This is a genomic window from Pusillimonas noertemannii (assembly GCF_003096595.1).
GTDB lineage: Bacteria > Pseudomonadota > Gammaproteobacteria > Burkholderiales > Burkholderiaceae_B > Pusillimonas > Pusillimonas noertemannii.
In genome coordinates, this window is record NZ_QEKO01000001.1 from 738845 (window position 1) to 850144 (window position 111300).

Here is a 111300-nt window from a genome sequence, read left to right on the forward strand (position 1 = left end):
GGCGAACTACAACGACTCGGCCATGGGGCAGCTTTCAATGGGCCTGAGCGCCATGATGAAAGGGTTTCAAGGCACCGAGGCGCTGGATGAGTATGCCGAATACCTCAAGACCAATCCCGAGCCCGCAAAAATGGCGCAGGCCCGCGGCAAGTACGAAGCGCAATACGTGAATATTTCATTCCTGGATTGCGTGAATCATTTCGCCGAGACGTCAAATGTCTTCCACAAGGGCCTGAAGGCAGGAGACGAGCTGGCCTACAGCATTAAGTTTCGGTTCAAGCAAACAGAAGAGGGATGGAAGAATCTGTAATCGCCTGAAAATGCGGCGTTGGCGCGCCGCTCCTATATCGTCTAAGTAGGGCAGCCTGAGCCAACGAGTTCAAGCACCTCGGGTGATTCTGCCTTGGCTCTCAGTTCAATGCTTCATTAGCCGCCTCTTCCGGCGTCAGCCCGTTATAGAACTGGTCGGTAAACCATTCGGCCTGCTCTTCGATGTGGTCCTGCGCTTCGCGCAGCGATGCGCCTGCGGCGACCAGAAACCCTTCGACTTCGGTGCACCATTCGATCAGGGCCAGTTCGTCCGGATCGGGCTTGTTCTTTTTTCCCATGTTTATTCCCCTGTTGGTGGCTATGAATGCCGGGATAGCTGTGTGTCGCAATATTGTTATTATCCCCCTGCTATATACTGTTTATTTATACAGTATTAGGGGTGAGCTATGAAAGCGGCTCCCATCAAAGGCAGGGGCAGTATTTCGAACAATACATCGCGGTTCGAGCAGTTTCAGCGCGAACCGTTCGACGACGAGTGGCCGGAAATCGAACCAGAAGCCGAGTCCAAGTCGGCTACCACCGTTTCTTTCGAAACAGCCAAATCCATCATCTCGCGCAACGATTCGCCCGATATTCCGTTCGATCAGTCGATCAATCCGTACAGGGGGTGCGAGCATGGCTGCATATATTGCTATGCCCGGCCCACGCATGCCTATCTGAATCATTCCCCCGGCTTGGATTTCGAGACCAGGCTTTATGCCAAGGGCAATGCGGCCGAGCTGCTGCGCAAGGAATTTTCAAAACCTTCATACGTGCCCAAGCTGATCGCGCTGGGGGCCAATACCGACCCTTATCGACCCATAGAGCGCAAGTTGCGCATCACGGCGTCGATCCTGGCGGTGATGGAAGAGTTCAACCACCCGGTCGCCATTACAAGCAAGTCCGCGTCTGTAATCCAGGACATCGACGTACTTGCCCGACTGGCCCGCAAGAACCTGGTTCGGGTGTTCATGTCGGTGGGCTCGCTTGACCGAACCATTGCAAGAACCCTAGAGCCGCGCGCCAGCACGCCCGGGGCGCGGCTGGACGCTATACGCCGGCTCAGCGAGGTGGGCGTACCTTGCGGCGTGATCGTGGCGCCCGTCATTCCCGCTTTGACCGATCACGACATGGAAAAAATTCTCTTCTATGCAAAAGATGCGGGGGCGGAAGCCGCGGCGTATGTCTTGCTAAGGCTGCCTTTGGAGATCGCCGAGCTGTTTCGCGAATGGCTGGCGGCGCATCATCCTTTGAAAGAGGCCCACGTCATGAACCTGGTCAGGCAGATGCGCAACGGCAAGATGTACGATTCCGATTACAGCAGCAGGATGAAGGGCACGGGGGTGTTCGCCGAGCTGCTCCGGCAGAGGTTTAAAAGGGCATGCCTGAAAGCCGGCTTGAACCAGGCCCGGCCCCCTTTGGACACAACCCTTTTTTCCAGGCCGCCTGAAAAGCGGTCTCAGTTGAGCCTTTTCTAAGGTTTGGCCAGATGCCACACGCCGCCGGCGCCGTCTCCGGTGGTATCGCCGGGCTTCGCGTCTTTGACAAAAAGGTATAAAGGCTTGCCCTTGTAAGCCCATTGCTTTTTACCGTCATGGCTTTCTGCGAAGATCCAGTCGCCGCTGGCTGTGTCGTCTGCTTCGGCAAGGGCGGGCGGCCAGTTCTTGGCGCACTTTTCAGTGCAGGCGCTTTTTCCGCCTGTATCCTTGTCGTAGGTGTAAAGCGCGGCACCCTTGGAATCGATGAAGTGGCCGTTTTGGGTTTTGGGGGCCTCAGCCAGCGCGGTGCCGGACAGCCCCACGCATGCGAGCAGCAGGAAAAGTGTTTTACCGGTAGTCATGGTTACTCCTTTCTGGGGGACTTGCCCGGCCAGATTCCGGAGCTTGTGGGCTCGGAGGGCGGGCCACACTAGAACGATACCGCTAGCGTGGATCCATGTTATTCGATTGCGCATGCGACAGGTGTTACCAATGCTCAGCGCCTTTGCCGGGGCGGCGGGCTTGGCGGTGCGCATGTATAGGGGGGAATACCGGTTCCGCGCGGGCGCTAATGTTCGTATATACTGCCCCCCAGTATAAAAATATTCTCGTCGGATAGGTCCGCAGACCTGTCTTCATATTGTTTCAGGCCGGCGGCCAAGGCGCCGCCAAGCCCGTCTCTCTATCAAGGAAGAAGCCATGAAATCACGTGCAGCTGTAGCGTTCGAGGCAGGAAAACCCCTGGAAATCGTCGAGATCGACGTCGAACCGCCCCGCAAGGGCGAAGTGCTGGTCAAGATCACCAGCACAGGCGTCTGCCATACCGACGCCTTCACGCTGTCGGGCGAAGATCCCGAGGGCGTGTTCCCGGCCGTGCTGGGCCACGAGGGCGCCGGCATCGTGGTTGAAGTGGGCGAGGGCGTCACCAGCGTCAAGCCCGGCGACCACGTGATTCCCCTCTATACCGCCGAATGCGGCGAGTGCCTGTTCTGCAAGTCGGGCAAGACCAACTTGTGCGTGGCCGTTCGCGCCACGCAGGGCAAGGGCGTCATGCCCGACGGCACCACGCGCTTTTCGTACAACGGCAAGCCCATCTATCACTACATGGGCTGCTCAACCTTCAGCGAATACACGGTGGTGGCCGAGGTGTCGCTGGCCAAGATCAACCCCGAAGCCAATCCCGAGCACGTCTGCCTGCTGGGCTGCGGCGTTACCACGGGCATCGGCGCGGTGCACAACACCGCCAAGGTGCAGCCGGGCGACAGCGTGGCCGTGTTCGGCCTGGGCGGCATCGGCCTGGCCGTGATCCAGGGTGCGCGCCAGGCCAAGGCGGGCCGCATCATCGCCGTCGATACCAATCCCGACAAGTTCGCGCTGGCCAAGGTGTTCGGCGCGACCGACTGCATCAACCCCAAGGACCACGACAAGCCCATCCAGCAGGTCATCGTCGAGATGACGGAATGGGGCGTCGACCACTCCTTCGAATGCATCGGCAACGTCAACGTCATGCGCGCTGCGCTCGAGTGCGCGCACCGCGGCTGGGGGCAGTCGGTCATCATCGGCGTGGCCGGCGCGGGCCAAGAGATCTCCACCCGTCCGTTCCAGCTCGTCACCGGCCGCCGCTGGCTGGGCACCGCCTTTGGCGGCGTGAAGGGTCGTTCCCAACTGCCGGGCATGGTCGAAGACGCCATGAAGGGCGACATCGACCTGGCTCCGTTCGTTACCCACACGCGCAGCCTGGACGACATCAACGAGGCGTTCGACCTGATGCACGCCGGCAAGTCCATCCGCACGGTGATCAACTACTGATAACGCGCCATGCCTCATTCACCCGAGGACAAAAGGCGCGCCGTCATGCGCTTGCGCCGCATCAAGGGCCAGGTCCAGGCCCTTGAGCGGGCTGTCGAGGAAGGCACCGACTGCAGCCTGCTGCTGCAGCAGATCGCCGCGCTGCGGGGCGCGGCGAACGGCCTGATGGCCGAAGTCCTCGACAGCCATCTGCGCGAGCTGTTCGGCACGCAGAAAGAAGATACTCCCCATGCCGCCGTCGATCCCGACGTCGAGATCGAGGCGCTGATGAAGATCTTGCGCACCTACCTGAAGTAAGTGGGCCTCTTCAATCCGGCGGCAGCAGTTGGGGGTTCCAGACGGCCTCCCACAGATGGCCGTCCGGGTCCTGGAAGTATCCGGCATAGCCGCCCCAGAAGGTATCTTGCGCCGGTTTGACAATATGCGCCCCGGCCGCCTTCGCCTGGGCCATTGTCGCGTCCACTTCCTCTTTGGATGCAAGGTTGTGTCCCAACGAAAACTCGGTGGCGCTGGGCGCGCCCGGCGCAATGCCTGCGTCGTGCGCCAGGCTGGCTCGAGGCCAGATGGCCAGCTTCAGCCCCGGCTGCAGGTCGAAGAAGGCCACCGCCCCATGTTCGAACTGTTCGCCGATGATTCCTTCGGTGGGCAGTTGCAGCCCGTCACGGTAAAACCGAAGTGATCGTTCAAGATCGTCGACGCCGATGGTGATGACGCTGAGACGTGGTTTCATAAGCGCTCCGATTGTTTGTCGTTACCCGCCAGCATAGTGCAAGGCCTCCGTCCCCTGAAAGGGGACGTCTTTGCCAGCTGCCGCCGGTGCGCATCGCCCGCGCCGCGGCCTAATGCCCCGAGTTGTGGTCGACCGGCTCGGTGGAGTGGAAGATGCTGTGATCTTCCTTGCCCGAAACAGTCAGCGTGCCGGCCAGGCCTTTTTCAGCCCGCGACAGGGCGTGATCGACCAGCGTGTAGTTGCCCGGCACGTCGACCTTGAACTCGACCATGGTCGCGCCCCCAGGCGGAACCAGTGTGGTCTGCACGTCGGTGAGCGGCGGGCTGGTCAGCGAGGCCTTGTCGTAGACCCGGTCGAACACCTCGCCAATCACATGGAAGCTGGAGATCAGGTTGGGGCCGCCCACGCCGAAGAAGATGCGGATGGTCTCGCCCACATTGGCCTGCAGCTTGTAGCGGTCGGTCAGGGCGCCCATGGCGCCATTGAACGTAAGATGCTCGGGCTTTTCATCCAGCAGTTTTTCCAGGGAAAATTCTTGGTGGCCCAGGGTGCCGTGCTTTTCGGCGGTATAGAGCTCGCCCTGCATTACGTAGAACTCGCGGTCGACTTCGGGCAGGCCGCCTTCGGGCTCGACCAGGATCATGCCGTACATGCCGTTGGTGATGTGCTGGGCCACCATGGGGGTGGCGCAGTGGTACACATACAGGCCGGGGTGCAGGGCCTTGAAGGTGAAGCTCTTGGTCTGGCCGGGCGCCGCTTGCGTAACGGCCGCGCCGCCGCCGGGGCCCGTTACCGCGTGAAAGTCCACAGAGTGGATGTGCGCGGCTTCTTTGGCGTTGCTGAGGTTGACGGTAACGGTGTCGCCCACGCGCACGCGGATGAAGGGGCCGGGCACTTTGTCGTTGAAGGTCCAGTACTTATAGGTGGTGCCGCTGGCAAGCTGGCCGACGACCTCGGTGGTTTCGAGGTCGACGGTAATGTGCTCGGGCCCGCGCTTGCCCACGGGTTTGCCGACCGCGGTCGGGTCCTGGATGATGCCCATCGCGCTGCTTGCGGCCTGTTCTTGCTGTTCGCCGACGATGAGCTTGCCGAACATGCCGGCAGCCTTGTGGCCCGGCAGGGTGCAAAGGTATTCGAACGTGCCGTTCTTGTTGGCGCGGAACACGATGGCCGTGGACGAACCCTGGCCGGTGAAGTGGTCCGACTTTGCGCCGAACTCGGGCACCGAGATGTCGTGGATGGCGCCGTCGCCATTGATGACGTTGATCTGCACCACGGCGTTTTCGGGCACATGCAGGTCGGGGTTGACCTTGCCCTCGATGGCGCCGGCGTCGCCCTTGAACACCAGCTTGCCGTCGGCGATGGCCGTGCGCAGCGTAAAGGTGACATCGGGCCGGTACGTAACAGCGCCGTGGCCCGTATGGGCCGCTTCGGCGGCAAGCGCGGGCGCAACAAGGCCCAGTGAAGCGATCAATGTCCACAACATCAGAAATATTCGCATTGTTTCCTCTTGAACTCGAATATGGCGTAAAGGGAATGTCAGGTTGACGATGATATTGTGCTTCTGTTTCATCCCCGCGTTGTTGACGTTGATCAGTTGGACGCGATTGCGGCTTGCCTTTCCAGCCATATCGACACCATCAGCAAGGCCAGCCCGCCCAGCGCCAGCAGCGAACCCACCCAGCCGGTCGATGTCCACCCGAGCCCGTGGGAGATCGCCAGCCCGCCCAGGAAGGGCCCCAGCGCATTCGCCAGGTTGAAGGCGGAGTGGTTCAGCGCGGCGGCCAGGCCCTGCGCGTTGCGGGCGACGTCCATGAGCCGGGTCTGAAGCACGGTTCCCAGCGAGCCGCCGATGCCGATAAGGAAGACGGTCAGCGAGATGGTCCAGATATTGTGGGCGGCGAAAGTGAAAAGCCCGGTGGCGATGGCGCTCCAGACCAGAAGGGCCATGGCGGTGGGCAGTTGCGCCCGGTCGGCGAAGTGGGGTACGACCAGGCTTCCCACCGTCATGCCTACGCCGAATAGTCCCAGCACCAGCGGCACGGTCGTGGGCGAGACCTGGGTCACTTCGACCAGGGTGTCGGCCAGGTAGGTGTAGACGGCGAACAGGCCGCCAAAGCCGATGGAGCCCACGGCCAGCGTGAGCCACACCTGGCCGCGCTTGAGTGCTTCCAGCTCGCGCAAGGGGCTGGCGCCTTTCGTCGCGGGACTCAGCGGGGCCAGCCAGCCGACGAGCCCCGCGGTAAGCAGCCCCGCCACGGCAACGAAAACGAAGCCCCACCGCCATCCGGCGACCTGCCCGAGCCAGTTGGCGAGTGGGACGCCGACAATGGTCGCGATGGTCAGGCCCAGGAACATGCGGCCGACGGCCTGGTTGCGCTTGTTCAAAGGCACGAGCGATACCGCCATCAGTGCAGCGACGCCGAAATAGGCGCCATGGGGAAGGCCGCTGAGAAAGCGAAGCACGAGCAGGGATTCGAAGCTGGGCGCCCAGGCGCAGAGGGCGTTGAACACGGCGAACGCTCCCATCAGCCATATCAGCAACGTGCGCCTTGCCACGCGCGCGCCCAGCACGGTGAGCACCGGCGCGCCTACCACCACGCCCAGCGCATAGGCGCTGATCGCGTGGCCCGCTGTGGGCGCGTCCACGCCCAGATCCTTGGCGAAGTACGGCAGCAGGCTCATGGTGGCGAATTCCGTCGTGCCGATCGCAAAGGCGCCGATGGCCAGGGCGAAAATGATCCACCCAGGAGAGACGAGCCGGGACGGCCCATGGGATTTGCTCATGCTTTCGATGAAGGGAAATAAGGGAAAACCCTTATTCTACTTCCTATTGAGGAGGCTTCTCATCCTGACCGCCTCGCTGCACGCGGCTGCAAAGCCCTTCTGGCCCCATTGCCACAGGGCGCACCGGCGCCGGGGACGTGCCGGAGGCGACGAAGCAACTCCTCGCGCCGGTCTTCTTCGAATAATCGGACCTGTTGTATTTGAATTAAATAAAAACATTTAAATACATTTATTCGTTATGATTTCCACCACATTCCGCCTCTACGCCGCACTCCGGCGTGTCCTTTCAGAGAGAATACCGTGCAAGACCGAACCGACAACGCCCGACCGCCGGCCGCCTGCAAATCCGGCCGCCCCGATTCCGTATCCGCCCTCCCTTTCCCGCAATGGGTCTTGTGGGCGTCGCTGTCCGCCGCCCTGGGGGGCGCCACGGCTTCGGCTCATGCCCAGAGCGCGACCTGTACAGAGTTGCCATGCCAGCTCAAGGGAAACTACACATATGGGGCGCTCATCCAGGCCTCCGGAAAAAATGGGAAAGACGGCGATACTTCGGTGTTCACCAACGGCGAGTGGGGCGAAGACGGGGGGCATGGTTCCAACCGGACGATAGAGCTCGTCGGTAATCCGCAGCTCAGCGGCATCGGCATGTGGGTGCAAACGCACGGCGGAAACGGCGGAGCCGGCGGAACCAGCACCTTTGCCGCCAATGGCGTGGGCGGCTCGGGCGGGAATGGCGGCAATATCGTCGTGAGGCCGGGCAGCCTCCAGTCGACGCCGGGTTTCACATACCCGGCGGTCGTATTGTCGTCCGCCGGCGGGAACGCCGGCAAAGGGCGCGACGGCGCGAGCCACGCGAGCCGCACAGTGGCGGGCAACGGCGGCAACATCACCGCCACTTTTTTGCAGGATACCCATCTCAAGTCCGCCTCGGGCGCCGCATTGAAGGCCTCATCGGCCGGTGGCCAGGGCGGCGAAGGGCGCGCCCTGGCCCCGACCGCCGGAAGCGAGCCGGGGGGCGGTGGCGGCAAGGCGGGCCATGTGCGCATCGAAGCGGCGGGTCGCTATAGCACCACGAGCGCATCCTCGCCCGGCATCACGATCGGAAGCATGGGCGGCGACGCCTTTTCCCCCGGGCACTCCGGGCCTGGCGGCGCCGCGGGCGTCGTGCGCCTGATCCTGGGACAGGCCGCCCAGGCGGGCGAGCCGACCCTGGTCGAGACCTCCAGCGGTAACTCGCCGGGCGCGCATGTCTTCAATCAGGGCGGCAAGGGCAGCGGGCACCAAAGCGCCGGCGGCTCGGCCGTTGCGCGCTTCGGCGCCGCGGCCAATGGCCGGGATGAAGTGGCGGACGTCGTCGCCACGGTCAATCGCGCGCATATCATTACGCACGGCGCGGACAGCTCGGGCCTCATCGCCGAAAGCCTGGGCGGGCAGGGCGGAGTTGGCAAAGACTACGAAGGACGAGGCGAGGACGGCGGCGCGGGCGGCGCGGGGGGCAAGGTCAACGTACTGCTTGGCGCGCAAAGCGAGATCCGGACAGACGGCGCCCGTTCGCACGGAGCCAGCGCGGTCAGCCGCGGCGGCGACGGCGGCAAGGGAGGCGGCGGGCTCAGCACCAACGGTGCACGGGGAGTCGGCGGACCGGGAGGCAATGGCGGCGACGCCGGCGACGTTGCGCTGACGGCGCAGGGTTTCATCGAAACCCGCGGACAGGACGCATATGGCGCTTATGCCGCAAGCCTGGGCGGAAAATCGGGCGCGGGCGGATTCGGCATGCGCGAGGGCGAGCACGGCCGGACCAGTTCGGCGGGCAAGGTGACCCTTACCCACGAAGGGAAGACGCAGACGCATGGAGCGGGCGCGCATGCCCTCGTGGCCCAGAACGTGGGCGGCGGCGGTGGCGTGACCTTCTCCGACGGTCGTTCTCTGGGTCCGGCGGTTCACTATGGCACCGACGCTCCCGGCGGGGCCGTCAGCGTGGCGAACACAGGCACTGTGCAAACACACGGAACCGGCGCATACGGCGCCTTCGTGCAAAGCGTTGGGGGCGGCGGCGGAAGCGGTGGCGCCTCCGCGGGCATTCTCGCCGTGGGGGGCACGGCCGGCGGCATCGGCGGGAACGTCGCCGCACGGATCGACGAGGGCTCGGTAACGACCCAGGGCCGGCGCGCTACCGGAGTCTTCGCGCAAAGCGTCGGCGGCGGTGGAGGCGACGGCGGAGGCACGGTATCGGTAGGGGTGGGATTCGGCCTTGCCGTGGGCGGCAAGGGCGGCTCCGGCGGAAATGGCGGAACCGTCGACGTGTCGCTGGGCACGGCGGCCTCCGGCGCAACGCCTCGATTGATCACACGGGGCGAGCAGGCGGACGCGATCTTTGCGCAAAGCATCGGAGGCGGTGGCGGCACCGGAGGGGAGGCCACCTCTTTTGCGGTGGGCAATCTGGGCATCGCCATCGGCGGCGAGGCGGGCAGCGGCGGGCATGGCGGCAGGGTGAACGTCGACACCTACCGCGGCAGCATCTTGACCGAGGGCGCCGGATCTGTGGCGATCAATGCGCAGAGCGTGGGCGGTGGGGGCGGCAGCGGCGGCGACGCCACCGCTGCGACCTTCGGGCTGGCGGCCGTCGCGGTGGGCGGCAAGGGGGGCGGCGGCGGCAAGGGCGGCGAGATCCACGTCAACAATCGCGTATCGGTCACGACGCTCGGCGCCGATGCCGAAGGCATTCTTGCGCAGAGCATCGGCGGGGGCGGGGGCAGCGGCGGCAGCTCGACCGGCCTGGCGATCGCCATCCCGACGCCCAAGGCCTCGGTATCGCTGGCCGTTTCGGTCGGCGGCAAGGGCGGCGAGGGCGGAGACGGCGGCAAGATAATAGTGGTCAATGAGCAAATCGTCGCCACCCAGGGCGACGGCGCGCGCGGCATCAATCTGCAAAGTATCGGTGGGGGAGGCGGGCAGGGCGGTTCGGCTTCCGCCGAGTCGATCACCATGGCGCCGGGCAAGAGTTTCGCCGTCTCGGCGACCATAGGCGGCAGCGGCGGCGAGGGCGGCAAAGGCGGCGACGTCGAGTTCACGAACAAGCACACGGTGGCAACCACCGGGGCGCATGCCGCGGCCGCCACCATCCAGAGTATCGGCGGGGGTGGCGGGCAAGGCGGCGCGGGCGCGGCCAAGGCCACGGCCGAGGGCGCGCAGGCATTCAGCCTGACATTCACCGTCGGGGGCAGCGGAGCGCCGGGCGGCGATGGCGGCAAGCTCACATTGGCCAATGCCGGCTCCCTGGAAACCACGGGTGCGCTGTCGCGAGGTGTGCTGGCCCAGTCCATCGGCGGCGGTGGCGGCGAAGGTGCGGGCGCGGACGGCGATGCCAAGGCCGGCAAGGTGTCCGCCACGCTGACGCTCGGCAGCGACGGCGGCACAGGGGGCAAGGGCGGCGACATCACTTTCGACAACGCCGCGCAAGGCGTCATCGCCACCAGCGGGCGCGGGGCGGACGGCCTGTTCGTGCAGAGCATCGGCGGCGGTGGAGGCGTGGCGGGAGTGGCGGGCGCGGCCAGCGCCATCGAGAAGGCCAAGGCGGCGGAGAAGTCCGGCAAGGTTCCGGCACCCGCCAAGACGCCCAACACGCCGGCGGGCAAGAGCTCGCATTCAGTGACCACCACGTTCACATTGGGCGGCAACGGAGGCGGCGGCGGGGCCGGCGGTGACGTCACCGTGACGAATGCGGGCGCTATTTCAACCGAGGGCGATCAGGCCAGCGGCGTTCTCGTCCAGAGCATCGGGGGCGGCGGCGGTAAGGCCGGCGCGGCCAAATCCAGCGCCACGGGCGGTGATATCTCCGTGAGCGCAACGGTGGGCGGCCGGGGCGGCGCATCCGGCAAGGGCGGCGTGGTCGTTGTCAACAACAGCGGCTCCATTCTTACCCAGGGCGAAGGCGCTTATGCGATCCTGGCGCAAAGCATCGGCGGCGGGGGCGGCTCGGCCTCTTCTTCCGACGCCAACGGCGAAGGCGCCAAGGTGGCCCTGAATTTCGCTCTGGGCGGCCGAGGTGGCGCATCCGGCGACGGCGGCAAGGTGGACATCGCCAATACCGCGACGCTGGTCACCTACGGAGCCACCGCCGTGCTGGCGCAAAGCATCGGCGGCGGCGGCGGAGAGGGCGGTTCGACCGACGGCACGTCCAGCATAAAGAAGCCCAAAGACGATAAAAAAACCGATGCCGGCAAGGCCGACGACCCGGCCAAGCAGGGCGCCGGGTCCGCCGCGCCCGATGTGGCCCCCAAGGCCGAAGCCAAGAGCAAGTCGGTCACGATCAGCCTGGGCGGCGGCGGCACGGGCGGCGCGGCCGGCTCGGGCGAAGAAGTCAAGGTGCTCAACGAAGCCGCCATCTTTACATACGGCGACCAGTCAATGGGCGTTCATGCGCAGAGCATCGGAGGCGGGGGCGGCAAGGGCGGCGCCTCGCAGTCGGTCGCCAAGGGCGCCGACATCAATACGGCCTTCAACGTCGGCGGCTACGGGGGCGCGGCCGGCAGTGGCGGCGCGGTCATAGTCACCAACAAGCGCTCGATCGCGACCGAAGGGCTCTCCTCGCATGGGGTCATGGCGCAAAGCATCGGCGGAGGCGGCGGTTCGGCAGGCAATGCCGAGGCCGGCGCATCGGGCACCCTGAGCATCGGGGGAGGCCTGGGCGGCAGCGGACGCGCGGGCGGCGACGGCGGCCTGGTGACACTGGTCAACGACGCTGGGCAGATCGTCACCCAGGGGTTCGGAGCGGTGGGCCTGTATGCGCAAAGCATCGGGGCCGGGGGCGGCTCGGGGGCTTCCAGCACGGCCAAGTCGCAGCAGGGAGACGACAAGGCGGTCAATGTCAATCTTGCCATCGGGGGTGCGGGTGGCAGCGGCGGCAAGGGCGGCGGCATCGTGGTCAACCTGTTGGGCGCGAGCTCCATCCAGACATACGGCGACCAGGCCGATGCCATTCGTGCCCAAAGCATAGGCGGCGGGGGCGGCAGCGGCGATACCGGAACCGTCGTCAGCGTCGCCAAGAAAGAAGATAAAAAAGACGAGAAGGACGGCAAAGCCAAAGAAGACGACAAGTCCAAAGAGAATAAGTCCAAGCAATACACCGTGGGCGCCTCGCTGGGCGGCAGCGGCGGAGCAAGCGGCGACGGGGGCACCGTCAAGCTGGATCTGCGCAAGGAGACGGCCCTTGTCACGCATGGCGATCAGGCGGTGGGCGTCTTTGCGCAAAGCATCGGCGGTGGCGGCGGCAAGGCTGCGGTGGGCACGGTCGACTCCGGCTACGGCAAAGTGGCCTTGACCTTCAAGCTGGGCGGCAGCGGGGGAGCGGGTGGCAAGGGCGGCGAGATCGACATCGCCAGCGCGGGCACCATTCACACTCTGGGCGCCCAGTCCCACGGCATGCTGTTGCAAAGCATTGGAGGCGGCGGTGGCGCCGCGGCCGGCGTCGGCGGCAAGGCCGGAGACGGGGTCAAGATCGAGTTGGGTGCCCAAGGCGGCGGCAGCGGCGGCTCGGGCAGCCACGGCGGTTCGGTCAAGGTCGCTCATACGGGCGCCCTGCTGACCGAAGGCGCCGGCGCATACGGCATTCTGGCCCAGAGCATAGGCGGCGGGGGCGGCTATGCGGCGGATACCGCCTCGCTCATACTGGGCAAGAAACAGCTTCCCTTGGGTGCTTCCGCGGCCGGCGCAAACGGCAATGGCGGCCACGTGCTGATCGACGTCGAATCCGGGTCCCAGGTCTCCACCCTGGGCGCAAATGCGGCCGCGATCTTCGCCCAAAGTATCGGGGGCGGCGGCGGCCTGTCCGATACGAGCGTGGGGGCTGGCAGCTCCCTGGGACATGGCGTGGGCGGCGTCGTTCGCGTCACCGTCCGGGGCACGGTCAGCGCCTCGGGCGAGAACTCCCCCGGCATCTTCGTCCAGAACGTGGGCAGCCGAGACCAGGTCGACGCCGCGCGCCGCACCGCGGAGATTGCGGGCGACCCGGAATCCAAGGCGATCGGAAACAGCCTTGTCGTCATCAAGGCCAACGGCATCGTACAGGGCGGCCGCGGCGAGCACGCGGCGGGCGTCATCCTGGGCGGCGCGGCATACGAACAGCGTGTGGATATCGAAGCGGATGGCACGCTGTATGGTCTGAACGGCAAGGCGGTGTTGTCCCGGGAAGCGTCGACGCCCACGTTCATCAACAACGCCGGGCTGCTGAAGGGCGACGTCGATTTGGGCGGAGGGGCGCACCACAGGCTGACTAATCAGGCCTCCGGGCTCTTCCAGTCGGGGGGGCTGGTCTACCTGGGCGACCGCAGCGAGTTCCTGAACTATGGCGTCTTGAGTCCCGGCGGCGTGGGCGTGCACACGACCACCCATGTCATGGGCGACTACCGGCAAATGGGAAGCAGCGGTGGAACGGGCGAAGGCGTGTACGAGCCCGACGTGGATTTCCGCGACCGCAAGGCCGACCTCGTGGCGGTCAGCGGCTATTCCACTCTCGACGGTGTGGTGCGGCCGAAGGGGCGCTATCAGCTTCCCGACCAGTTGATCACGGTGTTCGAGGCCCGCGACGGTAACCAGCTGTCCACCGAAAGCACCTTGCACACGGTCGGCCCGCTGGTCTACACCTACACTCTGCATAAACCCGACGATACCCGCTTGCAAGTGGGGGTGACGGCCGACTTCACCAAGCATCCCGGCCTGTCCGAAGATCATGCCGCATTGGCCGCCAACATCCAGAGAAAATGGGATACGGTGCCCGCGGCCGAACTGTACGATTATGCCGAGGTCTTCGACAGGTTTGCCGAGGTCGGGACGACGGAGCAATATCGTCAGGTATTGAGCGAGATCGCTGACGATGCCAAGCAGGCGCCTGCCTCCACTCTGCCCGGCAAAAGCAGGGCCTTCATTCAACTGATGATGAGCTGCCCCGAGTTCCGCTCGCACGACACGTCCATGCAAGAGGGCAACTGTTATTGGGGCCGCATCCTGGGCAACGACACTCGCCTGAAGAGCTCGGGCGAGGACAACGGCTTCCATACCAACAGCCTTACCTATCAGATCGGCGGGCAAAAAGAAGTGGCTCCCGGCTGGTTTCTGGGAGGTTCGTTCGCCTATCAGGACTTCCGTAACCGGGCCTCCGAATCCTCGGTGCGCACCGACGGCGACCTCTACAATGCGGGCGTGGTGCTCAAGCGCCAGCAGGGCCCATGGCTGTTCGCCGGGGCGCTCAATGTGGGTTATGGCGACAACGACACCCGCCGTATCCTGAACGTCGCCGGCGCCGAGCGCCAGGCCGAAAGCTCATGGAAATCGCGCCATGTGGGCATGCGTTTGCGGGCTTCCTACCACCATGCGCTACCCACCTGGTACGTGAAGCCTTTGTTCGACATGGACGTCGCCTACCAGAAGGTGCCCGGCTACTCGGAAAGCGGCGCGGGCGTGTTCAACCTGCAGTTCGACAGCGCCAGCCGCTGGAGTGTGATGCTGACCCCCGCCGTGGAGATCGGCGGACGCATCGAAACCCGCCACGGCACCCTGCGCCCCTATGTCTCGCTGGGCGCAAGCTGGATGTCCGACAATTCCTGGAACGTCGCCGCGCGCCTTCAGGGCGACCCGCTGCAAGAGAGGTTCGATCTGGTGACGAGGCTTCCCAGAGTACAGGGCGAAGCCAAGGCGGGCCTGGAGCTGATCTCCGGCAAGGGCTTCGAGATCAAGGCCGACTACGAGCTGCGCTTCGCCAAGCGCTACGTGAACCAGACCGGCATCCTGCGCATGGCGGTTCACTTCTGACGGACAGCCGCGCCGCTCGGGAAACCGGTGGCGCGGCCTTTTCGCGGCACTCCGTTCGCGTGCGTCACGACGCCATCTTCATCAATACCAGGCCGCTGACGATCAGGCAGGCCGCAAGGATGCGCAGGCCGTTTGCGGGTTCGCCCAGAATGAACAGGCCCACCAGGAAGGCGCCTACGGCGCCGATGCCTGTCCAGATGGTGTAGGCGGTGCCAAGCGGCAGGCTGCGCATCGAGAACGACAGCAGCGCGAAGCTGGCAATCATGGCCACAAGCGTGATGACGGAAGGGACGAGCCGGGTGAAGCCGTGCGACTGCTTCATGTAGAAGGCCCAGATGACCTCGAGCAGGCCGGCCAAAGTAAGTGAGATCCAAGCCATGCGGTTCTCCTTCAGGAATGGAGCCGGGCCGTCCCGAATGGCGCTGATGGCGGGGCCGTCCCCGCATCCGCAATGATAACCTCGCCCGGTGCACACCGCCGCCAGCCGCGAAATTACTGTTGTGTGACAGCCACGCCTGACTTGCCGCAAAGCTTATTAATGATAATAATTATCGTTGTGATTCTTTGCAAAGAGCGGGCAACAAGCCCGCCGACTCACATTTGCTCACCCCCTTCATAAAAATTCAACCGGAATGAATCATGCCTAAAAATTCCCCGTGCGTTTTCAACGCCTCGGTAGGCTTTGCTATTGTCTTGACCATGCTGGGCGCGTTCGGCGGCGCTCAGGCGCAATCCGCCCAGACGCTTCCCTCCATCACGGTACAGGGCCAGGGCGAAGACTCTTTGCCGCTCGCGGCGCCCGGCGGCCAAGCCGCAACCGGAGCGCGGCTGGGCATGCTGGGCAATGCCGATATTCTGGATGCGCCGGTAAGCATCAACTCCTACACTGCGCAGGTCATCCAGGACAGGCAGGCCCGCACGCTGGCCGATGTCCTGCAGAACGACCCTTCCGTGCGCTTTACGACCAATAGCGGACACATGCTCGAGCACTTCAAGATGCGGGGCATGGATGTCAACGGCCCCAGCGTCGCGCTGAACGGCCTGGTCGGCCTTGCGCTTGGGGGGCATGTTCCTACCGAGTTCATCGAGCGGGTCGAGGTGCTGCGCGGCCCCAGCACCCTGCTGGGAGGCATGTCGCCCGACGAGAACATGGGCGGGACCATCAACCTCGTGACCAAGCGGGCAACGGCCGAGCCCATCACCGAATTCACCACGTCTTATTCTTCAAAAAGCTATTTCCAGGGCCACGTCGACGTCGGTCGCAGGCTGGGAGACGAGCAGCGGGTGGGCATCCGCTTCAACGGCGTGTACGGTTCGGGAGAAACAGGCGTGGACGGCCAGAAGAAGGGCCGCCGCCTGGGTGCCCTGGCTCTGGATTATCGTGGCGACAAGTGGGGCCTCAAGCTGGACGCCTACACAAACCGCGAAAAAATCGAGAACGGCAGCCAAGGCATGTACGGCTTGCTGTCCGGCCGTGGAATCGTGGGCGTCGGAAAGCTGGTGGATGTGCCGGACGCCCGGAGCAATATGTTCCGGGGCACCCACGGCGACTATCAGACCGACGGCGTCATGCTGCGGGGCGATTTCGAAATCAACCAGAACCTTAGCGCCTATGCCGCGGTGGGCGCGGCCAACAGCTGGGGCAGGGGCCTGATGTTCGGCACCCGCGTGATCGTCAACGATACGGCCGGCAACGCAACGGGCTTCGTCTACAACGTCAATACGGTGAACCGTGGCCGCGTCGCCGAAACGGGCCTGAAGGGCACGTTCAAGACCGGCGGCGTCATTCACAACGTAACGACCTCGGCGTCCTGGCTAAGCTATAAAACGGGAACCAACAACAACGCAAGCCAGGGGTGGCCGCAGAACATCTACAACCCGGTCCGCCCGCCGGTGTTTCCTGAAGACCCGGGCGTGCCCGACTTCAACGGGTTCGACGACATCCTGACTTCGTTTGCGCTGGCGGACACGATGGACATCGCCGACGGCAAGGTGCTGTTTACCGTGGGCGCGCGATTGCAGCGAGTCAGGCAGAAAATCAGCGATTACGACGAGTCCAAGCTTTCGCCGTCGGTGGGCCTGGTCGTCAAGCCATGGGGCGAGAACACCTCGCTGTTCGCCAACTACATGGAAGGCCTGTCGCCCGGCGACATGGTGCCCTACAACTTCGGCTACGCGAACGAGGGGCAATCGTTCAAGCCCTTGCAAACCAAGCAGGTCGAGTTCGGCATCAAGCAGCGTCTGGGTTCATACACGCATACGATCAGCGCATTCCAGATCGACCGGCCTACCCTGATCGATGTCGAAGAAGGCGGCAAACTGTACATGACGGAAGGCGGCAAGAAGCGCGTGCGCGGCGTTGAATGGACCGCGTTCGGCAAGCTGACCGATACGGTCAGCCTCCTGGGCGGTGTTTCGTACATCGACGCCAAGCAGCGTGACACCGGCTTCCAGACATGGGGCGCGCCCAAGTGGTCCGCCAATCTCGGGCTTGATTGGGAAACGCCGGTCAATGGCCTGAGCCTGGGCGGACGGGTCGTGTATACCGGCAAGCAATGGGCCGATTCGGGCAACACCATCGAGTTGCCTTCGTGGCACCGCTTCGACCTGAGCGCGCGCTACGCGACCAAGGTGGCCAGCGTGCCGGTCACGTTCAATCTGTATGTCGAGAACTTGACCGGCCGCGAGTACTGGTCAGGCCTGTTCTCCGACGGCTACCTGATGCCGGCCTCGCCGCGCACAGTGCGCCTGGCCGCGACGTTCCAGTTCTGATGAGCGTTGCCAAGCCGCGCCGCGCTCCAGGGTTGGGCGGGGGCATGGCGCTGGGTTTCGTGGCCTGGGCGGCTTTGACGGCCGCCCAGGCCGCTGTACCGCCCGCTCATCCCGCACATCTTCTGCCGGAGCGTGCGGCGCGGCCGGGTGCACCGGCGGGCGGCTCCAACGCGGCTCCGCTTGCCCTGGGGGTCGGCCATACTGTAAAGGGCCGGATGCAAGTGGGGGGCGCTCATGCCTTCCGTCTGAACGTGCCGGCAGGCTGGGTCGTTCAGGGTGATTTCGATGGCCGCAATGTGGTGCTCGACCTGCAGGACGAACACGGAGCCCATCTGCGCCGCCTGAGCCGGGCCGATGCGGCTGCGCAGGGGGTGATGTGGGTGGCTTCCCATGCCCCTCGGCGCCTGGCCGTGCGGCAGGTGGGCGATGCGCCCGGTACCTTCGAACTGCGTATCTCCAAGGCGCTTGAGCCCAAACCTGAATCGAGCGGCGGCGAGGCGCCGAAAATCGACAGCCCCACGCTGCGCTCTTTGCAGGACGATCTGGCGTCAGGAGCCGGCACCGATGCATTCTGGGCGGATATGGCGCGCAAGGGCACGCCCCTGGTCGAGCCTGTTTCCGAAACGGAGTCGCTGGTTACCTTCCTGTGGCGTGGAACGGGCGGGAACGTGCGCCTGTTTGGCAGCCCTTCAGGCAATCACGACCCCATGCGGCGGCTGGGCGACAGCGACGTCTGGTGGGCGACGTTTCGCATGCCCAATACCGCGCGGCTCAGCTATCGTATTGCGCCCGACGTGCCGCAGATACAGGGCAGTCCGATGGAGCAGCGGCGGGTCATCCTGGCCACCGCCCAGCGCGATCCATTGAATCCACACGTCTTCCCCGATACGGACGACGTACGCATCGATATGTACCAGGGTGCGTCGGTCCTGACTTTGCCGCAGGCGCCGCCCCAGCCATGGGTCAGCCGCCGTCCAAAGCGGGCAGTGGGGGTATTGAACCATCACGAGTTCGAAAGCGCCGTGCTGGGCAATCGGCGGGAAATCTGGACCTATCGGCCCGCTGCGGGCAAGCCCGAGGCGCTGCTGATGCTGTTCGACGCCCATTCCTATCTGCACCAGGTGCCCACGCCGGCCATCATCGACAATCTCGTCGGCGAGGGCCTGATCCCGCCCACCGCCGTGGTGCTGGTGGGCAATGCCAGCCCCGAGGCGCGCGGGCGCGAACTGCCGCCGAACGAATCATTCATCCGCTTCCTGGACGAAGAGCTGATGCCCTGGGTGGAACGGCAGGGCCTTGCGCAGCCTGCTTCGCGCACGGTCGTGGCGGGTTCCAGCTACGGCGGGCTGGCGTCGGCCTATGCGGGCCTGCGCCTTCCGCACCGTTTCGGCAATGTGCTGAGCCTGTCGGGCTCATACTGGTGGTCGCCCACGGGCGAGATTCCGGGCTGGATGATGCGGCAGTACGCCACGGCGCCTGTGCGAGACCTGCGCTTTTATCTCGACGCGGGACGCTATGAAGCCAGCCGTGGCGGGCGGGACGGCATACTTGAAACCAGCCGCCACCTGGGCGACGTGCTGCGCGCAAAAGGGTACGAGACGACCCAGGTTGAGCACGACACCGGGCACGACTACCTGCATTGGCAGGGATCGCTGGGCTGCGGACTGGTGGCGCTGCTTAATCCCGCCGCGTATGAGCGCGGCCTGCCCGCCTGCAGCGCCGGGCTCCATCGCTAACTGATCAGGCCCGCGCCAGGGCCCATACGCTGTCGGGCTGGCCGTGCCTTTGACGCCGGCGGGTGGCCTGGGCCATCCAGGCAAGGCATGCAGCGCCGGCCAGGGCGCCGACGTCGACGCCCCTGGCCGCCGACGAAGGGTTGGCCCACAGCCCCGTGGCGGGGGCCAGCCAGCCGATCAGGCTGGTAAGAGGAATGGCGGCCGTCGCGGCAGCGCATAGCCACAGCAGCTCGACCGCGCCGCGCGAAGCGCCGCGCAGGAAGGCCCAGGCGATGCTCAGGAAGAACACCGCGTAGTAAACAATTACGTGCCAGGTGTTCAGGCTTGCAACACTGCCATGCAGCCACTTGCCGGCCACCAGGCTGGCAGAAACACCCGCAATGCAGCCCAGGCACACGCCGACGGTCAGCGCCGACATGACGCGCACAGAGGTCTTCTGTTCGGGCAGGCCCTTGTTTTGCGCGCGGCGCCGGCGTGATTCTATCCAGAGCAGGTTGCCCGAATAGAACAGGAAGGCGCCCGCGATGGCAAGCAGGAAGTAGATCCATTGCACCGCCGCGCCGCCGAAGGTGGCAAAGTGCAGGGCGAAGAAAACGGTGAGCCAGCTTGTCCATCCATCGGTGTAGCCGGGCAGATAGCTGGCGTTGATCATTTCGCCGGTATAGGGATGCATGATGGCGAAGGCGTCATAGCGCATCATGTAGTTGGGATCCACGCCGTGTATGCGCACGCTGGGCCGTTCACTGTCCAGGTCATGGTAGTCCATGTAGTGCGGCTCGAAGCCCGGCGACAGTTCGCGCAGGTCGGCCAGCATCAGCGCGGGCGGCACGAGCTGCGTGCCTTGGGCCGCGGGCGGGCCGCCCGCCTTGGCGGCCAGGCTTGGCACTTGCACGCGCGGCGCGGGCATGGTCCATTGGTCCATCATCGCGCCTTCGTAGATGAACACGTCTTGCGTGTCGTAGATCTGATCGTGAAAGGCGAACACCACGGTGGTCAGCGCGATGACAAGATGAAATGGCAGGCTGAAAAAGCCGAGGGCGTTGTGGGCGTCCTTCCACATCAGCTTCAGGTTCTTGCCTGGCCGCAGGGCGAACAAGTCCTTGACCAGGCTGGGCAGCAGGATGATCAGGCCCGATATCAGGGCCAGGCCATACATCATGGCAATGAAGCCGATGACGAGGATGCCGGCCTCGACGCTGCCTGGCACGAAGCCCGCCGTACGGTGCAGATTGTCGATCAGGTCGGCAACCGCCGTGGGTTCGCGCTCGTTGATGGCCAGTTGGCCCGAGGCGTCGAAGTTCGCAAGATATTGCCGAGCCCCGTCGGGGCTTTGCCATGAAAGCTGGGCCGGCTGGGCGTCGGTGGCGCGCAGGGTCAGGGTCAGGTCTTCGGCCGCGTCGGGCCGCGCCCGCAGCGTTTCTTCCATGAGCCTGCCGGCGTCGTGCAGGTCGACCGGCCGGGTGTCGTGCATGGGGGCCGCCACCCATGCCGCCAGGTCGTGCTTGAACACGGTGAGGGCGCCGGCGTAGAAGGCGATGAACAGGGCCAGGCCGGCGACTATGCCCGTCCATGTATGGACGGCCTTGTAGATGTCGAGGACTTCTTTGCGGATCTTCATGGGGCCAGTACCTTGAACAAAGCAAAACCGGCGACGCTTGCCCCGCCCAGCCACAGCCAGGCGCGCAGCGCATCGCGGAACAGATAGCAGAACGACAGCACGGCCAGCCAGATGGGCGGCACCATCCACATGGCGATCTGGTACTTGTCGAAGACGGTGTTGTACTTGGTGTCGGGCAGCATGAAAAAGCCGCTGGCGATCAAGGCGATGGCCAGGCCGCAGAAAGTGCCCGCCAGAGTCTTGCCCAGCCAGCCCTTGCCGAGGTCGGTGCCCGGCTTGGGCCGGGCCGGTCCGGCCGCCTTGCGGGCTTCATTGTTTTGCGTTGCGCTCATCGCCGGCCCTTCTTGCGAACACCCAGAAAGGGAAAGCAGGACCAGAGCAGCATCAGTAGCGTCAGAAAGACGAAGATGCCCGTGTCCAGGCGAAAGGCATGTATCCACGAAGCCAGGGCCAGAAGCAGCAAGAGGGCGGAAGCGGGCGCGGCCACTTTGCGGGGCAGGGCATTCCGGCGCCAGCGCTGGTTGCGCGAGCCAAGATATAGACATGCGGCGCCCGCGAGCGTCAGCATGAAAGCCAGATATCCAAACATGTGTTTCTCTTGGATTGGCGACCCTGTGGGCCACTTGTTTAAAAGGTAATGATAATGGTTGTTGTTTTCGTGCGGGCATTGTATGGGAATTTGCGCCGTTTTGCGATGGACCGGGCGATTGCGCTTTTGTGGCCCTGGAGAACATCGCGAGGCCCGCGATCCAGCCGATGAACAGGCAGGCAGCCGAGCCCGTTTCGAGCCCCTTGCGTTGACGCTGCCTGCGTCGTGTCCCTATACTTTTGTGCGGCCATTCGGGCCGCGGGCACAATAACACTGGATAGGAGAAGTATTTTGAATCAAGCGTCCAACACCGGAGTCGTTGCGGGCAAGGCCACCCCCCGGGGCAAGTTTCCCCACATTCGCCGCGCCGGAGACTTCCTGTTCGTGTCCGGAACCAGTTCGCGCCGCCCCGACAACAGCTTCGTGGGCGTGCAGGTCGACGCAATGGGCACAGCCGCGCTCGACATTCGCGAGCAGACCCGCGCGGTCATCGAGAACATCCGCGACATTCTGGCCAGCGAGGGCGCCACCCTGGCCGATGTGGTCGAGATCAGCAGCTATCTGGTCAACATGAACGATTTCGGCGGCTACAACGAGGTGTATGGCGAATACTTTGATTTCAGTGGCCCCACCCGCACCACAGTGGCCGTGCATCAGCTGCCGCATCCGCACCTGCTGATCGAGATCAAGGCCATCGCATACAAGCCCGCAAAGAGCTGATATTTTTATAAAGCTGGATTTCGGCGGCCATGGCTTGTTTTCGGCTGGGCATGGCCGCCAGCGGCGCACGTCGCATCAATTGCCCATATTCAGCTCAGCTTTCGTCCAATGTTTTCCTGAAGAGCTCGACGAAGGCGCGCGTGCGCTCGGGCAAAAGCCGCCGGCCGGGCATCACACACCACACCGTGACGTTGGGCAGCGACCACTCGGGAAGAACGGGCACCAGGGCGCCCGAGTCGACATGGGGGCGGGCGAACCTTTCCGACAGGCCCACGATGCCCACGCCCTCGATGGCAAGCGCCTGCTGCAGGCCCAGTGAATTGCAGGACAGCGGTGTTTCGAGCATGCCCTCCCAGTGCTCGGTGCCTCGCGTAAGCCGCCAGGGCTGCGCTTCCCCGCTGCTGGGGATGACGATCAGGCCAGTGTGGCCGGCAAGCTCGGCCGGCTCGCGGGGCGTGCCGTACCGGGCAAGATAGCGGGGGCTGGCATACAGAAGGTTGCGCAGCGTGGCGACCTGGCGCGCGATAAGCGTGCTGTCGTCGGGCAAGCGGCCGGCGATGCGCACTGCAACGTCGAAGCGCTCGGCAATGAGGTCGACGCGCCGCGCTGAAAGATCGAGCTCGAGCCGAACCTGCGGATACTCGCGGCGAAACGCGCAAACCAGCGGCACCACCGACAGCTGATTGAACTCGGGCGGCAGGGATACGCGCAGCGTGCCCTGTGGAATCACCTGCCGGTGCAGGGCGAGCGATCTGGCGGCCTCGGTTTCGTCCTGCAGCCGGCGCGCATGTTCGAGTATGCGTTCGCCGAAATCGGTAATGGTCAGCTTGCGCGTGCTGCGCGTAAGAAGGCGTTCGCCCAGTTGGTTCTCCAGTTGGGTGATGCGGCGCGAAAGAGTGGACTTGGGCATGTCGAGGCGGTCTGCCGCCTGCGAGAAGCTGCCCGCCTCGATGACATGGGCAAAAAGAATCAGGTCGTTGGCGGTGAGTGACATGCGCTGTCCCATTGTTCCAATATTGAAATAATATTAACCGAACAAAAGGCTATTTGTCCGATAAAAAGCTCAATAGAATGGTAGGCATCAACCATATTCAAGGAGGTTTCCATGCTTGCAATCAGAAAGAGCGAAGAGCGGGGCGTCGCCGAGCACGGCTGGCTCAGCTCGCGCCATACGTTCTCATTCGCCGATTATCACGATCCGCGCCACATGGGCGTGGGGCCCCTGCGTGTCATCAACGAAGACCGTGTGCAGCCCGGCCAGGGCTTCGGCGCCCACGGCCACCGCGACATGGAGATCATTTCTTATGTACTGGACGGCGAGTTGGCCCATAAAGACAGCATGGGCACGGGTTCGGTCATACGCTACGGCGACGTGCAGCGCATGAGCGCGGGCAGCGGCGTCAGGCACAGCGAGTTCAACCACTCGGCGACCGATCCGGTGCATTTCCTGCAGATCTGGATCATGCCCGACGTCAATGGCGTTGAGCCTGGCTATGAGCAGAAGTATTTCGATCCCGAGTCCAAGCGCGGGCGGTTGCGCTTGATCGCCTCGCCCGACGGTCGCGAGGGTTCCGTGAGCATTCACCAGGACGCCTGTGTCTATGCCACGCTTCTGGAAGAGGGTGACTCATCGCTGACGCATGACTTGGCGACTGGACGCCTGGGCTATGTGCATGTGGCGCGCGGAACGGTGTCGGTAAACGGCGTGCGGCTTTCTGCTGGAGATGCGGCGACTGTCAGCGACGAGGCCCAGGTGGTGCTGGCCGATGCCCAGGATGCCGAAGTGCTGCTGTTCGACCTGCCGGTGTAGGCCGGGTATTGAAGCGTGTTGTTCGCGGGTGGTGTGTGCTGGCCGCCGCAATGAAAGCGGCGGCCGCGCCGGCCTTGGCCGGGAGCCGATCAGGCTTCTTCGTGGTTGGCTACGCCGCGGCGCACGACGATCGGAACGCCGCCCAGCTGCTTCTTGGACACCCATTGGGCCAGCGAAGCGTCGAGATAATCGGTGTGGCCCGGAAACCAGCGCGCCAGCTCGATGGCCAGGCGGCGCGCTTCGTCGGAAGAGCCGCCGCCTTCGACATAGGCGACCACTTCACGCATGGAACCCAGGACGGCGTTGTGCTCGTTGGTGTGGCATTCGGTGGCCGGGAAGCTGGTTTTTTGCATCCAGGCTTCTTCTTGCGAGAAGTGATGTTCGCTATGGACGATGAGTTCTTTGAGCTTGCCCAGCAGGGCTTCGTCGGGCGCTTGCAGCATGGCCCCCACAATGTCGACAAATTCGCGGTGGGTGTCGTCCATGGGCGGGTAGCCGACGAGAAAAGCGTCCGTCCAGCTGAGTTCGTCGGTGGTAATCATGGCGGTTCTAGGTGATCTGGCGTGTGGCCTTATCATAACAAGCTTTATCCCTTGTCGTCGAAGGGCCGTAAGCGACGAAAGCCGCGGTATGCGTCACAATATGTTTTTTGGCCGTTAGCTCTGGAAAGGCACACATGACTCGTATCGTTCTGTTTGAGAATATCCATGCAAGCGCCCGCGAAGTATTCGAAGCGGCGGGCTTTGACGACATCACGACTCACGCTTCGGCCCTGCCCCCTGAAATGCTGCGCGACGAACTGCGCGACGCAGACCTGGTGGGCATACGCTCGCGCACCCACCTCGACGGCGCGCTGCTTGCCGACCTGCCTCAGCTTCGCGCCATCGGCTGCTTCTGCATCGGCACCAACCAGGTCGATCTCGAGGCGGCCATGATGCGCGGCATGCCGGTGTTCAATGCCCCGTTCTCCAATACCCGTTCGGTGGCCGAAATGGTGCTTGGCCAGGCCATCCTGCTTCTGCGCCGCATACCCGAGAAAAACGACCGGGTGCACCATGGCTTCTGGGACAAAACCGCGCAAGGCGCCTACGAGGCGCGCGGCAAAACCCTGGGCATCGTGGGCTATGGCAATATCGGTTCGCAGGTGGGCACGCTGGCCGAGGCCGTGGGCATGCGGGTGCTGTTCCACGATATCGAGGCCAAGCTGCCGCTGGGCAACGCGCGCGCCTGCACCACGCTCAAGCAGTTGCTGGCGCAGTCCGACGTCGTCACGTTGCACGTGCCGGGCGGTCGGGGCACGCGCAACATCATCGATGCCGAGGCGCTGGCGGCCATGCGCAAGGGGGCCATTCTTATCAATGCCTCGCGCGGCACCGTGGTCGACATCGACGCCTTGCGCCAGGCCCTCGAGGCGGGGCATCTTTCAGGCGCGGCCATCGACGTCTTTCCCACCGAGCCCAAAAGCGTCGACGAGCCCCTCGACAGTCCGCTCATCGGCATGCGCAACGTCATTCTTACGCCCCATATCGGGGGCAGCACGCAAGAATCGCAAGAAAACATCGGCAAAGAGGTGGCCGAGAAACTGGTTCGCTTCATACAAAGCGGCACCACCAAGGGCGCGGTCAATTTCCCCGAGGTGCCCTACATCGAGCCGGCCGGCGCGGCCCGCATCCTGCATGTGCACCGCAACCTGCCGGGCGCCATGGGCACGCTCAGCAGCCTCATGGCCGAGCATGGGCTGAACATCGTCAGCCAGCAACTGCAAACGCTGGGGCAGATCGGCTACGTGGTTTCAGACGTCGAAGGCAAGGTCGACGACGCCGTCATGGCCGACCTCAGGGCGCATCCCATTACGGTGCGCTGCGACCTGCTCGACTAAGCTGGCAAAAGGCCGGGCCGCCCTCGGGCAACCCGGCCTGATGTTTGATCGCCGCATCGCCTGATCAGCGGCTTGCCGCCTTGGCGGCCCAATCGACGAATTGCACCGGCGCCGCGCCGTCTGCGGGCGGCTTGCGCAAGATGTCGGCCAGCGTGTACTCGTCAAGATGCTGCAGGAAGGCCTGCAAGGCACCATGGACAATACCCGTAAGCCCGCAGCCGCCGGCCAGCGAACATGTATTGTTGGGCCCCAGGCATTCGACCAGCGCCAGGTCGGATTCGGTGTCGCGCACCACGGCGCCCAGGCGGATGTCTTGCGGCGGCAGGGCCAGCCGCATGCCGCCGTTCTTGCCCCTTACGGTTTCGAGCCAGCCATGCTGGCTAAGGCGGTGGGTGACCTTCATCAGGTGGGGCTCGGATATGTCGTAGGCGCGTGCCACTTCCGAGATGGTGCAGAGCCTGTCGGGGTGGCTGCCCACATACATGAGCAGCCGCATGGCGTAGTCGCTGTGCTGGGTAAGCCTCATGGCCGCGGCCTTATCAATAGGGGAACGAAGCGCCATAAATATAGCGCGAAGGCCACCACCCAGGCGGCGGCGGAAGCATGCAGCAGCGCTTGCATGGCACCCGAGGGCGCCAGTGCGGCAAGCCGCAGGGCCACGGCCAGTATCACCAGCCAATAGCTGGACACCATGCTTTTGTCGAGCTGCAGCGGGCGGCCCAGATGGCCCAGGGCGGTACGCGTGACCATGCCTATGATCAACACCGAAAAACCCGCCATGCCAATAACGTGCACATGGACGGCCGCGCGTGCCAGAACCGCGGTGCCGGGGCTGGCTGCGCCCAGGCCGGCCAGATGGGCCGCCGCCAGCAGCAGGCCGACACCGATGGCCGCGTAGCCCAGGTAAAGAATCCAGAGGATGGGCTTGCGCAGCACGGCCCCGGGCTTCCAGCGGGCGATCTGGTACAGGCTGACCAGGCCGGTTGCCGCAAGCGCCAGCGCCATGGGGTGTTCCTGGCCCGCCAGGCCCAGCACGATGGCGGCGATGCCCAGCACCATCTGGGCCTGGCCGCTGCGTGTGAGCATGGGTATTGCCAGGCCGGGTATGGCGCGCATGGCAAAGAAGGGGATGACGCGCCGCGCCACCAGCAGGGCGATGACCGCCATGCAGATCAGGCCGAGTTCAAAGTGCTGCATCAGCGCTGCGTAGTTGCCTGACAGCGAGGCGCGCAGATAAAGACAATTGGCGACGCCCAGGCCCAGCACCAGGAAAGGGATGCCGTAGTTGCGCCTGCTTTTTCCCTTGACCATGACCCGCAGCAGGACAATGGCGCTGAGCAGGTAGAACGCGGTTTCGGCTGCCGCCGCAACGTAGAAGGCAGGATGGCCGCCCGCCAGATAGCCCACGCGCGCCACGAGCCAAAGCGCACAGGCGGCGGCCAGGGGCAGGCCCTTGAGCGGATTGATGCCTGTCCAGGTGGCGCTCGCGGTTAGCAGGAAACCCACCGCGATGGTGGCGACAAAGCCCCACAGCATTTCATGGGCGTGCCAGGCCACGCCGCCCAGCGGCGGCGACAGCCACTGCGGGGCGTAGATCCACAAGGCCACCGAAAGCAGGGCCCAGGCGCATCCGGCCATGTACAAGGGACGAAAGCCCAGTTCAAGAAACGCCTTGAGCTGCGGACCCTTGGAAGCGGGCTCGCCGGGTTCGTGCAACGAAACCGGAATGGCTCTGGCCTTGGTCATGAAAAGACTTCTGTCAGGGGGCGGTCGGGCTGATTGTGCAATTGGTAGCCGTACCAGAGGCTGCGTGCGATACGGTGCGCAAAGGCTTCGGCCTTTTCGGCAAAGAGGCGATTGGGCAGGGTTTCGGTGGTGTCGTGGAACAGGGACAGCCACCGCTGGAAGAGTTCGGCGCTGAGTTCGGGCAGAGCGATGTGCTTGGGCATGGGCGTGCCATTATAGGTGCCCGTGCCGCGCATCAGCGATGACCAGAAGCTGACCATCTTTTGAAGGTGATGATCCCAGTCTTGGATGTGGGCGTTGAATATGGGCCCCAGCGTGGCGTCGGCTCGCACGCGGTCGTAGAAACTGTAGACTAGCGTTGAGATCTCGTCTTCGGTGCAAATTTCGTCTCGAATGGCCATGCTTGGCTCCGATAAAGCGCAATGAACGGAACGTGGCTGCTACGGAGGATCCGCATGCCGCGAACAAAGATATATTTACAATGAATCTTATATAAATCCAGGGGCAACGTCAACGGAATCGTGCGGGTTCTGGCGGTGCTTCGGGGGTGCGCGCGCCCGGTCTATTCACGCAAAACGTAACTACCTGCCGTTGTTACGTTTTTGTGGTGCAAAGCATACAGGCTTACCCTAGTTTTGACCTAATTCCCATTGCGTGCTTGCAGGTAGTGCTTTACATTTGAAACACTATTGTTGAATTCATTAGTTAATTGTTGTTGCAAGTGCCGTTACACTAAGCGCACTTGCAAACCTGCCATGCCCGACAAAATCTTCGAACAGCCTTCTTCCATCAGTTGCGTCGTGCCTTGCCTGAACGAGGCGGCCAACCTGGGCGTGCTGATCCCGGGCTTGGTTGCCGCCTTGTCGCCCCTTACGCAGGCGTTCGAGATCATTGTCGTCGACGACGGCAGCACCGATGCCACGCCCGATGTGCTCGAAGCGCTTGGCCGGCAGCATCCGCAAGTGGTCTACGTGCAGCTTTCGCGCAACTTCGGCAAAGAGGCCGCCCTCAGCGCGGGGCTCGAGGCCGCGCGCGGCCAGGTGGTGGTCACGCTCGACGCCGATCTTCAGCATCCGCCCGCCCTCATCGCCCCCATGCTGCAGCGTTGGCAGCAAGGCGTCGACATGGTCTATGCGGTGCGGGCCACGCGCGAAGACGAATCCTTCTTCAAGCGACTGGGCACCAAGTTCTTCTATCGGCTCATGCGCACTTCGGGCGGGCTTACGGTACCCGAGAACGCCAGCGATTTCCGCCTTATGGACCGCAAGGTGGTCGATGCCCTGCTGCTGCTGCCCGAGCGCAACCGCTTCATGAAAGGGCTTTTCGCCTGGGTCGGCTTCAAGACCGAGCCCTATGCCTACGCGCCGCCCCAGCGCCTGTACGGCACCACCAGCTTCAAGCCGTTCAAGCTTTTCCACTTTGCGCTTGACGGCCTCACCTCGTTCACCACCTGGCCCCTGCGCCTGCTCAGCATGTCGGGCATCTGCCTTTCCTTGCTGTCATTCGCCTATGGCCTATTCATCATCGTCAAGTATTTTCTGTATGGCGACCCGGTCCAGGGCTGGGCTTCGCTGATCACTGTGGTGCTGTTCTTTGCCGGCATCAATCTTATTTCCATCGGTGTGCTGGGCGAATATATCGCCCGCATATTCGGCGAGGTCAAGAACCGTCCTCTTTACCTTGTGCGAAACCAGAAGGGCCAGGGGCTTGGCCAGCGCATGTCGCTGACACAGCCCGAATTCTTCGCCGCCGACCGTCGTCCTCAAGCGGCCAGCCGGGCCATCAACCAATGATCGCGCCAAGCAGTTGCCGCCTCGTGCCGGGGCGGCAGCTTACTGCATAGCGCCAGCGTTCCCGTCCCTTTCCCGCATCATGAAGCCGCCATATGGCATGACGACTGTGCTTCTGCGCCTCGCGTCCGGGGCCGAACTATACAGAATAGCCCCTTTCGTTCGAAGCTTCCGCAGGGGAAAACCCTGCCGATAAAAAATATATGGCTACCTGCATATAAATTGTATTAGACCCGCGCCTAGGGTCAATGATCCAATTTCAGTCGAGGCGCAGCGGCCGTTCGGCGCCGCTACGGATCCCTGACAAGAAAGAGGAGCAAAGCCATGAAACGCATTCGGAAGTCCGTCGCGTCGCGTCTTTTGGGGGGGCTGTGTTTCGCAGCCGTAGTGGGCACAGCCATGAATACAGCCGCGGCGCAACCTTCGCTGGAAGGCAAACGCCTGGCCTACCTGACCGCCACCACCAGCAACCCTTTCATAGCCGCTCTGGCCAAGACTATCCAGGAACAGAGCGAGAAAAGGGGAATGAGTGCAACCGTCCTCACCAGCCCTTACGACGCGGCCTTGCAAAGCCAGCAGGTCAGCGACGCGATTGCGCAGGGTTATGACGCCTTGCTGATCACGCCGATCAGCGAAAGGGCGATCGTGCCGGCATTGACTGCCGCCAAGGCGGCCAAGGTGCCGGTCTTTGTAGTGAACTCACCCATAGCCGACGGTCACGATGCGCTTTTCGAATCGTTCATCGGCGAAGACCATTCCGTGCTGGGCCGCCTGACCGGAGAAGCGCTGGCCCAGGTCCTGAAAAGCAGAAAGAACCCCTCGGTAGCGCTGATCACTGGCTCATTGGCCGAGGGCGTCGCGCCCAGGCGCCTGGAAGGGTTCAAGAAAGCGATCGAGGCGCACCCCGAAATCAAGATAGTCGCGACCGAGGACGCCAAGTGGGACACCGCGGCCAGCGAAAGGATCGCAGGCCAGCTATTCGCGCGCTTCGCGGCTCAGGGCGGGCTCGATGCGATCTATGCAATGGCGGACAACATGGCGCATGGCACGATACTGGCCGCCAAGGCGGCGGGAGTGCCTCTGGGCACCAAGGATGGAGAGCTGGTCGTCGTCAGTTCGAACTGCATGAAGTTCGGAATAGACCATATCCGCGCGGGCGAGCAATACAGCACGGCAACACAGATGCCGGCGCGCACGGGCACCGAGGCCGTGGCCACTGCCGCCGCCTTCCTTCAGGGCAAGCCGGTGGAGAAGCACCACTATCTCGAGATGGCGGCCATCACCAAGGAGAACCTGGACGAGTTCGCCGATGCGTGCACATTCTGAAGCAGGCGGAATATGGCGTCGTTGCATCCAATTCTCCAGGCCGACAATGTCCAGAAAACATTCGGGGCCGTGCGTGCCCTGAACGCGGTGAGCTTTGCCGTCGAGCGCGGGGAAATTCGCGCCTTGTGCGGCGAGAACGGCGCGGGCAAGAGCACCCTGGTCAAGCTTCTGACCGGTGTGCACCGGCCGGACAGCGGTGAGATTCTAGTCGACGGCAAGCCCAGGCATTATCGCAGTCCGCGCGATTCCCAGGCCGACGGCATCGCCTTCGTTTCCCAAGAGCTGAGCATCGTGCCGCACCTGTCCATCCTGGACAACATATGGCTGGGCCATCGAGGCGTGCCCTTCCTGTACCGCCGCCAAATGCTTCGGCGCAAGGCGGTCGAAGCCCTGAAGGTCGTGGGCCTGGACACGCTGCCGCTCAATACGATGGCGGGCACGCTTGCTCTGGGCGAAAGGCAGTTGCTCGAGATCGCCCGCATGTTCGCCCGCGATGCACGGGTCTTCCTGCTGGACGAGCCCACGGCCACCTTGAGCGATGGCGAGATTATCCGGGTGTTCGATGCGCTGAGGCGCTTGCGCCAATCCGGCCGCTCTATCATTTTCATCACTCATCGCCTGGCCGAGGTGTTCGACATCTGCGATACGGTCACGGTGCTTCGCAATGGCTCTCTCGTCACCCACGCCAAGGTGGCCGACATGGACCGCGAGCAACTGGTCGAACTCATGCTGGGACGGCCGCTGGGCCAGATGTATCCGTCCGCCGCCGGGTCCAGCGGCGGAACCGTGCTCGAGATAGAAGGTCTCCGGATACCCGGACATGTGGCGAATCTCACATTTGAAGCGCGGGCCGGCCAGGTCGTCTGTCTGTCTGGGCAAATCGGCTCGGGCGCGGGCGAGGCGGTCCGGGCGATTGCGGGCCTGGTCTACGACGTGCAAGGCACGGTCAGGGTGCGCGGAAAGCGGCTGCCGGCCGGCTCGGTGGCGAGCGCGCTGGGAGCCAATGTCCGCTTCGTCTCCGAGGACAGGGCGCGCGACGGCATTTTTCTGACGCTGCCGGTACGCACCAACCTCGTCGCCACGCAACTTGACCAGGTCGGGCGCGCGGGCCTGGTGTCCCGGCGCGCCATCTCCGAGCGTTCGCGGGCTGTGTGCGAACGGGTGGGCATCGATCCCGCCAGGCTGGATTCGCGTGCCGACGAACTCAGCGGAGGCAATCAGCAGAAGATCGCCGTGGGCCGCTCGCTGACTGACCAGGCTTTCGGCGTGCTGCTGATGAACGAACCGACACGAGGCGTCGATGTGGGCGCGCGCGCGGAGATATACGCGCTGATGCGCCGCGTTTGCGAACAAGGCTATTGCATTGTCATGATGTCAACCGATATTGAAGAAGTCGCGGGCATGGCGGATGTGGTGATCACCTTGTACCGTGGGCAGCAGGTCGGCTGCTACAGCCGTCCCGATATTTCCCGTAGTCGCATCCTGGCCGATATCACGCATACCGCCGCGGCACGGGGGGCGGCATGAACGCCTTCACGTTCGCGCGGCCCGAATCCGCGAGCTGGGCAAGAACCCGCGCTTCCATCTCCATGCATACGCTGGTGGTGGGCTGCGCCATGGTGGCTCTTCTGATCGTCGCTGTGCTCACCCCCGGTTTCATCAGCCTGCCAAACCTCATCGCCCTGACGGGGACGCTTTCCTTGATTGGCTGTGTGGCGATCGGGATGACCTTCATCACTCTGGGCGGAAACATCATGTCTTTCTGCCTGGGGGCCACGTGTGCCGCGGCCTCCATGCTTGTCGCTCACCTTTCGGGTGGGGGAGGGTGGCTTGCCGGGCTGGCGGGTATTGCGCTGGCGCTGGCCGTCATGGTCGCCCAGGGCATGGTCATCGGGCTGTTCAGGGCCAATCCGCTGATAGTCAGCATCGCCTCGCTGAGCCTCATCCTGGGCGTTGCGCAGTACCTGGCCGGCGGCCAAACCGTCTACGTGTCGGGAGACTCCCTGTCGATGTTCAAGGCGAGATTCCTGGGCGTGCCGGCGCCCTTGCTGGTCTTTGCCGCGGCCGTCATCGCCGGCGAATTCGTTCTGCGCTTTACCCGCTTTGGATACAAGCTGATCCTGGTCGGGTCCAATCCCGAGGCGGCCGAGGTAGGGGGCATATCCACATGGCGCACGACTGTGGCCGCCTATGCCGCCGCTGGCTTGTTTACCGGGGTGGCGGGCATATTGCTGGCCGCGCGCTATGGCTCGGGCAGCATGGAGTTCGGCGTCGGCTTCGACTACAGCGCGATTTCCGCGGTGCTGGTCGGCGGAACGGCGATAGGCGGAGGCCAGGGTTCCGTGCTGAGAACCATGTTCGGTGTCGTATTTATTGCGGTAATGCAAAGCCTCTTGCTGCTCTACGGACTGGATGTGCAGTTCCAGTATCTGCTTATCGGGCTGGTGGTGTTGGCGGCCATACTGCTTCAATCCCGGAGCAAGTCATGAGCAAGCCGCTTTCCGCCCTATGGCAATCCAATTTCCGGCCGTTCCTGCTGCTTGGCCTGGTGCTGGCCGCCTTCGCTCTGATGTCCGGCGGGCCGGGGGTGTTTACCGCACGCGGGGGGTTCAGCGTTTTTCAGCACTTTGCCACGATAGGCCTGGTTGCGCTTGGCCTGGGCTTGACCATGCTGATGCGTGAGTTCGACCTGTCGGTGGCGGGCATGATGGGGCTGGGCGGTTGCATAGCGGTGCTCGCCGGCAACGAGTCGGCCGTGGCGGGGTTGGCGGCAGCGCTCGCCGTCGGCTTAGCGGGCGGCCTGCTGCAGGCCTGGCTGATGATCCGCCTCGGTCTCGGTTCGGTTCCCGTGACCCTGGGCGGCTTGCTCACCTTTGTGGGGGCGGCGTATGTGGTAACGGGAAACCGCAGCGTTCCATTCGACAACATGGAGATGGCCATCGCCATCAATGCGCCCTTGCTTGGTTTCATCTCCGTGCGTGCGCTCGTGGTGGTTGCTCTGTTCGTGCTGGCGGCCTTGGTGATTCAGTTCACACGTGCGGGGCGCGACCTTATCGCCACGGGTAGCGATCGCCACGGCGCCCTGATAGCCGGCGTCAACCCCGACCGCATCCAGCTGGGCGTATTCGCCTGCTCTGGAGCGTTCGCGGCGCTGGCGGGCGCCATGCTCAGTTTCGGCTTGTCGTCGGCATCGCCCTCGGGGGGCGTCGCGGACATACTCGTGCCTGCGGTCGCCGCGGCGATATTGGGCGGCGTATCCCTGTCGGGGGGTGTGGGCCGTCCATTGGGTATCGCGGCGGGCGTGTTGGTATTGTGCGTACTGCGCACCGGACTGACCACCCTAGGCGTCGCGCCGTATGTGCACGATATCGTAACGGGGGCCATTTTGTTGGCGGTGGCCATCGTCGACGGCCCCCACTTGCGCATGCGGCTCTATCAATTGGGTATTCCGCGGCATGTAAGAGCCGCGCAAAGTAAAGGAGAACTGACATGAATAGTCGGACGATTACCGATGAGGAGTTCTTCCGGGAACGGGGCTTCGGCCGGACGATGGGTTTCGGCCGCAAGCCGGCGCTGATCGTCGTTGACATCATCAACGCGTTCACGGACCCCGACATGCCTCTCGGTTCCAACATGGACGAGCAGATCGTAGCCACCAACCAACTGATCGACGCCTGCCGAAAGGCCGACGCGCCGATCTTTTTCACAACCACCGCCTATGACGACGCCGGCCTCAGGGACGGCGGCGTCTGGGTACTCAAGCAGAGTGGCGCCGCGACATTGCGAAGCGGCACGCCCGCGGTCGAGCTGGACTCCAGGCTGCATTATCAGCCCGGGGATTCCGTGCTGGTGAAGAAATACGCGTCGTGCTTTTTCGGCACCGACCTGTTGTCCCGCCTGGTCGCTTCGGGTGCCGACACGGTACTGATCGCCGGCTGCACCACCAGCGGCTGCGTCCGGGGCACAGCGGTCGATGCTGTTCAAAACGGCTTTCGGCCCATCGTCGTGCCCGAGGCCGTGGGAGACCGGTCGGCATCGGCGCACGAGCAGAGCCTGTTCGATTTGCAAGCGAAGTATTGCGATGTGGTGGGTTTGTACGACACGCTCGATTATCTCGAGCAACACGAGACCAGCGGAAAATAAGGAGGCAGGAAAATGCAGGAAGCCAATCGATTTGAATATTCACCGATCGTCGCCCGCCCGCCGCTCAAGCTGCCGGATGGAAACCGTGTGGCCGTCTGGGTGATTCCGAATGTCGAACACTTTTTGTTCGACAGGCCTTCCACGTCGATTACGGCGGTCACCACCAGCCTCGTCCCCGACGTGCTCAATTACTCATGGCGGGACTACGGCCCCAGGGTCGGCTTCTGGCGCATGCTCGACGTGATGAACAAGCATGGTATACGGGGCACGGCTGCGCTCAACTCCGATGTGTGCCGGTTTTATCCCGAGCTGATCAAGGCGGGCAACGAGCATGGTTGGGAGTGGATGGCGCATGGCCAGAACAATTCGCAGATGTTCACGAAGCTGGGCGAGGACGAAGAGCGCGAACTGATTGCGCATGTCATCGACACGATCCACGATTCGACCGGCAAGCGGCCGAGGGGCTGGCTGAGCCCGGCGCTGACCGAAACGGTGAACACCCCCGACCTGCTCGCCGAGGCCGGCATCGAGTACACGGGCAATTGGGTCAACGACGAGCAGCCTTATTCCATGAAGGTCAAGAGCGGTTCGCTGGTTGCCCTGCCTTATGCGATCGAAATCAACGATATACCCGCCTTCCTTGACCTCAAGCAAAGCGGCGAACAGTTTGCCAGGATGATCCGCGATACTTACGACGTACTGCACGAGGACGCGCGCGACAGCGCGAGGGTGATGGCGATTTCCATTCATCCCTTCTTGATCGGGCATCCCCATCGCAGCAAGCCTTTCGATCAAGCCTTGCAATATATCCGGGACAAGGGCGACGCCTGGTTTGCGACCGGCTCGGAAATACTTGACTGGTACCGCTCGGCAACTGCCTGATGCGCTGGCAGGCGGCCGGTTGAAATCCTCCGCGCGATAGGGGCTTTCCGTTAGTGTCAACAGGCCTTAGGGCGGATCGATTTTATTCGCCAGATTGCCTTGCCGCTCGACGATCAGATCCACCAGGCTCAGCAAGTAGGCCCTGATGTCCTCGTCCAGCGCCGCGGGGTCGGCGCCATGGGCGGGCCGCACGATATGCATGATTTGCCGCATGTGCGGATTGTCGATTCTGCGTATGGCCAGCTCATTGCCGGCCACTTCGCGTGCGACCGACCCATAGGGCAGGGTCGTGGCCGCGATGCCGCGCTTGACGATCTCGCGTATGCCGGCGATGGATTGCATTTCGTATATCACCTCGCACGACAGGCCTTGCTCGCCCGCCGCGAATTCGAGCGTGCAGCGGCCGGCGTCGCGCTTGCCGCCCTGGGCCATGGGCAGGGCGAGGGTCTGCTCCAGGGTGACGGGGTCTTGTGGCGGCGCTTGGTCGGGATGCGTCACCAGAAGCAATTCTTCATGGAGCATGGGCGTCAAGTGTATGCCTGGCCGCTCGGCGACCGAGTAGGCGAAGGCGATGTCGATTTCTTTGTTCTCGACCGCGTCCGCCAGGGCGAAGCTGGGGTCTTCGCGCAAAGAAAGAACCACGTCGGGCAATTGCTCGCGGGCGGCGACAATGGCTTCTGTGCCAATGAGCATGACCAGGCTGGGCGGCAGGCCCAGCGAGAAATAGCGGGTTGTATTTTGGCTGAAGCGCGAGATGTCCGCGTGTATTTGCTCCATGATGCCGAACAGCGAGCAGGTGCGCGAATACAGCAGCTCGCCCGCCGGCGTGGCTTCGACCCCGCGCGAATGGCGATGCAGCAAAGGCACGCCGAAGCTGTCCTCGAGTTGCCGGATGCTGGAGCTGAGCGCGGGCTGGGCGATGTAAAGCTGTTCGGCGGCGCGGGTGATGCTGCCGGTCTCGACGACCTTGGCAAAATACCGGAGCTGGCGTGCGTTGATCAGGGGACCTTTCATGTGTGTCCCGCGGCGAGGCTGGCCATGACGGCGCGGCTTATGTCCGGTCCGACTGCGCGCCGGTCAGCTTTGCATGGGTCGCCTCGGCCGTTTTGATCCATAGGTTCCAGGCGCGCGCCGCCTGCCCTTCGATGACTGCCGTGGCGGTGCTGACCTCGGCCTCGGATAGCGGTGTGATGGCGCCGATACGCATGGCTTCTGCTTGGGTGCGGGCATTGACCTCTGTGTAGACGGCACGGTACACCGCTTTCTGAAGGGTGTCCGCAACGACGGTGGAGCCATGTCCACGCATGAGCACGATGTGGCCTTTTCCCAGGACGCTGGCCAAGCTGGTGCCAAGCATCTGGTTGGTGACGAGCAGGTCGGTGCCGTCGCCGCCGAAGTCGCGGATTTCGAATACGGGTGGGCGGGTTCCTATGAAGGCCGCCATATGGCACACGGCTTGGAAGGGACTGTTTTTTACGATGCTGAAGGGCACGACAGTGGCGGAGTGGCTATGGACCACAGCCATGACGTCGGGCCGCGCTTTGTAGATTTCGCTGTGTATGAAGCGTTCGAGGTAGACCGACCGGCCCGCCGCGTTGAGCGGTTCGCCCTCGAGATTGAATTCGATGATGTCGTCCTTTGTGACCGTGCCCGGCGCCATGTTGCGCGCCAGAAGAAAGCGGCCGCTGTCTGTTTCGTGCCTGACGCTGACGTGGCCGAAGGCATCGACCACGCCTTGGTCGTATAGTATGTGGTTGGCACGAACGAGGTCGGCGACTTGCGAGCTGGTGCTTTGATATGGTGTCCCGGTGTCCGCGTCTGCTACATGGGCGCCCGCCTCGTGGGAATGCTGCCTGTTCATGTTGTCTCCTGCGTTGTCGATACTGATTTCGCTTTTCGTTTCCCGGAGTTTAGTGGATTGGTCCATGCTTGACCATGCTCGCTTTCCTCAAGAGGAAGCGTGGCAGGCTTTGTCAGCTTTTGTGCCGGAACGCCCAAAATCGCCCTAGAATGAAGGTAAGCACCGCCAGCGCGACCAGTATCATCGCCAGCAGCAGGTCGTAACGTACCGCCGTGGCGTGCAGCAGGTAGGCGTACGCAAGCTCGTTTATGCCGAAACCCATCGCCGACACCAGAAAAAAACGCCTTGCGGCGCTGGCCCATGGCCCGCGCTGATGCCTGAAGGTAAAGTGGTAATGACCCAGAAAAGACACACAGAATGCCACCAGCCATCCGGCCAGGTTGGCCAGCAGCGGGGCCAAGTCCAGTTCGCGTACACACAGCACGGCCACCAGCCAGTGGGTCAGGGCTGCCGCGCAGCCCGTGGCGACGAACCAGCCGATCTGCGTGAACAGTTTGATCATGTACAGCGTTTTCCGAAAGAGGGTTTGTGAGCATCGATAACGACATAAAGCGGGTCGTGCTGTGCGCTGATGATTTCGGCATGAGCGAGGCGATCGACACCGGCATCATACGCCTGGCGGAGCAGGGCCGTCTCAGTGCCGCCAGCTGTCTGTCGCTGGGGCCCACCTTTGCGCGGCATGCGCAGGCTCTGGCCGGCACAGGGTCGCAGATGGGGCTGCACCTGAACTTTACCGAGTCTCTGGGCCGGCCGGGCCTGTACTTGCCCCTGGCCACGCTGATCCGCCGTGCGTATGCACGCCGGCTCGACGTTGCGGTGCTTCGCGCCCAGATACAGGATCAGCTCGAAGCGTTCGAAACCGTGCTTGGCCGGGCGCCCGATTTCGTGGACGGCCACCAGCACGTGCATCAGTTGCCGCAAATCCGCGACGTCCTGCTTCAGGCGCTTGCGGGTCGTTATGCGGGGCCGGCGCGGCCCTGGCTGCGCAGCACACGCGCCGTTTCCCTGGGGGGCTTGCCCACGCGGCAGCGGGCCAAGGCGCGGGTCATACAGGCCCTGGGCGCGGCAGCGCTTCGCCGCAATGCACGACGCCTGGGGTTCCACTTGAATGTGCGGTTTGCAGGAGTGTATGATTTTCGGGGCGGAGAGTCGGCATACGGCCGCTTGCTTTCAAGCTGGCTCGAGCGCCTGCAAGACGGCGACCTGCTGATGTGCCATCCGGCCGCCCGCGCCGATGCGGCCGACCCTTTGGGCCAGCAGCGCCTTGCCGAGTTCAATGTGCTGGCCGGCGCTGACGCCGGGCGCTGGCTCGGGCAAAACAGAATACAGGGGCGTCGCGTCCATTTTGGGCAAGACGCTTGATCCCACCACCAGGCAGCCGGCAGCAAGCCGCCGGATGCAGCGCTTTGAATACATTTTGGAGAAACACCATGGCAGTCCCCGTCAATCCCCTCAGCGCCGATTTCGCGGTGGCGCCCCAGCTTGCCCCCGGCGACATGCAGGCAGTTGCGCAGGCCGGCTATAAAAGCGTCATCATCAACCGGCCCGACTTCGAGGGCGGCGCCGACCAGCCCTCGTCCGCAGACGTCATGGAGGCGGCGCGCGCCGCTGGCCTGCAGGTGGAATACCAGCCGGTTGTAAGCGGTTCCATCACGCAGCAAGACGTCGAGCGCTTCGGTCAATTGCTCGAAGCGCTTCCGGCGCCGGTGCTGGCGTATTGCCGCAGCGGCGGCCGCTGCACTACTCTTTATCGCGCGGCCAAGGGCGGCTAGGCAGGGGCCTTCCGTCGGCATGAGGCGGGTTGGCCGCCCGGTGCCAAGGCCCATAAGCAGGCACGAAATTGACCAGACGCAAACATCCGCGTTATTACCTGTATGTTTTTGACGCGGTTATGGCTAGGATAGAAGCATCTTTCAACCACGGGAACCGCAATGTTTAAAAAGATACTGATCCCCACCGATGGTTCGCCCCTTGCGGCGCAGGCCGCCAACAAGGGCGTATGCCTGGCACGCCAGATCGGTGCCGAAGTCGTCGCTTTGTACGTTACTCAGCCTTTCGCGGCCACGGTCGGCTTCGACGGCATGGCGGCTGCCTACGCCATTACCGACGAAGACTACGAAAAGACGGCGGCCGAACAGGCGCAAAAGTATCTGAAGGCGGTTCTCGATCGCGCCTCTACGGCGGGCGTTACGGCTACGTCGCAAATTGTGTCCAGCTTCAATGTGGCCGACGGCATCGTGCAAGCTGGCGCCGACAACGGCTGCGACCTCATCTTTATCGGCAGCCACGGCCGCACTGGGCTGTCGCGTTTGCTGCTGGGCAGCGTAACGGTCAAGGTGCTGGGGCTGGCGCGCACGGCAGTGCTGGTCTATCGGGTGAAAGACCCAGTGGAATAACGGTTTTCCGTTGTTTCGTTCCAGCTGAGAAAAAGCGGCATTTCGATGCCGCTTTTTTTCATGCGTTTAAGTGTCGGCTGCCGTGTCACTTCCAGGTAAGGTGTACGAGCTAACGCAGGTGGTTCGGGAATCAGCTGGGGCCCGGCTAAAAAACACTCTCTTCGAACTCTTCCTGCTTCAGATGCTTTCGCACGGCAGCCTGCGGCTTTTCCTTGCCCGCGAAGGCGCATTCCTGGTCGATCTGGTCCATGTACTTGCAGCCTGACATCAGTGCGCAATGCTGGAACAGTTCGCTGACCCAGTCTACAAATACCCGCACCTTGGGTGACAAATGCCTGTTGTGCAAATAGACGACTGAAATCGGCTGGGGCGGTGGTGTCCATTCTGTGAGAATTTCGCGAAGCTGGCCGGATGCAAGCAAGGGGGCGACCATATAACGGGATGGCTGGATCAGTCCGAAGCCGTTGACGCCGCATTGCACGTACGCTTCGGCATCGTTGACCGATACGCTGCCTTTGACTTGTATGTCGCGCGGTTTGCCATCGACCATGAAGGACCAGTCTATGACACGCCCGGTACGGGCTGAAAAATAATGAACGGCGTGGTGGTTGGCCAGGTCCTCAATGCTTTTCGGTTCGCCGTGCCGTTCCAGGTAAGCCGGCGCTGCGCAGGTGATGCTTTCGAATGTGCCGATGCGGCGGGCCACCATGCTGGAGTCGGCCAGCTCGCCGACGCGGATGGCGCAGTCGACGGCATCCCGAACCATGTCGACGACTCTGTCGCCCATGCCGATCGCCAGTTCAATGTCGGGATAGCGAGTATGAAAATCGCATAGGGCTGGAACGAGGATCAAGCGGCCGATTGACGGCGGCGTATCGATGCGCAGACGTCCGCTGGGACCCCGGGTTACGTCCCGGAACGAGGCGTCCATGTCTTCGAGGTCGGCCAGAATCTGTGCGCAGCGCTCGTAATAAGCGGCGCCATCGGGCGTCAGGCTCAGGCGGCGTGTTGTCCGGTTCAGCAGACGCAACTTCAGGCTGCGCTCCAGGTTCTGTATGGTGGTGGTGACGGTGGACCGAGGCAGGCCCAGGCTGTCTGCTGCCAGCGTGAAACTGTTGGCATCGACAACACGGGTAAAGACTTGCATGGCCTGAAACCTGTCCATGGGAAGCTCCATATTGTTCGTTTGGAACGAATAGTGATAGCGAAAAATCACTATTTAACTGTTTTTCTAAAAAATTAATAATACATCCTCTTTCGTATCGCGAACAGCCGTAGCGCTTCGCGACACTTCCCCGAAAAAGGATTTCCCATGTTTTCATTGCGCAATCGTTACGCGCTTGGCGTAATGGCCCTTGTGTTGTTGGCGGCTGGCGTGCTGTGGTTTCGCATGCAAACCGGCAACGCCGTTGCGGCGCTGGCGCCGCCGCCCGACCAGGCAGTTGCTGTGGATGTGGTGCAGGTAAACAGCCGCAGCATTACAGATTGGCGCGAATACTCGGGTCGCCTCGAGGCGGTGGACCAGGTGCGGATACGGCCTCTGGTATCGGGAACGATCACCCAGGTGCATTTCGAGGATGGCAGCCTGGTCCAAGAAGGCGACGTGCTGTTTACCATTGATCCCAGGCCGTATCAGGCAGCGGTAGACAGGGCGCAGGCCGACCTTGCCGCTGCCAAGGCGCGCATGGCATATACCGGCGCCGACTTGGCGCGTGCGCGCCGCTTGCTGGACAAGAATGCGATCGCCAAGCGCGATTTCGAGCAAAAGCGGAATGCATCGCGTGTTGCTGCAGCCGAGAAGCAGGCGGCAGAGACCGCGTTGGCGACCGCCGAGCTGGACCTGGAGCACACGCAAATTGTCGCCCCCGTGTCTGGGCGAGTGTCGCGTGCCGAGGTCACCGAGGGCAATATTGTTTCCGCCGGGACCGGGGCGCAGCCCCTGACTACGCTGGTGTCGATCGACAAAATGTATGCGTCATTCGAAGTCGACGAACAGAGCTTTCTGTCGTTCGTGAACCCGGCGCGCATCGGCGGGGCGGAACAGATAGCAGTCAACATGGGCTTGGGCAACGAGCGGGGATTTCCTCGGCGGGGCAAGGTTGCCTCGATCGACAACCGGCTCGACGCCTCGTCTGGAACGATACGGCTGAGGGCTGTCTTCGACAATGCGGATGGCATGCTTTTGCCCGGATTATATGCACGCATCCAGCTGGTTGGTGGTGCGCCGCGACCGGCTGTGCTGATCAAAGAGAGCGCCATCGGCACGGATCAGAGCAAGCGCTTCGTCGTGGTCGTCGATGGGCAGAACCGGACGTCATATCGTGAAGTCCAGCTGGGTGCCGTTCAGAACGGCTTGCGTGTGGTCGAGGCGGGGCTCACGCCGGGCGAACGCATCGTCGTCAATGGTCTGCAAAGAATACGGCCGGGTGACGTGGTCACGCCCCATATGTTGCTGGCAGACGGAGAGGAGCATCTGGCCGATGCGGGCGATGCGGGCGATGCGGACGAGGGCGCGCTTGAGCACAACAAGAAATCCGCCTCCTGATCGGGATTCATCATGAATATTTCCAAATTCTTCATTGATCGCCCGATATTCGCGGGTGTGTTGTCCGTCCTCATCTTGCTGGCCGGGAGCCTGGCGATGCTGCAATTGCCCATCTCGGAATATCCCGAGGTGGTGCCGCCGTCTGTGGTAGTGCGGGCCCAGTTTCCGGGCGCCAACCCCAAGGTGCTGGCCGAGACCGTAGCGGCGCCGCTCGAAGAGTCGATAAACGGCGTCGAGGACATGCTGTACATGCAGTCGCAGGCCAATAGCGACGGCAATCTGGTGGTGACGGTGAATTTCCATCTGGGTGTCGATCCCGACAAGGCTCAGCAACTGGTGCAGAATCGGGTCACGCAGGCATTGCCGCGCCTGCCTGAAGAGGTGCAGCGGCTGGGTGTGACGACGACCAAATCATCGCCAACGCTTACCATGGTGGTGCACCTGATCTCGCCGGACCAGCGATACGACACGACCTATCTGCGCAATTACGCGGTTCTCAACGTCAAGGACAGGCTGGCCCGCATCCAGGGCGTGGGCGAGGTGCAGGTGTGGGGTGCAGGCGACTATTCCATGCGGGTCTGGCTCGACCCGGGCAAGATGGCGCAGCGCAATCTCACGGCGTCGGAAGCGGTTGCCGCCATCCGCGAGCAGAACGTCCAGGTGGCCGCCGGGGTGATAGGCGCATCGCCGACGACACCAGACGTGGCGCTGCAGCTCTCGGTCAATGCCCAGGGACGTTTGCAGACCGAAGAGCAGTTCAGCGATATTGTCTTGAAGACTTCCGCCGATGGCGGTGTTACGAGGCTGGGTGATGTAGCGCGTATCGAGCTGGGAGCGGCCGAGTATGGCTTGCGTGCGCTGCTGGACAATCAACCCGCCGTGGGCATAGCCATCATGCAGTCGCCTGGTTCGAATGCGCTGGATATTTCAGATCAGGTGCGTACGGTCATGGACGAGCTGTCGGCCGATTTTCCAGCTTCGCTGGAAAGCCGCATTATGTATGACCCGACGCAGTTCGTCCGGTCCAGCATCCATGCGGTGGTCATGACGCTGCTGGAAGCCATTGCCTTGGTGGTACTGGTTGTGATTGTCTTTTTGCAAACATGGCGGGCTTCCATCATTCCCTTGCTTGCGGTGCCGGTTTCGATCATCGGCACGTTCGCGCTGTTGCTGGCTTTTGGCTATACGATCAACGCGCTGTCGCTCTTTGGCCTGGTGCTGGCGATAGGTATTGTGGTCGACGACGCCATTGTGGTGGTCGAGAACGTCGAGCGAAATATTGAGGCAGGCTTGTCGCCCCGGGACGCTACGTACCGCGCCATGCGCGAGGTCAGCGGGCCCATCATCGCCATTGCCCTGACGCTGGTGGCCGTGTTCGTGCCGCTGGCTTTCATGACGGGGTTGAGCGGACAGTTCTTCAAGCAGTTTGCCATGACGATCGCCATTTCGACCGTCATTTCCGCCATCAATTCCCTGACCTTGTCGCCAGCGCTGGCAGCCTTGCTCCTGAAAGGGCACCATGAAGAGCCCGACTGGCTGACCCGGGCGATGAATCGGTATCTGGGGAGGTTCTTTGAGCGTTTCAATCGATTCTTCCAGCGCTCGTCCGACCGCTATGCAATAGGTGTATCGGGCGTAATAAGCCGCAAGGCTTCGACATTGGGCTTGTATGTGCTGCTTGTGGCGATGACGGCCGGGGTTTCCTATGTCGTGCCGGGCGGGTTCGTGCCTGCACAAGACAAGCAATACCTCATCAGCTTTGCCCAGCTGCCCAGCGGTGCCTCGCTGGATCGCAGCGAGGCGGTCATACGCAAGATGTCCGAGATCGCCCTGAAGCAGCCCGGTGTGGAAAGCACCATCGCTTTTCCCGGAATGTCCATCAACGGATTCACCAACAGTTCAAGCGCCGGCATTGTTTTTGTGACGCTCGACCCCTTCGAGCTGCGCGAGGACGACGCTTTGTCGGCGGCCAATATTGCCGCGGCCCTGGACCGGCAATATGCCGAGATCAAAGACTCGTTCATTGCCGTGTTTCCGCCGCCGCCCATCATGGGCTTGGGTACGGTGGGCGGTTTCAAGCTGCAACTGGAGGACCGGGCGGCGCTGGGCTATGAGCAGATGGATGCGGTGGCCAGGCAGTTCCTCGCCAAGGCGGCGGAGGCTCCCGAGCTGGGTCCGGCGTTTTCCAGCTACCAGATCAATGTGCCGCAACTCGATGTGGCGCTGGACCGGGTAAAGGCCAAGCAACTGGGCATTCCGGTGGACGAGGTCTTCGACACCATGCAAATCTATCTGGGTTCGCTCTACGTCAATGACTTCAATCGGTTTGGACGTGTGTACCAGGTCAGGGTGCAGGCGGATGCACAGTTCCGCTCGCATCCAGAAGACATCCTGCAGCTTGAGACGCGCAGCCGTAGCGGACAAATGGTGCCCTTGTCGGCGGTTGCTTCCGTCTCGCCCAGCTTCGGCCCCGAGATGGTGGTGCGCTACAACGGCTATACCGCCGCAGACATCAATAGCGGCCCGGCGCCCGGCTACTCATCGGACCAGGCACAGGCGGCAGCCGAACGCATTGCGCAAGAAGTCATGCCGCGTGGAGTGAAGTATGAATGGACCGACCTGACCTACCAGCAGATTCTGGCCGGCAATGCGGGCGTCTGGGTGTTTCCCATCAGCGTGCTGCTTGTATTCCTGGTGCTTGCCGCTCTCTATGAAAGCTTGACGCTGCCCCTGGCGGTGATCCTGATTGTTCCCATGAGCGTTCTGGCGGCCCTGGCGGGTGTCTGGCTGACGGGTGGCGATAACAACATCTTTACGCAGATAGGCTTGATGGTGCTGGTCGGCCTGGCGTGCAAGAACGCCATCTTGATAGTCGAGTTCGCCCGCGAGCTGGAGCTGCAAGGCTTGAGCACAGTGAAGGCTGCGGTTGAAGCGAGCCGCCTGCGCCTGCGGCCCATCCTGATGACCTCGATTGCTTTCATCATGGGCGTGGTTCCGCTGGTTCTTGCAACGGGAGCAGGCTCCGAGATGCGACAGGCCATGGGTGTTGCGGTGTTCTTCGGCATGCTTGGCGTCACGCTGTTCGGGCTCTTTCTGACGCCGGTGTTCTATGTCGCGCTGCGCAGCCTGGGACGACGCCCCTTGCATGCTGCGGCTGCGCACGAGGCGCCGGCCATCGCGGTTCAAGAGTAATGGAGCAATGATGAAACGGTTACGTTTGCGGTTTACAAGCTTGGCGATGGCCTTGTTTCTGGCCGGGTGCGCGGTAGGCCCCGACTATCAGCGGCCGGACGCCGAGGTATCCGGTGCCTTCAAGGAAGCATTCCTGTCGCCGGAGGCGGCCAGGCAGTGGAAGATGGCCCAACCCGCCGAAGCACTGGCGCGCGGGCGCTGGTGGGTGATCTTCAATGAGCCCGTCCTCGATGCGCTGGAAGACCAGGCCATGTCAGCCAATCAGGATCTCAAGGTGGCGGCCGCCCGCTTGAGGCAGGCCAGAGCTTTGCGCCGGGACGCGGAATCGGACCTGCTGCCGACCCTGGATGCGGGGTTCGGGCCTGCGCGACAGCGCCAGTCCGACGCTGCGCAGGGCTTGCCGGAGGATGCGAACAATTCAGCGCAAACGCTATGGCGGGCCCAGGCGGGCGTCTCCTACGAGGTGGATCTGTTCGGACGGATTGCGTCCGACGTGGAGGCCGCTACGGCAGATGCCGAGCAAAGTGCCGCGCTATTCCAGTCTGTGCGGCTGGCCTTGCAGGCCGACGTGGCGCAAGCCTACTTTCGCATCCGGCGTCTGGATGCCGAACAAGAACTATACCGGCGCACCGTGGAACTGCGCGGCAGAACCCTGGACCTGGTCCAGCAGCGCTATGACGAAGGTGAGATCAGCGAACTGGATCTGGCCAGGTCCAAATCGGCGCTCTCTTCAGCCAGCTCGCAAGCCCTGGGCATAGAGCGCGAGCGAGCCGTGGCCGAGCATGCGTTGGCAACGTTGCTGGGCAAGACGCCGGCCCAGTTCACCTTGGAGCCCGAGCCATTGGGCCGCGTGTCGGTGGAGATTCCCGCCGGGCTGCCATCGTCCTTGCTGGAGCGCCGGCCCGATATCGCGGCAGCGGAGCGTGCCATGGCCGCTGCCAATGCGCGCGTGGGCGTTGCCAAAGCGGCGTTCTTCCCCAGCCTGACGCTGACGGGGGCATTTGGCTATGAGTCGGACGAACTGGGAAATCTGCTGGAATGGTCCAGCCGTGCTTTTCTGCTTGGGCCGCTGGTGGGCACAGTGCTGTCGCTGCCGATCTTCGACGGTGGACGTCGCGAGGCCGGCTTGGAAAAGGCGCGGGCGCGCTATGAAGAAGATGTGGCCGCTTATCGCCAGACGGTCTTGAATGCCTTCCGTGAAGTCGAGGACGGCCTGTCGAGCCTGCGCATACTCAAGGACCAGACGCAAGTGCAGGATGCGGCCGTTCGGCAGGCCTCGCGGGCGGCCGAGCTGTCATTGGTTCAGTATCGGGAAGGGTCCGTCAGCTACCTGGACGTGCTGGATGCCGATCGCCAGGTATTGGTGCAGCAGCGTGCTTCGTTGGCGCTGGATGGCGAGCGTGCGCAGGCGGCCGTGGCCTTGGTGCGGGCAATTGGCGGCGGCTGGGATGCCGACCGCCAGTTGGCGGCGAATCGCTAGAAGTTGTGGTTGCCGGTTCGTGGCCGGCAAGCACACAGGTCAGACCCTTTAAGCACTTGCCTTCGGCGTCAGCATTTCGCGATTCTGCAAAATGGCCTCTTTGGCGATCGCGCTGAGTTCAGCCTCTTGCGTCCGACCCTCGGGGTGTTCGGCCAGGAAGTTCAGCATTGCCGTACGCATGCGCGGTTCCCAGAACTTGCGGATGTGGTCCGCGATGCCGTCGAGGCCCTCTTGGCGATTGGGCAGGGCCTCGAAGAAATCGCCGATGCGGTTGGCCAACTGGATGAGGTGGTCGATGTTGTTCATGGTGTTTCGTAGGGAATCAGGAATTCGGGGTGCGCATACACGGTAAAGCCGTTTTGGCGGGCAAAGCCCGCCAGCAGCACATTGAGATCGGTGGCCATCTGCAGCGCATAGGTGGTGGGGGCTGAAACCGCGACTACGGCCGAAATGCCCGCCGCGGCCGCCTTTTGCACCATCTCGAAACTGGCGCGGCTCGAGATGACCGCAAAGCCCGACGATGTATCGTGGCCCTGGCGCAGCAGGTGGCCGATCAGCTTGTCGAGCGCATTGTGGCGGCCGACGTCTTCGCGTACCGCCTGTATGCGGCCTTGCAGGTCGGCCCAGCCCGCCGCATGGGTGGCGCCGGTTTGCAGGTGCAGCGGCTGAAGGTCACGCAGCGCCTCGACGGCCGCCGACACCGCCTGTGCCCGCAAAAAGGCGGGCCTGGCGGGCAGTGCGGGAAGCGTGCGCTGCACTTCGTCGAGGCTTTCAAGCCCGCACAGGCCGCAGCCCGTGCGGCCGGCCAGGCTGCGGCGCCTGAGCTTGAGCTGGTTCAGGCAGGCGCTGGCGATGGTCAGCTGGACCACAATGCCCTTGTCGCGTGTGGTGAGCTCGACGTCGTAGATGTCGCGGGCGGACCGCACCACGCCTTCGGTGTATGAGAACCCGAAGGCGAAATCCTCTAGATTGCAGGGCGTGGCCAGCACAGTGGCGTGCGAGATGCCGTTGTACTCGAGCGCGATGGGAACCTCGCGCGCGAGTTCGTCGGGCTCGGCCACGAAGGGCTTGCCCGGCCCTTGCCGATGAACGGTATGGGCCGCATGCCCCGCCTGTTCATCCGGCGGGGCAGCGGCAAGCGTGGAGTCGGCGGATTGCACGTGCCTATACCTGTTCGGTGGCCTCGCCCTCGCGTTCTTTTGGCTGTGCCTGCGGGCCCTTGGCCGGGGCCTCGCCTTCGCGCAGGCGGTCGTTCAGCAACTGGTGCTGGACGTCGCTGAAGCGCGACCACTTGGCCTGCCAGGTAGAAGGTTGCGTAACGCGTCGCGCCTGCACCGCCGTAACCTTGTACTCGGGGCAGCTGGTGGCCCAGTCTGCGCTGTCGGTGGTAACCACGTTGGCGCCCGATTCGGGAAAGTGGAAGGTGGTGTAGATGACGCCCGGCTGCACGCGTTCGGTGATGTCGGCGCGCAGCACGGTTTCGCCCACGCGACTTTGCACTGCCACCCAGTCGCCCTGCAAGATGCCGCGGTCTTCGGCGTCTTGCGGATGGATCTCGAGCAGGTCTTCTTTGTGCCACATCACGTTGGGCGTGCGGCGCGTCTGCGCGCCCACGTTGTACTGCGACAGGATACGGCCGGTGGTTAGCAGCAAGGGGAACTTGCGCGTGCTGCGTTCGTCGCTGGGCACGTACTTGGTGATCATGAACTTGCCCTTGCCGCGCACGAATTCGTCGACGTGCATGGTGGGCGTGCCGTCGGGCGCTTGCTCGTTGCAGGGCCATTGCACGCTACCGCCCAGTTCGTCGATCTTGGCGAACGACACGCCCTGGAAGGTGGGGGTGAGGCGGGCGATTTCGTCCATGATTTCGCTGGGGTGCTTGTAGTGCATGGGGTAGCCCATGGCATTGGACAGCTCGCAGGTGGCTTCCCAGTCGGAAAGGCCGCCCAGGGGTTCCATGACCTTGCGCACCCGCGAGACGCGGCGCTCGGCGTTGGTGAAGGTGCCGTCTTTTTCAAGAAAGCTGGAGCCCGGCAGGAACACGTGGGCGTACTTGGCGGTTTCGTTCAGGAAGATGTCTTGAACGATGACGCATTCCATGGCGGAAAGCGCCGCCGCAACGTGCTGGGTGTTGGGGTCGGACTGGACGATGTCTTCGCCCTGGCAGTACAGGCCCTTGAACGAGCCGCTGATGGCCGCGTCGAACATGTTGGGAATGCGCAGGCCCGGCTCGGGCTGCAGGGTAACGCCCCAGTCGCGCTCGAACTCGCCGCGCACGGCGTCGTCGGACACGTGGCGATAGCCGGGCAGTTCATGCGGGAACGAGCCCATGTCGCAAGAGCCCTGCACGTTGTTCTGGCCGCGCAGCGGGTTGACGCCCACGCCTTCGCGACCCAGGTTGCCGGTGGCCATGGCCAGGTTGGCAATGGCCATGACGGTGGTAGAGCCCTGGCTGTGCTCGGTAACGCCCAGGCCGTAGTAGATGGAGCCGTTGCCATGGGTGGCGAACAGGCGGGCGGCCGCGCGCAGGTCGGCGGCCGGTACGCCGGTGATCTCGGCCATGGCTTCGGGCGAGTTTTCAGGCTGCGAGACGAAAGCGCGCCATTGCTCGAAAGCCGGCAGTTCGCAGCGTTCGGCCACGAAGGCCTCGTCGATGAGCCCTTCGGTGGCGATGACGTGGGCCATGGAGGTGAGCAGCGCCGTGTTGGTACCCGGCCGCACCGGCAGGTGGTAGTCGGCCTTGATGTGGGGCGAGTCGACCAGCTCGATGCTGCGCGGATCGATGACGATGAGCTTGGCGCCTTCGCGCAGGCGACGCTTGAGGCGCGAGGCGAACACGGGGTGGGCCGCGCTGGGGTTGGCGCCCATTACGATGACCACGTCGGTGAACATGACGGAGTCGAAGGTTTGCGTGCCGGCGGATTCGCCCAGCGTGGTCTTGAGGCCATAGCCGGTGGGCGAGTGGCAGACCCGCGCGCAGGTGTCGACGTTGTTGGTGCCGAAGGCTGCGCGCACCAGCTTTTGCACCAGGTAGGTTTCTTCGTTGGTGCAGCGCGACGAGGTGAGGCCGCCGATGGAGTCGCGGCCGTACTTGGCCTGGATGCGCTTGAGCTCGGAAGCCGCATGGTTGATGGCTTCGCTCCAGCTGACTTCGCGCCAGGGGTCGTTGATGCTGGCCCGGATCATGGGCTTGGTGATGCGGTCTTTGTGGGTGGCGTAGCCCCAGGCGAAACGTCCCTTGACGCAAGAGTGGCCGCGATTGGCCTGGCCGTCTTTCCAGGGCACCATGCGCACGACCTTGTCGCCCTTGAGCTCGGCCTTGAAGGCGCAGCCTACGCCGCAGTAGGCGCAGGTGGTAATGACCGAGTGTTCGGGCTGGCCCATCATGATCACGGTTTTCTCGACCAGGGTGGAAGTGGGGCAGGCCTGTACGCAGGCGCCGCAAGAGACGCAGTCGCTATCGAGGAAGGGGTCGTTCTGGCCCGCCGCCACGCGCGAGGCGAAACCCTTGCCGTCGATGGTAAGGGCGAAAGTGCCCTGGACCTCGTCGCAGGCGCGCACGCAGCGGCTGCACACGATGCACTTGGACGGGTCGTAGTCGAAATAGGGGTTGGAGGAATCAGTGGCGTCGTTCAGGTGGTTGGCGCCCTCGTAGCCGTAGCGCACATTGCGCAGGCCCACCACGCCGGCCATGTCCTGAAGCTCGCAGTCGCCGTTGGCCGGGCAGGTAAGGCAATCGAGCGGATGGTCGGAAATGTAGAGTTCCATGACGTTGCGGCGCAGGTCGTGGAGCTTGGGCGTTTCGGTGCGGATGACCATGCCGGCTTCGACCGGCGTGGTACACGAGGCCGGGTAGCCCCGGCGGCCTTCGATCTCGACCAGGCACAGGCGGCAGGAGCCGAAGGCCTCGAGGCTGTCGGTGGCGCACAGCTTGGGGATGTTGATGCCGGCAATGGCCGCGGCCCGCATGACCGAGGTGCCCGCGGGCACGCTGCATTCGACGCCGTCGATGACAAGGGCGACGGTTTCGGCGGCAAGCGAGGCGGGAGTGCCGAAGTCGCGTTCGCGTTGGACGATGGTTTCTAGCATGTTGGGCTCCGGAGTCAGGCGGCGCTGGCGGCCGCTTGCGAAGACTTGGCCAGGCCGAAGTCTTCGGGGAAATGTTCGAGCGCGGAAAGGACCGGGTAGGGGGTCATTCCGCCCAGGGCGCACAGCGATCCGCCCAGCATGGTGTCGCACAGGTCGCGCAGCAGGTGCACTTGCTGCTCGCGTTCGTTGCCCGCCCGGATCTTTGCGATGACCTCGGTGCCGCGCACGGCGCCGATGCGGCAGGGCGTGCACTTGCCGCAGGATTCGACGGCACAGAATTCCATGGCGTATTGGGCCATTTTAGACATGTCGACGGTATCGTCAAAGGCCACCAGGCCGCCATGGCCGATCATGGCCGAGATGCCGACATAGGCTTCGTAGTCGAGGGGGGTATCCCACTGTGATTCGGGCAGATAGGCGCCCAGCGGGCCGCCGACCTGCACTGCGCGCAGGGGGCGCCCGGAGGCGCTGCCGCCGCCGTAGTCGTACAGCAGTTCGCGCAGGGTAAGGCCGAAGGCGCGCTCGACCAGGCCGCCCTGCTTGAGGTTGCCGGCCAGTTGGAACGGCAGGGTGCCCTTGGAGCGGCCCATGCCGTAGTCTCGGTAGTAGGCTGCGCCCTTGGCCAGGATGATGGGTACCGTGGCCAGCGAGATGACGTTGTTGATGACGGTGGGCTGGCCGAACAGGCCCTTGATGGCCGGCAGGGGCGGCTTGCTGCGCACCTGGCCGCGCTTGCCCTCGAGGCTTTCGAGCATGGAGGTTTCTTCGCCGCAGATATAGGCGCCCGCGCCCACCCGCACTTCGAGGTCGAAGGCGCGGCCGGTGCCCGCGATGTCGTGGCCCAGCCAGCCCGCGGCCCGCGCGTTTTGTATGGCGCTGTTGAGCGTGGCGATGGCGTCGGGGTACTCGGAACGCACGTAGATATAGCCGTAGGTGGCGCCCACCGCCAGGCCGGCGATGGTCATGCCCTCGATCAGGGTGTAGGGGTCGCCTTCCATGATCATGCGGTCGGAGAACGTGCCCGAATCGCCTTCATCGGCATTACAGGCGATGTATTTCTGTTCGGCGGGCGTGCTTAGAACGGTTTTCCATTTGATGCCGGTGGGGAAGGCGGCGCCGCCCCGGCCCCGCAGGCCCGACTCGATGACTTCGTCGACGATGGCGGCGGGTTCCATGGTGGCCGCCCGCTTGAGGCCGGCCAGGCCGCCATGGGCCTGGTAGTCGCCCAGGCTGAGCGGATCGGTGATGCCCACGCGCGCGAAAGTAAGGCGCTGCTGGTTTTTAAGATAGGGGATTTCGTCGGTAAGGCCTTGGGCCAAGGGGTGCGAAGCCCCCTGCAGCCAGCCGGCGTCGAACAGGCCGGGCACGTCTTCGGCCTGCACGGGGCCGTAGGCCGCGCGGCCTTCGGGGGTTTGCACTTCGACCATGGGTTCGAGCCAAAGCAAGCCGCGCGAGCCGTTGCGCACGATTTGTACGGATTGCCCGCGCGCGGCGGCTTCGCGTTCGATCGCCTGGGCGACCTCGTTGGCGCCGACCGCCAGTGCGGCCGAGTCGCGGGGAATGAAGATTTTGATGGGCTTGGTCATGGTCAGGCTCCTGTGCCCAGCAGCTGGTCGAGCTTGGCCGGGGTAACGCGGGCGTGGGGCCTGCCGTTGATCATGACGGCGGGAGACTGCGCACAGAGGCCCAGGCAGTACACGGGCTCGAGGGTGACCTTGCCGTCGGCGCTAGTGGCGTGAAAACCACAGCCGAGCTTTTGCTGGGCATGGGCGGCCAGTTGCTCGCCGCCCATGGCCTGACAGGACTCGGCGCGACAGACCTCGAGCACGACGTCGGCCGCCGGCGTTTGCCGGAAATGGGGGTAGAAGCTGATGACGCCATGCACTTCGGCGCGCGACAGCTGCAGCGCCTGGGCGATGACCGGCACGGCGGACTCGGGGATATGGCCCAAGGTGTGCTGGACGTCGTGCAGGATGGGCAGCAGGTTGCCTTTCTGGCCGGCATGGCGATGCAGGGCTTCTTGCGTGGCCTGCAGCACCGTGTCTTCGGAAAGCGGGGCCTTGTGCGGAGGCGTGTTCATGAGATTCCTTGATGATGCGTGACTTTTGGGTGTGTCGCGAGCGTTGCGCGCGGGGTTTCCGGGTGCGCGCGCGGCGGTGAACGATGGGCCAGGTGCTTTATTATGTGTATGAGTGCATAATAACCGCATGTTAGGTCTATTAATCTACTAGGTATAGAGCCAGCTTTCAATAGGCACAAAATGACATATAAGTTCCAGGCGCGCTTGAATTCCGAATGGGTGCTCGAAAAACCCAGCGGGGCCGTGTTCGCCCTGGGCGAGATACTGCGCCTGCTGGCCGCCATCGACGCCATGGGCCATATCGCCGGGGCCTGCCGCTCCTGCGGCATTTCGTACCGGCATGCCTGGGGCCTGCTGCGCCACGCCGAGAAAGAATTCGGCATGGCCCTGCTTGAAACCAGCCGTCGCCAGGGCAGCAAGCTCACCGATTTTGCCCGCCACCTGCTGTGGGCCAATCGCCGCATGGACGCGCGCCTGACGCCCATGCTCGAAAGCATGGCGTCCGAACTTCAAGAAGAGCTCGAAAGCCTTTACCCTGAAAGCCGGCCGCGCCTGCGGCTGCACGCCAGCCACGGTTTCGCGGTCGAGGGCCTGATGCAAATGGCCAACGACCAAGAGATGTCGCCGGTCGAACTGCGCTACCGCACGGCGTTCGAGGCCCTGGCCTCGCTCAATCGGGGCGAGTGCGACCTGGCGGGCTTCCAGGTGCCGGCGGGCGAATTCGAAGAAGCCATCCTGGGCCACTACAGCCCCTGGCTCGACGACGAGCGGCATTGCCTCATTTATCTGGCGCAGCGCGATACAGGCATGTTCGTGCAGCCCGGCAATCCCAAGCAGATCCATACTGTCGCCGATCTGGTCAAGCCGGGCGTGCGCTTCGTCAATCGCCAGGTGGGGTCCAGCACCCGCCTGCTCGTAGGGCTCATGCTCGAGCGCCTGGGCATCGATACCCGGCGCATCCAGGGCTACGACAGCAGCGAGTTCACCCACATGGCCATCGCGGCGCACATTGCAAGCGGCATGGCCGATGCGGGCATAGGGGTTGAAACCGCCGCGTGGCGCTGCGGGCTTGATTTCATTCCCCTGGCCAAAGAACGCTATTTCTTTGCCGTGCAGCGCGACAGTCTCGACGCCCCCCTTATGCGCCAGTTGCTGGGCCTGCTCGACAGCGAGGCCTACCGACATTATGTTTCGCAGCTGGTGGGCTATGATGCCGCCGACATCGGCAAGGTGCTGGGCCTGCAGCAGGCCTTTGGCGCCATGGCGGGCCGGGCGGCCCGGGTTTAGGCAAAAACGATTACCATGAAGCCGTGAGCAAAGTCATTTATCTAACCAAGCAGCCAAGCAATGCGCCCGATCCCGCAGGCACAGACGCGCCCTTCGGCGGCGGGCCGCTGCTCGACCTGCGCCGCCGGCCCCTGCACGATCTGCGCATTTCGGTCACCGACCGCTGCAATTTCCGATGTACCTACTGCATGCCGCGCGAGGTCTTCGGCAGCGACTACGAGTTCATGCCGCATGCCTCCCTGCTCAGTTTCGAAGAGATTGCGCGGGTGGCGGGCATTGCCGTAGGCCTGGGGGTGCGCAAAATCCGCCTTACCGGCGGCGAGCCGCTGCTGCGCAAGCACCTTGAAAACCTCATCGCCTTGCTGGCCCGGCTGCGCACGCCCGAGGGCGAGCCAGTCGACCTGACCCTTACCACCAACGGCACGCTGCTGGCAAAGAAAGCCAGGGCGCTTAAAGAGGCCGGCCTGCATCGGGTTACCGTCAGCCTCGATGCGCTTGACGACTCCATGTTCGAGCGCATGAGCGACAGCAATGTCAGCGTCGCCACCGTGCTCGAAGGCATCGAAGAGGCCGCACGGGTGGGCCTGGCGCCGGTCAAGGTCAATATGGTGGTGCGCAAGGGGCTCAACGATGGCCAGATCCTGCCCATGGCGCGGCATTTCCGGCATTCCGGCCATATCTTGCGCTTCATCGAGTACATGGACGTCGGCTCCACCAATGGCTGGAACCTTGACGAGGTCCTTACCGGCAGACAGATCCTCGATCTCATCGGCAGCGAGTTCCCGCTCGAGCCGGTCGACGCCCATTACCGGGGCGAAGTGGCCGAGCGCTGGCGCTATGCCGACGGCAGTGGCGAAATCGGCGTCATCACCAGCGTTTCGCAGCCGTTCTGCGGCGACTGTAGCCGGGCCCGCCTGTCGCCCGAGGGGCGCATCTTCCTGTGCCTGTTCGCCGACGCGGGCCACGACCTGCGTTCCCTGCTGCGCGGCGGCGCCAGCGACGAACAGCTTCGCGACCGCCTAGCCGCCATCTGGCACGGCCGCAACGACCACTATTCCGAGCAGCGCGGCCACGAGACACAACGCCGCGACAAGGTCGAAATGAGCTACATCGGTGGCTGACCGCGCTGTGCGCACGGCTATGCGGGCGCCGGGATGCTTGAGCCAGGCATCCCGGTGTCGGCGGCAACGACCGAATGGGCGCTTTATTTATATTTTGCTTTAGCTTATTTATGGGAGCACTGTCGTGCCGATATTGAAACTCAGCTGCGCCAAGCATCCTGATGCCCAGGCGCGTGATCGTCTGATCCGGCGCCTTACCGACGTGCTGATCGAAGAGCTCGGGGTGCCGCCCGAGTCGGTCAACGTGCTGATCGAGCTCGTCGATCCGCAGTACTGGGGCGTGGCGGGCGAAAGCCTGCGAACGAAGTTCGACCGAGAGGGCTCATGAGGTTCCCGGGCACGGCCAGACAGCGTATGGATGGCAAGGACATGCGCAGGCAAAGCCCCGCTCATTGACACATGATCTCGCGCGATGAAATCGATGGCCTGGTGCTGGCGGGCGGCCAGTCGCGCCGCATGCGGGGCCAGGGCGGCCCGGCGGTCGACAAGGGCCTGCTGATGCTCGACGGCGCTCCGCTGGTGCAGCGAGTGGCGCAGACTCTGGCTCCTTGGGTCGACACACTTTATATCAGCGCCAACCGGCATCTTGATATCTACGGCCGCCACGGGCTTTGTGTTCCCGACGATGCCGAATTCGGCGGCGACGCCGGCCCATTGGCCGGGGTGGCCAGTGTCATGGTGCGTTCCCGGCGGCCCTGGCTGCTGGTGTCGCCGGTGGACGTGCCGCGCCTGCCCATGGACATGCCTGCGCGGCTTGCCGAAGCGGCGGGGGGCAAGGCCCCGCTGGCCTACGCTTGTGCGGGCGGCAAAGAGCACCCCTTATGCATGCTGGTGCGCTGCGACCTGCAACGAGACCTGCGGTCTTATCTGCTGGAAGGCGGCCGCAAGGTGCTTGACTGGCACCGGCGCCACGGTGCCGTGCCGGTCGACTTCGGCGACGACCCTGGCCTTTTCCGCAATATCAATACGCCTGAAGACTGGCGTGCGGCAGGCGGGCAGGGGGCGGCTTCGTAGACCCTGCCGCGGGCCCTGGCCCGCCCTGGATGCGCGTGGCGCCTACACCAGCCAGCTTGCCCAGCTGTAGTAGGGCACGAGATCGCCTTCCTTGAATTGCCTGCCGGCCGGAATGCGGGCCAGGCCGTCGGACCAGGGCAGCGAGCTGATCACCCCCGAGCCCTGGCGGGAAAAGACGCCGAGCCGAGTGTGGCCGTTATCGCCGCGTTGGGCGCGCACGCGAATGAATTCATCCCGTATGTCGTTGAAGGGCGGCTGGCTGTCCAGCTGGGCGTGTTCGATGGGAGGCAGCCATTGCTCGCGCCCCTGCATGCGGCGCACCAGCGGCGAAACCAGCAGGGCAAACACCGCGAAGGCCGATACAGGGTTGCCGGGCAGGCAGACGATGGGCTTGCCCTGTGCGCGCGCAAGGGCCACCGGCTTGCCGGGCTTCATCCTGACGCGCCACAGGTCGAGCTCGCCACCGGCCTTTTCGATGGCGGGCTTGACCAGGTCTTTTTCGCCTACCGATACGCCGCCGACGCTGATGATGAGATCGCAATCGGCTATCAGCGTGTTCAGTGCCTGCTGCAGCGATTCGAAGGTGTCTTTGGCATGCAGCACATGAACCGGGTCGGCGCCCAGCCCCGTCACCAGGGCGGCCAGCATGGGGCCGTTGGAGTTGTAGATCTGTGCCGCCTGCAAGGGCGTACCCAGTTCGGCCAATTCGTCGCCGGTAGTAAGAATGCCGACTTTCAGCCGGGGATAGACGGGCACCTGGGCATAGCCCTGGGAGGCGAGCAGGGCGATCTCGGCGGCGCCGATGCGCCTTCCCGCTTCAAGCAGCGTGCTGTCTTTCTGCACGTCTTCGCCGCGCCGGCGTATGTGCTCGCCCAGCTTGGGCGCTTGATCGATGAGCAGGACGTTGTCGGTTTCAGTGGCGTCTTCTTGTATGACGACCGTATCCGCCCCTTCGGGAATGAGGCTGCCCGTGAAAATGCGGATGCATTGGCCGGCCTGCAGCGGCTGGGGCTGTTCGCCGGCGTAGCAGCGCTGCTGCACGGGCAGGCCGCGGCCCGGCTGGTAGTCGGCGAAGCGAATTGCATAGCCGTCCATGGCGCTGTTGTCGGCCGGCGGCATGTCGAGGTGGGCGGTCAGCGACTTGGCCAGGATGCGGCCCTGTGCCTGGTGCAAGGGGCAGTCTTCGGTTTTTGTGGGGGCGTTTCCGGCCTGGGCAAGCTGGGCCTGGGCGACGTCGAATTCAAGCATGTCGTTATCAGCGGTGTGAAAGTTGATGGCTGCAATGGCGCGGGCAGGCCGATGGCCGGCCCCGCGGCAAGGCCTTAAAGGCCCAGCGCTTCGGACGTATTGAGATAATGCGTGGCGAAGTTGCAGGGCCGATGGGTGCTGTCGAGCTGTTCTTTGATGATGCCTTCCCAGGCCGTCTTGCAGGCGCCGGTGGAGCCGGGCACGCAGAAGACCAGGGTGTTGTTGGCCACCCCCGCGAAGGCGTCCGACTGCAGGGTGGACGTGCCGATTTCAAGATACGACAGATGGCGGAACAGTTCGCCGAACCCGGCCAGTGTCATGTCGAGCAGCGGCGTAAGGGCCGCGCCGGTGGATTTCTGGTGGCTGAAGCCCGTGCCGCCGTTGGTGATGACGATCTGGATTTCATCATCGGCGATCCAGTCGCTGATGATCTTGCGCAGCTCGTACATATTGCCCGCGCAGAGCCCGCGGCGCACGCAGCGGTGCCCGGCGGCGGCGATGGCTTCGGACAGGTAGTCGCCCGAGGTATCGGTTTCGGGCGTGCGCGAATCGGAGATGGTCAGCACCGCGCAGTTCAGCGAAATGCGGGGGGCGTTGGGATCTGCTTTGCTCATGGTCGGCTCTTCAGGGTTGGTTCCATTGCTCGGTTTTTTCGGCATCGGCCTCGCGTTGCTGCACCCAAAAACGATCGCCGCCGGCCAGCGTTTCGCGCTTCCAGAAGGGCGCGCGGGTTTTCAGTGCGTCGATGACGTACTCGCAGGCCAGGAAGGCCTGGCCGCGATGCGCGCTGGCGACTGCAACGAACACGATCTGATCTTTGAGGTGCAGTTCGCCATAGCGATGCACGGCCAGAACTTCGGCGACGTCCCAGCGCGACAGCGCGGTATCGCAGATTTCAGTGATCTCGCGTTCGCACATGCCGGGGTAGTGCTCGAGGAACAGGCTTTGCGTGGCCTGGTCGGGCGCGTAGTCGCGCACGTAGCCGGTGAAGGTGACCAGCGCACCGGCCTTGCCCGCCGTGCGCTCGCGCAGTTGCGCCACCAGGGCTGCGGAGTCGAAGTCGTGTTGCTGGACAATGACCATGGCTAGCCTCCGGTCACGGGCTCGAACACGGCGACTTCGTCGCCTGGCTGAATGACGCTGTCGGGCCGCACATGGAACTGGTTGACGGCCAGCTTCAGCCGCCGGGTGGGCGCCAGCTGGGGATAGCGCTGTTCGAGCTGCGCCAGCCAGTCGGCCCCGCTGATCGGCCCTTGAAGCGGCCAGGATTCCTGGCGCACCTGGGTCAGTTCGGCGACCTGGGCAAAATACAGAACATTAATCGCTGTGCCACTCACCGCTTTTACCTCCGGACTTGTGTTTGAGCCGCACGTCTTCGATGACAATCCCTTTGTCGGCCGCCTTGCACATGTCGTAGATGGTAAGCGCGGCCACGCTGCAGGCGGTCATGGCTTCCATCTCGACCCCGGTCTTGTAGTCGGTGCGGCAGGTGGCGCGCACCGTGATCGCGTGGTGCTCGTCTTCGGGGAAGAACTCGATGCCGGCGAAGCTGAGCGGCAGGCTGTGGCACAGGGGGATGAGCTCGGCGCATCGCTTGGCCGCCAGCACACCGGCCACGCGCGCCGTGTTAAGGACTTCGCCCTTGCTGTTTTCTTGCGCGGTAAGCAGGCGATAGGCCTGGGCGCTCATGCGGACGCGGCATTGCGCCGTGGCGCTGCGCTGGGTGGGAAGCTTGCTGCTGACGTCGACCATGCGGATCTGGCCGGCATCGTCGAGGTGGCTGAGCGCGGGCTCGGCCGACGGGGTGTGGCTCATGTCGAAAAATGGATAAGGATCAGGTCCTTATACTATACGCGATACCCGCAAGAACAGCTTTGCCGATGGGTTCGAAGCAGCGCCGGCACGCCGTGCAGGCATGCCCGCGAGCTTGTGCACTCGAGCCAGCGAACGGCGTGTCGCCAGTCGCCTACGAGCTGAACGCACGCCGCACATCGGCGTAGGCGATGTGCTTGTCGTGATGGAAGCCGTCGAGCAGGGCGACTTTTCGCGGGGTGAAGAGGGTGCTGCGGCTGGCGACCAGCCTTTGGCCTTCGGTCAGCCCGCGTTCGAACAGGGGTTCGAATTCAAGCGCGCTCATGCCGCTTTCGGCGGCGAAACGGCTGATGTGGGTCTTGGCAGTTTCGCGGTGCTGGGCCAGGTCGTGGGGCAGGGCCTGGAACACCGCTGCGGCGCCGTTCGCGGCCCCGCATATCACCACCCACTGATCCAGCGAGGTATGGCCGTGCAGGTCGGCGCAGGCATAGGCGCTGCCGAAAAAGCTCATGGACAGCAGGGCGGCGGACATTTTGGGCAGTATCATGCAAGGCCCCTACTCTGTGTGTTCGTGACGCGCCGGGAACGCGAGGAAATCCATTGTGCCCAACTTTCATTACCAGGACATGAAAGCGGCGTATGCATATGTGTCTGTTCGCGATGTTTTGTGTCCTGCGGGCATCAGGCGGATTTTCATCATTGGGCTCAGGGTTTTCCCGCTCGTGGGGGCCTGGAACATGCTACAACCGATACTGTACGCGCCGGCGCGGTCGTAGCTTTGCACCGCGGCCGGCGCGATGCCACCCATCCAATCCACAGGAGAAACACATGACCATCAAAGAAGGCGATCGCATTCCCGAGGGCACGCTGGCCGAGTACGTGCAGGTCGAGACCGATGCTTGCGGCCTGGGGCCGAACCCGTTCAAGGTGGGCGAGCAGGCCAAGGGCAAGACAGTGGCCCTGTTTGCGGTGCCCGGCGCGTTTACGCCCACCTGCTCCGAAAAACACCTGCCCGGCTATCTCGAGGCGGCCGACCAGCTCAAGGCCAAGGGCGTGGACGAGATCTGGTGCGTGGCGGTCAATGACCCCTTCGTCATGGGTGCTTGGGGCAAGAGCCTGGGCGTCGACGGCCGCGTCCGCATGCTGGGCGACGGCAGCGGCACCTGGACCAAGAGCCTGGGCCTCGAGCTAGACCTGGTCGACAAGGGCCTGGGGGTGCGTTCGCAGCGCTATTCGGCCTTGCTGCGCGACGGCGTGGTCGAAAAGCTCAACCTCGAACAAGGCCCCGGCCTGAACGTAAGCGATGCCCAGACGCTGCTCAAGCAGCTCTGATCCGGGCCTGGCCGCTTGGCGCTGATGCCCCCGGCCACGCCTGCCGGCATGGCGGGTGCCGCAGCGATGCGGCCAACCCCCTTCGCGCCATGGCTTGGCCGCGCGGGGGCCTGATTCCCACGATTTGATCTACCGCCCGGCGCTGCCGGCCGGCAGTGCTTATTCATGCTGAAGAACGTCGCGTCCTTTTTCTCGCTTTACCTCGCCACGCTGCTGATGTTGGTGGGCACAGGCCTGTTCAACACCTTCCTCAGCCTGTGGCTGACCGCGGCTTCGGTGTCCGAAATATGGGTGGGCGCCCAGATGGCCGCGTATTATTTCGGCCTGGTGGCCGGCGCGCGGGTGGGCCACAAACTGATCATCAAGTTCGGCCACATACGCGCCTACTCGGCCGGCGCCGCCATCGTCACGGCGGCGTTGCTGACCATGGCCCTGGCTGACAATCTCTGGCTGTGGCTGGCGCTGCGCCTGCTGGTGGGCCTGGCCATGGTCACCCAGTTCATGGTGGTGGAAAGCTGGCTGAACGAGCAGGCCGAAAACAAGATTCGCGGCAGCATTTTCGCGCTGTACATGGTGTTTTCCGGCTTGGGCATGGTGCTGGGCCAATTTGCCCTGGTCATGTTCCCCGAGCTGGATTTCAAGCCCATTATCTTTGCGGCCATGTGCTCGGTGCTGTGCCTGGTGCCCATTGCGCTGACGGGACGCCTGCACCCCGCCATGCAGGTGCCCGTGCCCATCAAGCCCCGCTACTACTTTTCGCTGGTGCCCATGTCGCTGGCCACGGTCTTCATCACCGGCCTGCTTACAGGGGCGTTCTATGGTCTGGGCCCCGTCTTCGCGGTAAGGCAGGGGCTCAGCTATGACCAGGCCGCCATCTTCGTGGCGGCGGGCGTCGCGGCCGGGCTGGTGGCCCAGGGGCCCATGGGCTGGCTGGCCGACAGGCTCAATCGCGCCGGCCTCATCCGCGTCACTTCATTGCTGCTGTTGCTGGTGGGTGTGCCACTGTGGGGCTGGGTGCAGTTGCCTTACTGGGCATTGCTGGTGATCTCCTGTGCCTTCGGCATATTGCAGTTTCCCCTTTATCCCGTTGGCGTGGCCTTTGCCAATGACAATATAGAACCCGAACGCCGCGTCGGCCTCAGCGCCATCGTGCTCATGATCTACGGCCTGGGAGCCTGTCTGGGGCCTTTGATAGCGGGCGCCTTGATGCGCGGAATCGGCACGCAGACCTTCTTCATGTTCGTGTCGGCCTGCGCCGCCGTGCTGGTGCTGTATGTCAGGCCGCAGCGGGTAAGCGGCGATCACCTCAGTGCCGATGCTCCGACCCAGTTCGTGCCCATGTCCGAAGTGCAGGCCACGCCCGTGGTGGCCGCACTCGATCCGCGGGTCGACGTCGAAAGCGACGTCTCGGCCGAGCCTGTGCCCGAAGAGGCGGCGGCCGCGACCTGATTTCTTGGCCGTGGGTCGGCCGGGCCGGCTGCCGGGCAGATCGGCGGCCAGGGCCAGGCGGCGGGCCTTGCTGCCCGTCGCTCTCAGCGCGGCATCAGCAGCCCTATGGCGACGACGGCCAGGACCAATCCCGCAAGCTTGTTGGGCGGCAGCCCTTCCTTGAACACCCAGGCGCCCACCAGGGCCCCCAGGCCGATGACGCCGATGTTCATCGAGGCGAAGACCAGGGTGGGATTGTCGGGATACTGCTGGTGGGCGCGCAGGTAGAAATAGATGTTGCTGAAGTTCAGCGCGCCCAGCAGCACGCCTGCCGCCACACTGCGCGCCCGCCATCGGGCGCGGCGGCTGGCTAGCCATGCCCCCATGGCCAGCCCGGCCAGCACGAAGGCGGCAAGCAGGCTGCTGGCGAAGTCCACGGCGCTTCGCGCCATTTGCTTGAACAGGATGTCGATTGCGCCATAGCCCGCCCACACGCAAAGCAGCACAGTCAGCGTCCCGGCCCTGCCGCCGGATGGAATGTCGCCAGGCCGGGCAGCCGGGCCCGCGCTGTCCTGTGCCGCGATGTCCATGCGGCCGGGCTGCCAGAGCAGGCAGACCAGCGCTGCAAGGGCCACGGCCATGCCCGCCAGCTTTGCAGGCGATGCGGTTTCGCCGAACAGCAGAAAAGCCGCCGCCAGGGGGATCAGAAGCGAAAGCCGCTGGGCCGCATCGCTGACCACGATGCCGGCATGGCGCACCGCGCCCGCCATGGCCAGGAAGATGCCGGGAAGCAGAATGCCAAGCAGGATCAGCACCCACCACGGCGTGCCCGGGGCAAGCAGCTGCTCTGGATGGGGGCGCAACAGCGCCAGGCACAGCAGGGCCGCCACGGGGTAATTGACGGCGATGGCCTGGTCCACCCGGATGTCCTGCCGGCGTGCGACCTTCAGCAGGATGGAGACGGCGACGCTGGATGCGACGCTCGCCACTAGGCTGAGCATGAGAGGCTGCCGGGCGGTTTGGTTTCGGCCTGCCGGATCAGGCCTGGTTCAATGCCTGGTGTGCCGTGTCGTGGCCGTGGTGGCCGGCTTCGCGCAGGCCCAGGCGCTCGAACAGGGCACGGTCCTGCATGTATTGCGGGTTGCCGGTGGTAAGCAGTTTTTCGCCGTAGAAGATGGAGTTTGCGCCTGCGGCAAAGCACAGGGCCTGCATGGTCTCGTCCATGGCTTCGCGCCCGGCCGAGAGCCGTACCACGGCCTTGGGCATGGTGATGCGGGCCACCGCGATGGTGCGGATGAACTCGAAGGGGTCGAGGTCGGGCGTGCCGTGCAGGGGCGTGCCCTCGACCTTGACGAGGTTGTTGACGGGCACCGAATCGGGATAGGGGTTCATATTGGCCAGTTGGGCAACCAGGCCCGCGCGCTCGCGGCGCGATTCGCCCAGCCCGACGATGCCGCCGCAACATACGTTGATGCCCGCGCCGCGCACTCGCTCGAGCGTGTCGAGGCGGTCTTGGTAAGTGCGCGTGGTGATGATCTGCCCATAGAACTCGGGCGATGTATCGAGGTTGTGGTTGTAGTAATCAAGCCCGGCGTCGCGCAGTTGCTCGGCCTGGCCCTCTTTGAGCATGCCCAGGGTAACGCAGGTTTCCAGGCCCAGGGCCTTCACGGCCGACACCATTTCGGCCACGGCGTCGATCTGGTGCGGCTTGGGCGAGCGCCACGCCGCGCCCATGCAGAACCGTTGCGCGCCGCCGGCCTTGGCCTGGCGCGCGGCTTCAAGCACTTCGTCGAGCGGCATCAGCTTTTCGCGCTCTACCTCTGTTTCGTAGCGCGCCGATTGGGGGCAGTATGAACAGTCTTCCGGGCAGCCGCCCGTCTTGATCGACAGCAGGCTGGAAAGCTGGACGGTGTTGGGCTCGTGGTGTTCACGATGCACCGTCTGGGCACGGAAAAGAAGGTCGAGGAAAGGAAGCTCGTAGAGTTCGGCGATCTGTGAGATCGTCCAGCGTGGCGGGACCGCTTCTTGTTTGCGGCGAACTTCAAGCGTGGTGATGGTGGTCATGGGCGGCAATGATAATGATGAGGACGATATCCGGCTATGGTAGGCATGCCGGCGCCATTGGGCAAATGGTGAAATGAGCCAATGGCCAGTAAGTAAAGCTCAAAATCGCTCAACGTCTTTCAATCTCAACGCAAACGGCCGGTTTTCGCTGCCGAACCAAAGCGCCCGCAGCGCGGCGTGAAAGAGTTTCAAAATGTATCTTTGGGCGGTGAAAGGGAGCCGGCGAGCCCCGGACTCGGCGCAAGCCGTTTAAGGGCAGGGTGTTTGGCAAGACCGCGAGCCTGGGCCGCGCCCGGCGTTTGCAGGGCTCATTCAGCCGATTGCGCTGGCTCCGAGGGGGCAGGCCTGCTCGCAGCTTCCACGCCATGCCACGAGCCCCGCGCAATAGCCTCGGCCACGGTGGCATGCACCAGGCGGCGTCCTTCGTGCACCGCCTGAGAATGCGAGCGCGCCAGGCTTTCGAATAGCGACCACGTCAGATACAGCCCGCGTAACGGGCTCCAGCTGACGTTGGAAAGACCGTGCTCGTACAAGGCGCAGGCGGGCACGATGGTCAGGCCCAGCCCCTCGCGGGCCAGGTCCAGGCACAGCCCCAGGGTGTCGGTTTCCACCGCGATGCTGAAATCCATGCCCTTGCGCTTGAGCATGTGCTCGATTTGCGAGGTGATGGCGTTGGGGCGTCCCGGCAGGATCAGCTTGGCGCCGTCGAGGCGCGATATGGGCGTTGCTTCGTGGGGCTTGAGGTGGTCGGCCTGGCTGCCCAACACGATCAGCGGCTCACGAACCAGCGGGGTCTGGGCGTAGCCTGTGGGCGGTGCGGGGTCGAAGGGGATGATGCACAGGTCGAGCAGGCCCGCCAAGAGATGGTCTCGCAGCATATTGCTGACCCCTTCATGGACACGCAGCTTGATTTCGGGGTGCTGGGTCACCAGCCTGCCGGCGAAGGGCGAGGTAAAGATTTTTTGCCACGAGGCGGGTACGCCTATGGACAACTGACCGGAGGCCATTTCGCCCACCTGGTCCTTCAGCATGGAAAACTGCCGCAGCAGCGGGCGGGCGCGGTCGGCCAGCAATTTGCCCGCTTCAGTCAGGCTGACCCCGCCCTGGGTGCGCACGAACAGGGTCGTGCCCATCATTTTTTCCAGCGTGGCAATGTGCCGGGAAAGCGTGGGCTGGGAAAGGTTGAGATCCAGCGCGGCTTTGTTGATGCTTCCCAGCTCGGCGACCCGCAGCATGTATTCGAGCAGACGTGTGTGCATGGCGTGGGGCTGGAAGGTGGCGAGGTGCCCCGTGCTGAAGGGCCGTAATGGCTCGGTTAACCGAATTTCGAATAACGACTATATCACCCAGGCATTATTTTTATAACCCGGGCTTGCACTACTATTAGCGGTATGCGCGGCGCGCTGCTTGCGAGCGCGCCGGCGAAGGCGCCCACGGCGGCGTATGCAGTCAAGGAGACGGAATTCATGAAGATCAGAATCATCGGCGCCGGCCCCGCGGGGCTTTACTTTGCCGCACTGATGAAGCAGCACGACCCATCGCACGACATCGTCATCTACGAGCGCAACCCGCGCGATGCCACCTGGGGTTTCGGCGTGGTGTTTTCCGATCGCGCCCTTGAGTTCCTGAAAGGCGACGACGAGCAGCTTTACCATTACCTTACGCCCCATCTGGAAAACTGGCCCGAGATCACCGTCGTCCACAACGACACCCGCATTCCCATTGCGGGCAATGGTTTTGCCTCGATCGGAAGGCTCGAGCTCCTGACCCTGATGTACCGGTATGTAGAGCAGTTGGGCGTGCCCATACGCTTCGAGACCGAGGTGAACAGCCTGGAAGAAATCGGCGACGCCGACCTGGTGGTGGGCGCCAACGGGGTCGCATCGTGGATCCGCGCCGAGAACGAGGCGAAGCTGGGCACCACCACCGACTGGCGGCCCAATAAATTCATCTGGTACGGCACCACCAAGGCCTTCAACAGCCTGACGCTTACTTTCCGCGAAACGGGGCAGGGCGTATTTTGCGCCCACCACTATCGCTACCGGCCCGACATGAGCACCTTTCTGGTCGAGGTCGAAGAAGACACCTGGCGACGCGCTGCGCACGGCCCATTTTTCCATAGGCTCGGGCACCCGGCTGGCCATGGAAGACGCCGTTGCGCTGTTCAAGGCCTTCAAGGAAACAGGCGAAGACGTGGCGCGTGCCCGCGAGCGCTTTCGCGAACTGCGCCTGCCCCCCATGCGCAAGATCTGGGAGGCGGCCAATGCCAGCATCGAGTGGTACGAAAAAATGGATGAATTGGTACCCTCGATGAGTCCGGTAGAATTTGCTTACAGCTACATGACCCGCACAGGCCGCGTGTCTCATGAAGACATGCGCCGCATCGATCCTGAACTGGCCGCGGCATACGAAAAGCTGGCGTCCGATAATTGAGTGGAGACATCCAATGAGCAAGCGTAAAGTCATCGTCACCGTTGCCCCTACGGGCGGCATGGCCAGCAAGAAGCAAAACCCCAACCTGCCCACTCAACCGAAGGAAATCGCCGAAGACGTGTTGCGCTGCTATAACGCGGGCGCCAGCGTGGTGGCCCTGCACGCGCGCCGCGCCAGCGACGACGAGGCCACTTGCGACCCTGCGGTCTACGGCGAAATAAACGCACTGATACGCGATAAATGCGACATTGTGCTCAACAACTCGACGGGCGGCGGCATCAACGGCGACATGATCCACCAGCTTAACAACGGCTTGTGGGAAATCAACTTCCAGGAGCGCCTGAAGGGCATGGAAGCCCCCGGCGCCGAGATGTGCACGCTCGACGCGCAGACCATCTGCGCCAGCTTCGGCGGCAAGGAAATCCTGGTTCCCACCACGCCCACCCGCATCCGCGAGCTGGCCGAGAAGATGATGGCGCGCGGCATCAAGCCCGAATGGGAGGTCTTCAGCCTTGAAGACATTCTTCAGGACGTGACCAATGCCATCAAGGCCGGCCTGGACAAGGCGCCGCACTTCATCAACATCGTGATCGGCGTCAATGCCTTCCAGGGCGCGCTGCCCTACACTCCGCGCATCCTGCAGATGATGGTCGACCACTTGCCGCCCAACACCGTGTTCAACGTCAGCGGGATCGGCCCCGCGCAGCTGCCGGCCACGATCCAGGGCATTTTGCTGGGCGGCCATGCGCGCACCGGCCTCGAAGACAATCTGTACTACGAGCACGGCGTGCTGGCTACCAACGTTCAGCTGGTCGAGCGCACCGTGCGCCTCATCCGCGAAATGGGCCACGAACCCGCCACGCCGACCGAGGCGCGCGAGATCATGGGCCTGCCGCAGCTCAAGTAGGGTCGTAAAAGGCTATTATCAGAACTTTTGCATTGCGGAGCGCGGCGAATGAGCCTGTTTGAACGTAGCCTGACCGTCGAGTGGGGCGATTGCGACGATGCCGGCATCGTCTTCTACCCCACTTTCTTTTACTGGTACGACAGCACCTACCAGGGCCTGTGCCGCAGCAGGGGCCTTAGCCAGCGCACCATCCGTTCGCGCTTCAATGCGGTGACGCCGCTGGTCGATGTGGGCAGTGTGTTCCGTTCGCCGGTCACCTACGACGATGTCATCACCATCGAGGCCGATGTCGTCGAGTGGTCCGAGCGCCGCTTCAAGGTGGCCTACACGGTGAAATGCGGCGATCGCCTGGTGTCGACCGGGCACGAGCTGCGCGCCTGGGCCGAGCTCGTCGGCGAGGGCCGCCTGAAAGGCGCGGCCATACCCGACGAGTTCAAGGCTTATTTTAGCTAGCAGCAGCCGTCGCCCGCGGGGGGCTGCAGGCGCACATAGCGCCCATAGACCGGGTCTTTGTCCAGGCCCAGCAGCCTGATGGCGTTATCGCGCAAGATAAGCGGCTTTACTTCCTCGCGGATGCCGATCTTGTCGAAATCCTCGAGCCAGCGGTCGGGCGTGATCACCGGGAAGTCAGAGCCGAACAGCATTTTGTCCTTCAGGACAGTGTTGGCGTACTGGATGAGTATGGGCGGGAAATACTTGGGCGACCAGCCTGAAAGGTCGATATAGACCTGGGGCTTGTGGGTTGCTACCGCCAGGGCGTTTTCCTGCCACGGAAACGAGGGGTGGGCGATGACGATGGGCATGTCGGGGAAATCAACCGCCACGTCGTCCAGGTACATGGGGTCGGAGTACTTCAGGCGCACGCCGCCGCCGCCGCGCATGCGGGCGCCCACGCCGGTCTGGCCGCTGTGGAAGATGGCCGGCAGGCCGGCCTCGGCGATGGCTTCGTACAGATCGTAGGCGCGCCGTTCGTTGGGGTAGAACTCTTGCTGCGAGGGGTGGAACTTGAAGCCCCGGACGCCGTAGTCTTTGATCAGGCGCCGGGCCTCGCGCGCCCCCATCTTGCCGCGCAGCGGATCGATGCTGGCGAAGGGAATGAGCACGTCTCGGTGCTGGGCGGCTTCTTCGGCCACTTCTTCGTTCGAGATGCGCACCTGGCCATTGGCCCTTTCGGTGTCGACCGTGAAGATCACGGCCATCATATTGCGCTCGCGATAATAGTCGGCGGTTTCGGCGATGGTGGGCCGAGGCATTTTTTCCTTGAAATAGGCCGCCATGGCGGCGTCGAAGGCGATGGCGACCTCGTCGGGTGCGTTGCGTGTGGAAACGGTGGCGTGGGTGTGGATGTCGATGGCCACTACCTGGTTCAGGCCGGTCATGGGGGTCCTTGATATGTGCGCCCGGAAGGAAGTTGCGCAGGCAAGCGCGTTTGTCCATAAGGGCCGATACTAATATATTGTTAGGCTGGTTAACAGTTATAAAGATCATATTATCCCGGATTGCCGCCTTCCATCCGTGCTAACCCTGGGGCCGGCTGCAGATTCTGCAGAAGGGCGTCCCGATCCGGGGGCCGATGATATATTTTGAGTGCAATCCGATTGCACTTTCGGTAGCGCTATCGATGAACACATACAATCCCGCCGGCACTGACGGCGACCTTCCACAACCGCTTGCCGCCGGCGAGGGCCCGGCACGTAGCGGGCGGGCGGCAGAAGACGACATCGACTTGCTGCGCGATTCGCTGGCGTACGAAATCAAGAAAGCCCAGGTGCGGTCATACGAAGTGCTGTTCGGGCTTTTCGGGGCCGACGCATTGTCTCCGGGCCGCATGACGGCGCTGTGCATCATCGGCAACCAGCCCGGCATCAATCAGTCGGCCCTGGCCGATGCCTTGCGCGTCAATCGGGCCAGCGTGGTGAAGGTCATCGATGCCCTGCAATCGCTGGGCTATGTCGAACGCCAGAGCATTCCCGACGACCGGCGCAGCTACGCCCTGGCCGTCACCCCCAGGGGCCGCGAAGAACTTCGCCGGCTCACAGCGCTGTCGCGCCGCTATGAAGACATGATTGCGGCCCAGCTTACCGGCCGCGAGCGCAAGACGCTGATCAGGTTGCTGGCCAAAGTGGCGGCCGACAAATAAGCCGGCGTTAACCGGGCGGCAAACGTCGGGCAGGCAAAGCGGGGCGGAAAGGGTTCCGGCGCGAAAGAGGCGCGGGTTCAGCGGGCGATCAGCGCGGTCAGTGCGTCGATGTCGGCTTTTGCCGCTTGCGCCGCAATGAGTTCGATATTGCGATAGTGCCGTATCAGCGCCTGGCCTGTTTCGGTAAGCTTGCTGCCCCCGCCCGAAGCGCCGCCTTCGGACGACGTGACCGCCGGTTTCTTCAGGGCGTTGTTGGTGTCGTTCACCAATAGCCAGGCCCGCCTGTAAGACATCTTCAATTGCCGGGCGGCGGCCGAGATCGAGCCTGTGCGGTCGATGGCCTCGAGCAGCGTGATGCGGCCGGGGCCGATGGCGATGGTGCCGTCGCGATAGACGCGCATGCGAAATTGGACTTGTGGGGCGGGGTTGGTCATAGTGAAGGCTCGAGATCCATAAGGGGAACTTCCGGTATGGAGGTGATGGCGCGCACCTCGGCAAGCAGTAATTGTGCGCCCGGCGAGGGCCGGTCGTCGGTGCGGCGCAGCAGCCCCACCTGGCGGGCCGTTTCGGGCAGTGGCAGCGCCAGCCGGTAAAGCATACCCGACGAGAACTCTCGCCGATACTGGTGGGGCGAGATGATTGTAAGCATGTCGCTGTCGAGCAAGACCTCGCGGATGATGGAAAGATCGGTGGTTTCGAGCGCAATGTGCGGCTGGCTGATGTCGCGCGCCGAAAACAGGGTCTCGAACAGGTTGCGCGTGGGCGTTCCGGAATGGGGCAGCACCCATTCATATTCGAGGGTGTCGGCCAGCGAGACGTTTTCGCGTGTGCAAAGCGGGTGGCCCGCCCGGCATACAACGGCCATCATGTCGTTGATGAGGGGCTCGCGGCTAAGGCCCTTGCAGTGCTGGGGCGGGCGCAGGGCGCCCAGCATAAAGTCGATTTCGCCGGCGCGCAGGGCGGCGACCTGCACTTCGAACGAGCCCTCCATGGTCGAGATCTTGAGCTCGGGATGCTTGCGCAAAAGCCGGGTGATGGCCACCGGAAGCACATAGCTGCGGCCCAGCGACAGCACGCCCACCCGCACCTCGCCCTGCTTGAGGCCGCGTATTGCGGCGACCTCGTCGGCGGCGATGCGCACCTCGTTCAGGGCCAGCTTCAATTGCCAGATGACTGTTTCGCCCGCCTGGGTGGGGTGGAGCCCGCGCACGCCGCGCTCGAACAAGGCGGCGCCGATCTCGTGCTCGATGTCGCGCAGCATCAGGCTGACGGCGGGCTGGGAAATGCCCAGCGCGTTGGCGGCCGCGCCCATGTGGCGGCGGCGCGAGAGCTCGATGAGGGCCTTGAGCCGGCGCTCGTTCATGTGCAGGCTGTACAGCCCGGTGCGCCGGGCGTCGCGCGACAGCACGGCGACGTCGCGGTAGGCGGTGTCCATGTAGGCGAAGGCGCGTTCGACGCGGCGCAACAGCACCTGGCCGAAGCGCGTGGGCAGCATGCCGTGGACCGAGCGCTCGAACAGCGGGGCGCCCAGTTCGCTTTCAAGCTGAAGCACGGCCCGGGTGACCGCCGACTGGGCGCGGCACAGGACGGTGCTGGCCTGCGAGACGCTGCCGTACCGGCACACCGCGTGAAAGGCCCGCAAGTGGCGGGTGGAGACAGACGGCGCGGCGGCTTCGGAAAGGCGGGCGGTGGTCGGCTGCATATAAGTTTTTTCGATAGCGAATGAGGCGATTTTCGTCTATTCAGGCGGGTTTTTCCACCCTAGACTGTAAAAAAATAGGCCCCCTTCGCAAAGGGCCGCGTCGCCCGACCGATCAACTTTCCGGATGTACCGATTGCCATGACCACCCAGCAGATCATGCCCAGCCACGTCGTCGAGCGCGTCATGCAAAAGCGCGGGCGGCTGCGCATATACGACCGCTTCGAACCCAGCCGCACGGCGCTGGTCATCATCGACATGCAGCGCTTCTACGTCGACGGCCTGCCGCCGGCCACGAACATCATTCCCGTCATCAACCGCCTGGCCGGGGGCTTCCGGGCCAAGGGCGCCTGCGTGGCCTGGGTCAGCATGACAGCCGGCGAAAACGGCAAAAGTCTCTGGCCCCTTTACCACGACAATTTCTTTTCGGCGGAAAACGGCGCAAGGCATCGCGACGGCCTTAGCCCGGGCAATCCGGGTCATCAACTGCACCCCGACCTCGACGTCCAGGCCGGCGACATCCAGGCCAGCAAGAGCCGGTTCAGCGCGTTCTTTCCCGGCGTGTGCGACCTGCACGAGCAGCTGGCCGCCCGAGGCATCCAGAACGTGGCCATCGGCGGGGTCGTCACCAATTTTTGCTGTGAAACTTCTGCGCGCGACGCCATGATGCTCGACTACCGGGTGGCCATGGTGTCCGACGCCAATGCCGCCCGCTATCCCGAAGACCATCAGGCGGGTTTCACGACGGTATTCCAGAGCTTCGGCGACGTACTCACGTCCCACGAAATGCTCGATGAAGTGCTGCGTTAGCCAAGGAGGCGACAAAAAATGAAGACATCCAGATATCCATCCACCGATTCTTGCGGCTCGCCGCTCGGGCAGTCCGCTGCGCGGCCGGCCCGCCGGCGCTTCGGCGCAACCATGGTGGCGCTCGCGGCAGGCGTGCTGCTGGCCGGCGGCTCGGCCCCCTCGTGGGCCGAAGACGTCGTCCGCGTGGGCGTCATCGGCGAGTTCTCCGGCGTGTTCTCGATATACGGGCAGCAGTCGCGCCGCGCCATCGAGCTGTTCCAGAAAGAACATGGCGACAAGGCGGGCAATATCCGAGTCGAGGTGCTGTATCGCGACACCACTGGCCTGAACCCCGAGGTTTCGCGCCGGGCGGCACAAGAGCTCGTCACTCGCGAGCACGTGCAGTTCCTGGCGGGCTTCGGGCTTACGCCCAATGCCCTGGCGGTGGCGCCGGTGGCCACCCAGACCAAAACCCCCATGGTCGTCATGAACGCAGCGGCCACCGTCTTCGTGCCTACCCGTTCTCCCTACATCGTGCGATTCTCGCTCAGCCAGCAGCAGGTGGCCGAGCCGCTGGCGCAGTGGGCGGCCAAGCAGGGCATCAAGTCGGTCTACATCATCGTGCCCGATTACGCGCCCGGCATCGACGTCGAAAAATACTTCTCCGGGGCCTTTACGGCGGCCGGCGGCAAGGTGGTGGGCTCGGTCAAGACGCCGCTGGGCGGGGTCGAGTACGCGCCTTATCTGCAGCGGGCCGCGGCGGCCGAACCCGATGCCATTTTCTTCATGAGCCCCTCGGGCGACCAGGGCCTGCAGTTCCTGAAAGCCTTCCGCGCACGCGGGATGGACAAAGACATCAAGCTGCTCTCTACCGGCGAACTCACCGACGAAGTCGTGCTCGACAGTCTGGGCGACGACGCCATCGGCCTCATCACCAGCATGCACTATTCGGCCGCCCATGATTCCGACGAAAACCGCAAGTACGTCGCAGCCTGGAAGGCGGCCTACGGCGAGAACGAGCGGCCCAACTGGTACGCCACGGGCGCCTGGGACGGCATGGCCGCCATCTATCACACCGTCGAAAAGCTCGGCGGCAAAATAGATGGCGACAAGGCCGTCGCCGAACTCAAGGGCTACAAGGCCCAAAGCCCGCGTGGCCCCATCTCCATCGACGAAGGCCGCGACATCGTGCAAAACATGTATATCCGGCGTGTCGAGAAAGTCGACGGCAGGCTGGCCAATATCGAGTTCGAAACCATTCCCAACGTAGGAACCCGACAAGAATGAGCACGGCATCCAATGCACCATCGCCGTCCTGGGCCGGGCTGGACACCTCCAGCCTGGGCAAGGGGTTCGAAGACTACGACATTGATTCGCGCACGCCCGATGCGCCGGGGCAACTGGCGCGCTTCCAGCAGCGCAGCGAGGCGGTACAGGGGCAGCAGGGCATCCAGCAAACCACCGTCTCTTACGGCGACCATCCCCTGGCGGCGGCCGACGTCTTCAGGCCAACGAGCGGAGCCGTCCGCGGCACCATCGTCTTCGTGCACGGCGGCTACTGGAAGGGCAAGGGCCGCCCCAACCGCGCCTTTCTTGCGCCCGCCTGGGTAAACGAAGGGGTGCAATGGATCAACCTGGGCTACCCCGTAGTGCCCGAGACGCCCATGCATGAAATCAGCCGCCACATCGGCGGCGCCTTGCGCGCCATCGTCAGCGGCGCCGCGCCATTCGGCATGGTCGAAGGCCCCATCGTGTTGTCGGGCAACAGCGCGGGGGCGCATCTGGTCGCCCAGGCCCTGGCCCAAGGCCTGCCCGAAAGCGCGCCGGGCCGCATCGCCGGCTACATGCTGCTTAGCGGCCTGTACGACCTGCGTCCCGTGGCCGCCACGCCGGCCCAGGAATGGCTGCGGCTCGACGACGAGCAGGCTTTCAGGCTCAGCCCCCTATGCCAGAAGGCTCCCCAGCTGCGGGCGCCCGTCATGGTGGCCGTGGGCGCCGACGAGCCCGACGCCTTCATTGCCCAGTCGCGCGCATACGCCCAGCATCTGCTCGGCCACGCCCAGGTCGACTATCAGGAAGGCGAGGGCCTGAACCACCTGTCCATGATCGCGTCGCTGGATGGGCCCCAGGCCAGGTTCGGCCGGCCCATGGCGGCCTGGCTGGGCCTGCCCGGCCACGCAAACGCCTAAAGGAAGGGCTACATGCTGATCAACGGCATAGCGGTATTGCTCGATGGTTTCGCCTATGGCGCCTTGCTTTTCCTGATGTCGGTCGGCCTGTCCATTACCCTGGGCCTCATGGGTTTCGTCAACCTGGCCCACATGGCCATCGCCATGCTGGGCGGCTATGCGCTCGTTACGGGCATGTCCATGCTGGGGTGGTCGTTCTTTCCCGCCCTGGCGCTGGCGGTCGTCGTTACCAGCATGCTGGGCGTGGTGTTTGAAAGGGGGCTGTTCCGGTTCGTCTATGGCGCTCCGCCGCTGGCCCAGGTGCTGCTTACCGTGGGTGCCTTGTTCATGATCGCGGCCGCCGCCACCTACATCTGGGGACCGGGCCTGCAGGCCGTCACTATTCCCGAGTTCCTCGAGGGGCGCCTGCGCTTCGGGCCCGTCGGGTTTTCGCGCTATCGGCTTTTCCTGCTGCTGGTCGGGCTGGCCGTGCTCGGCCTGCTGCATGTCGGCATGGTGCGCACGCGGTTCGGCGCCATGGTGCGGGCTTCGGTCGACGACCAGGACGTCGCCCGAAGCCTGGGCATTCCGGTCGACAAGGTATTCATGGGCGCCTTCGCTGTGGGCTCGGCGCTGGCCGCACTGGGCGGGGCGCTTAGCGTGCAGGCCATGGGGCTAGATCCGGGGTTCGGCCTGAAGTACCTGGTGCTGGCGCTGCTGATCGTGGTGCTGGGCGGCGCCGGCTCCATCATGGGCACCTTCATGGCGTCCATGCTGATAGGCATTGCCATCATCGCGGGCGCGTACTACGTGCCGGCCATGGGGGCGTTCATCATCTACCTGCTGATGATCGTGGTGCTTACCTTGCGGCCGACAGGCCTGCGCAGCATGAGACGGAGGCATCCATGAACGGCGGAGCACACTATCTGCGCGAGCAGCGGCGCTGGCATTGGGCAGAGATCGTCTTCTGGCTTCTGGTGCCCGCCGCCTGGTTCGTGTTCCCGGGCTATCTGGTGCTGGGCACGCAAATACTCATCGCGGCCTTGTTCGCCCTGTCGCTCGACCTGGTCATGGGCTATGCGGGCATCGTCACGCTGGGGCACGCCGCGTTCTTCGGCATAGGCGCCTACGTGGCCGGCAAGCTGGGCCAGCAGGGCTGGACCGAACCGCTGTCGGGCCTCTTCATCGCGGCCGCCGCCGCGGCTTTCGTTGCAGCGCTTACCGCACGCCTGGTGTGCCGCGGCAACGACCTCAGCCGCCTCATGATCACCCTGGGCCTGGGCATGCTGTTCTACGAGGTGGCCAACAAGGCGTCCAGCATCACGGGCGGCCTTGACGGCATGCTGGACATCGTCATTTCCCCCTTGCTGGGCGTGTTCGCATTCGACATGTGGGGGCGTACCGCCTACGTGTATTCGGCCATCTGCCTTTTTGTCGGCTTTCTGCTGGCACGCCATCTGGTGCGCCAGCCCTTCGGCCTAGCGCTGCACGCGGTGCGCCTCAATCCGGTGCGTTCCGGCGCCATCGGCATCGACAACACCCGTGCCCTGAGCCGCATCTACATTCTGTCGGCGGCCATGGCCGGCGTGGCGGGGGCATTGCTGGCGCAAACCAATCAATTCGTCGCCATCGACGTGCTGTCCTTCCAGCGCAGCGCCGACGTGGCCACCATGCTCATCATCGGCGGCCTGGGCCAGCTCTATGGCGGGCTCGTCGGCGCCACGGGCTTCCTGGTGGCGCAAGATTCCCTTGCGGCCATCAATCCGGTCTATTGGCAGTTCTGGCTGGGCCTGGTGCTGATACTGGTGGTGCTGTTCGTACGGGGCGGCATCGTGGCCCTGGTGCGCCGCATGGCACAGCGCCTGAAACACCGCCTGCAACGGAGGCAGCCATGAGCACTCCCTCGCCCCTACCGCAAACCGGGGTCGCCGGCGCGGCGCCGGCGGCTGGCGCCCAGGCCGCCGTGGTGCTTGAAACGCGCAAGCTGTGCCTGAGTTTCGGCGCGCTCAAGGTTACGCGCGACGTCGACTTCCAGCTGAGGGCGGGCGAACGCCATGCACTCATCGGGTCGAACGGCGCGGGCAAAAGCACGCTGGTCAATTTGCTGGCCGGGGTGCTGCAGCCCCATTCGGGCGATATCCTGCTCGATGGCGAACGCATCAACAAGCTGGCGCCGTTTCAGCGGGTCAGGCGCGGCCTGGTCAGAACCTTCCAGATCACGGCGCTGTTCGGCGAAATGACTCCGCTCGATTCGGTTGCGCTGGCGGTGTGCCAGGCCAACGGCGCCGGCCTTTCGTTCGTGGGCGCCTCGCCGGCCCATGCCCGCGCGGTCGACGAGGCGGCCGAGATACTGCGTACCGTGGGCCTGCTCGAGCACGCCCGCGATGAAACGCGCTTCATGGCCTATGGCCATCAGCGCCTGCTTGAAATCGCGCTGGCCCTAGCCTGCAAGCCGCGTGTGCTGCTGCTCGACGAGCCGGCCGCCGGCGTGCCCATGGGCGAAAGCCGCCGCCTGCTCCAGACCCTGGCCGAACTACCTGGCGACCTTACCATCCTGCTTATCGAGCACGACATGAAGCTGGTGTTCCAGTTCGCGTCGCGCATTTCGGTGCTGGCTGAAGGCGCCCTGCTGGCGCAGGGCACGCCAAACGAAATCGCCAACGACGAACGCGTACGCCAAAGCTATCTCGGACACAGCCATGCCTGAACTGCTTACCCTGCAAGACGTCACCGCCGGCTACGGCGATGCCACCATCATCGAAGACATCTCACTCTCGATTCAAGAGGGCGCGAGCCTGGCGGTGCTGGGCCGCAACGGCGTGGGGAAAACCACCTTGTTGCGCACACTGCTGGGCGCTACCCGTCAGACAGGCGGCGCCATCCACTGGCGCGGCGATTCGCTCGAGGGGGCCGACCCCGTGCGGCGCGCCCGCATGGGCATGGGCTGGGTGCCCCAGCAGCGAGGCGTGTTCAGGTCTCTTACGGTCGAAGAGAACCTGTCTGTGGTCGCCCGGCCCGGGCACTGGAACCTCGACGCCGTCTGGAAGCTGTTCCCGCGCCTGAACGAGCGCAAGTATCATTACGGCGACCAGCTTTCCGGCGGCGAGCAGCAGATGCTGGCCATCGGGCGCGCGCTCATGACCAACCCGGCGCTGTTGCTGCTTGACGAACCTCTTGAAGGCCTTGCGCCGTTGGTGGCCGAAGAGGTGGCCGCGGCGGTGCAGAAAATGGCTGCCCAGGGGACGCTTACCGCCCTGGTGGTCGAGCAGCACCCCATCGTTGCGTTAAAGATGACCACCCAGGCCATTGTCCTCGAGCGCGGCCGCATCTGCCACAGGGCGCGCAGCGAAGAGCTGGCTGCCGATGAGGCGCTGCTGGATTCCATGCTGGGCGTGGCTTGAGCGGGTCGAGCATGTGCCCGCGTTGGTAAGGGCATGCATGGGCACGCCCAGCAACTGTACGAGCCGCCTTTCACCGACTCTCAGATTGATGCGGATCCGGCGCTGGAAGTGCTTGACTTGAGCGAGTAAGAGCCGGACATGCGGGCTATGCCTCGAGCTTGGCCCTCACGCTAAACCGAATGTAGTCCAGCAGTGCCGCCCGTTCTTTCGGATAGGCGGCTAGATCTACGGCTTCTAGTCCAAGATATGCGTCTCGGGCAGCCATGACAACATGTTTATGTTCCAGGGGCAGGCGCTGCAGGGCCCACCCCGCAGCGGCGTCCTTGGACGCAATGTCTCCCATCATCGCGGTGTACCAGATGCGCACCAAGGCAAGGACGATGTTTCTTTCGTCTCCTTCCCAGTCTGCTTCCGTATTCCACTGCGACAGCGTTTCCAACAGCGAGCGCTGAAGGTCAATGGCGGGAACTTCGTCGAAAAACTCGTGGGCTGGCGGGCCGTATAAAGCAACGCTATGCCGCCGCACCTTTGCCAGCAGGATGGCCAGATCGTGGTCCGCCATGGCCGGCTCGAAAACCCCGGCATTGATATCGTCACGCAGCCATTCACCGAATTGCATTTGCCGTCTGGCCGGATGTCGCCATGGCACTACGTCTTCATGAGCCAGGACCGTCACTTCGAGCGCACGGTGTTCGGCGTGGGTGCCGGGAAAGGCCGATACCGACAGCAGACCGGTCAACAATGCGGCTCTCGTTGATTCATCCAAGGGGGCGTTGACGGTGATCAACAGGTCGATATCGCTATACGGCTTCAAGCCGCCATCGATCGCGGAACCAAACAAATGAGTCGCCAGAATGGCTTCATCAAGATGGTTCTCTAAAACTGAAAGCGCATCGAATAGCTGGTTTGCAATCGACTCTGGAAGTTCAGGGGGCATGGTTGAATAAGGCATCTGCTTTCATTTTCCGCCTTTGCCGCCATAAGGCGAACGCGCGAACAGCTGGCTTGCCAGATTGCGGAACCAGATGATGCCGGCGTCTTGTTCGAACCTTCGGCTCCAATACAGCGACACCGTGAAATTGCGCAGGGGAAGGTCAAGGGGTTCGATGTAGGCGAATTCACCATGACGATTGAATTCGCTCACAGTGGTGTCCGGCACGATGGCGCACAGGTTGGTTGCGCGGATGATGGACGGCAGCGTCATGAAGTGCTGCGACACCAGGTTGATCTGTTTTTCGGAATGGATGCGCCTGGCCCGGTTCCAAGCCGGCGGCGCATCACTCATCAGGAGTTATTGCAGTCATGAGCAAGTCGACAAAAATCACTGAGGTCAGGGCGACGGCCCTTTCGGTCCCCGCTTCCTTCGACTATTGCGGCCGTAGGAATGAGCACGAGCTGGGCATCTGTATCGTTGAAATTACGACCGAGGCGGGCCATGTCGGCGTCGGCATGACGGCGATCACAGAGGAAAGCGTCGTCGCCTGCGCGATCAACGAGATTGCGGCGCCGGCGCTAGTGGGCCAGGATGCGCTGAATATCGAAAGGATCTGGGACAAGCTCTACTGGTTGATGACGCCTCGCGGGCAGTCGGGCTATGCCATGCATGCCATCGCCGCCGTGGACCTGGCGCTATGGGACATCAAGGGCCAGGCGCTGGGCCTGCCCGTCTGGAGGCTGCTGGGCGGGGCGCGCCCCAAAGTGCAAACCTACGCCACCATCGGATTCGACTTCTTCGATCGCGAGCAACTGGCTGAAGTGGCCACCGCCTGGAAGGCGAGGGGGTTCAGCAAGTTCAAGATGGTGGTGGGGCACAACGGCCTGAAGCGGCGGGACGAGCCGCGTCCTTTGATGGATGTCATGCGCGAGGACATCAAGCGGGTCGCGATCCTGCGCGAGGCGGCCGGCGAGGACGCCGAACTGTTCGTCGATGCGAACTGCAATCTGGATCTTTATCACGCGACATGGCTGGCCCGTCGCATCGAGGCTTTCGACATCTCGTTCTTCGAAGAACCGCTGGTTGCGAACGACGTGCACGGCCTGCGCGAACTGCGCGGCAAAACGAGAATCCCGCTGGCGGGTGGACAGAACGAAGGGCAGATCCAGAAGTTCAGGGACTTCCTTCTTCATGGTTCGCTCGATGTGCTGCAGCCCAACGTAGCCATTACCGGAGGCATCACCTTGTGCCGCAAGATAGCGGCCATGGCGGAAGGATTCGGCGTCAATATCGACAACGGCGGGGCATGGCCCTTCCACAACATGCATCTGCACGCCGGCCTGCGAAACGGAGGAATGATCGAATACCACATCTTTTCGGTCGAATGCCTGAGCAAGATATTCAACGATCTTCCCGTTCCCCACGCCGGCTGGCTCGAGCTGCCGAACACGCCCGGCCTGGGCTTCACCCTGAACCGTGAAGCGCTGAACGAGTTTGCCGTGCGGCCGTCCTGATCCCTTCCGCTTTCATCCATAAATTTCCCTGAGTCAAGCGGCGGCTCGGGGCCGCAGCGGGCGTCCGACGGACGCCCCGCTTGGCGGAGTGTTGCCCGCGACAACGAAACTGAACCGTTTTGACCGACGGTGGAGGAGATGACATTGAAACCAAGACTTATTGCAATGGGTATTGCATCGGTGCTTCCCATGATGGCCGGTGCGCAGGGCTCGACGAACGTGACCTTGTACGGCATCGTCGGGACGGGAATCGAGTACGTCAACAACGTGTACAACGTCGAGACCGGCGAAAAGCACAGTTCGGTCCATTTCAACAACGTCACGTCGTCCATCTCGTCCCGCTGGGGCCTGCGCGGCAAAGAGGACCTGGGCAATGGCCTGAGCGCGGCCTTCGTGCTGGAATCGGGGTTCAACACCGCCACGGGCATTTCGCGCCAAGGAGGGCGCTTGTTCGGCCGCCAGGCATGGGTGGGCCTCAAGGGCGATTTCGGCCAGCTGGCCTTCGGCCGGCAATACAACATGCTCAAGCGGGGCCTGGCCGAGGCCGATCTGCTTGGGTCCAATACGCACGGCCTGGCGTCGCTGAACAGCTATATACCCAATACGAGAATGGACAACTCCATCACCTATCTCGGCAAGTTCGACGGCTTGCGCTTCGGCGCAGCGTATGCGCGCGGCCGCGAGACGCTCAAGGGCTGCGGGGTCGACTATACCGATCAGACCGCATGCCAGGCCTGGTCGGTGATGCTGGGCTACGACGCGGCGAACTGGGGCGTTGCGGCGGCCTACGATGTCCTGCAAGGCACGGACGCCGGCGGCGGGGCCTGGAACGAATGGTATGGTGCCGGCGCGCCCTTGCTCAAGGACGAAAAGGACAGGCACTGGACGCTCAACGGCTACGTCAAGTTTGACGACCTGAAGATCAGCCTGATCTACCTGAACCGCAAGAACGATGCGGGAATGGCCAGCTATGCGGGGTCTCTGGGCGATCGCAGCGACATGTGGTCCCTGAACGCGGCATATCAGGCGAGTCCTTCAGTAATCGTGGACGGCTCGGTGAACTATCTGCGCTACAAGGACGCGGACGTTGCCTCCAAGTCATGGTTCTACGTGGCTCGCGCCCGTTATCTGTTCTCCAAGCGCACTCATGTCTTCATATCGGCCGCCTACATGGACAACAAGGGCTATGCAGCCAACTCGGCTTCGAGCGGCACCTCGGGCGCGGGTTTCCAGGCCGAGGCGGGTGAGAGCCAAACCAGCGTGGCGGTGGGGCTGACCCACCATTTCTGATGTGGCTGGGCTCTTTGTGCGAAGCGAAATGAAGGCGGTAGTTGATATATGAAGTGGGTAAGCGTATATGAAATGCGCCGGCAGGCGCGTCGCACTTTGCCGAAGATGGTCTATGACTATCTCGAGGGAGGAGCCCTGGATGAGCGAACTCTGCGGGGCAACCTGGCGTCATACCAGAATTGGCGCTTCATGCCACGGCGCTTGATCGACCTGAGCGCCGTCAGGCCGGAAACCTCGATGTTCGGGCAGGATATTGCATTTCCTGCCGTCGTGGCGCCCACCGGCCTGAACTCCCTGTTCTGGCCCCGGGCCGACCTCGCCCTGGCGCGCGCGGCTCAGCGCTGCGGCATTCCCTTCACCCTGTCGACGGCCTCCAGCATGTCGCTGGAGCAGGTGGCGGAACTGAGCTCTGGGCGGCTCTGGTTTCAGCTGTATGTCATCGAGCCGGGGCTGGCCCTGTCGCTGGTCGAAAGAGCGAAGGCCGCCGGTTACGAATGCCTGGTGGTCACCGTCGACGTCGTGGCCAACGGCAAGCGCGAGCGCGACCTGCGCAACGGATTCGGACTGCCCGTGCGCTACAGCCTCCGCACGCTTTGGGACGGCCTTTGCCATCCCGCCTGGTCATGGCGCTATCTGCGCCATGGCCTTCCGGTGCTGGGAAACTTCAATGCCTCCCGGGTACCGTCGCCCGAAGCGCGGGCGGCTTTGCTCCGCCGGTCCATGGACGAGAGCTTCGATTGGGCCGCCCTCGACGCCATTCGCCAGAACTGGCCCGGGAAAATGCTGGTCAAGGGCGTTCTGCATCCCGACGACATCGAGCGCTGCCGCAAGATGGGCATGGACGGCGTGGTGCTGTCCAATCATGGCGGCCGGCAATTGGACGATACATGCATGCCGCTGGACGTGCTGGCCCAGCTGTCGCCCATGCCCGGCTTCGACATTCTGGTCGATGGCGGCATACGCCGCGGCAGCGACATCGCCAAGGCCGTAGCGCTGGGCGCGCGCGCCGTCATGCTGGGCCGCGCCGCGCTATACGGCTTGGCTTGCGGCGGCGAAGCGGGTGTATCCCACGCCTTGAGTCTGTTGCAGGAAGAATATCGGAACACGCTTGTACAGCTGGGCTGCCCCGACACCGCGCTGCTGGATGCCGGATATGTTCGGCGTGCGACTTCGGCAGAGGGTCCGTGATCGGCATCCCTCGTTTGATCGCCCAAGTGTCGCTCAGAGTACGCCAACGAAAAAAGCGCCTAACTTGAGTTAGGCGCTTTTTACTGAATTCTTTGGCGGAGCGGACGGGACTCGAACCCGCGACCCCCGGCGTGACAGGCTCTAAAGAGCGAATTTAGGCGAACAGCAAAACGCCATAAAAACCTTTTAAATCAATCTATTGCGCGGAATCTTGAGGTTTTAGGATTCTGGCGGATGCTATGATTGCCACAATTCTGTTTACCCCTGTGTTTACCCCTTGGGAATTTGTGGCGATGACGAGATACCCGAAAGCTGGCAAAGGCCATAAGTGGACTGTACGCGAATTGGCGGCGGTCGCGCCTGCTTGGAAGGGCGATACATTAAGCGATGGCGGCGGCTTGTCTGGTGAGGTCCGGCTGACTGCTGACGGCGCGGTAACGATCCGGTTCAAGTACGCCTTTCGCTGGGATGGCAAGGTGTCATGGTATCAGTGTGGAACGTATCCCACTGTTGATATGGCCGAGATTCGCAGTAGACGCGACAAGGCCCGCGATCTGGTGGCCGAGGGTATCAACCCCAACGACCAGAAGAAAGCCGCCAGGATCGAGGCACAGGCCGCTGTCGAGGCTACCATTGCCGAGGCCAAGCGCCAGGAATCGGAGAACAAGACATTTGCCGATCTGTTCGATGCCTGGATTACTGACGGTGTGGCCAGGGATGACGGCAACGCGGAATTGAAGCGTACCTTTGGCCGGGACATTCTGCCTGTCCTGGGGGCAACTCCGATCAGAAACATTACTGATGCCGACCTGCGGGATGCCTTGCGCCGTGTGGGCCGTGAGCGCGGGCGCGGCCGCACTGCCGAGCGCATGTTATCCGAGCTGCGACAAATGTTCCGCTGGGCTGACAAGCGCCAGCCGTGGCGCGGCCTGCTGATCGAGGGCAACCCGGCCGAGCTGGTCGAGCGCAAGCAGGTAGTAGCGGCCGACTATGCGCCTGGTGTGCGCGACCGTACCTTGTCGCCTGATGAGCTGCGGGAGCTGCGCGACATATTCAACCAGACACAGGCCGCCTATGACGCTGCTGCTGACCGTCGCACGGCTGACAGGCCACTACAGAAAACAACCCAGCTTGCTATGTGGATTTGCTTGTCGACCTGCTGCCGTATCGGTGAGCTGCTGATGGCCAGGTGGGAGCATGTCGACCTGACGGCGGGCCGCTGGTTCGTGCCAGGTCCGAACACCAAGACGAAAACGGATTGGATGGTGTACCTATCGCCGTTCGCTGTGAGCCAGTTCGAGGCGCTGCAAGAACTGACGGGGGATAAGCCGTGGTGCTTTCCTGCGCGTGACGTTGACAACCATGTGTGCGTGAAATCGGCGTCAAAGCAGATAGGCGACCGGCAAATGCAATTCAAGGAACGCAAGCCGCTCAAGAATCGACGGCACGACAATAGCCTAGTGTTGGCCAACGGCGAAAACGGGGAATGGACGCCGCACGACCTGAGACGCACCGGGGCCACGATGATGCAAGCGCTGGGGGTAAGTTTGGATATTATCGACCGCTGCCAGAATCATGTATTGGCGGGCAGCAAGGTGCGGCGGCACTACCTACACCATGACTATGCGGACGAAAAGCGGGAAGCGTGGGGGAGGCTGGGGGCGGAGCTAGAGACTATCTTGGGAAATTCCCATGATGAGGCTATTCCGGCCGTATAGCGTCTGGATGGAAATAATCGGACAGATTGAAAAGATACTCAAATCCGGCGTCGTCTTCATACCGGAATAAGTGATCTAACCCTATGCCTGCCTCTTGTTGCCTGATAGCCTCAGCGAACATTGTGGCGCAAAAATCGGCTGAGCTTCCCATCTTGTAAGTCTCAGCAATCATATCGAACAGCATACGTAGGCGTGGCTGATACTTTGGCTCCGCCCTCATTTCATCCGGGTCTATCAGGTGCCTGGATTTCCACCATGCGTCGTGTGCGTGCTGTTCTTCGGGCGTTTTGTATGGCTGGTGGTCAAGACGGGAAATTTTTCCTCCTAGTGTGCCATCGTCATACATAGCCATAATGCCGCCAAGCTGAAGGACGTTCTTCCCTTCAACCAAGACTGGGCGTAGCGCCTGTGCCAGGACGTTTTCAAGCGCCTGACTGATCGAGGTGCGCTGCTCACGCGCCAGCAAATCCAGTGCTTCGCGGTACATCGGGCGCAGCATTACAGACAATCGCGTCATCTTTTCGCCCGGTGCGCGGGGTGGGCGTCCCCCTTTGTTTTTCGTGGCCATTGCGGCGTTCCTCCAGATTTATCGTGATTGTTGCACACGGATGCTTTTCTGTGTAGCATTGCATCTGTACGTTTAGTGTTCATAAACATACGAAACATAGATAACCAGTATGGAGGCCTTAATGGCACAGCAAGAAACGACTCAGCAACCCATCCCGGACGACATGATCTATGACGATCTGCCGACCCTGAGTAGCTACACAAACATGGGCCGCACGGCAACCTATGCGGCAATCAAGAACTTAGGCTTTCCCGAGCCTTATCAACTTGGGGCACGCCTCGTTCGCTGGAAGCGCTCCGAGGTAAAGGAGTGGCTCGAAAACCGGCCGCGTGGCACACGCCTGACAGCGGCCGACAAAGCACGTCAGAAAGAGGCCGCGTAATGAGCGCCCAAAAGGAAAGCCCCGTCGAGTGCGCTAACACTCACGGGGCCGAAATCGCAGTGTCCCCATCAAAAGGAAACTACACCATGAATGATACAGCCTTTCAGGTCGGCCGCAAACGTGCGGCTGACTGGTTCGCACAAAACGGCTACAGCCTGTGCGTGTTCCGCGATCTGCGCCGCGCTGAATTTGCGCTGCAATCACAAGACACAGCCCCCGAGACCCGCCAGTCGTTTGATGATGGCTTTGCTGCCGGGCTGGCTGACTTTATCGCGGGGGTGCGTCATGGATAAGCATTTGCAAGAGTGCCTGGAGCACATTGCCAAGCCTATTGAGCGCGCCGTCATGGATGGGCGTGTTTCCGGCGCACCGTTCGTAGACTTTACCAATCAAGCATCAATGGTTTTTTCAGGTGTCGAAACGATAGTAGAGCTACTGCAAATAGACACATTGCGGGAGGGTTACGAGGAAGAGGAGCATAGGCGCTTATCAGCCCGCCAGAAAGGTGCTTTGTTGGAACTGATTCGGTCTGTATCCAGGACTATGACATTCCGAGTATCTGACATTGCCGACTGGGCCGATCAGCGCATGAAAGAGAAGGGGATGGCGCAATGAGCAATGCAATGGAGAAACACGAAAAGTTCATTCTTGATGACGTGCTGCCGTCCATCTTTGCGCACTCTGCCAAGGTGGAATGTGGGTCGGTTGAAACCGCTTTGGCCGTGTTCATGGCGCTGGGAACGATTCTGCAAGAACAGGGCGTGAGCGCTGATACTTTGCTGGCGGCGATTCGGTGCAGCGCACTATCTACGCACGATGCACCGGAGGGCTTGCAATGATGAGGAAACAGGACGTCATCGCGTCGATCCTACGGGAACGCAGCCTGAACACATTCGAGGCGATTCAAGAGGGCGATACCTGCCTACATTCGACTGTCGCAACCCTGCGCGGCCTGGGCTACGTCATTACCGACCGCTGGGAGGACGTGGAAACACGGTTTGGCCGGACAGTGCGGGTCAAGCGGTATCGGCTGCTGCGTGGACCGGAGGCGCGTGCGTAATGGCGGGCAGGGGTCGATATAAGGTCGATAGGCGGGACGCTGGAAGCTTTATCCAGCTACCGCTTGCCGTGCTTAATTCGGCTGCCTATCTGCGCCTGTCAGCGTCGGCAAAGGTGCTGCTGATTGATGTGGTCTCGCAATACAAGGGCGACAACAACGGCAAGCTACTGACCGGCTGGCGGATCATGAGTGAGGATCGGGGGTGGACATCGAGGACAACATTGTTCAAAGCCAAAACCGAATTGCTCGACTCTGGTCTGCTGTTCGAGACACGCAAGGGCGCCAGGCCCAATAAGTCGTCATGGTGTGCGGCGACTTGGTGGGCACTGGACTGGACCCCCGACATGGACATCAAGGAACAGTCGTTTCCGCGTGGACAGTATCGGGATAGGCAGCCAGTGAAAATTAACCCGCTTAGTCCAGAAACTGGACAAGCAAGAGCCGCATAGGTCCAGAAAATGGACAAGGAAACACGCTGTCTTGTCCAGAAACTGGACCTATCTGCACCCTTTTTACCCCTTTTCCTTGTCCAGAATATGGACACCTATCTAGATATGCCATCTATACAGGGAATCTATGGGGTTAAGGCAGTCATCAGTAAAGCAGTGCAAGCGGTGCGGCGGCATCTGAACATTGGAGGCAGGTATGGGGGCATGGGTATACAGGGTATGGGCATGGTGGTGCGTGGTGTTGCGCGTGTTCGTCTGCTGATGAGGTGCTGTCCTGGGTGGCGACCACACCAAAGTTATCGGATGCTGGCTCGACCGCTCAGGAATGGTCCCAATGCCCCCGATTCGGCCAAAGGGGAAGCAGCGCGGGGGTTACTGTGCAATTTTCGTTTTCAAGGTGAGTCATGAGTGGTAAGCAGGTAATCGACTTCATTGAGTCGCTGAAAGTCCCCGAGGGTCCGCGTGCCGGCAAGCAGGTGAAGCTGGCTCCTTTTCAAAAGCAGTTCATTCGCGGGGCCATGGCTCCAAAGGTGTTGATGGGCGTCTTGTCTGTTGGCCGGGGTAATGGCAAATCAACTTTGACCGCTGGCATTGCCCTGGGGTCCTTGCTGGGTGTTTGGGATGACCAGCCCCGGCGTGAAATCCTGGTGGCTGCCAGGACACGCGATCAGGCACAGATTGTTTTCCAGTACGTGGCGGGTTTGACTACCGGCCTGCCTGAGGAACAACAGGAACAACTCACGTTCCGGCGTGGCCAGCGTCTGGAAATCGAGTACGGCGACGGCCACATCTTGCGCTGTATTTCTGCTGACCCGAAAAACGCGCTTGGCACGTCTCCGACATTGGCCGTCATGGATGAGCGCGGCCATTGGCCTGACGACAAGGGCGATGCACTGGAAGCGGCGCTGTTGTCCGGTCTGGGTAAGCGTGGCGGCAAGTGCCTGATGATATCCACGTCGGCCGCGAATGACTCACATTCATTTTCTCAGTGGCTGGATAACCCGCCTGCCGGGTGCTACGTACAGGAACACAGGCCAGCGCCTGGAATACCTGCCGACGATGTGGCATCCATCATCGAGGCGAACCCTGGGGCCAAGCATGGCATTGGGTCAAGCATTGCCTGGTTGGTGGCACAGGCTCAACGCTCGATTGCCAGGGGCGGCTCTGCGCTGTCTACATTCCGGCTGTACAACCGCAATGAGCGGGTTTCTGGTGAGCGGCGCGACATGCTGCTGTCAGTCGATGAATGGCTGGACTGCGAAGTCTCCGAGCTGCCCCCGCGTGAGGGTGCTTGTATTGTCGGCATTGACCTGGGCGGCTCTGCCTCCATGTCGGCCGCCGTTTTCTACTGGCCCAATACGCACAGGCTGGAAGCTATCGGCGCGTTTCCCTGCAATCCGGGTCTGGCTGATCGGGGCGTGCGTGACGGCGTGCGAGACCGCTACGTCGAAATGCAAGACCGGGGCGAATTGCTGACGATGGGTGACAAGGTGGTTCCGGCCGGGCAGTTCCTGCAAGCGATCATGACTCATCTGGATGGCGCGGCGGCGGCTTGCTTTACCGCTGACCGATACCGCCAGGCGGAATTTATCGACGCCATGAATGCGGCCAGCGTGCGGGTGCCGGTGGTGTGGCGGGGGATGGGCTGGCGCGATGGGGCCGAGGATGTCGAGCGGTTCCGTAAATCCATCTTTGACGGTGAGGTCCAGTCATTGCCGTCGCTGCTGCTGCGCTCTGCGTTTTCCGATGCCGTGACGATTCAGGACGTGTCGGGCAATTCCAAGTTGGCCAAGGCTCGAAGTGCTGGGCGCATTGATGCGGCGGCGGCTGCCATTTTGGCGGTGGCGGAAGGGGCCAGGCGCAAGGCAAGGCCCATTGCTCAGTCGAAGGTGCCGCAATGGGCCTGAGACGGTACGACCGGGCTGGCGCGGCAATCTATCGTGATGCACGGTGGGCCGTGGTGCGCCTGGAGGCCAAGCGGCGCGACGGCTGGAAGTGTGTTCAATGCGAATCACGCTACCGGCTGGAGGTCGATCATATCAAGCCAGTGCGCGACCGGCCGGACCTTGCTTTCACGCTTGAGAATCTGCAAACCCTGTGCGGTCCCTGCCATGGCAAGAAAACCCGTATCGAGGTCGGCATGGGCGAACCGAACCCAAAACGCGACAAATGGTTGGCGCTATTGACAAAGAGCTAGTAATAGTTTTTAACTATTGTTAGAATAGCTTCCATAGATATCTACAATAGGAACCCGACATGTTGCAATCCGCCAAAATTCAATCCCGCCAGTCCGAAATACGCGAGTCCATCGCCACACTCTCGGGCAAGGCTGATCCGTCTGCTGACGAAATCCGGCAAATGGATGATCTGTCTACCGAGTACCGATCCAACGAAACCCGCTACCGCGCTGCCCTGGTGGCCGAGGATACCGAACGACGCGATGCGGGCAAGGACCTGGAAACGCGCCAGGACAAGCAGTGGTCCGATCTGGTGTCTGGCTTTGAGCTGCGCCAGGTAGCGCTTTATCTGGACGAAGGCAAAGCGCTGGACGGGCGCACGGCTGAGGTGGTGCAAGAGATGCGCTCGACCGGCGGCTATCGCGGCGTACCGATCCCTCTTGAGGCTCTGGAGGTACGAGCGGGCGAAACGATTGCTTCGGGTATCCCTGACCCGGTGAGTACCCAGCCCATCATTGACCGCCTGTTTCCTGCCAGCGTGGCCGGTGCGATGGGCGGGCGTCTGGTGAATATCCCGGCCGGGTCTGTCGAGTATCCGATTACGACCGATGGCGCGACCGCTGCCTGGGCTGCAAGCGAGACCGGCAATGTCGGTGATACGAGCGCCTACGCAACCGCACAGCGCACGCTTTCCCCTGAGCAAACCCTGGGCGTGCAAATGAAGATCACGCGCAAGTCCATGAAACAGGCTGGGGGTATCGAGGCAGCCATCAGGCGCGACATGCAAGCGGCCATTCAAACTGAGATGGATCGTGCTGTATTCCTGGGTACAGGTGCAACGGGTCAACCCAGCGGCATCATTACCGGCGCTTCGGGTTACGGCATTGTCGAAAACTCCACTGCTGGGGTGGCGACCTGGGCGAAGTTCCGGGCCGAGATTGTCGAGTTCCTGAAAAACAATACTGCCAACGGCCCCGGCGATGTGCGGGTGATGATCCGGCCCGAAGTGTGGGATTACATGGACGGCGCGATCTTCGATGCAGGGTCCGGTATCACGGAATGGGACCGCTTCGCAGCCCGCGTGCAATCGGCCATCATGACCAGCAATGCGCTGGCAGCCCCGGCGACTGATGTATCTAAAGCGCTGCTGACTACCACGGTCGGCGGTGATCCGTTCTTTATCGGGATCTGGGGTGGCGTGGATCTGATCCGCGATCCGTACTCCGATGCTCAGTCCGGTGGCTTGCGCTTGACCGGCCTGGTGACCATGGATGTGACGGCGGGGCGCTCTACGCAATTGCGAGTGCTCACGGCGGTAGGCAGCGCGGACGGCGAATAAGATGCTGTTCGCGCCTATCCCTGCTGCGCTGACGCTTCGGGCCGAGGGTGATGGTTCGCGGGTGATATCGGGATCATTCCCGTACAACTCGCTGGCCACACTTTCGGATGGCGGGCGAAACGGTGGGCGACCGCGCAAGGAACGATTCAAGTCCCGCGCATTCGCCTACCGGGTCGACAAGCCCGACGAGGAAATCCATTTGCTGTTTGGCCACGACTTCGACAAGCCGATGGCCTCCAAGCTTTCCAAGACACTGAGCCTGACCGATTCGGCGGCGGCACTGAGCTTTGAGGCGCGGATAACCCCCGAGGTAGCGGAAACGAGCTATGTCCGGGACGCGCTGGCGCTCATTGCGGCCGGTCTGGCTGTGGGCCTGTCGCCAGGCTTTCGGATACCGCCTCAGCGTACCGTGCCGGATGCGGAAACGGTCGAGGATGAAGACCCGAGCTTGGGCGATGCGATTATTCGCACGATCAATGCCGCCTTGCTTTATGAGCTGTCCATTGTGACCCGTCCAGCCTATCAGGACAGTGAGGTCGAGGCCCGGTCCTGGAATCGGATTCCAATGGGGGTGATGCTGCCCCGGAGGCTGTTGTATTGATGGCCCGCATGATTGAACGCCTGATGAAGCTTGAGGTGGTCATCGAGCGAAGGGACATGGAGGTCGATGAGTGGGGCGGTACGGAAATCATTACCTACGTTCCCCTGCTGACGACCAAGGCGGCATTTGCGAAAGACAGCACGATGGAAAAGGTTGAGCGGATTCCTGGGCTGCTTGGTGAGAATGGGCTGGAGTACACGGACCATTTGCATGTTGCCTATATTCCGTACTCCGATATTCCGCAAGATTACCCAAACCGCACTCACATGCTGCGGCATGGCGATCTGCGCTATCTCATCGTGGGCGTGCTGAACCTGGGCGCATTGAACAAATGGACTCAGCTGGTGTTGGATAAGGGGAGGCCTGTCGAATGATCCTACTCAAGCAAATAGAAACCCCGCCAGCGGCTTACAAGGCTGTCACAGGGCTGTCTACGGCGGCGGCTGCGCTCGATGCTGGTGTGGTCTGGCAGCGCATTGAAAATTGGATAGCCTACCGCTGGCCGATGCGTACTGTGGTCTGGATGGTCGAGGGTAGCGGCCTATTCGTTCCCCCGCTGGCCGACTGGAGTATCGACACCATCGAGAAAGCGGGTAAGACATGGGAAGAGGCCGATCTGGGCTACAGCGTGACAGGTATCTGGCTGGAAGGCGCAACGTACCGGGTGAGGGCGCAAGTTGGTTCTGATGATGATTTACCTGCCGCTGTGGCTGAGGCATACCGCCGTCTGGCTGAGTACATGGCCGAGGTGGATTGTATGCCAGCCGGTGTCACGCGGGTTACTGAAACCGTGGGGCAGCTCAGTAGCTCAATGAGCAGGGCGGCCACGTCCAAGGCGCAAGCCCTGCAAATGTCGGGCGCGGCTGATCTGCTGCGACCCTGGAGGACGGCACCATGAAACTATTTGACTGGTTCCGGCGCGACCGCGAGGAAAAGCGCTCACAGTCCTATACCACGATGCTGATGGATGCGCGAGCCGATATGCTGGCCAGGGGCGACGTGTCCGAGCTGTCGGCAACGGTGCAAGGCTGCCTGTCACTATGGGAGCAAGGGCTGTCGATTGCTCAGTCCAATAACCCGCTCTTAACCCCGTCCATGCTGGCACTGACGGCCCGGTCTCTGGGGCTTCGCGGTGAGTCGGTCTGGGTGATTGACGATGACCGCCTGGTCCCCGTCGATCTATTTGATATCACGACACGCGGGTCTGTGCCCCGAGCCTACCGGGTGACAATTCCCGATGTGGGCGGCGGTACCAGCACGACGGTACTGGCTGATGAGGTCCTGCACTTTCGTATCGGCTGCAACCCGTCAAGCCCATGGCGTGGCACGCCGCCATTGCGACGGGCTGCTGTGACCGCTGGCATTCTCCATGCGATCGAGGACACGCTATCTGAGGTTTTCGCCAATGCGCCTATCGGCTCTCAGATTGTCTCCATGCCTGAGACTTCGCCAGGCGATAACGACAAGCTGGCGGCAAGTTTCCGGGGCAAGCGCGGCCGGGTGCTGCTGCGTGAGTCGACAAACGTACAGGCGGCTGGTGGTCCGGCTCCGGCAACTGATTGGAAGCCGTCTGACCTAACCCCGAACCTGCGCGACTCCATGCTGATCGACACGCTCAAAGAGGCCAGGAGCGCGATCCTAAATGCATTCGGTGTACTGCCTGCCCTGGTAAACAGCCAGGCTACCGGGCCGCTGGTGCGTGAGGCACAGCGCCATCTGGCACAGTGGACGCTCACGCCGATTGCGGTGGCCATGGCTGCCGAGTGTACGGCCAAGCTACAAGACACGGCCATTGATGTGTCGGCACCGCTTCATGCCTTTGATGCAGGCGGGCGGGCCAGGGCAATGACCGGCGTTATTGCCGCGCTGGGCATGGCCAAGGAATCAGGGCTTACTGATGAACAGGTGGCGGCGGCGATGAATTTCGCGGGCGTGCCACACGAATAGTTTCACCCCGGCTGCTAGGGTGTGCTGGTCTGTTCGGGTGTCCAGACAAGCACAAGGAGCAGACGCGACTTGCCTGATGTTGCGGTAAAAACAATCGGCCACGGCCGGGGTCCCTACCTCCTTTGGGATGCCCGGCCATCTTCTTTACTGCGAAACTTTCGTAGTATCGAGGTGCATCTGGAAGTCTTTCCAGATAGGCTCAAAAGTGAGCGTATTCCCGTTTACCCCTCTGTTTACCCCTGAAGGGTACAGACGTGAAAAAGGGCTAGAGCATTTCTGCGCTAACCCTTTGAATTCTTTGGCGGAGCGGACGGGACTCGAACCCGCGACCCCCGGCGTGACAGGCCGGTATTCTAACCAACTGAACTACCGCTCCGCAGCGGTGTACTGCTTGCCAGAAAGTACTGGCGTCCCCTAGGGGATTCGAACCCCTGTACCCACCGTGAAAGGGTGGTGTCCTAGGCCTCTAGACGAAGGGGACACAAGGACAAACAAGCTGCAAATTTTAGCACGAAGCGTATGCTGCTTTTGGCGGCTACTGCTGTTGCTTTTGGCTAAAGCGCCGGGCGTTTTGGCCCAAACTACTGCTTGATGTTTACTGCCTTCTTTGTAGGAACTGGTGGAGGTAAGCGGGATCGAACCGCTGACCTCTTGCATGCCATGCAAGCGCTCTCCCAGCTGAGCTATACCCCCGTGTTGCGGTGCCTAGCAAAGAAGCGAAATTATGCACCAAAATTTTTTTTTGTGCAAGTCGAAAGCAAAAAAGTGTGTTGGTGCAACGTGAGAATGCCCGGTCTATGCTGAGGTCGGGTTCAATGATGCAGATAACATCTTGAAGGCGGGCTTTCGGGCGGCGCGACCGTTTGGAAACCTTCGGCCCACTTAAATGATAATACCCAGCCGGCTCTCTCATGTTTTTGTAACATATGTTTTCCAGGCGAGTATAATAGAAAGTTGAGCCGATCTCTCAGGCCAGATCTTCGGGGCCGCACTCGATCGGCAGCCGCCATGCAGCAGGGCGGCTTCACAGCAGCAGTCCCTACTTTGGATGGACGGCCTATGGTTGAAGAGTGGCAGCGTCATCGAGATAAGCTCCCGCACCTTGATCGCATTTCCGCCTGGACGCCGGCCATGTACGAAAGTCTGGCCGAGCAAGCCGCCGTGGGCATGTATCTGGTGCAAGACGATCGTTTCATTTATGTCAATAACTGCCTGGCCCGCATGCTGGGCTATCAGCGCGACCAGTTGTTGGGGCTTTCACTTTTCGACGTCGTGCCGCACGACGAACGCCAGCGGGTCGCGGTCAAGCTGCGCCAGGCGCTCGTGCGGGAACAAGACATCCGCTACGAGCGCAAGGCACGCTGCCAAGACGGCTCGCTCATCGATGTCGAGATCCTTGGCTCGCGCATCGAGTCCGACGGAAAGCAATTGATTGCGGGGTGATGCTTGACGTTACCCGGCGCAAGCAGGAAGAGGCCATGGCGCAGCTCACGTCGCTGGTGTACCAGCACAGCAGCGAGGCCATGGTGGTGACGGATGCCAACGGCATCGTGGTCACCGTCAATCCCGCGTTCACGGACATTACCGGCTACAGCCTCGACGAAGTGGTGGGACGGCGCATCAGCATGCTGAGCTCGGGCCGCCATGACACGGCCTTTTATAAGGCAATGTGGAAGGCCATTCGCCGTACGGGATGCTGGGAGGGAGAGATCTGGAACCGCCGCAAGAATGGCGAAGAATACGCAGAGCGGCTGTCGGTCAGCACTTCATATAACGACGACGGCAGCGTGCGCTGCCGGGTGGGGCTTTTTTCGGACGTCACCGAGAAAAAGCGCCGCGATGAGCGCATCTGGTACCAGGCGCATTACGACTATCTTACGGGCTTGCCCAACAGGCTGATGCTGCAACAGGGCCTGGAGGCCAAGATGCTGTACGCCCGGCACACGGGCTCGACCTTCGTCCTGCTGTATCTCGACCTCGATCTGTTCAAAGAGATCAACGACTCGCTGGGCCACGCCAAGGGCGACGACATGCTGCGTCAGGTGGCCTCGCGCCTGCTGGGCTGCGTGCGCCGTTCCGACCTGGTCGCCCGCTTGGGCGGGGACGAATTCTGCATCGTCGCCGACGGCATCCGCGACGAAGACGAGATCCGTTCCCTCTGCGAGAAAATCGTGCGTGCGGTGGCCGAGCCTTATATGCTGGGCGAAGACCGCGGTCTCATATCGGTCAGCATCGGCGCTGCATCGTATCCACGCGACGGCGACAGCGTCGATGAGCTCATCCACAATGCCGACCTGGCCATGTACGCGGCCAAGGACCTGGGGCGCAATTGCTACAGCGTATATGCGCCGGGCATGCGCCGCGACGTCGGCCTGCGCCGCCAGCTGGCGCGTGATCTTTCGGGGGCGCTGGATGCGGGCCAGCTCATTCTGTATTACCAGCCCATTGTCGATCTGCGCAGCGGGCGCTGCGTCCAGGCCGAGGCGTTGCTGCGCTGGCAGCATCCGCGCAACGGCCTGCTCAGCCCCATGCATTTCATGCACGAGGCCGAGGAGACCGGTCTTATCGTCGAAATCGGCAACTGGGTCTTCCATGAGGCTGCCCGCCAATTGGCGCAATGGCGTCAGAGGCAGCCGCAGTTTCAAATGACAGTCAACATGTCGCCGGCTCAGTTCGCCAGCCGCAAGCTGCATGTGGCCGACCTGCTGGCCAGCCTGCACCGTTTTGGCGTGCCCAGCAATGCCATGGTGGTCGAGATCACAGAAAGGCTGCTCATGGACATCAGCCCCGACATCGGCCACAAGCTGCTGGCGTTCAGCGACGCCGGCATGAAGATTGCGCTCGATGACTTCGGCACGGGCTATTCATCGCTGCCCTATCTGCTTGTTTATCACATCGGCTATCTGAAAATCGATATGTCCTTCGTGCGCAATATCGAGCGCAGCCCGCAAGACCGCAGCCTGTGCGAGGCCATTATCGTCATGGCGCGCAAGCTGGGCCTGGCGGTGATCGCCGAGGGCGTGACCACGCCGGGGCAGCGCAAGGCCCTGGTCGAGGCGGGTTGCGACTTTGCCCAGGGTTTTCTGTACTCGGCGCCCGTCAATGCGCAGGCTTTCGAGTCCTTGATCGACCACACGTTTCACGACTAGATCGCCGCGCAATGCATTCCAGGCGCGGCCCGCCCTGCAGCGAAGGGCTAGCCGGCAAGCGCGGCGCCTGCCCGGCGGCGCGGCAGGGCGGCCGCCGCCAGCAGCAGGCTCAATCCCAATATCGGCCAGTTGCCGGCCCTGGCATAGGGGGTAAGGCCGCCCATGCCTTGTACCTCGACGTCGAGCACGCCTTTTACATGGGCGTCCAGCACCGCGCGCACGTGGCCGTTGGGGTCGATGGCGGCCGTCATGCCGGTATTGGTGGCGCGCACCATGGGCCGGGCCGTTTCCAGGGCGCGCATGCGTGAAATCTGCAGGTGCTGGCGCAATGCCCACGAGTCGCCGAACCAGCCCAGATTGCTCATGTTGACGAGTATGGTGGCGCCGGCGCCGTGTTGTGCGCTGGGCCGGACGCCTCGGATGATTTCTTCGCCGAACACGTCTTCGTAGCAGATGTTGGGGGCAAAGCGCTGGTCCGCCAGATGAAAGTGCTGCTGGCGGATAGCGCCCCGGTCGAAGTCGCCCAGTGGAATGTGCATGGCGTCGACGAACCAGCGAAAACCCGGAGGCACGAATTCTCCGAAGGGAACCAGGTGGTGCTTGTCGTAGCGCATCGCCATCGACGCCGAGGCGAGCTGTTCCACGGGAGTGGAGCCGTCGAAAGCGATGGCGCTGTTGGTGTAGCGCTGGCCTTCGGGGCCGCGCGAGTGCAGGGGCGCCCCCATGATGATGGCGGCGTTGCGCTGCTGCGCAATCTGTCGCCACTGGTCCCACAGTTCAGGCGAGTAATTGTCCTGGAACAGGGGCATGATGGTTTCGGGCAGCACGATGACCGCGGGATCGGCCCCGGGCTGCCGGGGGGGCAGCGAGGCAAGCTCCATATAGGTCTGGATGCCGCGCTGCATCAGGGCGGGGTCGAATTTCTCGGACTGCGGGACATTGCCCTGCGCCAGCCGCATCAGGACCGGCTTGCCTTCGGGATGGCCCCAGGAAAGGCCCGACAGTGCCCAGCCGGCCAGGGCAAGGACGATGGCGCCGGCCACGGTGGCGGCTGCCGGCGCTTCGCGGCCGGAGCGTTGAAGATGGATCAGCAGGCCCACCGCGCCGCAGATGAAGGCGGCCAGCCAGGTGACGCCGTACATGCCGATAAGCGGAGCCCAGCCTGCAAGGGGGCCTTCGACGTGCGCATAGCCGATGGCCAGCCAGGGAAACCCGGTAAAAAGAGTGCCCCTGAGCCATTCGGCCAGGGTCCAGCACGACGCCCAGGCTGCGATCGCCAGGAAATGGCGGGCATAGCCGTCATCGGCCCTGAGGCCGCGGGAAGCCAGCCACTTGGCCGATGCAGCCGCTGCGCCGTAGAACAGGGCTTCGCCGGCGGCCAGCAGCAGCACCGCGGCCGAGGCGAGGGGCACCGCCATGCCGCCGTAGCGGTGCAGGCTGATGAAGATCCAGTACAGGCCGACGGCGAAGCTGCCCAGGCCGAACAGGAAGCCTGCCGCAGCCGAGCTGCGGGCATTGGGCGCCCGCCAGACCGACCGGGCCAGGAAGGCCAGGCAGACCAGCTGGATATAGGGCAGCAATACCGCCGGCAGCGGGTCGGGTGCGAAAGCCTGGGCATGGGCGGCGCCCAGCAGGAGCAGGCTGGCGCCATAGCGCCATTGCCGCAGTGCCGGCTTCAAGGCTCGGCCGCTTCGGACAGGGCCAGCGGGCTTTGCGCGTCGTGCTGGATGTGCAGCCAGAGCACCCGCTTGTTGTCGGCGCCCACGACCGTCATGTTGAGGCCTTCGAAATCAAGCGTGTCGCCGCGCTTGGGAATGCGCCCGAGCTCGGCGGTGAACCAGCCGCCCAGGGTATCGTAGTCGTCGTCGGGCACATTGGTGTTGAAGGCACGATTGAAGATTTCGATTTCGGTGGCGCCCATGGCCCGCCAGCTGTTGCTGCCGGTCTGGAAGATGGTTTTTTCGGCGTCCTCGTCGTATTCGTCTTCGATGTCGCCGACGATCTGCTCGAGCACGTCTTCCATGGTGACCAGGCCCGCCGTGCCGCCGTGTTCGTTGATGACGACGGCCAGGTGGTTGCGGCTGCTGCGGAAATCGTGCAGCAGCACGTTCAGGCGCTTGGTTTCGGGAATGAACACCGCCGGCCGCACCAGGGGGCGAAGGTCGATAGAGGGCTTGGTGATGGTAAGAAGCAGGTCTTTGGCCAGCAGGATGCCGACGATGTTGTCGCGGTCGTCTTCATAGACCGGAAAACGGGAATGGCCTGTTTCGATGATTTCGGGCAGAAGCTCGGACAGAGGCTTGGAAATGTCGAGCATGTCGATCTTGGAGCGGGGCACCATGATGTCGGCGGCGGTTTGGTTGGCGACATTGAGCGCGCCCGAGATCATGGTGAAGGCATCGGCGTCGAGCACCTGCCTGTCGTGTGCGGCCTCGAGTACCGCCTTGATGTCTTCCTCGTCTTCGGGTTCGGGCCGAATGATGGAAACGATTCTGGCGAGCAGGGATTTCGAGGACGCCTTGCTAGATCGGGGTTCGGGGTCGGGGTGGGATTCTGACATTGTCCACAGGACTGGTTATGAAGCATTTAGCATAACCGAAATTGCAAAACTTTTCGGCTGTTGCGCATGTGCGGCGGCGCGCTTGCAAGCAGGGCGCCAGGCGAAGAAAAGTCCCGGCGGCGCGAGCGCGCGGAGGCTCGCTGGGCGGGAATCAGGCGTAGGGATCGGCAATGCCCAGGGTTTCCAGGATGCGTGTTTCCAGGGCCTCCATCTCGCGCGCCTCGGCGGCGTCCAGGTGGTCGTGGCCCAGGGCGTGCAGGACGCCATGCACGGTCAGGTGGGCGGCGTGATTCAGCAGCGTCTTGCCTTGCTCCCGGGCCTCGCGCTCGAGCACAGGCAGGCAAAGAACGATGTCGCCCGCCACCGTGCCCTCAGGGTCCATGCCGTATTCGAAAGTGAGTACATTGGTGGCATAGTCGCGCTCGCGGTACTGCAGGTTCAGCTCGCGCCCTTCTTCCTGCCCGACCAGGCGCAGCGTGAGGGCGGCTGCCCGAAGGCCGGGAAGCGTGCCGCCGGCCACGTCCAGGCTGCGCCGCACCCAGCGGCGCAGGCGCCAACGCGGCAGCTGCGGCGCGGGCTCGGCATACTGCACCGCCAAGGAAAGCTCAAGCTCCACCGTTGCCCGCCTTGTCGTAGGCGTCGACGATGCGCGCCACCAGCGGGTGGCGCACCACGTCGCGGCTTGTGAAACGCGTGGTGGCGATGCCCTGTACCGAATCGAGCACCTCGAGCGCATGGGTCAGGCCGCTGGGCTGGCCGCGCGGCAGGTCGACCTGCGACGGGTCGCCATTGACCACCGCCTTGCTGCCGAAGCCGATGCGGGTCAGGAACATCTTCATCTGCTCGGGCGTCGTGTTCTGCGCCTCGTCGAGAATGACGAAAGCGTGGTTGAGGGTGCGGCCGCGCATATAGGCCAGGGGCGCGATCTCGATGGTCTGTTTCTCGAAGAGGCGCTGCACGCGCTCGAAGCCCATGAGGTCGTACAGGGCATCGTACAAGGGCCGCAGGTAAGGGTCGACCTTCTGCGCCAGGTCGCCGGGCAGGAAGCCCAGGCGTTCGCCCGCCTCGACGGCGGGGCGGGTGAGCACCAGGCGCTGCACCGACTCGCGCTCTAGCGCGTCGATGGCGCAGGCCACGGCCAGCCATGTCTTGCCGGTGCCGGCCGGCCCCACGCCGAAGGTGATGTCGTGCTTGAGGATGTTGTTGAGGTAGTCGCGCTGGCGCGGCGTGCGGGGGCGCAGGTCGCTGCGCCGCGTGCGCAGCGAGATGTCGGTGCTGTGGTCGTCCACGGGCGGCAGTTCGGGCAGGGCCGGCTCGTCGGCGGGCTCGTCTTTGTCGCGGCTGCGGCCCGCGCCCAATTCGACCATGCCCAGCTGGATGTCGTCGATGGACAGCGGCTTGTGCACCGAGCGGCGGTGGAACAGGCGCAGGGCGTCGGCCGCTGCGCGCGCCTGGTCGCCTTCGATGGTTACGCGGTTGCCTCGCCGGTTCAGCTTGACGTTCCATCCGTCGGCGATCTGCCGCAGGTTTTCATCGAGCGGGCCGCACAGGTTGGCCAGATGGGTGTTGTCGCCCTCGAGGACGACGGCGACGGGCTTGTGGCGGGCGGCGTTGCTCATAGGCCCTGGCCCGCCTCGGCGGAAACGAGTTCGCCCTTGAGCGTATTGGTGTTGGTGGACGTGATGCGCACCTGCACCATTTGCCCGATCAGGCTGGCCGGCGCGGCGAAGTTGACGATGCGGTTGTTTTCAGTGCGGCCCATGAGTTCGTTCGGGTCGCGCTTGGAGGGCTTTTCGGCCAGCACGCGTTCGACGCCGCCCACCATGGCCTGGCTGATGGCGGCCGCGTGTTCGTTGACCAGCGCCTGCAGCCGGTGCAGCCGGGCAAGCTTCTGCTCTTTGCTGGTGTTGTCGTCGAGGTCGGCCGCGGGCGTGCCCGGGCGGCGCGAATAGATGAAGGAGAAGGACTGGTCGAAGCCCACATGCCGGATGAGGTTGAGCGTTTTTTCGAAGTCGTCGTCGGTTTCGCCGGGGAAGCCGACGATGAAGTCGGAAGAGAGGGTCATGCCCGGCCGTGCGGCGCGCAGGCGGCGCACGATGGACTTGAACTCCAGCGAGGTATAGCCGCGTTTCATGGCCGCCAGCACGCGGTCGCTGCCGGCCTGCACAGGCAGGTGCAGGAAGGGAACCAGCTTGGGCAGTGCGCCGTGGGCCTCGATGAGGCGGGTCGTCATTTCCTTGGGGTGCGAGGTGGTGTAGCGGATGCGCTCGATGCCGGGGATTTCGTGGATGTATTCGAGCAGCATGGCGAAGTCGGCGATCTCGGCGCTGTCGCCCATGGGACCGCGATAGGCGTTTACGTTCTGGCCCAGCAGGGTGATTTCCTTGATGCCCTGGTCGGCCAGGTCGGCCACCTCGACCAGCACGTCGTCGAAGGGACGCGAAACTTCTTCGCCGCGGGTGTAGGGCACGACACAGAAGCTGCAATATTTGCTGCAGCCTTCCATGATGGAAACGAAGGCGCTGGGGCCGTTGATGCTGGCCGGCGGCAGGGCGTCGAACTTTTCGATCTCGGGAAAGCTGATGTCCACCTGCGACCGCCCCGACTGCTTGCGTTGCGAAATGAGCGCGGGCAGGCGATGCAGCGTCTGCGGCCCGAAGACCACGTCGACGTAGGGCGCGCGCCGGACGATGGCCTCGCCTTCCTGGCTGGCCACGCAGCCCCCCACGCCGATGATCAGGTTGGGATTGGTCTGCTTGAGATGCTGCACCCGGCCCAGGTCGGAAAAGACTTTTTCTTGCGCTTTTTCGCGCACCGAGCACGTATTGAAGAGGATGACGTCGGCTTCGTCGGGGTTCTGGGTAAGTTCCAGGCCCTGGTCGTTGCGCAGTACGTCGACCATTTTGTCGGAGTCGTACTCATTCATCTGGCAGCCGAAGGTCTTGATGAAGAGCTTGCGCGGCGAACCGGATGCGGGCGCAGTATGCCGGACGTTAGTGTCGGCGGGCGCGCCGGAGGCGCGCTTGATGGTGGTTTCTTGCATGATGGGTGGCCGTGACGGGTGTCGATCCCGGGGGCAAATGAAACCAAGCATTGTACTGCGATCCGGGCATGTCCGGCCGCCGTGGCGCCTGGCGTGCAAGGCCCAGCCTTGGTCTTCAGGGTCGCGTCGCCCGAATTCCCTTGGGCACGCCTGTCCGCTGTTGGTATATTATTCAATGGAATAAGCTAATTTCTTCTGGCTATATATGGCGATATATAGAGCGATCCAGACAGTTCAGCCCCCGAGGGGGCACGCATCGCAAGCACGCAACATCGGGTTTTGACAAGGAGATCACCATGGAACATAAAACGAATATTATTCGCCGCCGCCTGCTGGCGAGCGCCGGGGGCGCTGTGGCCTGGGCGGGCCTGGGGGCGCCGGCGCTGGCCGATTCCACAGAACCCGCTTCCCAGTCGAATCCGGGTCCGGTTTCCGCCTCCAAGCCCCTGCCCGGCTATGCCGAGTGGAAGGACGCCGACAGCATGATCGTGCACAGCGCCAATACCATCGAGACGCGCCGCACGGCCTTCGGCTCCGGCGGCATCACGCCGCTCGACAGGCTTTTCGTGCGCAACAACGTCACGCCGCCCGCGGCCGCCATCGTGAAAGACCCCGACGCCTGGCAGGTGCAGGTCGATGGCGTCGCCAAACCGCGCAGTTTCACCGTTGCCGAGCTCAAGACTCTTGGCCTGCAATCGGTGGCCATGGTGCTGCAGTGCTCCGGCAACGGCCGCAGCTATTTTCCGCACAAGCCCAGCGGTACGCAATGGACGGTGGGCGCGGCGGGCTGCGTGGTGTTCACCGGCGTGCCGGTGAAGGCGGTGCTCGAAGCTACGGGCGGCATGGCCGACGGCATGGAATACATGACGGGCACGGGCGGCGAAGAGATTCCGGCCGGCCTCGACCCCAACACCGTCATGGTCGAGCGTTCGGTGCCGCTGTCGGGCATCGAAGACGCATTGCTTGCCTGGGAGATCAACGGCGAACCCATTCCCTTGGCGCACGGCGGCCCCCTGCGCATGATCGTGCCGGGCTATACGGGTGTGAACAACGTCAAGTACGTGAAGAAGCTGGCATTTACCAAAGATCAGTCGCCGGCCAGCATCCAGCAGAACAGCTATCGCATGTCCCCGGTGGGGGTCAAGGGTACGCCCGAGCACGATTCGGTCTGGGAAATGCCGCCCAAGTCGTGGATCAACAATCCCTATGATCCCGCGCAGCCCGTCAAGGCGGGCAAGGTCACCATCAATGGCGTGGCCATGGGTGGCATGAGCGAAGCCGAAAAGATCGAGGTGTCGGTCAACGGCGGCAAAGATTGGCAAAAGGCCGAGTTCATCGGCCCCGACCTGGGCAAGTATGCATGGCGCGTGTTCGCGTTAACGGTCGACCTTCCGGCGGGCGAGCATCAATTGGCTTCACGCGTTACCAATGACGACGGCGAAACCCAGCCCGAAGAGCGCGTCGAGAACAACCGCGGCTACATCAACAACAGCTGGCGCGACCACATGATCACCGTCAAGGTGGCTTGATCCGGCGTACGTGCTTCTTGGGACCGAGCCAGCTTGATCCTGGCCGGGCCCGGCCAGGCCAAGAGGGCTTGCGCGGGCCCGGCCCACTTATTTCTTAAAACGTTTTTGCAGGATTCTTTTCAATGCAGCGAGCAGTGTTTCTCTTCGTGGCAGCCGCGTCCATCACGGGCGCGGCTTTTTCGGCCCATTCCGCCGAGGCACCCGACCCCGCGGTGCTGGAGCAGGGCAAAGAGCTCTTCCTGACCAAGGCGGTACCGGCCTGTGCCGTGTGCCACACTTTGGCCGATGCGGGCTCTGAAGGGGCCATCGGTCCTGATCTGGACGAGCTCAAGCCCGATATGGCGGCTGTCAAGAAGGCCTTGCACGAGGGCGTGGGCGTCATGCCGTCGTTTGCGGCTTCGCTCAGTGAGGCCGAGATGGACGCCGTGGCCGCCTATGTCGTGCATGCCACGGGTGGCACTCAATAGGTTTGGTCATTCAGTTGGGCGCTGTCGTGGACAGTGCCATGCGTGTTTGAGTTTTTAGACGCCGTCGCAGATGTGGGTGTCGCAGCGTCGACAATGGGAACACCGCAGCTCGATTTATCCACATGGCTTGCCCAAATCCAAGCCGCCGGGGGCGGGGGTATATATGACGGGCGTTGGAGGGCGCTGCCACAAACCGCCCGACCGCCCGGCATATATACCCCCGATCCCGGCGGCGTTTAAGAACCCAAACCGCTCGTGAGCAGCATCAGCATCAATCGTTCGAGGTGCTGTGCGTCCAGTATTGGTACAGCTTCTGGGCAAGAATGTCGAGCGCGAACCCCAGGGCGCCGATCAGTACGATGACGGCCATCAGTTCCGAATAGGCCAGGCGGTCGCGGGTGTCTAGAATGAAGTAGCCCAGTCCCGAACTGACGCCCAGCATTTCGCAGGGTACCAGCACGATCCAGATGATGCCGATGGCCAGCCGTACCCCGGTAAGAATATGGCCCAGGATGCCGGGGATGACGATGCGGAACAGCACTTCGGTACGGGTGGCGCTAAGGCTCTTGGCCAGCAGCAGCCATTTCGGATTAAGCTGCTTGACCCCGGCCGCCGTGTTGAGAATGATGGGCCACACGGCCGCGAAAGTCAGCAGGAAATAGATCGGCGCGTCGCCGATGCCGAACACCATCACGGCGATGGGCATCCACGACAGCGGCGAGATCATGCGCAGGAACTGGAAGGCGCTGCTGGTGCTTTTCTCGAGCATGCGCGACGAGCCGATGGCCAGCCCGATGGGCACGCCCAGCAACAACGCCAGGGCCAGCCCCACCGCCACGCGCTTCATGCTCATGAAGGTGTGGGTGGTCAGCTGGTTTTGAACGATCAGTTCGTACAGGCTGCTGAAGGCCGGCCCCGGCCGTAGCGCCGATGCCAGGGGAATGCCGCTTTGCAGCAGGTAGGCGCCCAGCCACCACAAGGCCACCAGGGCGGCCAGGCCGGCGATGCCGTAGGCCCAGGCTGCGGAGGCGGGGTTTTTCAAGCTTCTGATCATGTTTCTGCGTTGATTGGGCGGCGCCAGGCGCCGCCGAGGGCTCAGACTGTAATGGACTCTTTGCGGGTGAACGAGCTCAGGCCGAACTTCTCGGGGCCACCAACCTGTTCGATGGCCTCGCGCACGAAGCTGTCGTCGACCAGGTCGCCGGCCACGAAGGAGGGGTCGAGGTCGGCCAGGAACTCGTTGCGTCCCAGCACCAGCGTGTCCTTGAGCTTGACGATGAGCTCTTCGGTATAGCTGGGGAAGGGGTAGGGCTGGAAGTCGATGCGCTTTTCCTTCCAGCCGGTGTTGACGATGGCGCCGCTGGATTCGTACAGCTGCGTGTCCAGCAGTTCGGGCTGCAGCACCTGGGCCAGCGCCTCGTACGAGTGCGGCGTGTAGCGCTGCGGGTTTTCCTTCGACAGGATGTGGGCGGTTTCTTCGCGGTTTTCCTGGATCCAGGCCTGGGCCTGGACGACGCCGTTCACGACCTTCTGGGTCCATTCGGGACGCTGTTGCAGGTCTTGTTCGTGCATCAGCACAACGCAACAGGCGTGGTCTTTCCAGACGTCGCCGGTAAAGCGCAGGATCTTGCCGATTTTCAGGACTTCGGCCGAGGCGTTGAAAGGTTCGGCCACGATGTAGCCCGAGATCTGCTTGTTGGCCAGGGCGGGCACCATGTCGGAAGGCGCCATCACCACCAGCTTGACCTGCTTCTTGGTGGGCGTGCCGTCGCTGATGGACTCGAGCCCCTTGCTGCGCAGCAGGTGCTGCAGCACCACGTTGTGCAGCGAATACCAGAAGGGAATGGCCACGGTGGTGCCGCCCAGGTCTTCGAGGCTGTTGACGTCGGGCTGCACGGTCAGGCCCGAGCCGGACATGTGGTTCCAGGCCACGATTTTGGCGGGCGATTTGCTGCCGTAGCGGGCCCAGACGGTCATGGGCGAAAGCAGGTGCACCGCGTTGACCTGACCGGCCAGGAAGGCTTCGACGATCTGGGCCCAGCTGCGGAACATGCGGGGCTTTTCGACTTCAAGGCCCTGGTCCTGGAACAGCTTGTTGTGATGCGCCACCAGCAGGGGCGTGGCGTCGGTGATGGGCAGGTAGCCGATGCGCAGCGGAGCGTCGGGCTCGGCGGCTCGCGCGGCCTGGCTCATCTGCAGCAGGGGCAATGCGCCCATGGCGGTGAACATGGAGGAAAGCTTGAGGAACTGGCGCCGGCGCGCCCGGGTGCTGTCGTTGTATGAGGACACGGTTTTTTCCTTGTGGTTGTGCTCAGGCTGCAAGTCGTTGCGGATCTTCGGCCCGGCCGCGGGCGTCGCGCAGCAGCTGCATGATCTGCAGCCGCACGGCGGTGCTTTCGGAGCTGACGGTGTCGCGCGGATGGGCGCCCGTAAGCCGCCACTGGCCGATGAGTTCGCCCGGCTTGCCGCCAATGAGGACGATGCGGTCGGCCACGGTCAGGGCCTCGTCGATGTCGTGGGTGACCAGCACCGCCGACGTGCCGTACTTCTTGGTGATGCGCAGCAGCAGGCCTTGCATGTCGCCGCGGGTGATTTCGTCGAGCGCGCTGAAGGGTTCGTCGAGCAGCAGTATTTCTGGCTGGCGTGCCAGGCTGCGCGCCAGGGCGGTGCGCTGGGCCATGCCGCCGGAAAGCTCGGAGGGATAGCGCTCGGCCGCCTCGGTCAGGTCGACGTCGGCGATGGCGGCGGCGACCCGGGCCTTTTTCTCGGCCTTGCTTATTTGCGGCTGATGCTTGAAGTCGAGGCCGAAGCCGACGTTCTCTTCAAGGTTCAGCCAGGGCAGCAGGCTGGCGTCCTGGAACACGAAGCTGAGCCTGGGGTGGGGGCCGCGCAGGCGTTCGCCATGGACGTGTACCGTGCCCTGCTGGGCTTCCTGCAGCCCCGCCAGCACGCGCAGCAGCGACGACTTGCCGACTCCGCTCGGGCCCAGCACGGCCACGATCTCGCCCTGGGCAAGCCGCAGCGAGAAGTCGCGCAGTACGGTGTTGGGCTGGGCGTTGGCGCGCTTGTAACGTAATTCGATGGACTGCGCCTCCAGTACGATGGGCGCTTCGATGTTTGAAACTGCCATGATGTATATGCCTCGAAACAGGCCCTAGGCGGCTGCGGTATGCAGCGGCGGGGACGATTCGGCGGAGCCGGCTTGGGCGCGGCTCTCGAGCGCGTGGATTTCTTTGCGCAAATGCTTGAGTGCCGGCGTGACGATTGCGACGAAAACCGCTTCGCGCAGGCGGCGCTGGGCCGGATGGATGATGAGGTAGCCCTTGGCGCCGGCGTGAAGCACGGCCGAGTTGGCCGCCTTGAGGGTAAGCTCGCTGATGGCGGCGCGTGCCTTCAGCACCGGAAGCATGTCGGTTGCGCCGGCCTGGGCCAGGGGTGCCAGGCTGGCCACACGGGCCTCGATATCGGCCAGTTGGGCGGCCAGGTCGACCTCCTGGTCGTCGAGGAAGGCGTTGACGTGTCCCACGCTGGCGTTGCTGTCGTGCGCGATGGCGATGCAGGCGCGCACGATGCCGGTTCCCATGCCGATCTGGCCCAGCACGAAGCCGGGCTTGATGCGGCTGATGTACTGCTTGAATTGATCGGGGTGGGCCAGCACGTCTTCGGCCGGCACCTTGACGTTCTGGAAGCGCAGGTTCAGCGTCTGGGTGCCTTCGAGCCCCGAGAATTCAAGGCAAGGACGCGATTCAAAGCCTGCCGCCGTACTGGGCGTGGCAAACATGATGTAGCCCTCGTCCTCGACCGCGGCGGCGACGATGGCCAGGTGGCCGTCGCCCACGTTGGAAACCCAGGGCAGCGACCCGGTCACAACATAGCCGTCGCCTTCGCGGCGCGCGCGCAGATGGATTTTCTCGATGCCCGCCAGGTGCTTGACGGCATTGGACATGCCCGTGCCGGCCAGCAGCCTGCCCTGGGCCACATCGTGCAGATAGCGCTCGCGCACCGCTGCATTGTCGGAATTTTGCAGGTACCAGGCGCAACTGGATTGGCACCACACCAGGAAGGCCGTGGAGCCGCAATGCTGGGCCACCTTGGCCGTGACTTCGATCTGCGTGGCCAGGCCCAGGCCGTTTCCGCCGCTGTCGGCGGGCAAGGCCGCAGCGAAGCCGCCCAGGGCACCCAGCTTGTGCATGAACTGCGCCGGATACAGGCCTTCGCGGTCGATGGCCTGCACCTGGGGGGCGAGTTCGGTTTCAATCAGCTGGACGATGGGCGCCATGAAGGCGTGTTGGGCTTGGGACACTGCTATTCCTTGGGCGAATCAGGCAAAGGGCTGCAACTCGGGGTTGATGGGCGTCTGGGCCAGGTTGTTGGCGTAGTTGCACAGGGTGGCCAGGCTGACGCCCAGCACGACTTCAAGCGCGGCCTGTTGCGAGTAGCCGGCGGCGAAGAAGGCCTTCAGGTCGTCGTCGGCGACCTGGCCGCGGTTTTCCATGACGGCCAGGGTGAACACGGCCAGCGCATTGAGCTTGGGGTCGCTGAGCGCCCTCGTTTCACGTAGTGCCTCGATGATTTCTTCGGGCATGGCCAGCTTCTTGCGGGCCAGGGCCGTGTGGCCTGCCACGCAGAAGCCGCAGCCGTTGCGTTTTGCGGCGGTAATCTGGATGACTTCGCGTTCTTCGCCGCTGAGCGAGGTGCGTGCATTGATGGCGCCGACCGTCTGGTAGGTTTCGAGCGCGGTGGGTGCATTGGCCAGCACGCCCAGCAGATTGGGCAGGAAGCCGTTGGCTTTTTTCGCGTTGCTGAGGCGTTCTTTGGCTTCGTCGGCGGCGGTGTCGATGGTTTGTATGGTGAGTCGGCTCATGTCGTGTAGAAGTAGTGAAAGAAACAAGCCGCGGCGCTGAAGGGGCTGCGGTTCTTTATTTCCATTTATTCTATTGGCCGCCCCTAAGATTCCGAACGAATATAAGGAAATTTGGTTATGAGCGCCGGCTATATAGCCCTAAAAAAAGAGGCCGCTTCAAAATGAAGGGGCCTCTTTTTGGGTCAGGGCTGTTGAAGGTCTGCCCGCTACGGCGGGCGGACCAGGCCACAGGACGGCCTTACGGCATCTCCATCTCGGATGCCGGGTCGTCTTTCTTGATGGGCTTGACCAGGTCTTCGCGCTTGACGCCCAGCCACATGGCGATGGCGGCGGCCACGAACACCGAAGAGTAGATGCCGAACCAGATGCCGATGGTAAGCGCCAGCGAGAAGTTGTGCAGGGTGGGACCGCCGAAGAAGAACATGGAAAGCACCATCATCTGCGTCGAACCGTGGGTGATGATGGTACGCGAGATGGTCTGGGTAATGGCGCTGTTGATGACTTCCTGGACCGATGACGTGCGCTGCTTGCGGAAGTTTTCGCGGATACGGTCCATGATGACCACGGACTCGTTCACCGAATAGCCCAGCACCGCCAGCACCCCCGCCAGCACGGCCAGCGAGAACTCCCACTGGAAGAAGGCGAAGAAGCCCAGGATGATGATCACGTCGTGCAGGTTGGCCACCACGCCGGCCAGGGCGAACTTCCATTCGAAGCGCAGCGCCAGGTAGACCATAATGCCTATAACCACGAACAGCAGCGCCAGCAGGCCATTGGTGACGAGTTCTTGCCCCACCTGCGGGCCGACGAACTCGACGCGGCGCAGCTCGACATCGGGCGATTGGGCCTTGAGCGCGGCAAGCACGGTTTCGCTTTGGGCGGCCGAGCCAAGGTCTTCGCGCACCGGCAGGCGGATCATCACGTCTTGCGAGGTGCCGAAATTCTGCACCTGGAAGTCGGAGTAGCCCAGCGAGCTGACTGCGTTGCGCACCTCGTCTATCTGGGCCGCCTGGGAGTAGTGCACTTCCATCACCGTGCCGCCCGTGAACTCGATCGAAAGATGGAAGCCCCGGGTTGCGATGAAGAAGACGGCCAGCACGAAGGTGATCAGGCTGATCAGGTTCAGCACCAGCGCGTGGCGCATGAACGGGATGGTGCGGTGTATGCGGAAAAATTCCATGTTGGTGTCGTACCTGTGTTATCGGATGCCGGGGCAGGGTGCCCCGGCGCGATGTCAGTCCTTGGGTTTCCAGATCTGGCCGATGGAAATGCTTTGCAGCTTGCGCTGCCGGCCATACCAGAGGTTGGCCAGGGCACGTACCCCGACCACCGACGAGAACATCGAGGTGAGGATGCCTATGCAATGCACCACGGCGAAGCCGCGGATGGGCCCGGTGCCGAAGGCCAGCAGGGCAACACCCACGATGAGCGTAGTAAGGTTGGAGTCGAGAATGGTGCCCCACGCTCGCTCGAAGCCGTGGAAAATGGCCTGCTGGGGCGGCAGCCCCGCCCGAAGTTCTTCGCGTATGCGCTCGTTGATCAGCACGTTGGCATCGATGGCCATGCCCAGCGTCAGGGCGATGGCCGCAATGCCGGGCAGGGTAAGCGTGGCCTGCAGCATGGAAAGCACGGCCAGCAGCAGTAGTACGTTGAAGGCCAGGCCAAGGGTCGAGAACAGGCCGAACAGGTGGTAATAGAAGATGATGAACACCGCGATGGCCAGGAAGCCATACAGTGTGGAATTGAAGCCCATCTTGATGTTGTCGGCGCCCAGGCTGGGCCCGATGGTGCGCTCTTCGATGATGCTCATGGGCGCGGCCAGCGAACCGGCGCGCAGCAGCAGGGCGATGTCGGAGGCTTCCTGGGCGTTCATGCTGCCGCTGATCTGCACCTGGCCGCCGGGAATCTCGCTGCGGATCACGGGCGCGGTAACCACCTGGCCCTTGTTGTTCTCGAACAGCAATATGGCCATGCGCTTGCCGATATTGTCGCGCGTGACGTCGCGGAAGATGCGGGCGCCCTTGGCGTCAAGTGTGAGGTTGACCGAGGGCTGCTGTGTTTGCTGGTCGCGCCCGGGCTGGGCGTCTTGCAGGTTTTCGCCGGTA

At 63.2% G+C, this 111300-nt stretch carries 112 protein-coding genes and 3 tRNA genes (2 of these 115 only partly in view); 62 read left to right on the forward strand and 53 right to left on the reverse strand.

Going from position 1 to position 111300, the window contains the following annotated elements; all coding sequences use genetic code 11:
- On the forward strand, positions 1–310 hold the 3' portion of the coding sequence (locus C7440_RS03435) for a hypothetical protein (protein WP_133244250.1). It extends 269 nt beyond the left edge of the window; the window shows 310 of its 579 coding nt (coding positions 270–579); its start codon lies off the left edge, out of view; its stop codon occupies positions 308–310.
- A gap of 100 nt (positions 311–410) precedes the next feature.
- Here C7440_RS03435 and C7440_RS03440 read toward each other — a convergent pair whose 3' ends face one another.
- Complete coding sequence (locus tag C7440_RS03440) at positions 411–608, reverse strand: hypothetical protein (protein ID WP_017525602.1); 198 nt, start codon at positions 606–608, stop codon at positions 411–413.
- Between the two features lie 108 nt (positions 609–716).
- Here C7440_RS03440 and C7440_RS03445 point away from each other — a divergent pair, with 108 nt between their 5' ends.
- Complete coding sequence (locus C7440_RS03445; RefSeq protein WP_116517485.1) at positions 717–1787, forward strand: PA0069 family radical SAM protein; 1071 nt, start codon at positions 717–719, stop codon at positions 1785–1787.
- Here the strand turns inward: C7440_RS03445 and C7440_RS03450 are convergent.
- Positions 1784–2149, reverse strand: coding sequence for a COG4315 family predicted lipoprotein (locus tag C7440_RS03450; RefSeq protein WP_116517486.1), 366 nt, complete (start codon positions 2147–2149; stop codon positions 1784–1786). The genes C7440_RS03445 and C7440_RS03450 overlap by 4 nt on opposite strands.
- Positions 2150–2486: 337 nt before the next feature.
- Here C7440_RS03450 and C7440_RS03455 point away from each other — a divergent pair, with 337 nt between their 5' ends.
- Both C7440_RS03455 and C7440_RS03460 read left to right on the forward strand, forming a co-directional pair.
- A complete protein-coding gene (locus C7440_RS03455) occupies positions 2487–3596 on the forward strand; it encodes an S-(hydroxymethyl)glutathione dehydrogenase/class III alcohol dehydrogenase (protein WP_116517487.1) in 1110 nt (369 codons plus the stop codon).
- Positions 3597–3605: 9 nt separating this feature from the next.
- Positions 3606–3893, forward strand: coding sequence for a metal/formaldehyde-sensitive transcriptional repressor (locus tag C7440_RS03460; RefSeq protein ID WP_116517488.1), 288 nt, complete (start codon positions 3606–3608; stop codon positions 3891–3893).
- Between the two features lie 10 nt (positions 3894–3903).
- On the opposite strand, the gene C7440_RS03465 is transcribed toward C7440_RS03460, so the two are convergent.
- The 3 genes from C7440_RS03465 to C7440_RS03475 all read right to left on the reverse strand — a co-directional run bounded on the left by C7440_RS03465 (position 3904) and on the right by C7440_RS03475 (position 7113).
- A complete protein-coding gene (locus C7440_RS03465) occupies positions 3904–4326 on the reverse strand; it encodes a VOC family protein (RefSeq protein ID WP_116517489.1) in 423 nt (140 codons plus the stop codon).
- Between the two features lie 109 nt (positions 4327–4435).
- Positions 4436–5827, reverse strand: coding sequence for a copper-containing nitrite reductase (gene nirK, locus C7440_RS03470; protein WP_180064374.1), 1392 nt, complete (start codon positions 5825–5827; stop codon positions 4436–4438).
- A 92-nt stretch (positions 5828–5919) separates the two neighbouring features.
- Positions 5920–7113 (reverse strand): MFS transporter, encoded by a 1194-nt coding sequence (locus C7440_RS03475; protein WP_116517490.1) that lies wholly within the window; start codon positions 7111–7113, stop codon positions 5920–5922.
- 300 nt (positions 7114–7413) lie between these two features.
- Between C7440_RS03475 and C7440_RS03480 the strand changes: the two genes are divergently transcribed.
- Entirely contained in the window at positions 7414–14919 is a 7506-nt protein-coding gene (locus C7440_RS03480) for an autotransporter outer membrane beta-barrel domain-containing protein (protein WP_133244251.1), read from the forward strand.
- 64 nt (positions 14920–14983) lie between these two features.
- Here the strand turns inward: C7440_RS03480 and sugE are convergent, their stop codons facing one another.
- Positions 14984–15298 (reverse strand): quaternary ammonium compound efflux SMR transporter SugE, encoded by a 315-nt coding sequence (gene sugE, locus C7440_RS03485; RefSeq protein WP_116517492.1) that lies wholly within the window; start codon positions 15296–15298, stop codon positions 14984–14986.
- Positions 15299–15558: 260 nt separating this feature from the next.
- Here sugE and C7440_RS03490 point away from each other — a divergent pair, with 260 nt between their 5' ends.
- A complete protein-coding gene (locus C7440_RS03490) occupies positions 15559–17691 on the forward strand; it encodes a TonB-dependent receptor (protein ID WP_116517493.1) in 2133 nt (710 codons plus the stop codon).
- Positions 17691–19427 (forward strand): enterochelin esterase, encoded by a 1737-nt coding sequence (fes, locus tag C7440_RS03495; RefSeq protein ID WP_116517494.1) that lies wholly within the window; start codon positions 17691–17693, stop codon positions 19425–19427. The genes C7440_RS03490 and fes overlap by 1 nt, the downstream gene beginning before the upstream one ends.
- Positions 19428–19431: 4 nt before the next feature.
- On the opposite strand, the gene C7440_RS03500 is transcribed toward fes, so the two are convergent.
- From C7440_RS03500 to C7440_RS03510, 3 genes are read right to left on the reverse strand one after another with little or no spacing between them, the layout of a single operon-like run.
- Complete coding sequence (locus C7440_RS03500) at positions 19432–21045, reverse strand: PepSY-associated TM helix domain-containing protein (protein WP_218940597.1); 1614 nt, start codon at positions 21043–21045, stop codon at positions 19432–19434.
- Positions 21042–21377: a hypothetical protein gene (locus tag C7440_RS03505; protein ID WP_207775372.1), complete on the reverse strand. Its 336-nt coding sequence runs from the start codon at positions 21375–21377 to the stop codon at positions 21042–21044. The genes C7440_RS03500 and C7440_RS03505 overlap by 4 nt, the downstream gene beginning before the upstream one ends.
- Positions 21374–21634, reverse strand: a complete 261-nt coding sequence (locus C7440_RS03510; protein WP_116517495.1) for a hypothetical protein — start codon at positions 21632–21634, stop codon at positions 21374–21376. The genes C7440_RS03505 and C7440_RS03510 overlap by 4 nt, the downstream gene beginning before the upstream one ends.
- A 291-nt stretch (positions 21635–21925) precedes the next feature.
- Here C7440_RS03510 and C7440_RS03515 point away from each other — a divergent pair, with 291 nt between their 5' ends.
- The gene (locus C7440_RS03515; protein ID WP_017525580.1) at positions 21926–22354 is read left to right on the forward strand and encodes a RidA family protein; all 429 of its coding nucleotides are present in this window, start codon (positions 21926–21928) and stop codon (positions 22352–22354) included.
- Positions 22355–22448: 94 nt separating this feature from the next.
- Here C7440_RS03515 and C7440_RS03520 read toward each other — a convergent pair whose 3' ends face one another.
- Positions 22449–23348 (reverse strand): LysR family transcriptional regulator, encoded by a 900-nt coding sequence (locus C7440_RS03520; protein WP_116517961.1) that lies wholly within the window; start codon positions 23346–23348, stop codon positions 22449–22451.
- Between the two features lie 111 nt (positions 23349–23459).
- Between C7440_RS03520 and C7440_RS03525 the strand changes: the two genes are divergently transcribed.
- Complete coding sequence (locus C7440_RS03525; protein WP_116517496.1) at positions 23460–24164, forward strand: pirin family protein; 705 nt, start codon at positions 23460–23462, stop codon at positions 24162–24164.
- Positions 24165–24253: 89 nt separating this feature from the next.
- Here C7440_RS03525 and C7440_RS03530 read toward each other — a convergent pair whose 3' ends face one another.
- A complete protein-coding gene (locus C7440_RS03530; RefSeq protein WP_116517497.1) occupies positions 24254–24706 on the reverse strand; it encodes a hemerythrin domain-containing protein in 453 nt (150 codons plus the stop codon).
- Between the two features lie 134 nt (positions 24707–24840).
- Here C7440_RS03530 and serA point away from each other — a divergent pair, with 134 nt between their 5' ends.
- A complete protein-coding gene (gene serA, locus C7440_RS03535) occupies positions 24841–26043 on the forward strand; it encodes a phosphoglycerate dehydrogenase (protein WP_017525576.1) in 1203 nt (400 codons plus the stop codon).
- Between the two features lie 64 nt (positions 26044–26107).
- Here serA and C7440_RS03540 read toward each other — a convergent pair whose 3' ends face one another.
- From C7440_RS03540 to C7440_RS03550, 3 genes are read right to left on the reverse strand one after another with little or no spacing between them, the layout of a single operon-like run.
- Complete coding sequence (locus C7440_RS03540; protein ID WP_116517498.1) at positions 26108–26569, reverse strand: RrF2 family transcriptional regulator; 462 nt, start codon at positions 26567–26569, stop codon at positions 26108–26110.
- On the reverse strand, positions 26566–27789 hold the full coding sequence (locus C7440_RS03545) for an NnrS family protein (RefSeq protein WP_180064375.1): 1224 nt from the start codon (positions 27787–27789) through the stop codon (positions 26566–26568). Before C7440_RS03545 ends, C7440_RS03540 begins: the two co-directional genes overlap by 4 nt.
- Positions 27786–28190, reverse strand: coding sequence for a group III truncated hemoglobin (locus C7440_RS03550; protein ID WP_116517499.1), 405 nt, complete (start codon positions 28188–28190; stop codon positions 27786–27788). Before C7440_RS03550 ends, C7440_RS03545 begins: the two co-directional genes overlap by 4 nt.
- Before the next feature lie 354 nt (positions 28191–28544).
- Here C7440_RS03550 and C7440_RS03555 point away from each other — a divergent pair, with 354 nt between their 5' ends.
- From C7440_RS03555 to C7440_RS03585, 7 genes are all read left to right on the forward strand, one after another.
- On the forward strand, positions 28545–29582 hold the full coding sequence (locus C7440_RS03555; RefSeq protein WP_116517500.1) for a glycosyltransferase family 2 protein: 1038 nt from the start codon (positions 28545–28547) through the stop codon (positions 29580–29582).
- A 321-nt stretch (positions 29583–29903) separates the two neighbouring features.
- Positions 29904–30905 carry a sugar ABC transporter substrate-binding protein gene (locus C7440_RS03560; RefSeq protein ID WP_116517501.1) on the forward strand — a complete coding sequence of 334 codons (1002 nt, stop codon included), beginning with the start codon at positions 29904–29906 and terminating at the stop codon, positions 30903–30905.
- Between the two features lie 12 nt (positions 30906–30917).
- Complete coding sequence (locus C7440_RS03565) at positions 30918–32432, forward strand: sugar ABC transporter ATP-binding protein (RefSeq protein ID WP_116517502.1); 1515 nt, start codon at positions 30918–30920, stop codon at positions 32430–32432.
- A complete protein-coding gene (locus C7440_RS03570) occupies positions 32429–33394 on the forward strand; it encodes an ABC transporter permease (RefSeq protein ID WP_116517503.1) in 966 nt (321 codons plus the stop codon). The genes C7440_RS03565 and C7440_RS03570 overlap by 4 nt, the downstream gene beginning before the upstream one ends.
- On the forward strand, positions 33391–34398 hold the full coding sequence (locus tag C7440_RS03575) for an ABC transporter permease (RefSeq protein ID WP_116517504.1): 1008 nt from the start codon (positions 33391–33393) through the stop codon (positions 34396–34398). The genes C7440_RS03570 and C7440_RS03575 overlap by 4 nt, the downstream gene beginning before the upstream one ends.
- The gene (locus C7440_RS03580) at positions 34395–35048 is read left to right on the forward strand and encodes an isochorismatase family protein (RefSeq protein WP_116517505.1); all 654 of its coding nucleotides are present in this window, start codon (positions 34395–34397) and stop codon (positions 35046–35048) included. Before C7440_RS03575 ends, C7440_RS03580 begins: the two co-directional genes overlap by 4 nt.
- A gap of 12 nt (positions 35049–35060) precedes the next feature.
- The gene (locus C7440_RS03585; protein ID WP_116517506.1) at positions 35061–35930 is read left to right on the forward strand and encodes a polysaccharide deacetylase family protein; all 870 of its coding nucleotides are present in this window, start codon (positions 35061–35063) and stop codon (positions 35928–35930) included.
- A gap of 66 nt (positions 35931–35996) precedes the next feature.
- Here C7440_RS03585 and C7440_RS03590 read toward each other — a convergent pair whose 3' ends face one another.
- From C7440_RS03590 to C7440_RS03600, 3 genes are all read right to left on the reverse strand, one after another.
- Positions 35997–36944 (reverse strand): LysR family transcriptional regulator, encoded by a 948-nt coding sequence (locus tag C7440_RS03590; protein WP_116517507.1) that lies wholly within the window; start codon positions 36942–36944, stop codon positions 35997–35999.
- Between the two features lie 37 nt (positions 36945–36981).
- Positions 36982–37791, reverse strand: a complete 810-nt coding sequence (locus C7440_RS03595) for a class II aldolase/adducin family protein (protein ID WP_116517508.1) — start codon at positions 37789–37791, stop codon at positions 36982–36984.
- Between the two features lie 112 nt (positions 37792–37903).
- Entirely contained in the window at positions 37904–38293 is a 390-nt protein-coding gene (locus tag C7440_RS03600; protein ID WP_116517509.1) for a GtrA family protein, read from the reverse strand.
- Between the two features lie 26 nt (positions 38294–38319).
- Between C7440_RS03600 and C7440_RS03605 the strand changes: the two genes are divergently transcribed.
- The 3 genes from C7440_RS03605 (at position 38320) to C7440_RS03615 (ending at position 40187) form a co-directional block, all read left to right on the forward strand.
- Positions 38320–39153, forward strand: a complete 834-nt coding sequence (locus C7440_RS03605) for a ChbG/HpnK family deacetylase (protein WP_243410816.1) — start codon at positions 38320–38322, stop codon at positions 39151–39153.
- Positions 39154–39221: 68 nt separating this feature from the next.
- Positions 39222–39563, forward strand: a complete 342-nt coding sequence (locus C7440_RS03610) for a protein tyrosine phosphatase family protein (protein WP_017525561.1) — start codon at positions 39222–39224, stop codon at positions 39561–39563.
- A 159-nt stretch (positions 39564–39722) separates the two neighbouring features.
- Entirely contained in the window at positions 39723–40187 is a 465-nt protein-coding gene (locus C7440_RS03615; protein WP_017525560.1) for a universal stress protein, read from the forward strand.
- Positions 40188–40332: 145 nt separating this feature from the next.
- Here the strand turns inward: C7440_RS03615 and C7440_RS03620 are convergent, their stop codons facing one another.
- Positions 40333–41352, reverse strand: coding sequence for a LysR family transcriptional regulator (locus tag C7440_RS03620; protein WP_165832437.1), 1020 nt, complete (start codon positions 41350–41352; stop codon positions 40333–40335).
- A 147-nt stretch (positions 41353–41499) separates the two neighbouring features.
- On the opposite strand from C7440_RS03620, the gene C7440_RS03625 reads away from it, so the two are divergent.
- Genes C7440_RS03625 through C7440_RS03635 form a run of 3 tightly spaced genes read left to right on the forward strand, consistent with a single transcriptional unit; the run spans position 41500 to position 47404 of the window.
- On the forward strand, positions 41500–42732 hold the full coding sequence (locus C7440_RS03625) for an efflux RND transporter periplasmic adaptor subunit (RefSeq protein ID WP_116517510.1): 1233 nt from the start codon (positions 41500–41502) through the stop codon (positions 42730–42732).
- Between the two features lie 12 nt (positions 42733–42744).
- Positions 42745–45924 carry an efflux RND transporter permease subunit gene (locus C7440_RS03630; protein WP_116517511.1) on the forward strand — a complete coding sequence of 1060 codons (3180 nt, stop codon included), beginning with the start codon at positions 42745–42747 and terminating at the stop codon, positions 45922–45924.
- A gap of 7 nt (positions 45925–45931) precedes the next feature.
- Positions 45932–47404: an efflux transporter outer membrane subunit gene (locus tag C7440_RS03635; protein ID WP_026068160.1), complete on the forward strand. Its 1473-nt coding sequence runs from the start codon at positions 45932–45934 to the stop codon at positions 47402–47404.
- Positions 47405–47452: 48 nt separating this feature from the next.
- Here C7440_RS03635 and C7440_RS03640 read toward each other — a convergent pair whose 3' ends face one another.
- From C7440_RS03640 to C7440_RS03660, 5 genes are read right to left on the reverse strand one after another with little or no spacing between them, the layout of a single operon-like run.
- Positions 47453–47710, reverse strand: a complete 258-nt coding sequence (locus C7440_RS03640; RefSeq protein WP_017525555.1) for a formate dehydrogenase subunit delta — start codon at positions 47708–47710, stop codon at positions 47453–47455.
- Positions 47707–48564 carry a formate dehydrogenase accessory sulfurtransferase FdhD gene (gene fdhD / locus C7440_RS03645; RefSeq protein WP_017525554.1) on the reverse strand — a complete coding sequence of 286 codons (858 nt, stop codon included), beginning with the start codon at positions 48562–48564 and terminating at the stop codon, positions 47707–47709. The genes C7440_RS03640 and fdhD overlap by 4 nt, the downstream gene beginning before the upstream one ends.
- 4 nt (positions 48565–48568) lie before the next feature.
- Positions 48569–51493: a formate dehydrogenase subunit alpha gene (gene fdhF / locus C7440_RS03650; RefSeq protein WP_116517512.1), complete on the reverse strand. Its 2925-nt coding sequence runs from the start codon at positions 51491–51493 to the stop codon at positions 48569–48571.
- A 14-nt stretch (positions 51494–51507) separates the two neighbouring features.
- On the reverse strand, positions 51508–53079 hold the full coding sequence (locus C7440_RS03655) for a formate dehydrogenase beta subunit (protein WP_116517513.1): 1572 nt from the start codon (positions 53077–53079) through the stop codon (positions 51508–51510).
- A 2-nt stretch (positions 53080–53081) separates the two neighbouring features.
- Positions 53082–53573, reverse strand: coding sequence for a formate dehydrogenase subunit gamma (locus C7440_RS03660; protein ID WP_116517514.1), 492 nt, complete (start codon positions 53571–53573; stop codon positions 53082–53084).
- Between the two features lie 180 nt (positions 53574–53753).
- On the opposite strand from C7440_RS03660, the gene C7440_RS03665 reads away from it, so the two are divergent.
- The 4 genes from C7440_RS03665 (at position 53754) to mobA (ending at position 56995) form a co-directional block, all read left to right on the forward strand.
- Positions 53754–54860 carry a substrate-binding domain-containing protein gene (locus C7440_RS03665; protein ID WP_116517515.1) on the forward strand — a complete coding sequence of 369 codons (1107 nt, stop codon included), beginning with the start codon at positions 53754–53756 and terminating at the stop codon, positions 54858–54860.
- A gap of 23 nt (positions 54861–54883) precedes the next feature.
- Positions 54884–55981, forward strand: coding sequence for a GTP 3',8-cyclase MoaA (gene moaA, locus C7440_RS03670; RefSeq protein WP_116517516.1), 1098 nt, complete (start codon positions 54884–54886; stop codon positions 55979–55981).
- A gap of 124 nt (positions 55982–56105) precedes the next feature.
- Entirely contained in the window at positions 56106–56309 is a 204-nt protein-coding gene (locus C7440_RS03675) for a tautomerase family protein (protein ID WP_100224237.1), read from the forward strand.
- A 71-nt stretch (positions 56310–56380) separates the two neighbouring features.
- Positions 56381–56995, forward strand: a complete 615-nt coding sequence (gene mobA / locus C7440_RS03680; protein WP_180064376.1) for a molybdenum cofactor guanylyltransferase MobA — start codon at positions 56381–56383, stop codon at positions 56993–56995.
- A 42-nt stretch (positions 56996–57037) separates the two neighbouring features.
- Here the strand turns inward: mobA and C7440_RS03685 are convergent, their stop codons facing one another.
- The 6 genes from C7440_RS03685 to C7440_RS03710 all read right to left on the reverse strand — a co-directional run bounded on the left by C7440_RS03685 (position 57038) and on the right by C7440_RS03710 (position 60602).
- Positions 57038–58243, reverse strand: a complete 1206-nt coding sequence (locus C7440_RS03685; protein WP_116517517.1) for a molybdopterin molybdotransferase MoeA — start codon at positions 58241–58243, stop codon at positions 57038–57040.
- A 74-nt stretch (positions 58244–58317) separates the two neighbouring features.
- Positions 58318–58857, reverse strand: coding sequence for a molybdenum cofactor biosynthesis protein B (gene moaB / locus C7440_RS03690; protein ID WP_017525545.1), 540 nt, complete (start codon positions 58855–58857; stop codon positions 58318–58320).
- A gap of 10 nt (positions 58858–58867) precedes the next feature.
- A complete protein-coding gene (locus C7440_RS03695; protein WP_017525544.1) occupies positions 58868–59326 on the reverse strand; it encodes a molybdenum cofactor biosynthesis protein MoaE in 459 nt (152 codons plus the stop codon).
- Between the two features lie 2 nt (positions 59327–59328).
- On the reverse strand, positions 59329–59580 hold the full coding sequence (locus C7440_RS03700; protein WP_017525543.1) for a MoaD/ThiS family protein: 252 nt from the start codon (positions 59578–59580) through the stop codon (positions 59329–59331).
- The gene (moaC, locus tag C7440_RS03705; RefSeq protein WP_017525542.1) at positions 59561–60058 is read right to left on the reverse strand and encodes a cyclic pyranopterin monophosphate synthase MoaC; all 498 of its coding nucleotides are present in this window, start codon (positions 60056–60058) and stop codon (positions 59561–59563) included. The genes C7440_RS03700 and moaC overlap by 20 nt, the downstream gene beginning before the upstream one ends.
- Before the next feature lie 151 nt (positions 60059–60209).
- Entirely contained in the window at positions 60210–60602 is a 393-nt protein-coding gene (locus C7440_RS03710) for a hypothetical protein (RefSeq protein ID WP_017525541.1), read from the reverse strand.
- A 281-nt stretch (positions 60603–60883) separates the two neighbouring features.
- On the opposite strand from C7440_RS03710, the gene C7440_RS03720 reads away from it, so the two are divergent.
- Positions 60884–61387, forward strand: coding sequence for a peroxiredoxin (locus C7440_RS03720; protein WP_017525539.1), 504 nt, complete (start codon positions 60884–60886; stop codon positions 61385–61387).
- A gap of 165 nt (positions 61388–61552) precedes the next feature.
- Positions 61553–62836: an MFS transporter gene (locus C7440_RS03725; RefSeq protein ID WP_116517518.1), complete on the forward strand. Its 1284-nt coding sequence runs from the start codon at positions 61553–61555 to the stop codon at positions 62834–62836.
- Positions 62837–62919: 83 nt separating this feature from the next.
- Here C7440_RS03725 and C7440_RS03730 read toward each other — a convergent pair whose 3' ends face one another.
- The 3 genes from C7440_RS03730 to C7440_RS03740 all read right to left on the reverse strand — a co-directional run bounded on the left by C7440_RS03730 (position 62920) and on the right by C7440_RS03740 (position 66138).
- The gene (locus C7440_RS03730) at positions 62920–63816 is read right to left on the reverse strand and encodes an EamA/RhaT family transporter (RefSeq protein WP_116517519.1); all 897 of its coding nucleotides are present in this window, start codon (positions 63814–63816) and stop codon (positions 62920–62922) included.
- Between the two features lie 37 nt (positions 63817–63853).
- Positions 63854–64879, reverse strand: coding sequence for a biotin synthase BioB (gene bioB / locus C7440_RS03735; RefSeq protein ID WP_116517520.1), 1026 nt, complete (start codon positions 64877–64879; stop codon positions 63854–63856).
- 308 nt (positions 64880–65187) lie between these two features.
- Complete coding sequence (locus C7440_RS03740; protein WP_116517521.1) at positions 65188–66138, reverse strand: LysR family transcriptional regulator; 951 nt, start codon at positions 66136–66138, stop codon at positions 65188–65190.
- A gap of 207 nt (positions 66139–66345) precedes the next feature.
- Here C7440_RS03740 and C7440_RS03745 point away from each other — a divergent pair, with 207 nt between their 5' ends.
- From C7440_RS03745 to C7440_RS03755, 4 genes are read left to right on the forward strand one after another with little or no spacing between them, the layout of a single operon-like run.
- Positions 66346–67176, forward strand: coding sequence for an NAD(P)-binding protein (locus C7440_RS03745; protein WP_207775373.1), 831 nt, complete (start codon positions 66346–66348; stop codon positions 67174–67176).
- A complete protein-coding gene (locus tag C7440_RS19950; RefSeq protein ID WP_207775374.1) occupies positions 67169–67312 on the forward strand; it encodes a hypothetical protein in 144 nt (47 codons plus the stop codon). The genes C7440_RS03745 and C7440_RS19950 overlap by 8 nt, the downstream gene beginning before the upstream one ends.
- Positions 67313–67325: 13 nt before the next feature.
- The gene (locus C7440_RS03750; RefSeq protein ID WP_017524330.1) at positions 67326–68219 is read left to right on the forward strand and encodes a beta-keto acid cleavage family enzyme; all 894 of its coding nucleotides are present in this window, start codon (positions 67326–67328) and stop codon (positions 68217–68219) included.
- A 48-nt stretch (positions 68220–68267) separates the two neighbouring features.
- Entirely contained in the window at positions 68268–68672 is a 405-nt protein-coding gene (locus C7440_RS03755) for an acyl-CoA thioesterase (RefSeq protein WP_017524331.1), read from the forward strand.
- Here C7440_RS03755 and C7440_RS03760 read toward each other — a convergent pair.
- The gene (locus C7440_RS03760) at positions 68669–69598 is read right to left on the reverse strand and encodes a 4-hydroxyphenyl-beta-ketoacyl-CoA hydrolase (RefSeq protein ID WP_017524332.1); all 930 of its coding nucleotides are present in this window, start codon (positions 69596–69598) and stop codon (positions 68669–68671) included. The two genes, C7440_RS03755 and C7440_RS03760, sit on opposite strands and share 4 nt — an antisense overlap.
- Positions 69599–69840: 242 nt before the next feature.
- On the opposite strand from C7440_RS03760, the gene C7440_RS03765 reads away from it, so the two are divergent.
- Positions 69841–70359 carry a MarR family winged helix-turn-helix transcriptional regulator gene (locus C7440_RS03765; protein WP_017524333.1) on the forward strand — a complete coding sequence of 173 codons (519 nt, stop codon included), beginning with the start codon at positions 69841–69843 and terminating at the stop codon, positions 70357–70359.
- A gap of 77 nt (positions 70360–70436) precedes the next feature.
- On the opposite strand, the gene C7440_RS03770 is transcribed toward C7440_RS03765, so the two are convergent.
- Together C7440_RS03770 and C7440_RS03775 are read right to left on the reverse strand one after the other, a co-directional pair.
- Positions 70437–70793, reverse strand: a complete 357-nt coding sequence (locus C7440_RS03770; RefSeq protein WP_017524334.1) for a winged helix-turn-helix domain-containing protein — start codon at positions 70791–70793, stop codon at positions 70437–70439.
- Positions 70790–72061 (reverse strand): LysR family transcriptional regulator, encoded by a 1272-nt coding sequence (locus tag C7440_RS03775; RefSeq protein WP_017524335.1) that lies wholly within the window; start codon positions 72059–72061, stop codon positions 70790–70792. Before C7440_RS03775 ends, C7440_RS03770 begins: the two co-directional genes overlap by 4 nt.
- 138 nt (positions 72062–72199) lie before the next feature.
- Between C7440_RS03775 and C7440_RS03780 the strand changes: the two genes are divergently transcribed.
- Genes C7440_RS03780 through C7440_RS03810 form a run of 7 tightly spaced genes read left to right on the forward strand, consistent with a single transcriptional unit; the run spans position 72200 to position 78416 of the window.
- Entirely contained in the window at positions 72200–72868 is a 669-nt protein-coding gene (locus C7440_RS03780) for a cysteine hydrolase family protein (RefSeq protein ID WP_017524336.1), read from the forward strand.
- Positions 72869–72886: 18 nt separating this feature from the next.
- Positions 72887–74134: an ABC transporter substrate-binding protein gene (locus C7440_RS03785; RefSeq protein WP_116517522.1), complete on the forward strand. Its 1248-nt coding sequence runs from the start codon at positions 72887–72889 to the stop codon at positions 74132–74134.
- A complete protein-coding gene (locus C7440_RS03790) occupies positions 74131–75036 on the forward strand; it encodes an alpha/beta hydrolase (protein ID WP_017524338.1) in 906 nt (301 codons plus the stop codon). Before C7440_RS03785 ends, C7440_RS03790 begins: the two co-directional genes overlap by 4 nt.
- Positions 75037–75048: 12 nt before the next feature.
- On the forward strand, positions 75049–75924 hold the full coding sequence (locus tag C7440_RS03795) for a branched-chain amino acid ABC transporter permease (protein ID WP_116517523.1): 876 nt from the start codon (positions 75049–75051) through the stop codon (positions 75922–75924).
- Positions 75921–76910 (forward strand): branched-chain amino acid ABC transporter permease, encoded by a 990-nt coding sequence (locus tag C7440_RS03800; RefSeq protein ID WP_116517524.1) that lies wholly within the window; start codon positions 75921–75923, stop codon positions 76908–76910. The genes C7440_RS03795 and C7440_RS03800 overlap by 4 nt, the downstream gene beginning before the upstream one ends.
- Positions 76907–77722 (forward strand): ABC transporter ATP-binding protein, encoded by an 816-nt coding sequence (locus C7440_RS03805; RefSeq protein ID WP_116517525.1) that lies wholly within the window; start codon positions 76907–76909, stop codon positions 77720–77722. Before C7440_RS03800 ends, C7440_RS03805 begins: the two co-directional genes overlap by 4 nt.
- Positions 77715–78416: an ABC transporter ATP-binding protein gene (locus tag C7440_RS03810; RefSeq protein ID WP_017524342.1), complete on the forward strand. Its 702-nt coding sequence runs from the start codon at positions 77715–77717 to the stop codon at positions 78414–78416. The genes C7440_RS03805 and C7440_RS03810 overlap by 8 nt, the downstream gene beginning before the upstream one ends.
- A 145-nt stretch (positions 78417–78561) precedes the next feature.
- Here C7440_RS03810 and C7440_RS03815 read toward each other — a convergent pair whose 3' ends face one another.
- Positions 78562–79353: an AadA family aminoglycoside 3''-O-nucleotidyltransferase gene (locus tag C7440_RS03815; protein WP_116517966.1), complete on the reverse strand. Its 792-nt coding sequence runs from the start codon at positions 79351–79353 to the stop codon at positions 78562–78564.
- A gap of 21 nt (positions 79354–79374) precedes the next feature.
- Complete coding sequence (locus C7440_RS03820) at positions 79375–79701, reverse strand: LysR substrate-binding domain-containing protein (protein ID WP_243410817.1); 327 nt, start codon at positions 79699–79701, stop codon at positions 79375–79377.
- Between the two features lie 17 nt (positions 79702–79718).
- Between C7440_RS03820 and C7440_RS03825 the strand changes: the two genes are divergently transcribed.
- The 4 genes from C7440_RS03825 (at position 79719) to C7440_RS03840 (ending at position 85060) form a co-directional block, all read left to right on the forward strand.
- The gene (locus tag C7440_RS03825) at positions 79719–80864 is read left to right on the forward strand and encodes a mandelate racemase/muconate lactonizing enzyme family protein (protein ID WP_116517526.1); all 1146 of its coding nucleotides are present in this window, start codon (positions 79719–79721) and stop codon (positions 80862–80864) included.
- A 138-nt stretch (positions 80865–81002) separates the two neighbouring features.
- Positions 81003–82154 carry a porin gene (locus C7440_RS03830; protein ID WP_371743450.1) on the forward strand — a complete coding sequence of 384 codons (1152 nt, stop codon included), beginning with the start codon at positions 81003–81005 and terminating at the stop codon, positions 82152–82154.
- Between the two features lie 48 nt (positions 82155–82202).
- Positions 82203–83342 (forward strand): alpha-hydroxy-acid oxidizing protein, encoded by a 1140-nt coding sequence (locus tag C7440_RS03835; RefSeq protein WP_116517528.1) that lies wholly within the window; start codon positions 82203–82205, stop codon positions 83340–83342.
- A gap of 239 nt (positions 83343–83581) precedes the next feature.
- Positions 83582–85060, forward strand: coding sequence for a tyrosine-type recombinase/integrase (locus C7440_RS03840; protein WP_207775375.1), 1479 nt, complete (start codon positions 83582–83584; stop codon positions 85058–85060).
- On the opposite strand, the gene C7440_RS03845 is transcribed toward C7440_RS03840, so the two are convergent.
- The gene (locus C7440_RS03845) at positions 85044–85628 is read right to left on the reverse strand and encodes a hypothetical protein (RefSeq protein WP_133244252.1); all 585 of its coding nucleotides are present in this window, start codon (positions 85626–85628) and stop codon (positions 85044–85046) included. The genes C7440_RS03840 and C7440_RS03845 overlap by 17 nt on opposite strands.
- 121 nt (positions 85629–85749) lie before the next feature.
- On the opposite strand from C7440_RS03845, the gene C7440_RS03850 reads away from it, so the two are divergent.
- From C7440_RS03850 to C7440_RS03910, 13 genes are all read left to right on the forward strand, one after another.
- The gene (locus C7440_RS03850) at positions 85750–86010 is read left to right on the forward strand and encodes a helix-turn-helix transcriptional regulator (protein WP_165832438.1); all 261 of its coding nucleotides are present in this window, start codon (positions 85750–85752) and stop codon (positions 86008–86010) included.
- 86 nt (positions 86011–86096) lie between these two features.
- Complete coding sequence (locus C7440_RS03855; RefSeq protein WP_116517531.1) at positions 86097–86303, forward strand: hypothetical protein; 207 nt, start codon at positions 86097–86099, stop codon at positions 86301–86303.
- Positions 86296–86625: a hypothetical protein gene (locus C7440_RS03860; RefSeq protein ID WP_118984224.1), complete on the forward strand. Its 330-nt coding sequence runs from the start codon at positions 86296–86298 to the stop codon at positions 86623–86625. The genes C7440_RS03855 and C7440_RS03860 overlap by 8 nt, the downstream gene beginning before the upstream one ends.
- Complete coding sequence (locus C7440_RS03865; protein ID WP_133244253.1) at positions 86622–86849, forward strand: hypothetical protein; 228 nt, start codon at positions 86622–86624, stop codon at positions 86847–86849. Before C7440_RS03860 ends, C7440_RS03865 begins: the two co-directional genes overlap by 4 nt.
- Entirely contained in the window at positions 86846–87070 is a 225-nt protein-coding gene (locus C7440_RS03870) for a helix-turn-helix domain-containing protein (RefSeq protein ID WP_116517534.1), read from the forward strand. The genes C7440_RS03865 and C7440_RS03870 overlap by 4 nt, the downstream gene beginning before the upstream one ends.
- The gene (locus tag C7440_RS03875) at positions 87070–87519 is read left to right on the forward strand and encodes a hypothetical protein (RefSeq protein WP_116517535.1); all 450 of its coding nucleotides are present in this window, start codon (positions 87070–87072) and stop codon (positions 87517–87519) included. The genes C7440_RS03870 and C7440_RS03875 overlap by 1 nt, the downstream gene beginning before the upstream one ends.
- A gap of 404 nt (positions 87520–87923) precedes the next feature.
- A complete protein-coding gene (locus C7440_RS03880; RefSeq protein ID WP_116517536.1) occupies positions 87924–89426 on the forward strand; it encodes a terminase large subunit domain-containing protein in 1503 nt (500 codons plus the stop codon).
- Positions 89417–89716 carry an HNH endonuclease gene (locus C7440_RS03885; protein ID WP_116517537.1) on the forward strand — a complete coding sequence of 100 codons (300 nt, stop codon included), beginning with the start codon at positions 89417–89419 and terminating at the stop codon, positions 89714–89716. The genes C7440_RS03880 and C7440_RS03885 overlap by 10 nt, the downstream gene beginning before the upstream one ends.
- 59 nt (positions 89717–89775) lie before the next feature.
- A complete protein-coding gene (locus C7440_RS03890) occupies positions 89776–91035 on the forward strand; it encodes a phage major capsid family protein (protein WP_116517538.1) in 1260 nt (419 codons plus the stop codon).
- A 1-nt stretch (position 91036) separates the two neighbouring features.
- Positions 91037–91636, forward strand: a complete 600-nt coding sequence (locus C7440_RS03895) for an HK97 family phage prohead protease (RefSeq protein WP_116517539.1) — start codon at positions 91037–91039, stop codon at positions 91634–91636.
- 8 nt (positions 91637–91644) lie between these two features.
- Entirely contained in the window at positions 91645–92010 is a 366-nt protein-coding gene (locus C7440_RS03900; protein WP_133244254.1) for a hypothetical protein, read from the forward strand.
- Positions 92007–92534, forward strand: coding sequence for a hypothetical protein (locus tag C7440_RS03905; protein ID WP_116517541.1), 528 nt, complete (start codon positions 92007–92009; stop codon positions 92532–92534). The genes C7440_RS03900 and C7440_RS03905 overlap by 4 nt, the downstream gene beginning before the upstream one ends.
- The gene (locus C7440_RS03910; protein ID WP_116517542.1) at positions 92531–93583 is read left to right on the forward strand and encodes a phage portal protein; all 1053 of its coding nucleotides are present in this window, start codon (positions 92531–92533) and stop codon (positions 93581–93583) included. Before C7440_RS03905 ends, C7440_RS03910 begins: the two co-directional genes overlap by 4 nt.
- A gap of 299 nt (positions 93584–93882) precedes the next feature.
- Here the strand turns inward: C7440_RS03910 and C7440_RS03915 are convergent.
- From C7440_RS03915 to C7440_RS03925, 3 genes are all read right to left on the reverse strand, one after another.
- Positions 93883–93959, reverse strand: a tRNA-Asp gene (locus C7440_RS03915).
- 29 nt (positions 93960–93988) lie between these two features.
- Positions 93989–94064 (reverse strand) — tRNA-Glu (locus C7440_RS03920).
- 136 nt (positions 94065–94200) lie between these two features.
- A tRNA-Ala gene (locus C7440_RS03925) sits at positions 94201–94276 on the reverse strand.
- Positions 94277–94714: 438 nt separating this feature from the next.
- Between C7440_RS03925 and C7440_RS03930 the strand changes: the two genes are divergently transcribed.
- Both C7440_RS03930 and C7440_RS03935 read left to right on the forward strand, forming a co-directional pair.
- Entirely contained in the window at positions 94715–95026 is a 312-nt protein-coding gene (locus C7440_RS03930; protein WP_165832439.1) for a PAS domain S-box protein, read from the forward strand.
- Positions 95026–96732: a putative bifunctional diguanylate cyclase/phosphodiesterase gene (locus tag C7440_RS03935; RefSeq protein ID WP_116517544.1), complete on the forward strand. Its 1707-nt coding sequence runs from the start codon at positions 95026–95028 to the stop codon at positions 96730–96732. The genes C7440_RS03930 and C7440_RS03935 overlap by 1 nt, the downstream gene beginning before the upstream one ends.
- Before the next feature lie 47 nt (positions 96733–96779).
- Here the strand turns inward: C7440_RS03935 and lnt are convergent, their stop codons facing one another.
- The 5 genes from lnt to miaB form a co-directional block, all read right to left on the reverse strand.
- Entirely contained in the window at positions 96780–98411 is a 1632-nt protein-coding gene (gene lnt / locus C7440_RS03940; RefSeq protein ID WP_017524359.1) for an apolipoprotein N-acyltransferase, read from the reverse strand.
- Entirely contained in the window at positions 98408–99292 is an 885-nt protein-coding gene (locus C7440_RS03945) for an HlyC/CorC family transporter (RefSeq protein ID WP_017524360.1), read from the reverse strand. Before C7440_RS03945 ends, lnt begins: the two co-directional genes overlap by 4 nt.
- Positions 99293–99443: 151 nt before the next feature.
- Complete coding sequence (gene ybeY / locus C7440_RS03950) at positions 99444–99908, reverse strand: rRNA maturation RNase YbeY (protein ID WP_116517545.1); 465 nt, start codon at positions 99906–99908, stop codon at positions 99444–99446.
- Entirely contained in the window at positions 99898–100911 is a 1014-nt protein-coding gene (locus C7440_RS03955) for a PhoH family protein (RefSeq protein ID WP_116517546.1), read from the reverse strand. The genes ybeY and C7440_RS03955 overlap by 11 nt, the downstream gene beginning before the upstream one ends.
- A complete protein-coding gene (miaB, locus tag C7440_RS03960; RefSeq protein WP_116517547.1) occupies positions 100908–102335 on the reverse strand; it encodes a tRNA (N6-isopentenyl adenosine(37)-C2)-methylthiotransferase MiaB in 1428 nt (475 codons plus the stop codon). The genes C7440_RS03955 and miaB overlap by 4 nt, the downstream gene beginning before the upstream one ends.
- A gap of 296 nt (positions 102336–102631) precedes the next feature.
- On the opposite strand from miaB, the gene sorT reads away from it, so the two are divergent.
- Positions 102632–103864, forward strand: coding sequence for a SorT family sulfite dehydrogenase catalytic subunit (gene sorT, locus C7440_RS03965; RefSeq protein WP_017524364.1), 1233 nt, complete (start codon positions 102632–102634; stop codon positions 103862–103864).
- 122 nt (positions 103865–103986) lie between these two features.
- On the forward strand, positions 103987–104331 hold the full coding sequence (sorU, locus tag C7440_RS03970; RefSeq protein WP_116517548.1) for a SorU family sulfite dehydrogenase c-type cytochrome subunit: 345 nt from the start codon (positions 103987–103989) through the stop codon (positions 104329–104331).
- A 271-nt stretch (positions 104332–104602) separates the two neighbouring features.
- Here the strand turns inward: sorU and C7440_RS03975 are convergent, their stop codons facing one another.
- From C7440_RS03975 to secD, 7 genes are all read right to left on the reverse strand, one after another.
- The gene (locus tag C7440_RS03975) at positions 104603–105385 is read right to left on the reverse strand and encodes an ABC transporter permease (protein ID WP_017524366.1); all 783 of its coding nucleotides are present in this window, start codon (positions 105383–105385) and stop codon (positions 104603–104605) included.
- 41 nt (positions 105386–105426) lie between these two features.
- Positions 105427–106560 (reverse strand): ABC transporter substrate-binding protein, encoded by a 1134-nt coding sequence (locus C7440_RS03980; RefSeq protein WP_051019269.1) that lies wholly within the window; start codon positions 106558–106560, stop codon positions 105427–105429.
- 82 nt (positions 106561–106642) lie between these two features.
- Positions 106643–107461, reverse strand: coding sequence for an ABC transporter ATP-binding protein (locus C7440_RS03985; protein ID WP_017524368.1), 819 nt, complete (start codon positions 107459–107461; stop codon positions 106643–106645).
- A 24-nt stretch (positions 107462–107485) separates the two neighbouring features.
- Complete coding sequence (locus tag C7440_RS03990; RefSeq protein WP_207775376.1) at positions 107486–108634, reverse strand: acyl-CoA dehydrogenase family protein; 1149 nt, start codon at positions 108632–108634, stop codon at positions 107486–107488.
- A gap of 18 nt (positions 108635–108652) precedes the next feature.
- Positions 108653–109195: a carboxymuconolactone decarboxylase family protein gene (locus tag C7440_RS03995; protein WP_017524370.1), complete on the reverse strand. Its 543-nt coding sequence runs from the start codon at positions 109193–109195 to the stop codon at positions 108653–108655.
- A gap of 238 nt (positions 109196–109433) precedes the next feature.
- Positions 109434–110375: a protein translocase subunit SecF gene (gene secF, locus C7440_RS04000; protein WP_017524371.1), complete on the reverse strand. Its 942-nt coding sequence runs from the start codon at positions 110373–110375 to the stop codon at positions 109434–109436.
- Positions 110376–110429: 54 nt separating this feature from the next.
- A protein-coding gene (gene secD / locus C7440_RS04005) for a protein translocase subunit SecD (protein WP_017524372.1) crosses the window boundary here: on the reverse strand, positions 110430–111300 show its 3' end. 998 nt of this gene lie beyond the right edge of the window; the window shows 871 of its 1869 coding nt (coding positions 999–1869); the start codon falls outside the window, past its right edge; it ends in the stop codon at positions 110430–110432.

Coding starts and splice junctions, on each gene's coding strand:
- C7440_RS03575 (WP_116517504.1), top strand. CDS start 33,391: ATGAGCAAGCCGCTTTCCGCCCTATGGCAATCCAATTTCCGGCCGTTC.
- mobA (WP_180064376.1), top strand. CDS start 56,381: ATGATCTCGCGCGATGAAATCGATGGCCTGGTGCTGGCGGGCGGCCAG.
- C7440_RS03565 (WP_116517502.1), top strand. CDS start 30,918: ATGGCGTCGTTGCATCCAATTCTCCAGGCCGACAATGTCCAGAAAACA.
- C7440_RS03885 (WP_116517537.1), top strand. CDS start 89,417: ATGGGCCTGAGACGGTACGACCGGGCTGGCGCGGCAATCTATCGTGAT.
- C7440_RS03945 (WP_017524360.1), bottom strand. CDS start 99,292: ATGTCAGAATCCCACCCCGACCCCGAACCCCGATCTAGCAAGGCGTCC.
- C7440_RS03560 (WP_116517501.1), top strand. CDS start 29,904: ATGAAACGCATTCGGAAGTCCGTCGCGTCGCGTCTTTTGGGGGGGCTG.
- C7440_RS03745 (WP_207775373.1), top strand. CDS start 66,346: ATGAAGATCAGAATCATCGGCGCCGGCCCCGCGGGGCTTTACTTTGCC.
- C7440_RS03850 (WP_165832438.1), top strand. CDS start 85,750: ATGGCACAGCAAGAAACGACTCAGCAACCCATCCCGGACGACATGATC.
- C7440_RS03465 (WP_116517489.1), bottom strand. CDS start 4,326: ATGAAACCACGTCTCAGCGTCATCACCATCGGCGTCGACGATCTTGAA.
- C7440_RS03505 (WP_207775372.1), bottom strand. CDS start 21,377: ATGAGCGCAACGCAAAACAATGAAGCCCGCAAGGCGGCCGGACCGGCC.
- C7440_RS03665 (WP_116517515.1), top strand. CDS start 53,754: ATGACATATAAGTTCCAGGCGCGCTTGAATTCCGAATGGGTGCTCGAA.
- C7440_RS03985 (WP_017524368.1), bottom strand. CDS start 107,461: ATGGCAGTTTCAAACATCGAAGCGCCCATCGTACTGGAGGCGCAGTCC.
- C7440_RS03770 (WP_017524334.1), bottom strand. CDS start 70,793: ATGACCAACCCCGCCCCACAAGTCCAATTTCGCATGCGCGTCTATCGC.
- C7440_RS03865 (WP_133244253.1), top strand. CDS start 86,622: ATGAGCAATGCAATGGAGAAACACGAAAAGTTCATTCTTGATGACGTG.
- serA (WP_017525576.1), top strand. CDS start 24,841: ATGACTCGTATCGTTCTGTTTGAGAATATCCATGCAAGCGCCCGCGAA.
- C7440_RS19950 (WP_207775374.1), top strand. CDS start 67,169: ATGGATGAATTGGTACCCTCGATGAGTCCGGTAGAATTTGCTTACAGC.
- C7440_RS03455 (WP_116517487.1), top strand. CDS start 2,487: ATGAAATCACGTGCAGCTGTAGCGTTCGAGGCAGGAAAACCCCTGGAA.
- C7440_RS03775 (WP_017524335.1), bottom strand. CDS start 72,061: ATGCAGCCGACCACCGCCCGCCTTTCCGAAGCCGCCGCGCCGTCTGTC.
- C7440_RS03825 (WP_116517526.1), top strand. CDS start 79,719: ATGAGCAAGTCGACAAAAATCACTGAGGTCAGGGCGACGGCCCTTTCG.
- C7440_RS03905 (WP_116517541.1), top strand. CDS start 92,007: ATGATCCTACTCAAGCAAATAGAAACCCCGCCAGCGGCTTACAAGGCT.
- C7440_RS03855 (WP_116517531.1), top strand. CDS start 86,097: ATGAATGATACAGCCTTTCAGGTCGGCCGCAAACGTGCGGCTGACTGG.
- C7440_RS03600 (WP_116517509.1), bottom strand. CDS start 38,293: ATGATCAAACTGTTCACGCAGATCGGCTGGTTCGTCGCCACGGGCTGC.
- C7440_RS03550 (WP_116517499.1), bottom strand. CDS start 28,190: ATGGCCATTCGAGACGAAATTTGCACCGAAGACGAGATCTCAACGCTA.
- C7440_RS03585 (WP_116517506.1), top strand. CDS start 35,061: ATGCAGGAAGCCAATCGATTTGAATATTCACCGATCGTCGCCCGCCCG.
- C7440_RS03685 (WP_116517517.1), bottom strand. CDS start 58,243: ATGCTTGAATTCGACGTCGCCCAGGCCCAGCTTGCCCAGGCCGGAAAC.
- C7440_RS03725 (WP_116517518.1), top strand. CDS start 61,553: ATGCTGAAGAACGTCGCGTCCTTTTTCTCGCTTTACCTCGCCACGCTG.
- miaB (WP_116517547.1), bottom strand. CDS start 102,335: ATGCAAGAAACCACCATCAAGCGCGCCTCCGGCGCGCCCGCCGACACT.
- C7440_RS03540 (WP_116517498.1), bottom strand. CDS start 26,569: ATGAGGCTTACCCAGCACAGCGACTACGCCATGCGGCTGCTCATGTAT.
- C7440_RS03525 (WP_116517496.1), top strand. CDS start 23,460: ATGCTTGCAATCAGAAAGAGCGAAGAGCGGGGCGTCGCCGAGCACGGC.
- C7440_RS03755 (WP_017524331.1), top strand. CDS start 68,268: ATGAGCCTGTTTGAACGTAGCCTGACCGTCGAGTGGGGCGATTGCGAC.
- C7440_RS03580 (WP_116517505.1), top strand. CDS start 34,395: ATGAATAGTCGGACGATTACCGATGAGGAGTTCTTCCGGGAACGGGGC.
- C7440_RS03595 (WP_116517508.1), bottom strand. CDS start 37,791: ATGAACAGGCAGCATTCCCACGAGGCGGGCGCCCATGTAGCAGACGCG.
- C7440_RS03815 (WP_116517966.1), bottom strand. CDS start 79,353: ATGCCCCCTGAACTTCCAGAGTCGATTGCAAACCAGCTATTCGATGCG.
- C7440_RS03530 (WP_116517497.1), bottom strand. CDS start 24,706: ATGATTACCACCGACGAACTCAGCTGGACGGACGCTTTTCTCGTCGGC.
- C7440_RS03620 (WP_165832437.1), bottom strand. CDS start 41,352: ATGGACAGGTTTCAGGCCATGCAAGTCTTTACCCGTGTTGTCGATGCC.
- C7440_RS03860 (WP_118984224.1), top strand. CDS start 86,296: ATGGATAAGCATTTGCAAGAGTGCCTGGAGCACATTGCCAAGCCTATT.
- C7440_RS03610 (WP_017525561.1), top strand. CDS start 39,222: ATGGCAGTCCCCGTCAATCCCCTCAGCGCCGATTTCGCGGTGGCGCCC.
- C7440_RS03880 (WP_116517536.1), top strand. CDS start 87,924: ATGAGTGGTAAGCAGGTAATCGACTTCATTGAGTCGCTGAAAGTCCCC.
- moaB (WP_017525545.1), bottom strand. CDS start 58,857: ATGAGCAAAGCAGATCCCAACGCCCCCCGCATTTCGCTGAACTGCGCG.
- sorT (WP_017524364.1), top strand. CDS start 102,632: ATGGAACATAAAACGAATATTATTCGCCGCCGCCTGCTGGCGAGCGCC.
- nirK (WP_180064374.1), bottom strand. CDS start 5,827: ATGCGAATATTTCTGATGTTGTGGACATTGATCGCTTCACTGGGCCTT.
- C7440_RS03625 (WP_116517510.1), top strand. CDS start 41,500: ATGTTTTCATTGCGCAATCGTTACGCGCTTGGCGTAATGGCCCTTGTG.
- moaC (WP_017525542.1), bottom strand. CDS start 60,058: ATGAGCCACACCCCGTCGGCCGAGCCCGCGCTCAGCCACCTCGACGAT.
- C7440_RS03765 (WP_017524333.1), top strand. CDS start 69,841: ATGAACACATACAATCCCGCCGGCACTGACGGCGACCTTCCACAACCG.
- C7440_RS03790 (WP_017524338.1), top strand. CDS start 74,131: ATGAGCACGGCATCCAATGCACCATCGCCGTCCTGGGCCGGGCTGGAC.
- C7440_RS03695 (WP_017525544.1), bottom strand. CDS start 59,326: ATGGTCATTGTCCAGCAACACGACTTCGACTCCGCAGCCCTGGTGGCG.
- C7440_RS03510 (WP_116517495.1), bottom strand. CDS start 21,634: ATGTTTGGATATCTGGCTTTCATGCTGACGCTCGCGGGCGCCGCATGT.
- fes (WP_116517494.1), top strand. CDS start 17,691: ATGAGCGTTGCCAAGCCGCGCCGCGCTCCAGGGTTGGGCGGGGGCATG.
- C7440_RS03445 (WP_116517485.1), top strand. CDS start 717: ATGAAAGCGGCTCCCATCAAAGGCAGGGGCAGTATTTCGAACAATACA.
- sorU (WP_116517548.1), top strand. CDS start 103,987: ATGCAGCGAGCAGTGTTTCTCTTCGTGGCAGCCGCGTCCATCACGGGC.
- C7440_RS03820 (WP_243410817.1), bottom strand. CDS start 79,701: ATGAGTGATGCGCCGCCGGCTTGGAACCGGGCCAGGCGCATCCATTCC.
- C7440_RS03935 (WP_116517544.1), top strand. CDS start 95,026: ATGCTTGACGTTACCCGGCGCAAGCAGGAAGAGGCCATGGCGCAGCTC.
- C7440_RS03520 (WP_116517961.1), bottom strand. CDS start 23,348: ATGTCACTCACCGCCAACGACCTGATTCTTTTTGCCCATGTCATCGAG.
- C7440_RS03720 (WP_017525539.1), top strand. CDS start 60,884: ATGACCATCAAAGAAGGCGATCGCATTCCCGAGGGCACGCTGGCCGAG.
- C7440_RS03900 (WP_133244254.1), top strand. CDS start 91,645: ATGATTGAACGCCTGATGAAGCTTGAGGTGGTCATCGAGCGAAGGGAC.
- C7440_RS03995 (WP_017524370.1), bottom strand. CDS start 109,195: ATGAGCCGACTCACCATACAAACCATCGACACCGCCGCCGACGAAGCC.
- C7440_RS03955 (WP_116517546.1), bottom strand. CDS start 100,911: ATGAGCAACGCCGCCCGCCACAAGCCCGTCGCCGTCGTCCTCGAGGGC.
- fdhF (WP_116517512.1), bottom strand. CDS start 51,493: ATGCTAGAAACCATCGTCCAACGCGAACGCGACTTCGGCACTCCCGCC.
- C7440_RS03980 (WP_051019269.1), bottom strand. CDS start 106,560: ATGTTCACCGCCATGGGCGCATTGCCCCTGCTGCAGATGAGCCAGGCC.
- C7440_RS03635 (WP_026068160.1), top strand. CDS start 45,932: ATGATGAAACGGTTACGTTTGCGGTTTACAAGCTTGGCGATGGCCTTG.
- C7440_RS03555 (WP_116517500.1), top strand. CDS start 28,545: ATGCCCGACAAAATCTTCGAACAGCCTTCTTCCATCAGTTGCGTCGTG.
- C7440_RS03640 (WP_017525555.1), bottom strand. CDS start 47,710: ATGAACAACATCGACCACCTCATCCAGTTGGCCAACCGCATCGGCGAT.
- C7440_RS03655 (WP_116517513.1), bottom strand. CDS start 53,079: ATGACCAAGCCCATCAAAATCTTCATTCCCCGCGACTCGGCCGCACTG.
- sugE (WP_116517492.1), bottom strand. CDS start 15,298: ATGGCTTGGATCTCACTTACTTTGGCCGGCCTGCTCGAGGTCATCTGG.
- C7440_RS03845 (WP_133244252.1), bottom strand. CDS start 85,628: ATGGCCACGAAAAACAAAGGGGGACGCCCACCCCGCGCACCGGGCGAA.
- C7440_RS03490 (WP_116517493.1), top strand. CDS start 15,559: ATGCCTAAAAATTCCCCGTGCGTTTTCAACGCCTCGGTAGGCTTTGCT.
- C7440_RS03660 (WP_116517514.1), bottom strand. CDS start 53,573: ATGAACACGCCTCCGCACAAGGCCCCGCTTTCCGAAGACACGGTGCTG.
- C7440_RS03830 (WP_371743450.1), top strand. CDS start 81,003: ATGACATTGAAACCAAGACTTATTGCAATGGGTATTGCATCGGTGCTT.
- C7440_RS03795 (WP_116517523.1), top strand. CDS start 75,049: ATGCTGATCAACGGCATAGCGGTATTGCTCGATGGTTTCGCCTATGGC.
- C7440_RS03460 (WP_116517488.1), top strand. CDS start 3,606: ATGCCTCATTCACCCGAGGACAAAAGGCGCGCCGTCATGCGCTTGCGC.
- secF (WP_017524371.1), bottom strand. CDS start 110,375: ATGGAATTTTTCCGCATACACCGCACCATCCCGTTCATGCGCCACGCG.
- C7440_RS03870 (WP_116517534.1), top strand. CDS start 86,846: ATGATGAGGAAACAGGACGTCATCGCGTCGATCCTACGGGAACGCAGC.
- C7440_RS03835 (WP_116517528.1), top strand. CDS start 82,203: ATGAAGTGGGTAAGCGTATATGAAATGCGCCGGCAGGCGCGTCGCACT.
- C7440_RS03780 (WP_017524336.1), top strand. CDS start 72,200: ATGACCACCCAGCAGATCATGCCCAGCCACGTCGTCGAGCGCGTCATG.
- C7440_RS03810 (WP_017524342.1), top strand. CDS start 77,715: ATGCCTGAACTGCTTACCCTGCAAGACGTCACCGCCGGCTACGGCGAT.
- C7440_RS03730 (WP_116517519.1), bottom strand. CDS start 63,816: ATGCTCAGCCTAGTGGCGAGCGTCGCATCCAGCGTCGCCGTCTCCATC.
- C7440_RS03890 (WP_116517538.1), top strand. CDS start 89,776: ATGTTGCAATCCGCCAAAATTCAATCCCGCCAGTCCGAAATACGCGAG.
- C7440_RS03895 (WP_116517539.1), top strand. CDS start 91,037: ATGCTGTTCGCGCCTATCCCTGCTGCGCTGACGCTTCGGGCCGAGGGT.
- C7440_RS03630 (WP_116517511.1), top strand. CDS start 42,745: ATGAATATTTCCAAATTCTTCATTGATCGCCCGATATTCGCGGGTGTG.
- C7440_RS03875 (WP_116517535.1), top strand. CDS start 87,070: ATGGCGGGCAGGGGTCGATATAAGGTCGATAGGCGGGACGCTGGAAGC.
- bioB (WP_116517520.1), bottom strand. CDS start 64,879: ATGACCACCATCACCACGCTTGAAGTTCGCCGCAAACAAGAAGCGGTC.
- C7440_RS03760 (WP_017524332.1), bottom strand. CDS start 69,598: ATGACCGGCCTGAACCAGGTAGTGGCCATCGACATCCACACCCACGCC.
- C7440_RS03805 (WP_116517525.1), top strand. CDS start 76,907: ATGAGCACTCCCTCGCCCCTACCGCAAACCGGGGTCGCCGGCGCGGCG.
- C7440_RS03800 (WP_116517524.1), top strand. CDS start 75,921: ATGAACGGCGGAGCACACTATCTGCGCGAGCAGCGGCGCTGGCATTGG.
- C7440_RS03450 (WP_116517486.1), bottom strand. CDS start 2,149: ATGACTACCGGTAAAACACTTTTCCTGCTGCTCGCATGCGTGGGGCTG.
- C7440_RS03590 (WP_116517507.1), bottom strand. CDS start 36,944: ATGAAAGGTCCCCTGATCAACGCACGCCAGCTCCGGTATTTTGCCAAG.
- C7440_RS03475 (WP_116517490.1), bottom strand. CDS start 7,113: ATGAGCAAATCCCATGGGCCGTCCCGGCTCGTCTCTCCTGGGTGGATC.
- C7440_RS03570 (WP_116517503.1), top strand. CDS start 32,429: ATGAACGCCTTCACGTTCGCGCGGCCCGAATCCGCGAGCTGGGCAAGA.
- C7440_RS03740 (WP_116517521.1), bottom strand. CDS start 66,138: ATGCACACACGTCTGCTCGAATACATGCTGCGGGTCGCCGAGCTGGGA.
- C7440_RS03785 (WP_116517522.1), top strand. CDS start 72,887: ATGAAGACATCCAGATATCCATCCACCGATTCTTGCGGCTCGCCGCTC.
- C7440_RS03710 (WP_017525541.1), bottom strand. CDS start 60,602: ATGATACTGCCCAAAATGTCCGCCGCCCTGCTGTCCATGAGCTTTTTC.
- C7440_RS03750 (WP_017524330.1), top strand. CDS start 67,326: ATGAGCAAGCGTAAAGTCATCGTCACCGTTGCCCCTACGGGCGGCATG.
- C7440_RS03545 (WP_180064375.1), bottom strand. CDS start 27,789: ATGACCAAGGCCAGAGCCATTCCGGTTTCGTTGCACGAACCCGGCGAG.
- C7440_RS03615 (WP_017525560.1), top strand. CDS start 39,723: ATGTTTAAAAAGATACTGATCCCCACCGATGGTTCGCCCCTTGCGGCG.
- C7440_RS03930 (WP_165832439.1), top strand. CDS start 94,715: ATGTACGAAAGTCTGGCCGAGCAAGCCGCCGTGGGCATGTATCTGGTG.
- C7440_RS03500 (WP_218940597.1), bottom strand. CDS start 21,045: ATGAAGATCCGCAAAGAAGTCCTCGACATCTACAAGGCCGTCCATACA.
- C7440_RS03440 (WP_017525602.1), bottom strand. CDS start 608: ATGGGAAAAAAGAACAAGCCCGATCCGGACGAACTGGCCCTGATCGAA.
- C7440_RS03910 (WP_116517542.1), top strand. CDS start 92,531: ATGAAACTATTTGACTGGTTCCGGCGCGACCGCGAGGAAAAGCGCTCA.
- C7440_RS03975 (WP_017524366.1), bottom strand. CDS start 105,385: ATGATCAGAAGCTTGAAAAACCCCGCCTCCGCAGCCTGGGCCTACGGC.
- C7440_RS03840 (WP_207775375.1), top strand. CDS start 83,582: ATGATTGCCACAATTCTGTTTACCCCTGTGTTTACCCCTTGGGAATTT.